Origin of the sequence: uncultured Cedecea sp., assembly GCF_947498825.1 — a bacterium.
Taxonomy (GTDB): domain Bacteria; phylum Pseudomonadota; class Gammaproteobacteria; order Enterobacterales; family Enterobacteriaceae; genus JGM124.
The window spans coordinates 1-115,343 of the sequence record NZ_CANMLV010000011.1; the positions used below are offsets into that span (position 1 = coordinate 1).

Genomic DNA, 115,343 nt, shown 5'->3' on the forward strand with positions numbered 1-115,343 from the left:
AGTGAAACGCCATGCGCCGATGGTAGTGTGGGGTCTCCCCATGCGAGTCCAGGGAACTGCCAGGCATCAAATAAGCAGAAACCCCAGTCGAAAGGCTGGGGTTTTTTGCGTTCCGGGCACCAGAAAATACCCGGCGTCCGCCGGATTTTGCCCTGAGACAAGGCGGCAGATGAGGGCAGAAAAGACACAGGACGGGCCATGCAGCGAGGGTAGGGTAGGGGCTCTCTGTGCGAGTCCAGGGAACTGCCTGGCATCAATTAAGCACAAACCCCAGTCTTTCGGCTGGGATTTGTGAATATTTTTAAGTTATTAAATATAGGTGATATTAAAAGTTATATTTAACTCCAACCGTTACACTGGTATTGCTATAACCTTTATCAGCGATCTGAGTTCCGATATTTCCCCATATATTTACTTGTGAATTAAATTTACCCGCAATACCGACTTTGACTTCCCCTATATTGCGCGTACCAGCCTGAGAGATACTATCCCCATCCAGGGTCGTGTCAAATTTACGAGTATTATGAAGCCAGTTTGCTTCAATAAAGGGTTCAAACTCACGGTTTTTATCCTTATCCATAGCATGCTGACCTTTCAGATATGTTCTGATCCCCAAGCGTGTCTGAATATTACCTTTTCCACCACCGATGACACGAGTACCATTTGCTTCTCTGTGTTTTTTAGCCTTCACACCCATTTTGGTTATCTGAGTCTGTGGCTGAATAAACCACTGCTCAGCCATTCCTTGATGTTTGATAAACTCACCTACTTTGATGGTATAACCTGTTTCAATGGCAGCGTTTATCCCCTTTGACTTATAATTTTCTTTTGGAAGTTTCTGTCCATGTACGTGGTTATTCAACCAGTTATACTGTATCCAACCATCGACATACAGACCTAATTTATCCGTATTATTGGTAAACCAAGTAGCATAAGATCCGATGCTATAGCCTTCAACAGACCCTTTTGAATGGTAATTTGTGATTGAAGATCGGCTATTACTGCTGTTATTTCCATAACCGGCCATCAGACCCAAACGTCCCTGTTTATGACCATTGCTACTCCACTTCATTACATCACCACCTAACATGGTAACGTAACTTTTACTCTGTGTTTTTAGCTGATTGTTACTGTCATACCAGTTATTATTATTACCGACTTGGCGTAGCCACAAGCTAGTGATTTTCTTTTTACCCGTTTGTCTATCAGTAAACTGTGTTTCACCTGGACGATCGTTCAATGTCGTAGTAAATAAGGTATTTGATGCACTCAAATTTGCAATATAGCTTGCAGCCTCTGGACGCTCAATACGGTTATTTGAGTTGTGTTTATTAGTCAGATACCAGTTTCCCCTATTATTGCCATCTCCACGGACCAAGGAGTAATCATAAGCTCCTGCTGTAATACGTCCAGCTTGATTAAAAATACCTTCAGAAAGCCCATCGACATGGATAAGTTTAAGATCATTAAGAGAGGAGCTATCTGTACCGCCAATATTTTTTATCGACACATTTGTTAATCCTGAACTATTACCCCTAATAATTAATCTATTTAATACCATGTTATTTTTTACTGCAGTAGGACTTAAGCTGATAAAGCCATTTTTGCCAATATAATTTCCAGTAATAATTAAATTAACTTCACTTTTATCTCCTTTTGAAAATATAAATTTACCTGAGCTATAAATGTTTTTTAATTTATGTTTAGTGTAGCTGGCATCTATATCTAGTTCTTGACTACTTGTCACGTAAGATTCTGATCCTTCAGTATTATCAATCGCATTACTCAACTCCTGGCCCGCATCACTTGAGTCAGATTCAGTGCTCGACACAGATGGTAAGGCGGGCGAAGTGGGTATAGGCCCAGCAGATGTAGATGCAGATGGATCAGGTTTAACGCTCAACACAGATGGCAAGGCGGGCGAAGTGGGTATAGGCCCAGATGATGTAGATGCAGATGAATCAGGTTTAACGCTCAACGCAGATGGCAAGGGAGGCGGAATTGGTATAGACCCAGCAGATGTAGATGCAGATGGATCAGGTTTAACGCTCAGCACAGATGGTAAGGCGGGCGAAGTGGGTATAGGCCCAGATGATGTAGATGCAGATGAATCAGGTTTAACGCTCAACGCTGATGGCAAGGGGGGCGGAATTGGTATAGACCCAGGTGATGCAGGTGCAGATGGATTAGACACAGATGGCAAGGGGGGTGGAATTGGTATAGACCCAGGTGATGCAGGTGCCGATGGATTAGACACAGATGGCAAGGAGGGAGGAGTTGGTATAGGTCCGGATGGTGCAGGTGTTGGTGTAGGTGGAGTAGATGTAAAAAAACTCTGTAAATATTTACGTGCTGTTATAAAATTTTCAGACGGGATTGTAGAGTTTTTTAAATCGGATGTTCTAGTAGTACTGGTTGGTTTATTGCTCTTGCCCATCATTGAATCAGCAAGCAGTCGACTGATTTCGTAAAAATCATAAGATGGCTCCGGTGGATTGCTCTCGAGATTAGGTTTTTCATCAGAACCGCCATGACGTTTAGCTGTATTTCCCAGCGTTTGGTCAGCCTGATTAGAATCAGGTAATTGAAAACTATATCTTTTATTCAAACGATTATTTATTATCTCGCGCCTTTGTGAATAAGACGATTCTTCCGAATCACTACTCCTGTAACTATCATAATAATCATCTGCAGTACTCCGGTTACTGGAGGTAACGTTAAGGGATTGCGGGATGGTATTTTTTGGGGGATGAGCATATGTCTTTATGGCTGCCAGCATCAGGCAGGACAATAATAAAATAAATAATTTACTTTTTTTTAAATTTTTTCTATAACTCATAGAATATCTTCCACTACATTATTTAGATGAATGTCAATCATTGTCACTTGCTATGAAAAATAGTGTGTGATAACGATGATCATTTAATTTAGTTACAAAGTATTAGGTTGTTAACTGAACTCTCATCATCTAAATGTCTTATTATCCTGATTGCATCACGAGCACCTCCATTGTGCTTATAGGTTGGACCGAACTAATAATGTCATTATGGTAGGTAATGAAAACTATGACTTCATAGTTAATGATATTAAAAGTGATAAATAATTTAGTTATGATGAGATGTTTTTTTAAACTACATCCTGATAATAATATATGATCTAATGAGATGTAATATATTATTTGTTTGTGATGTATTATGTGTGTTGGAAATATATGGTTTTAATGTGCGCACCTGCCATTTAATATCCTTGTTGCAACATTTTATTATATTAATTTCTTGGTGTCTGTCTGCATGGTTTTGTTTTTACTAAAGATTAAATAAATACAATTTATTCCTGGTTGTTTCACGTTGACAATATATCCTTCCTGAAAATTATCTCGGTGAATAAAATGATTGCCCTTGCGTTATTTGTATTATCTTAATTGACATTAAAGAAATTTAATATGTGTTAATTTGTTTTGTGGTGAAATCTGTACAAATACTTAAACTATCACCCTAATTAAATATTTTATCCTCCGTATCAGAATAGTTGACAGAGAATCTGCAGCTAAGGCTTCTGGAGAAGCCTAAGATATATATTATGTTGTTCTGTTTAACCACTGGCAGATAAAATCAGCAATAATCTGTGGTTCATTAAGTGGCAGAACAGGGACCGGCATATTTATAGGAACATCACTCGCCAGCGCAATCACATAGGGGTCGAGAATCAGTTCATGTAATGTATGTCCAGCCTCTTGGCGATAAAGTAATATTTTTGCTATTTCTTCATGCTTAAAACCTTCAACTAAAACAAGATCCAGAGTTGAATGATCCATTCTTGAGACTAAATAAGATAAGGACAGCGGCGGTAACTCAGGTGTTTCTGTCATCAGTGCCCAGCGCTGCTGGCTGGCCACAATGGTTTGTTCTGCTCCGGCTTTACGCAACTCGTAGCTATCTTTTCCTGGAGTATCAACGTCCATATTATGATGAGTGTGCTTAATCAGGCCCGGGCGGATATTTCTGGCGCGTAATAGCGGGATCAATTGCTTCAGTAGGGTTGTTTTTCCGGTTCCGCTCCAGGCTGAAATAGCCAGTAAAGGTATCATTGTCCAGACTCCTGCCAGTTGGATAACTCATCGAATGTATTGATATTCGCAAAGTCAGTGAGTGAGTTATCAAAGATAACCGCTTTCCCGCCGATACTTCGTAAAAACTGCATCACACGTCTTTCGCCTGCAAATAAATAGGCTCTTAGTGCTACTCTTGCAGAGTGATGAACTAATGCTATTCCTGGATGGTCTCGCTCACTGTCATTGACCCATACCGCAGCGATAGCTGGATTACCAAGGCCATCCCAAAGAGATGAGACCAGGTGAGAAGGAATATTGGGAGTATCACAAGGTACAAACAGAAACCATTCACTTTTTATCGCCTCCATCACCGCTAGCATCCCGGCAAGAGGCCCCGGATAGTCCGGTAACGAATCAGCTATAACAGGAACACCTGCTTGCTGATAGATATCGATATGTCGGTTAGCACTGATAGCCAGTTGGCTGACCTGAGGACGTAATGTTTCCAGCACATATTGAAAGAGTGCTATACCATTAAGCAACACCAGGCCTTTATCTTCTCCACCCATACGGCTTCCCTGACCACCGGCCAGTACGACACCCGTTATTTTTGCCCGTTGCTGCACCATTACCACCTCTTTTAATGTGGGATTAAGCTTGATACCTTGTGGTATCTCACTTGTGACAGGAATACAAAATGAAATGTAAACGTCTTAATGAACTACTCGAACTTTTGCAACCCGCATGGAGCAAAGAGCCCGATCTTAATCTGATACAATTCTTACAGAAACTGGCTCAGGAGTCAGGTTATAGTGGAGATCTTGCCTCTCTGACTGATGACATATTGATTTATCATCTGAAAATGCGAGACTCGGCTAAAGATGCCGTAATACCAGGTATTCAAAAAGATTATGAAGATGACTTTAAAACGGCACTATTACGCGCCCGGGGTGTTATTAAAGAGTAAAACCTTGTAAGCCGGTAATGTTAAGCCTGTTTAGAGTGTTATTCTGAACCATTCGTATTGATAGTCGGTTACCGGATGAAAGACAGCGCTTTTAATTTCCAGACTCTGCATCCTGATACCATTATGAATGCCCTCTTTGAGCAGGGCATCCGTGTGGATTCGGGGCTGACGCCATTAAACAGTTTTGAGAATCGGGTTTATCAATTCCAGGACGAAGATCGCAGGCGTTATGTGGTGAAGTTTTATCGCCCATGTCGCTGGTCAGCGGAACAGATAGAAGAAGAACATCGCTTTGCTCAAGCACTATTTGAAGAAGAAGTCCCTCTGGCGGCACCACTGAGCTTTGACGGCAAAACACTACTCCATTATCAGGGGTTTATGTTTGCTGTGTTCCCGAGCCTTGGAGGACGTCAGTATGAAACTGATAATATCGACCAGATGGAGTGGGTCGGTCGTTATCTGGGGCGTATCCATCAAACAGGTCGGCGCTCTCTGTTTCAAGCCAGACCCACTATCGGTCTGGATGAATATATGTGGCAACCTCGGGTGCTATTTGAAGATAGTGTTATGATCCCTGATTCTCTTAAGTCAGCCTTTCTGGCAGCGACAGATACACTGATTAATGAAGTCGAGCAGCATTGGTCTGGTGATGCCGAGTTATTACGCCTGCATGGTGACTGCCATCCGGGAAATATTCTCTGGCGTGACGGACCGTTGTTTGTTGATCTTGATGACGCGCGTAATGGTCCGGCAGTTCAGGATATTTGGATGTTACTTAATGGCGATAAAGTCGAGCAGCGTATGCAGCTTGAAACCATTATTGAGGCTTATGAAGAATTTTCCTCCTTTGATACTCGCGAAATTGCGCTGATCGAACCTTTGCGTGGAATGCGTATTGTCCACTATCTGGCGTGGTTGATGCGGCGTTGGGACGATCCTGCTTTTCCAAGAAATTTCCCGTGGTTACTGGAAGAGGATTTCTGGCTAAGGCAAACAACAATATTTACCGAGCAAGTTCGGGTTCTTCGTGAACCGCCGTTACAATTAGCACCAATGTATTAACTGTGAATACAAAATTCAGGAGAGATTTGATGATGAAGAAAATTTGGCTGGCGCTGGCTGGTATAGTTCTGGCATTTAGTGCATCTGCTGCAGATATTACTAATGGTAAACAATATATTACAATTGATAAGCCGGTAGCAGGCGCACCGGAGGTGCTGGAGTTCTTCTCCTTCTACTGCCCACACTGCTATCAGTTTGAAGATGTATTGCACGTTTCTGATAACGTGAAGAAAAAACTGCCAGAAGGTACCAAATTAGTAAAATATCATGTTGAATTTCTTGGTCCTTTAGGTAAACAAGTCACTCAAGCATGGGCTGTTGCCATGGCCCTGGGCGTAGAAGATAAAGTGACTGTGCCAATGTTTGAAGCAATCCAAAAAACGCAGACCGTACAGAATGAAGCTGATATCCGTAAAGTGTTTATTGATGCCGGCGTACCCGCTGAAGAGTATGATGCAGCCTTAAATAGCTTTGTGGTCAAATCTCTGGTTGCTCAGCAAGAGAAAGCTGCGGCTGACTTCCAGTTACGTGGCGTACCAGCAATGTATGTTGATGGTAAATATATGCTAAATTCACAAGGTATGAATACCAGTGACTTGGATGTTTTTGTCCAGGAATATGCAAATACTGTGAAACACTTGGTAGAAAAAAAATAACTTGACGGTATTTTTTCATCAGGCCTGAGTATGGTATGTACTCAGGCTTTTTTGTTTTCTAAGGCTTGTTTATCTTGCTGGTATAATGTTTCAAGCTGACTGTCTTTTTCATCCCATAATGTGTTTAGCCATAGCTGAAAGCGACGTTTGAAATTGTTATCGTTGAGATAATCACCGTGCAAGTCTTCTGTCACTGGTAATAAAGAAATACGAACAATAATACGGGTCATTTTTCCGCTTAACATATCGTAGAACGGAGACTGAATATTTTCCGGGTAGCACAGTGTGACATTCAGTAATTTATTGAACTGATCACCCAGAACGCTTAATGCCATGGCGATTCCGGCGGCTTTAGGTGCTAATAAATTCTTGAAGGATGAGCGGGTCTGACGACTTTTTTCAGGGGTAAAACGAGACCCTTCCACAAAGTTAACAATAGTTGTTGGATGATTACGGAATTTCAGACAAGAACGACGTGTGGTGTCGATATCTTTGCCGCGCCGTTCGGGGTGGCGTAGTAGATAGCCACGTGAATAACGTTTCATAAAAGGCATTCCCAATGCCCAGCAGGCGAGCCCAAGAAAAGGGATCCAGGCCAACTGTTGCTTAAGAAAATATTTATTCATCGGTATGTGTTTACGAAACAGCACACACAAAATGACAATATCTGCCCAACTTTGATGATTGCAGATCAATAAATACCAGCTCTTTTTGCTCAGCCCCTCTAGCCCCTGAATATCCCATACCAGATGGGGATTAAGTTGAATTAATAGTGCTAAGGCCTCGCACCAACAATACATCATTAGTTCTGCAAAGGCTGACATTGCACGCGAAACTGAGGCTATGGGAAGGAGTAACTTGATGGCGCCGGCAATAATTATAGGTACAGAGCAAGCGATCGTGACCAGAATGGTCAAAACAACACTTAATATCAGTACAAACGGTGAGAGTAATCTCGACATAAATGACTTTTTCAATAATAGGGTATAAGAGAGCAAATATCCTGGGTATCGGATTTTAACAGAAAACCAATACTACGGGGTTCTTGATACAAAAATGATTTTACCTCCTACGAGAGACAGAGAAATATTTTACTATGAACGGCATAAATGGACTTTTATATCCACATTGAGTTATTAATTGTTCTATTCCACTGTTTGAATGGCTTGCTGTGTAACCTCATGAAAAAAATGACTTTTTTTTGTTTTGTTATATATAAACAATAAATGCAATAAATTGGATATAAAATTGTACACAAAGTTATCCACAGGACGATCCCTTTAACAGATCGTTCTGTGTGGAATTCTTTTCAGGATCTTTGCGCCAAAATTTCATGTTTTGGCCCAGGCTATGGCATCCTTTAGCATAGATTAATTACCAGGCATGGAACGAAACATTATGGCTCAGATTGCAGATAACCCGCTAATTCTCGTTGATGGCTCTTCATATCTTTATCGGGCATATCACGCTTTTCCACCACTAACCAATAGTCGTGGGGAACCTACAGGTGCTATGTATGGCGTTTTGAATATGCTGCGCAGCCTTATTATGCAGTATCAGCCGACGCATGCTGCGGTGGTGTTTGATGCCAAGGGTAAAACGTTCCGTGATGAGCTGTTTGAGGATTATAAATCTCATCGACCACCGATGCCGGATGATCTACGGGCGCAAATTGAGCCGCTTCATGAGATGGTCAAAGCAATGGGACTACCGCTATTGGCGGTTTCCGGTGTTGAGGCTGATGATGTGATTGGTACTCTGGCGCAGGAAGCTGAACGTGCTGGTCGTTCAGTGCTTATCAGCACCGGTGACAAGGATATGGCCCAGCTAGTGACACCGGCGATTACGCTAATTAATACCATGACGAATACCGTATTAGGTCCGGAAGAGGTCTTGACAAAATATGGTGTTCCACCGGCGCTGATTATCGATTTCCTCGCGCTGATGGGCGACTCATCCGATAATATCCCCGGTGTACCCGGTGTGGGTGAGAAAACGGCTCAGGCCTTGCTACAGGGGCTGGGAGGGCTGGATACGCTCTATGCCAGTCCAGAAAAAATTGCCGAACTCTCGTTCCGTGGCGCTAAAACGATGGCTGCGAAACTGGAACAGAATAAAGAGATGGCTTATCTCTCTTATAAACTGGCGACTATCAAGACCGATGTGGCGTTAGATCTCTCTTGCGAACAACTGACTATCCAGTCACCCGCGGCAGAGCGTCTTCATGAGCTATTCACGCAGTACGAATTTAAACGCTGGATAGCCGATGTTGAGACAGGGAAGTGGTTACTGGCAAAAGGCTCTAAACCGATGCCTGTGACAGTTAACAGCGTTAAGCATGAGGAGTCGGAAAAAGAGGTTACAGAGGCTCTTTCTTACGATAACTACGTAACTATTCTTGATGAAAATGTTCTGCTGGAGTGGGTAGAACGTTTGAATCAGGCACCATTATTTGCCTTCGACACCGAAACGGATAGTCTCGATAATCTCAATGCTAATCTGGTTGGGCTCTCGTTTGCCACAGAGCCGGGTATCGCTTGTTATATTCCGGTTGCTCATGATTATCTGGATGTTCCACCTCAGCTGGCACGTGAACGCGTACTTGAGCTGCTCAAACCGCTGCTGGAAGATAAGCAGAAGTTAAAAGTAGGCCAGAATCTGAAATACGATCGCGGGGTCATGCTTAACTATGGCATTGAACTACAGGGGATCGCGTTTGATACCATGCTCGAGTCTTATATTCTTGATAGCGTGTCCGGGCGTCATGATATGGACAGTCTGGCGGCTCGCTGGTTAAACCATACCACTATCTCTTTTGAAGAGATCGCCGGTAAAGGTAAGAAACAGCTCACCTTTAATCAAATCGATCTCGAAACCGCCGGCCGTTATGCTGCTGAAGACGCTGATGTGACGTTACAGCTACATTTAAAAATGTGGCCACGGCTTGAAAAAGAAGCGGGACCGCTGGCTATCTTTAAAGAGATTGAAATGCCGCTGGTACCGGTAATCTCACGTATTGAACGTGGCGGCGTAAAGATTGATCCGGCTATTTTACACGCGCATTCTGAACAACTGACTGTGCGTCTTGCCGAGCTTGAGCTTAAAGCACATGAATTAGCGGGTGAAGCATTCAATCTTTCCTCGCCGAAACAGCTACAGACTATCCTGTTTGAAAAACAGGGGATTAAACCACTGAAAAAAACGCCTGGCGGTGCGCCTTCTACCTCCGAAGAGGTCCTTGAAGAGCTGGCTCTGGACTATCCGTTACCGAAAGTGATCCTCGAATATCGCGGCCTGGCAAAGCTGAAGTCGACGTATACAGATAAACTGCCACTGATGATTAACCCGAAAACTGGGCGCGTTCATACCTCTTACCATCAGGCTGTAACTGCAACCGGACGGTTATCATCAACCGAACCGAACTTACAAAATATCCCGGTACGTAATGAAGAGGGGCGTCGGATCAGACAGGCATTTATTGCCCCTGATGACTATCTGATAGTCTCTGCGGACTACTCACAGATAGAGTTACGCATAATGGCACACCTCTCGCGTGATAAAGGTCTGCTGAGTGCTTTTGCGGCGGGGCAAGATATTCACCGGGCGACTGCGGCTGAAGTATTTGGTATCCCACTGGAAAGTGTGACTTCCGAGCAACGACGCAGTGCGAAGGCGATTAACTTTGGTCTGATTTATGGCATGAGTGCTTTTGGTCTGTCCCGTCAGTTAAATATTCCGCGCCATGAGTCCCAGAAATATATGGATCTCTATTTTGAGCGTTATCCGGGCGTGCTTGAGTATATGGAACGCACACGTGCACAAGCCAAAGAGCAGGGGTACGTAGAAACGCTGGATGGGCGTCGTTTATATTTACCAGAGATCAATGCCAGTAATGGCCTCAGACGTGCTGGTGCTGAAAGAGCGGCAATCAATGCGCCAATGCAAGGTACAGCGGCGGATATCATTAAGCGCGCTATGATAGCCGTAGATGCCTGGCTGGAGCAGGACAAGCCCCGGGTTAAAATGATTATGCAGGTTCACGATGAACTGGTATTCGAGGTTCATCAGGATGATATAGCGAGTGCTTCGCAGAAAATCCATGAATTGATGGAAAACAGTATGAAACTGGATGTGCCTTTGTTAGTTGAAGTCGGTAGCGGTAAAAATTGGGATGAAGCCCACTAAGAGTCTATCCCTTCAGGCTATTTTTTACTATTTTGACCTCAGGCAGTGCTCAGAAATCTTACGTATTGCGAGTGCTGTCCGGGTTCAGGCTGACTGTAATAACATCTGTCTGGCGGAGCTGGCTCTCAGCAGAAATTATCGTTCTCTTTTTTTGTAACTAAGCAACATTGGTAATCGTATTTTGTGATGACAGTTAAAGAACGAAATGCAAAAAGTGAAAAAAAACTACAAAAAAGTCTTTTCAAGTGAAAAAAAAGGAGTAAAGTTATCTTTGTAGGGTACAGAGGTAAGATGTTCTATCTTTCAGACCTTTTACTTCACGTAATCGGATTTGGCTGAATAGTTTAGCCGCCCCAGTCAGAAATGGCTGGGGCGTTTTTTATGCATCAAAGAACATTTTTGCGTCGATCATTCAGCGTCGTTTTCTTCTTCAACAATTGGCTCGAGATCGTTATACCAGCTATCCAGCTTGTGGCGCAGTATATCGACCCCCAGTTTCTTCAGCGAAGAGAACGCTTCGACTTGAATATCACCGTTAAAGGCCAGTACTTCTTCCCGGACTTTGTTCAACTGTGCTTTACGTGCACCGGAAGCTAGTTTGTCGGCTTTGGTCAGTAGTATCATGACCGATAGGTTGCTCTGCACTGCCCAGCTAATCATCTGTTGGTCGAGATCTTTTAGCGGGTGACGAATATCCATCAGTACCACCAGACCTTGTAGACATTGACGTTTTTGCAGATATTCACCCAGAGCGCGCTGCCATTTGAGTTTCATTTCTTCTGGTACTTCAGCGTAACCGTAGCCGGGTAAGTCCACCAGACGTTTACCCTCAGCCACTTCGAACAAGTTGATAAGCTGAGTACGGCCCGGTGTTTTACTGGTTCGGGCAAGACCTTTTTGGTTAGTCAGGGTGTTAAGTGCACTGGACTTTCCAGCGTTAGAACGGCCTGCGAAAGCAACCTCAATACCGGTATCTGAAGGCAGATGACGGATATCTGGTGCACTGAGTACGAATTTTGTTTGTTGATAATTCCAATTTTTCAAAACGGTTATCTCTGTCAGGATAAGCAATAGTTGTGATTATACCTGAATAAGCAGAAAACACGGCGTTTCTCATCCAGGCAATAAAACTTCCTAATAACGGATTGAGTTTGTGAGACATTTGCCATAGTTGATGAGGGATATAGAGGTTAAATTCGTTGCTGAAAGTTAGTATTTACTATTATTTTCATTAAGTTATATAAAAAAACGATAATTTGAAATATCTGAGCGCTCTTTTGTAACGTCATTTATAAATAGAATCTCAATATAATGTATCACATCGGCAAGGGAGCCAGAATGGATTATCACTTAGAGCATCGGTTCAGGAGCGTCAGGGAGACGGCGAACCATACAGGCCAGGAGGCATGGCTCTAAGAGTTTCAAATGGAAATGGAAGACAAGTTGATGTCGCTGATAATGGATTAGACAGGGTTTGTCGCAAATAGACAAGGATTGTTATACATATACAGGGATTGTGGAACCCTTTACAGGGCGAAAGTAAAGAAAAAAGGCGACAGTTTATACTGTCGCCTTTTTTCTTTGCTTGCTTTCTGCTAGATTCCGCCGCAATCCTATACCCGTCATATTTCAAGTTGCCAAGGTCTGCCTGTCACCGGTTCGTCGAATAACATAGTTTATCTATGCTCATCGATGGGCTGAACTTCGCGCTTACAGACAATTTGAATTACTTTGGGTATATACTGAACAAAATGGCCTAAGAAAACTCATTATGAAGCAGACAAATTCAGCACCACAGGGTAAAAAACCTTCTAAAGTCCGCCGTAAATCTCGTGAAGAGATAGATAGCGAGGCTCGTGATCGTAAACGTCAGAAAAAACACCGTGGTCATGCGGCGGGAAGTCGTACCAGCGGTAAAGGGCAGACACAAGGCTCACAGGATAACAACAAAGATAAAGATCCGCGTATTGGCAGTAAAGCACCGATTCAGCTCGGCGAAGTGATTGCACCTGTTGTCCGTCCTGTGAAAGTGAAGGCAGAAAAACCAGCCGCGCTGACGCCGGAAGCAGAACTGGCATTACTGGAAAACGACGAGCGTCTTGATGGGTTGCTGGAGCGTCTTGAAGAAGGTGAAACTCTGAGTAAATCAGATCAGGACTGGGTTAATGCGACCCTGGACAGAATTGATACGCTGATGGATCAGTTGGGCATTACGTACGAAGATGAAGAAGAAGAAAAAACCGATGATTTAATGCGTCTGTTGAAAGGTAACTAACGATTACACCCGTCGTATTTGCGGTTCTTATCGTCATCATACCCTTGCTGTGTTATCTGGCAGGGTTATTCGTGAAACTACGACGGTTGTCGCGCTTGAAACTCTCACTACAGCGCAAGGTTAGGGTGCGAGGAGGAAAGTCTCTCCTTCCGCTTAGGCGGCAGCACCATCGGAAGGAGTGATTATGTCTGAGCAGTTAATTGACTGGGATTTGGCGCTGATCCAAAAATATAATTATTCAGGGCCACGTTACACCTCTTATCCAACGGCATTGGAGTTCTCACAGAACTTTGATGAGTCGGATTTTCAACAGGCGATAGCCCGTTATCCGGAGCGCCCACTTTCGCTCTATATCCATATCCCATTTTGCCATAAGCTCTGTTATTTCTGTGGTTGTAATAAAATAGTTACCCGCCAGCAGCATAAGGCCGATCAATATCTTGACGCGTTGGAACAAGAAATTATCCATCGTGCGCCATTATTTGCAGGTCGCCATGTCAGTCAGATGCACTGGGGTGGCGGAACACCGACCTACCTTAACAAAGCACAAATTACCCGGCTGGTGGGGCTGCTTCGTCAGCATTTTCGGTTTAATGACGATGCAGAGATATCGATAGAAGTTGATCCCCGTGAAATTGAGCTGGATGTACTCGATCACCTGCGTCAGGAAGGTTTTAACCGCCTGAGTATGGGGGTTCAGGACTTTAACAAAGAAGTACAGCGTCTGGTTAACCGCGAGCAGGATGAAGAGTTTATTTTTGCCCTGATGGATCGTGCCCGTGAACTTGGATTTACCTCGACCAATATTGACCTGATCTATGGCTTGCCGAAGCAGACGCCGGAAAGCTTTGCGTTTACGCTTAAGCGCGTGATTGAGCTCAATCCGCATCGTCTGAGCGTATTTAATTACGCGCACTTACCGACCCTGTTTGCGGCTCAGCGCAAAATTAAAGAGGCCGATCTGCCCAGTGCTCAGCAACGACTGGATATTTTGCAAGAAACTATCAGTTCGCTGACTGGTGCAGGCTATCAGTTTATTGGTATGGATCATTTTGCCCGCCCGGACAATGAACTGGCAATTGCTCAGCGTAAAGGTCAGCTTCACCGTAATTTTCAGGGTTACACCACTGAAGGTGACAGCGACTTGTTAGGTATGGGGGTTTCGGCGATCAGTATGATTGGCGACTGCTATGCTCAGAATCAGAAAGAGTTAAAACTCTACTATCAGCACGTCAATGAACGAGGTAGCGCGCTGTGGCGAGGTCTGGCTTTAACGCGAGATGACTGTATTCGTCGGGATGTGATTAAAGCGCTTATCTGTAACTTCCAGCTTAATTTTGCTGCTATTGAGCAGCAGTGGTCTATTAACGCAACAGACTATTTTTCCGAGGACTTACAGCTTTTGGCGCCGCTGGCCAAAGATGGACTGGTCACGCTGACGGAGCAGGGTATTCAGGTTACAGGCAAAGGCCGTTTACTGATCCGAAATATTTGTATGTGTTTTGATATCTATTTACGCCAGAAAGCCCGCTTACAGCAATTTTCACGCGTAATATGATATTACCGATAGCAGGTTAAGGCCTGCTATCGGTCCGTAAAGGGTATTCGGTATATATCCATCATACTTCAAGTTGCTTGGATATAGCCGACCCTCATTACTCCATTCCCAGCTCTTTCAGTTTTCGGGTCAGGGTATTTCTTCCCCATCCCAGTAAACGAGCCGCTTCTTGTTTATGTCCCTGTGTATGACGCAATGCGGTCGTGAGCAGTACTCTTTCCATTTCAGGCATCGCTTCGGCTAACAGATTTTGATGACCGGAACGTAGTGCTTTATCTGCCCACTGGCTAAGCAGTGTTGCCCAGTTATCCGGATCGATTTGAGCCGTGCCATTTTCAGTGATTGTTGTTTCAAATAACTCGCTGGGTAAGTCCTGAATCAGAACTTCTTGTCCGGCCGCCATCACAGTCAGCCAGCGACAGATATTTTCTAACTGGCGTACGTTACCAGGCCATGCCAGACGGGTTAATGCACTCTCGGTTTCAGGATGGAGCTGTTTTGCTTCTACGCCTAATTCCTGTGCGGCAACTTGCAAGAAATGCCAGGTCAGACGGGGGATATCTTCACGACGTTCACGCAGCGGCGGTAAGTGAATACGAATGACATTCAGGCGATGAAACAAGTCCTCACGGAACTTACCCTCTTGCACCCGCAATTCCAGATTCTGGTGTGTTGCTGCGATGATGCGAACATCTACCTTAACCGGCGCATAACCGCCAACGCGATAAAACTGCCCGTCAGCCAGTACACGTAACAGGCGAGTCTGGACATCCAGCGGCATATCACCGATTTCATCAAGAAATAATGTACCGCCATCAGCCTGTTCAAAACGCCCCTGACGTATTTGATTTGCCCCGGTAAAGGCCCCTTTTTCATGGCCAAATAACTCAGATTCAATCAAATCCTTCGGGATGGCCGCCATATTCAAAGCGATAAAGGGAGACTTCACACGTGGGCTATGGCGATGCAGGGCATGAGCAACCAGCTCTTTACCTGTCCCGGACTCACCGTTAATCAGGACACTTATTGACGAGCGCGACAAACGACCAATAATACGAAACACATCCTGCATCGCAGGCGCTTCACCAATAATATCGGTTGTCGGTCCGTTAGCCTGGACATTACGGGGCTGCTGCTGTTCCTGATAATGGCTGATTGCCCGTTCGACCAGCGCGACGGCCTCATCAATATCAAAAGGTTTTGGCAGATAATCAAAGGCACCTTGCTGATAGGCACTGACTGCTGCATCAAGATCTGAGTGAGCCGTCATTATGATGACCGGGAGCATCGGGTGACGCTGTTTTATCTGTTTTAACAAGGCCAGGCCATCGATTCCGGGCATGCGGATATCAGAAATTAAAACATCCGGCGTTTTTGTCGCCAGGGCCTCTAAGACTTCATTGCCATTTTCAAAGGCAGTGCAGATTAATCCACTACCTGTTAACGCGCGCTCAAGCACCCAGCGAATGGAGCTATCATCGTCAACGACCCACACTATCCCTCGTTGCATATAGACCTCTACTTCCGAATAGGCAGGTAAACCGAAAATTCGGTATGACCGGGCCAACTGTTGAATTCGATTTTCCCTGAATGCTGATCGACAAGATTTCGGGCAATAGACAGGCCGAGCCCGCTACCCCCTTCTCGTCCACTCACCATCGGATAGAACAGCGTGTCTTGTAGATGGGCCGGGACACCAGGGCCGTTATCTTCAATATCAATTCGCGCCAACAGACGATACCGCGAGCCATGCAGCGTTAACTGGAAGGCAGTACGGGTACGAATAATGATTTCTCCCCCTTCACTTCCCAGGGCCTGCAAGGCATTTCTGACAATATTCAGTAAAATCTGTTCTATCTGGTCGGGATCGTGAGCAAATTCTGGCAGACTGGGATCATAATCACGTATTAGCTTAACGTTGTCAGGCAGTTCCAGTGATACCAGTTTCACGACACGTTCAGCTACTTTGTGAATGCTCTCGGTAACATGCATTCCGGGTAATTGTGGTCCTAACAGGCGATCGACCAAATTTCTTAGTCTGTCCGCTTGCTCAATAATGACGTTGGTGTATTCATTAAGCGATGGGTCTGGCAGCGCTTTACTCAGCAGTTGTGCTGCGCCTCGCAGCCCACCCAGCGGGTTTTTAATTTCATGTGCCAGTCCACGCACTAAATCACGTGCTGCGAGCTGTTGAGCGTGCTGTATCTGTTCCTGACTTAACCGGCGTTGATTATCCATGGGCGCCATTTCGATCAGAATATAGCCCTCCATCAGCCTTTGTGCAGTCAAAGACAGGATATTAGAGCGACCATCAATCACCAGGGTGACTTCATTATCGGTAAAGCCCTGTCCGTCTTGCAGACTTTCTTTCATGACATCGATATTCAGTGAAAAATAGCCGATTAAATCCGGTAATGGCGTGCCGTCATAAAGCTTACGGGCGCTTTGCGCCAGCAATTGCTGGGCGGCGGGATTTGCGTAATGCACCGCAAGGTCATCGTCAACCAACAGAATACTGTTGATTAAATAATTAAGGATCTGCCCAGCATCGGGCAGGGTGCCAGTTGCCATACAGCAGTCTCCTTACACTGTTTCAGTGCTTAGTGGTGGGATGTTAAAGAATACCGCTATCGCAAAACAGGGGTGGAGAAAAAAGCCCATCCGGAGATGGGCCAAATATTCCACGGCAAAAAACTATAATTAAACGCTATAGTAAAGTTCAAACTCTACTGGATGCGGAGTCATGCGCACGCGGTCATTTTCTTCGGTACGCAGGGCGATATAAGCATCGATAGTATCGTTGGTGAATACACCGCCAGCTGTCAGGAACTCACGGTCTTCGTCCAGTGCTTGCAGAGCTTCTTCTAAAGAACCTGCAACCTGTGGGATCTCTTTTGCTTCTTCTGGTGGCAAGTCATAGAGGTTTTTGTCCATGGCTTCGCCTGGGTGGATCTTGTTTTTAATACCGTCAAGACCTGCCATCAGCAGTGCTGCAAAGCACAGGTATGGGTTAGCGGCCGGGTCCGGGAAGCGGACTTCGATACGACGTGCTCTTGGTGAACTGACCACTGGAATACGGATAGATGCTGAACGGTTACGGGCAGAGTAGGCCAGCATAACTGGTGCTTCGTATCCTGGGACCAGACGCTTGTAAGAGTTAGTGGTCGGGTTAGTCAGGGCATTCAGTGCTTTAGCGTGCTTGATAACACCGCCAATGTAATACAGTGCTTGTTCAGACAGACCCGCATATTTATCACCAGCGAACAGGTTTACCCCGTCTTTTGCCAGAGACATATGGCAGTGCATGCCAGAACCGTTATCACCAAACATTGGTTTTGGCATAAAGGTCGCAGTTTTACCGAAAGCATGTGCCACGTTGTGAACCACATACTTATAAATCTGAATTTCGTCCGCTTTTTTGGTCATGGTGTTAAAACGAGTAGCGATTTCGTTTTGACCTGCGGTAGCAACTTCGTGGTGATGCGCTTCAACCACCAGACCCATTTGCTCCATGGTCAGACACATGGCTGAACGGATATCCTGAGATGAGTCAACCGGTGGTACTGGGAAGTAACCGCCTTTAACCGCTGGACGATGGCCTTTGTTACCGCCTTCGTATTTGGTGCCGGTATTCCATGCGCCTTCGATATCATCGATAGCAACGTGAGAACCAGAGATAGAGCTACCAAAACGGATATCGTCAAACAGGAAGAATTCTGGCTCTGGTCCAAACAGAACGGTGTCTGCCAGGCCAGTCGCGCGCAGATAGTCTTCAGCGCGTTTTGCGATAGAACGTGGGTCACGGTCATAGCCTTGCAGCGTACCTGGCTCCAGAATATCACAACGGATAATCAGCGTACTATCTTCGAAGAACGGGTCAATCATCGCAGTGGTTGAGTCAGGCATCAGAACCATGTCTGATTCATCAATACCTTTCCAGCCACCAATCGAGGAGCCGTCAAACATTTTGCCTTCTTCAAAGAAGTCTGCATTTACTTGGTGAGCAGGAATAGTGATGTGTTGCTCTTTACCTTTAGTATCGGTAAAGCGCAAATCAACAAATTTCACTTCGTGCTCATCCAGCATTGTCAATACGTGTTCAGCGGACATACTTAAACTCTCCAGGATTGGTTCATTTCGTTGGGTAACGAGGTAATCAAACACTTTTTACATTTGGCTCATCGCCTGTATTCTTTAAAGCGAAATCTGTGCCAACTTTTAAATTTCCCTAAAAAGGCGCTATTATGCAGGTCAGCGTGCAAAAGGCCGCACCATAACTGATAATTTGCACCAGTATAGTGCTTTATTATGACACAAGAGCACTATATTGGTGCAATTTACGTTATGATCCCTGTGCCTGCTCCGTGAAAACGATCACAACCCCTTACTTCTTATATTGTTTGTAAAGGTTCTTTATGATCCTGTTCTGTACTTCGATTAATACGTGTACAATAACGCGCTATTTCTAATGCCTGAGGCAAATCTGTGATCGAAAATTTGCGTAATATCGCCATCATCGCGCACGTTGACCATGGTAAAACTACCTTGGTTGACAAGCTGTTACAACAATCTGGTACCTTTAGCGACCGCGCTGAAGCGACCGAACGTGTGATGGACTCCAACGACTTGGAGAAAGAGCGTGGAATTACCATCCTCGCTAAAAACACCGCTATCAACTGGAATAACTATCGTATCAACATCGTTGATACCCCAGGACACGCCGACTTCGGTGGAGAAGTTGAACGCGTAATGTCAATGGTTGACTCCGTATTGCTGGTTGTTGATGCAATGGACGGACCTATGCCTCAAACGCGCTTTGTCACTAAAAAAGCGTTTGACCATGGCTTGAAGCCTATTGTTGTTATCAACAAAGTTGACCGTCCTGGTGCTCGCCCTGACTGGGTTGTTGACCAAGTATTTGACCTGTTCGTTAATCTTGATGCTACTGACGACCAGCTTGATTTCCCGATTATTTATGCGTCAGCGCTGATGGGTATTGCCGGTAATGATCACAGCGACATGGCTGCAGACATGACCCCGCTGTACCAGGCGATTGTTGACCATGTTCCAGCACCCAATGTTGATGTTGATGGTCCATTCCAGATGCAGATCTCTCAGCTGGATTACAACAACTATGTTGGTGTTATCGGGATTGGTCGTATCAAACGCGGTAAGGTTAAGCCAAACCAGCAAATCACGCTTATCGATACCGAAGGGAAAACCCGTAACGGTAAAGTCGGTAAAGTACTGGGCCATCTTGGTCTGGAGCGTATTGAAACAGCTGAAGCTGAAGCGGGTGATATCATTGCTATCACCGGTCTGGGTGAACTGAATATCTCTGATACCCTGTGCGACACTCAGAATGTTGAAGCGCTGAAACCTCTGTCGGTTGATGAACCAACAGTAAGCATGTTCTTCAACGTCAACACCTCTCCGTTCTGTGGTAAAGAGGGTAAATATGTTACCTCTCGTCAGATCCTCGAACGTCTGAACAAAGAGCTGGTGCATAACGTTGCTCTGCGTGTTGAAGAAACCGAAGATGCGGATGCATTCCGTGTTTCTGGTCGTGGTGAGTTACACCTGTCCGTTCTTATCGAAAATATGCGTCGTGAAGGCTTCGAGCTGGCAGTATCTCGCCCGAAAGTTATCAACCGTATGATCGATGGTCGTATGCAAGAGCCGTTTGAAAACGTGACTCTGGATATCGAAGAGCAGCACCAGGGCTCTATCATGCAAGCCATGGGTGAGCGTAAAGGCGACGTTAAGGACATGATCCCTGACGGTAAAGGTCGTATTCGTCTTGATTACCTGATCCCGGCGCGTGGTCTGATTGGTTTCCGTACTGAGTTCATGACGATGACTTCTGGTACTGGCCTGCTGTACTCCACCTTCAGTCACTATGACGATGTTCGTCCGGGTGAAATTGGCCAGCGTCAGAATGGCGTACTGATCTCTAACGGTCAGGGTAAAGCTGTTGCGTTTGCACTGTTCAGCCTGCAGGATCGCGGTAAATTGTTCCTCGGTCACGGTGCAGAAGTTTACGAAGGGCAAATTATCGGTATTCACAGCCGCTCTAATGACCTGACTGTAAACTGCCTGACCGGTAAGAAACTGACCAACATGCGTGCATCGGGTACAGATGAAGCAACGACACTGGTTCCGGCTATCAAAATGTCCCTGGAACAAGCGATTGAATTCATCGATGACGACGAACTGGTAGAAGTGACACCTACTTCTATTCGTATTCGTAAACGTCACCTGACTGAAAACGATCGTAAACGCGCTTCGCGCGGCAGCAAAGACGTATAATTCGTCTTAGCTGATATAAGCAGCCATCAAAGCCTGAGTTCGGTATTCCACTGGACTCAGGCTTTTTTTATTTCAGATTTATTCTTTCCGTTCCAGTTTGCAGTGTGCCAAAACATTCCCCATTATTTTGCGACGGGCCTCGGTGATTTGAAGGTGTCTTTTTTCATCACTGGTGGTGGTGTTGCTGGTACACACCATAACGCGTCATCAGGTGCTGAAACCTTTGTATTTGAGCACAAATGGAGAGGAAGATATGTTGAATATAAGAATGGATTCAGGACCGTTGCTGTTTAAATTTTTGCTAGCTGTAATAATGGCACTGAGCTGGTTAAGGGGAGGGGGATGCTCAATGGAACGGCTACACACGTTAAGGACTTTTTGTCCGATAAATCATAATGAAAAACACCCTCAAAACGATGTATTTTTAATCGAAATTTGGCATTTAACGGATGCTCTTGTCTACGAATCGATTTTTCAGACGAAAAATTTCTCCTTACTGTACGGTTGGTCTCAAACCTGTTATTAGGTGACAGGAAACAACGAAAGCATCATCTATATCCGGTTTTATTCTATGCTATAAGTCACTGATCAGATTATTTTCGCGACCTAGAAAAAATTTTTTTGACCATTCGTCGCTTAATTCTGGAGAAAGACTTTCTGAAAGGGACGATATATGTGTTTTTTATACCAGCATAACATTCATATTTCTCACCATTAACACCGAATATTAATTTTTTTTCGTGGGAAGGTTGTAACTGACTTTTGAACAACTTATCCCAGAAAGCGAAAATAAATCCAAAGTTTATATCGAAGTGCTTTTTGTCACTACTGTGATGTAATTGATGGTATGCCGGACTAATAAGTATACTTCTGATAACTTTAGGGTAGCGCAGAAAAACTTTTGAATGCTGAAGGTTGAGTCCCAGAAAAAGAAGGATAAACATAAATACATTTTGCCCGGCAAATAATATGTAAGCATGGGAAGAATCAAAAAAATAATCGACAATGCCGGAGTAAGTACCAGAGAATAAGCTCACCATCAAAATAAAGCAACATTGGTTGACTGGATGAGAGCGGTATGATGTTAGTGGATTAAGCTCCTCCGCGATGTGGTGTATTTTATGATACTCCCATAAAAAAATAATTTTGTGGGAAAAATAGTGTTCAAGAAAAACCGCAAAATCAAAAACTACCAAAGACAGCAATGTAAGGATTATACCCAGAAAAAGTCCGGGGGAATACTTTTGCGTAGGCATTCCTATATATGAAAGAAAATGAATAACTTCTCCATGAAAGAAAAGTGCAGCGCCGGCAACAAAACTATACATGAATCCCAAAAAAATCTTATCAAAAATAAAAAGCTTCAGATCATCTTTTGCAGACCGGGTGCGAAAATCATGAGTACCAATAACAGCCTTCAGTGCAGACAGGAGGTTAGTACTATGGGATGAGTAAGCATAAAATATAACTGCTATTACCAAAGCTGTAACCAGATATCCAATAAACAGACCGTTCGAGGGTATAAAAAAAACGCTAGCACGGTCATAAAGAGGAATAATAAAATTTTCATAAATCCAAATCATGAAGTTTTTAACCATATTTATTAAACCCTATATGAAATCAGGAGTGTGAATCTTCAATTATACGGAGGAGATCCATCGTATTAATACACTCAGACTGCAACTGCTTAAGTTGAGAGGTGTCAGGATTTTTTATAAATTCGGATAGCTGTTTCAGCATGGTGATATGTTGTTTTTCTAATATATTAATAATAATTTCCTTTTTATCAATTAAAGGCTTCGTGCCCCACTCGATCTGTACCCTCATATTTGGTTGTAACGTGCCATATACAAAAGATCCGCTGTAGGACATAACGAAATCATTAATGATCAATCGCCCTTTAGAACCGGATATTTCAAATTTCTGCTGAACAACAAAATCGCTATATGACGCACTGACCATAAAAACAATATCTGTATCAGTGTGCCCAATGGCGCTCATATCAACGTTGGTATTATTATCGTCGCACAACAATATCGAATGTATTCTGTTGATACTTCGACATGGGATGAATTTACTGATAATTCTTAACGGATACCAGCCAAGGTCACCTGCCACGCCGTATGGCTCAAGTACAGGGTCGAATTTTAACTGTCCTGTGTTTTTGTCAGGCCAAGAAAAACTTGCCCGGATTTTGTTTACAATCCCGACATATTCATTTAATAGGTCGTCAAGCATCTTGTACCAGAGCGTATGGATGTAATGTGCAGCATCTATCCATACAAGATGTCTGGAACTGGCCTTATCCAGCAGAGCCTGCATAGATAAGGTGGATGGGAAAGGCTTTTCAATCAATGCATGTTTATTGAATTCGATACATAAGCTCAGCAGTTTCTCTTTCTCAGATGTCGGTGTAGCAATATAAACAACATCTAGTTGTTCATCAGAAAAAAAATCTTTGCTACAAATAAATCCTCTGTCATGGGCAATGCTGTATTTAATACAGAATTTTTCAGATGATGCAGCTGTTCTTGACAGAACGGAATGCAACTTGATTCCCGCCTCAGAGCAACTTTCGGCGATAATGCCCGCCATCATGCCCGTCCCGATAATTCCTAACCTAACCATAGTAACACCTGTAATCTATTGGCTCTGATACTTTTACTGTGAATACAGTACCTTCCGGGATAGTGATTTCACTATTTGGTAGGGCGGGAAATACATCATCACCAAGGATAAAATAAGCACATCCGCTCAGAATAATAAAACGTTCTGTTTTATCAGCAAGCCATTTGAATTCACCTGCAGCCATAAACCCCATTGTGACTTTAATTTTGTTTTGATAAAAGTCACGCAGCAAGACCTTTCCGTCAAAAAAAATATGTGTACTGTCAAACTCAAATAACTCAGACATGGTCTTTTACCAGAAATTTAATGTATGGGTCATCAACATCCAGCTCATTTTTTAGAGGACTTGTTATAACTTCCGGAACAGGATCAAAGCCAAGATGTTTTCTCTTGTCGAATCTTAAGTCAGGACTTCTTGTATAACATAGGATAAGCTGAAGCCTATTATCATATGGGCAGGCTTCCCGCCAGTGCTCTAATTTTTTTCCGTCAAGAACAAGACCATCCCCACGATTTATGTTATAGGCTTTGCCATCAACATAAATACTCCATTCATTTATTTCCATGGGATGTATACCAATCGATATAATGTAATCGACAGAGTTCCTGTCTTTATGTTTTGGCAAAACATATCCTTTCTTATAGTTCCAGAGGAAAGAATAGCTTGGATAAACATTTTCACCTACATGAGAGGATATTTCATCACAATAATAGCTTAGTAAAGCTTCTCCATATGGTATGGCATAATACATATGTGCATCTTCACTATCTTTATTTCCTTTAAGATGCCCCAAGGTCTCTGAAATCGCCAGATAATGATAAAATATATCCACTTCACGTTCTGTTATGATTGAAGGCAAGATCTTGACTCCGAAGAACATTTATTTACCCTCCATAATCTTATCAATGAAATTATCATGTCTGGCCTGAAATCGATTTTCAATAATGTCTCCGGGTATGCGACTGGTTTTAGAAAGCCATGCTATACCCTCTGGGTTGACATGAAGAATTTTCTTGAAAGTCGTTAAATGGTCATAAACCATTTCCTTTTTAGCGGGCTTAGCCTTAATTAGCTGTCGGAAATAATTTACGCCAAGCTGAACATGTTTTGCTTCATCATTCATCGCACCTTTGTAGATTTTCCCGATCAAGCTATTTTCACCAAATGCATGAATAAAAAGATTAAATTGTTCAAGTGCACCATTTTCAAGGAAAACATGGCTCAGGAACGTTTCATCAAAAGTGTTCAGTTTCTGAAAATGGTCTAGGTACAGCTCCCTAGTTTTGGACAAATCCAGTATGTGTCCATTAGCTAATATGGCATAGCGTGAAAACAATTCAGCATGTCTTGCTTCGTCATTTACTGCCTGAGCCAGACCAATCTTCAGAGAAAAATCTGTCGCCTGCAGCATCAGTTCAGCTGCATTCTCCATCCCGATGAGTTCAACATGGGAGGATAAACTGGCCACTGTGATCGCGTCTTCTTTGAGATCATCAGGGAAATCGTCATTGCCAGCTTTCCCCCAGTCAAGACCAATATCCCAAGTCTGTTTCGTCTTTCCTTTTTGGTATAATGCATAATGCTTATCTTCCAGAAAGTTTATTTCACTCATTTTTGGTTGATTGTTCATGCGTATTTTCCCTCTGTTTTGATGAATAGATATTCCATGACATAACTAAAAGAAGAACACAAAGTATTGAACTTGTTATCCTGAAAGTCGTTTCCAGTGATAGGACGTTCGCAATATACCCGCCAATGAGGGGCATTGTGATTGCTACTACAGAAGACATCATCTGTATTGTGCCTGTGGCCTTACCGACATTTTTAAAACCGATAATCTCCCTGATGCCAAAGCGTATGGAAAAAAAAGTCACACCCGAGGAAATACCTATCAGGATGATACATCCGTAAAAAATATATACAGATGCTATATTCCCGCTCACAAAACCGAAAATTGCAAATGATAAAGTGTTAATCATGACGGACGTTGTCAGTATGACTACGGATATAAGTTTTTTATTCAATAGTGACGCTATCTTCGTGCCAATGACCCCGCCTATTCCAATAAGAGATATTATTAACCCGATGCTATTTTCGTTCTCACCGATCTTTTTAAAGAAAAGACCTAACATATCGTTGCTTAAAAAAAATGCGAAGTTCGCCACGGTGTACCCAGAAACCAAGTAAAAAATATTTTTGTTGTTCTTCATTTCCCTTGTGAAGGAGTAATTCTTTTCTTTCTCCACATTTTTCTTTTTCCCGGAATGCTCCTCTGGCTCCTTTCGCCGAAGTGATATAAGTTCACATAACAGGCTCAAAGCATTCAGACATGACGAAAATACAATTACAGACCATATGCCAGAAAGGTTATACAGAGCCACCACTGCGACCGGAACCAGTATGCGACTAAAATTAATAAGATATCCATATATCTCATAGAATCTTTTCGATTCATCGTCATTTTCGTTAAGCTTCACGTTTGATATGTTCAACCCGCATCGTGCGGTTGTTTTAATAAAGGCTATAGCGAGCAGTCCATAAATGCTGCCTGTCAAAATAAATATTGGTGTTACAAAGCTGTTTATGGTGAAGAAAAAAGAACGCCAGTGATGAATATGTCCGCTATCGAGTAATTTACCGAAAAAATTACTTGAAAAAAGAAATGGCAGTGCGAAGCATGCTCCGAGAAGCCCCATTTCACTAGGCATTGCATCATAAAGATAAATAGCCACAATACTCAGCAGCGCATAATCAAGGTAAGTATCAAGTTCGTTAGCGCCGATACCAATGTATTTCAGCATAATAATTTCCTTATTAAGCGGATAAACAGACATAAGGGTATCCCTTATGCCTGTTATTTAATTATACCGCCAGCGGTTGATAATCCATAAATCCTCCTTTATTAAATTGATCTTATATATTGTACTGCCTGTATGGAATTTAACCATAGCACCTCAAAAAAGAGGATGTAAATATAAAGTTTGTTTTTTGTTGATCAAGCATAAAGGTGAGGTAAAGCCACATTATTTAATGTGTTTAAAAAACAAACAACTACCCCCACAAAAAACCGAAATTGAGAATTGTCTTAATCTCATTATGATTGATTTTTGTCTTTTGTGATTGGCTTTATTTATTAAAATAATCTTGCTTGTAATATATAATATATGCTCTTAAGGATGGTGGAAGATAATTTCTCACAAAAACAAACTGTATTGATATAATTATCAGGCGAATGTTTGCTCAAGTAAGTATCCGGATTCACTCTGATGCTAATTAAGAGTGTTTATGAGTCTTTAGTTAATTTTAAAGTGACTTTAAATCATAGCACTTCTCCTGATGAATTAATTCAAACTTATTTCCCTGATTGGAAGAAAAAATAGCTATGCCTGTGAGCAATGAGTTTCTTAATACTCTTTTTTCTCACAAGGATGGTTATGAAAAATAAAAGTTCCTGAGCTATATCTGGCTGGGGAATATTATATGGTCTCTTTATCTGATTTGTTTTTCATTTGGTACTTCTGTCTCTTTTTGGTACGGTCCCTGCCTCCTAAATAGCTGTGCCTAATACCGCTACACTTTTGCCAGACCATGTTTACCTCCGGGGAATGGACTGACGGTTTTCATAAAATGATGAACCTTTCTCAGTAACTGCCACATTGAACGGCACCGATGATTACGCGTTATCGTGTCGTGAAGCGCCTGGCATAACCGCTCAACGTGGTTCACCCACGGCGAGTAAATGGGCTGATAAATCACCCTGAACTTCGCGTTAGCCTTCAGCCAGAGTTGGGTTTCATGGCTCTTGTGAATAATGTAATTATCCACGATTAGCGTGATGGTTTTTGCCCGACGTTAAGTTGCCTTCAGGTACTTAAGCTGGCTGATGAACAGCACCGAACTTTTGCTGTTGCCGCCAACGTAACTGACTTTGCCCGTTCCGCTGTGCAGTGCTCCGGCCAGATAATATTTTTCATTTTGACCCGGTGTAACGACATGTTTTTGATGTCCGCGCAGCTGCCAGTCCGTACCGATTTTAGGATTAAGATGGATATCGACTTCATCTTCATAAAATTCCGGGTATTCTGAACTGCACTTATCCAGCGCTTTGTGGATGGCTGACATCTTTTCATCTTTATGCGGGTCAGGGATACGCAGAGTCGGTGCGGCTCTGCGCCAGACCAGACTCGCTAACGGCAACCAGCGGCGAACAGTACCAGCATCTAAGGTGCATCCAGTTATGTCTTTGATTTTGATTGCCAGAAGCTCTGTGCTCCAGCGAGAACGCTGATAGCCAAAATCAACGGGAGAGTGTTTTATCAGCTCACGGAGCAATGTGCAGATATGTTCAAAAGGCCAGCGACGGCAACATCCTGCGGGTAACGATTTCAGACCTTCGACACCCGACAAAGTGAACCAGTTAATCCAGCGTCCGACAGATGAGCGGGCACAGCAGAGCGTTCTGGCAACGTCACTGACGCGCTCTCCAGGTGCAACATCAGCATGGCGGTCAGTCTGCGGGCATGATTTTTATCGCGCGTTTTATGGATAGTTTTCTGCATCAGGCGTCGTTCGGTACGGGGTATGGGTGCTATGATCGGCATCGCTCAGTCCGGTTAGTGATTTGTTTCTTTTTGGCGATTGATCAGATCGCACAATCTGGGCTGAGTTCCCTCAAAGTGATCTATTATTCCGCGCAGCTATTTAGAATTAGCCTCTTGCAGAGCATTTTTTTTAAATGACGGGGTATATGTTCTGCTTCCGGGTCGCTGGACAGGCAAGGGGAAGTAGACCGGTTCCGGCTATTAAAATGTCCCTGGAACAAGCGCTTGAGTTCATCGATGACGACGAACTGGTAGAAGTAACTCCAACCTCTATCCGTATTCGTAAACGTCACCTGACTGAAAACGATCGTAAACGCGCTTCGCGTGGTAGCAAAGACGTATAATTCGTCTTAGCTGATATTAAGCAGTTATCAAAGCCTGAGTTCAGTACTCCACTGGACTCAGGCTTTTTTATTTTATACCCGTCATCATTTAAGCTGTTAAAGTACGTGTAGTTTTTGGAATACTCATCTCTCCACACCTGACTCAGACTGGTGTCTCACTTTTGGGGTGGGCTCCATGATCGTCGAGGCTTTTTTTTTGCTTTTTTTGTAACATGCTAGCGTATAAGCTGCTATTTGCGTCATTGTTAACAGCGTTGCGCATTGTTCTACTGAGCTTTGTCACTCTGATAAAAACAGTGATTCACCCTGACGGAAAAGGAGACGCTCATGCTGTATATCTTTGATTTAGGTAATGTTATCGTTGATATCGATTTTAACCGGGTATTGGGTGTCTGGAGTGATTACAGCCGCGTTCCGCTGGCAAATTTACAGAGCAAATTCACTATAGGTGAGCCATTTCACCTGCATGAGCGGGGGCAAATCAGTGATGAGCAGTTTGCGCAAACCTTGAGCCATGATCTGGGGATGGCCTTAAGCTACGAACAGTTCACTGCAGGATGGCAGGCGATATTCGTGGGTTTGCGCAAGGATACCATTGCGGTGATGCAAGCATTGCGAGAACAGGGGCATCGGGTTGTCGTCCTGTCCAATACCAACCAGCTTCACTGCGAGTTCTGGCCGGATGAATACCCGGAAGTGGCACAAGTAGCCGATAAAATTTATCTTTCCCAGCAGATGGGGATGAGAAAACCCGATGCTGAAATTTATCTTAAATTACTTGAAGAAGAAGGGTTCAGTGCCGATAATGCCGTCTTCTTCGATGATAACGAAGACAATATTAACAGTGCCCGGCAACTTGGTATAACGGCAATATTGGTGACCGGGAAACAGACAATCCCTAACTGGTTTGCACAACGCTGATGCTGGGGAGCACTGGACGTAATACGGATCGCTATTTAAGGCCTGTAATGGTCTGGGGAAAACTGCTTTATCGGCGTATTGACCAGGATAATATGATGACGATGGCCGGAAACCTTGCCTACGTCTCCCTACTTTCCCTGGTACCGCTGGTCGCTGTTATCTTCGCCTTATTTGCCGTCTTTCCTGTCTTCGCTGATATCAGTCTCCAGCTACGCCAGTTTGTTTTCACCAATTTTATGCCCGCAACCGGCGATGTCATTGAACGTTACATAGATCAGTTTATCGCTAATGCTAATCGAATGACGGCAGTGGGGGCCGCCGGACTGGTGGTCACTTCGCTGTTACTGATGTATGCCATCGATAGCGCACTGAATGCTATCTGGCGTAGTACCCAGGCCCGCCCACCGCTCTATTCATTTGCACTCTACTGGATGATCCTGACGCTCGGGCCTCTGCTGGTGGGCACCAGTGTGGTAATAAGTTCCTATTTATTGTCGCTACACTGGGCATCTGAAATCAATAGCGTGATGGACGATGTGCTACGCATCTTCCCACTGTTACTTTCCTGGTTATCATTCTGGTTGCTGTATAGCCTGGTGCCAACGGTGCGTGTGCCGGTAAAAGATGCCGTTATCGGGGCCATGATTGCAGCTGCACTATTTGAGCTCGGCAAGAAAGTGTTTACTCTTTATATCCAGATGTTTCCTTCTTATCAGCTGGTTTACGGCGTACTGGCCGTGATCCCGCTGTTATTTATTTGGGTGTACTGGACCTGGTGTATTGTCTTGCTGGGGGCTGAAATTACCGTTACCTTCAGTGAGTATCGCCAGTTAAAACAGTCCACAGAACAAAAAAAAGCGGAAGAGCAATGATTGCATTAATTCAGCGAGTGACGCAGGCCAGTGTCAAAGTGGCAGGTGAAGTCACTGGCGAAATAGGCCCCGGATTACTGGTTTTGTTAGGGGTAGAAAAAGACGATAACCAGCAGAAAGCCGATCGATTATGCCAGCGAGTGTTGGGTTATCGCGTTTTTAGCGACGACAATGGCAAGATGAACCTGAGCGTTCAGCAAGCTGGTGGTAGTGTGCTGGTGGTCTCTCAGTTTACTCTTGCAGCGGACACGGATAGCGGCATGCGGCCTGGGTTTTCAGGTGGTGCTGCCCCGGAACAGGCAAAAGCGCTGTATGAGTATTTTATTGAAAAATGTCAGCAGCAAGGTACTGCAACCCAGACGGGACGCTTTGCTGCAGATATGGAAGTATCGCTAATCAATGACGGGCCGGTGACTTTCTGGCTCCAGGTATAAACGGTGCAGTCACTGTTGGGACACTAAATAAGAGAGCTAGATATGTATCATCTTCGTGTACCTGAAACACCGGAAGAACTTGAGCATTACTATCATTTTCGCTGGCAGATGTTGCGTAAGCCATTACACCAACCTCAGGGATCTGAGCGAGATGCCTGGGACGCGATGGCTCATCATCAAATGGTTGTGGATGAACAGGGCAATATTGTTGCTGTAGGGCGGTTATATATTAATGCTGATGATGAAGCCGCGATTCGCTTTATGGCGGTAGACCCTTCGGTACAGGCGAAAGGCTTAGGTACCTTGATGGCAATGACTCTGGAGTCGGTCGCCCGCCAGGAAGGGGTACAGCGTGTTACCTGTAGTGCGCGAGAAGATGCGGTTGAATTCTTTGCCAAGCTGGGGTTTGTTAATCACGGCGAGATAACGGCCCCACAAACCACGCCTATTCGGCATTTTATGATGATCAAACCCATAGCTTCACTGGATGACATTTTACATCGTCCGGACTGGTGTGGTCAGTTACAGCAAGCCTGGTATCAGCATATTCCCCTCAGCGAAAAAATGGGGGTACGCATTCAGCAGTATACCGGTCAGAAATTCATTACTACCATGCCGGAAACGGGTAACCAAAACCCACACCACACGCTGTTTGCTGGCAGTTTGTTTTCTCTGGCAACACTCACTGGCTGGGGACTGATTTGGCTGATGCTGCGTGAGCGTCATTTAGGTGGCACCATTATTCTGGTTGATGCGCATATCCGCTATAGCAGCCCGATTACAGGAAAACCCTTGGCGAGTGCAGATTTGGGCTCGTTGAGTGGCGATTTAGACAGACTTGCTCGTGGGCGCAAGGCGCGCGTGACTCTACAAGTGAATCTCTTTGGTGATGATATTCCAGGGGCTGTATTTGAAGGTGTCTATATGGTGCTGCCAGCGAAACCTTTTGGCCCCCTGGAGGAAGGGGGCAACGAAGAAGAGTAGGGGTCAGGGAAGGGCAACAACACCCTGTCTCATGGTTTGCTGGATTTGCTGACCCTGAGCATCAGTCGCTCTCAGGGTCGCATTGACCGTTGGCCGAAGCGGTGTATCTGCAGCCAACTGTCCGCTAGCTGACAGGCTTAAATTTCCTTCACCGTCGAGCGGCAGTGACGGCCATCCCCAGTCTTTGAGCGTATTCACCGGAACACCCTGGCCTTTTAACTCTACCGCTGTCACTCTTTGTGGGGTCTGAGAGATAGTGGCAGTTGCCTCCAGTATGCCTTTGTCTCGGAATCCACTTAACTCTGAGACGGTGATTTGCTGTGGGCTGGCGTCCAGTGTCAGTGACGGGCGTCGTATATCAACACGGTTGAAGGTCGCATTGGCCGCATTTAATGACAGCTTCCCGTCCCATAACCCCCACTGATGGTGACGTGCAATCAGCAGATTGGTGGCGGTGGCATCCAGAGCGGTAAGCTGGAAAGGCCAGTCAGGATTGATATCAATGATAAGGTTGCGATTAGCCGACAGTTTTTTTATCGTCATATCAGAGAGCCATTCAGGCAGCGGCTGCATCCAGAGTGCTTTCCAGTCAATGGGAAGGGTATATTCCAGGCCTGTAAAGACCATTTCATTAATAATTGCGCTATCGTTGTCTCGAAGCCACTGTCCGTTGGCACGAACCATACCGCCTTCCCAGCGTGAACTAAACTGACGCAATAACAAGCCTTGTGGGTTAAGATCCGCATTGATTATCGGATCCTGCAAATGAACGGAATTCCAGATAAATTCGCGTGCGTTTGCTGAAAGTGTACCTTCTTCGCTGTTCCAGTTACCCTTAGTGAGGGTTGTTCCTTGCAGGCTCAGATCTAAATCGCTAATTGCCCAAGCCGGACCTTCAAGTCGGGCACCAATCACATCGAGGCGCTCAATATTTATTGAAGCAACTTCGCTCAGAGGGGCCAGAAAATCAGTTAGTGGCTTATCAGTTTGTAAGCGGATATCGTTTAAACGCAAGTTACTGACAGTCCAGACTCCGTCATTGCTGCGACGAATATTGCCGGTTAATGAACCCCGTGCAATATCAGCCCCCATCGTCGAAAACACCAGGTTGCCGTTATCCACGGAACCTTGCAACAATACATGACTTGCCGGGATACCTTTCAGGGTCATAGCGTCGGCACTAAATTCAATATTCGCTTTTTTTCCCAGAAGATTATTTGCTTCAGGTTGCCAGGGAACAATACCGCCATTGGCTCGCTGGAGCGTTACAGGCCATATGGCATTATTATCCTCAATATTCATATCCTGAAGCCGGAGACGAGAAGCCTTTAACGGCAGCAGCGGCGTATTATCCTGAAGTGTCAGCGAACCTTGCTGCAATGAAATGGAATCAACATCCAGCAGGTTAGTAAATTGTCGGCTGCTGAGGCCGATATCGAGCTTTTTCGCGACAACCGTGGCTGGCTGGTCTGCATTTCCCAGTGTAATGTCGTTAAAAATCAAATGATCTGGTGTTGACCAGCTATGTTCCATTTTGCTGAATGCGACCTGGTAACTCGTATTATTGCTGACCCATTGACTGAGCTGTCTGGCACCCCATTGGGTTTGTAGCAGGACATAAAAGGCAACCAGCACAAGAACAACGATTCCTGACACAATAGCGATCAGTCTTCCGAGCAATTTCATTGTTGTAGATCCCCGATATTCCAATAAGGAATTTATGCATCATTTGGCGCAATAGCTCAAGGGGCTGATGAGCAATGATTAAGGCGCATCACGAGTTAAAAATTGGCGATGCGCTATAACCTTAGGCTTTTTCCGGAGGGAAAACTAAATTCAGGATGATAGCAGTGATACCGCCAGCAGCAATGCCAGAGGAAAGCAGCGTTTTAATCCACTCTGGCGCAAATTGTAAAATCAGCGGTTGCTGTGATACACCCAGGCCGACTGCCAGTGATAAACCGATAATCATAATCGCACGGCGATTGAGCGGCTCACGAGAGACAATACGAATACCTGAGGCAGCAATAGTACCGAACATCACGAGCGTAGCGCCGCCAAGCACAGGTTCAGGAATATGTTGAACAAAGCCACTGACTGCCGGGAACAAGCCTAAGGCGATAAGCATCAGTGCGACAACAAAACCAACATAACGGCTGGCAACGCCCGTAAGCTGAATAACCCCGTTATTCTGTCCGAAACAGGAGTTAGGGAAGGTATTGAACAGCGCAGAAACAAAGGAATTCACGCCATTAGCCAGTACTCCGCCTTTCAGTCGTTTCATATACAGCGGCCCGGATACCGGCTGCTCAGAAACATCAGAGGTGGCCGTTATATCACCTATCGTTTCCAGTGAGGTCACCATAAAGACCAGCATTAATGGGATGAGTAATCCCCAGTCGATACCTAAACCGTAATGGAGCGGAGTTGGAATAGTGATTAAATCAGTATTGGTCGATGCGGTATTCTCTGGCAGCATATCCAGTAACCAGGCCAGCAGATAGCCGACAGCCATGGCTATCACTAATGATGCGACGCGCAGATAGGGGTTTTTCTGACGATTAAGCAGAATAATGACGACCAGAACGGAGGCGGCGAGCAGTAAATTCTTTGGCGCTCCAAAAGTCTTATCAGCCAGAGCCGCATAGCCACCACCCGCTGAGGTGAGTCCGACTTGAATCAGTGACAGACCAATTATCATTACCACCGTACCTGAAACCAGGGGAGTAATAATACGGCGGGTAAGGTGCAGGAAGCGGGAGATAATCATTTCAGTACAACTGGCGAGCATCAGTGTACCAAACAGCGCTGCCATCATCCCTTCGATATCCACGCCGCCATTTTTTAACGCCATGCCTCCCATAATCAGCGGAGAAACAAAGTTAAAGCTGGTGCCCTGAATGGACAATAAACCTGAACCGACCGGTCCCCAGGCTTTTATTTGAATAACAGAGGCAACACCCGAAGCAAATAGCGACATACTGATAATATGCTGTGTATCCGATGCCGGTAACCCCAGTGCCTGACAAATTAGCAATGCCGGAGTAATAACCGCGACAAACATAGCCAGTAAATGCTGACAGGCGGCAAAAAGCGTTTGCGGTAGTGGGGGACGGTCTTCGAGACGATAGATAAGCTCGTCTGAGTAAGTGGGAGCAATCGGTTGCTTTTTATCTGACTCGACAACATTTGCGGACATTGAGGGAAATCTCATTATGGAAAAGGTGCAATTTTAACTCACCCAAGAGTAAAAGCAATCGTTTGCCATGATGTGATTTTATGCACGATTTTATGCACGAGGCTATATAAAAATAGCTATTTTTATCACTATTCTGTTTTAATGGTAAAAAAAATAGTAATCACTACATAAATTAGAAGAAAATTCTATTTTTAGTGTTTAAAGTGCGTTAATGCGTCTGACATAATAAGGAGAAGCACTAACTATGTTCCATCTTGATTCCCTCTCAACCTTGGTTGCAGCCACACTGGTGTTGCTGATAGGGCGAAAAATAGTGCATATCACGCCTTTTCTGAAAAAATATTCAATACCGGAACCTGTTGCAGGAGGATTACTGGTTGCACTAGTGCTTCTGATACTGAAGCAAAGTATGGGGTGGGAAGTCCGTTTTGATATGGCGCTGACCGACCAGTTAATGCTGGCTTTTTTTGCCACTATCGGCTTGAACGCTAACATTATTAGCCTACTAAAAGGCGGTAAACTCCTCGGGATTTTTTTGTTTTCCGTTGTTGGCCTGCTGGTTATGCAAAACGTCATCGGTGTTGGTATTGCTACACTACTGGGGCTGGATCCTTTACTGGGGTTACTGGCGGGGTCCATTACGCTATCAGGAGGTCATGGTACCGGTGCGGCATGGAGTAAAGTCTTCATAGAACAATACGGTTTTTATAATGCGAAAGAAGTGGCAATGGCCTGTGCCACTTTTGGTCTGGTACTGGGGGGATTAATCGGTGGGCCGGTTGCCCGTTATCTGATTAAACACTCCTCGACCCCAAATGGTGCACCGGAAGATAATGCGGTACCGGGAACCTTTGAAAAACCTGAGACCGGACGCTTTATCACCTCTATGATATTGATCGAGACAATAGCACTGATTGCTATCTGCCTTACAGCGGGACGTGAGATTGCCAGCATGCTGGAAGGGACGACTTTTGAACTTCCTGTTTTTGTTTGTGTCCTGTTTGTGGCAGTGGTGCTCAGCAATATCTTGTCATTATGTGGTTTTTATCGCGTCTTTGAACGTGCGGTATCTGTTCTGGGAAACGTCTGCTTATCCTTATTCCTGGCAACAGCATTAATGAGCCTCAAACTCTGGGAAATGGCGTCACTGGCATTACCTATCTTCGCTATTCTTGCCGTACAAACCCTGTTTATGGCGTTATACGCCATGTTTGTTACCTGGCGGATAATGGGCAAAAATTATGATGCCGCCGTGCTGGCTGCGGGGCATTGTGGCTTTGGTATGGGAGCAACACCGACAGCGATTGCGAATATGCAGGCGATTACTGAGCGATTTGGCCCGTCTCACTTGGCTTTTCTGATTGTACCTATGGTGGGGGCATTCTTTATTGATATTATGAATGTCATCGTGATTAAGCTGTTCTTACTGTTACCCTTTTTGGGTTAATAAGGGCGGGGTGGCTTAAGCATTCGAGTAGCGTTCAGTTTCCGGCATCCAGCGTTCAATTAATGCCAAAGCCTGCTGGGGATAGCGTTCATGAATATGACGAGCTAATCGCTGAACTTCCGGGATCATTGCCTGATCCCGGAGTAAATCAGCGACTTTAAACTCTGCGGTTCCGGTTTGACGAGTACCGAGCAGTTCACCGGGACCGCGGATTTCCAGGTCTTGCTGAGCAATGAAAAACCCATCGTTACTGTCACGCAGTACCTGTAACCGTCGCTGAGCTGTTTTTGATAGCGGTGATTTATAGAGCAGAACACAGTGAGAGGCTACGGCGCCACGACCGACACGGCCACGCAGCTGATGAAGCTGTGCAAGACCCAGTCGTTCCGGATTTTCGATAATCATTAAACTGGCGTTAGGTACATCAACTCCGACTTCAATGACCGTGGTCGCTACCAGCAACTGCAGTTCTCCCTGCTTGAACGCCAGCATCACCGCCTGCTTCTCTTGCGGCTTCATACGCCCGTGTACCAGGCCAATATTCAGTTCTGTGAGCTGACTTTTGAGTTCTTCCCAGGTCACTTCTGCTGCTTGTGCTTCCAGTAACTCTGACTCTTCAATCAGGGTACAGACCCAGTAAGCCTGGCGCCCTTCATCCTGACATGCATGGCGTACACGTTCGATAATTTCATTACGGCGAGTATCAGCAATTGCCACTGTGGTAACCGGAGTACGTCCCGGCGGAAGCTCATCAATCACTGAGGTATCAAGATCAGCGTAGGCCGTCATCGCTAGCGTACGAGGAATAGGGGTTGCTGTCATAATCAGCTGATGTGGATGAAAGCCCTGAGCTTGCCCTTTTTCCCATAATGCCAGACGCTGATGAACACCAAACCGATGCTGCTCATCAATAATGACCAGTGCCAGCCTGTCAAATTGTACCTGTTCCTGAAAAATTGCATGTGTGCCGACCACCATAGTCACCTGGCCACTGGCAATCGCCTCTTGCTGTGCCTGACGGGCTTTGCCTTTTTGTTTACCCGCCAGCCAACCGACTTCAATACCCAATGGCGCAAACCACTGACGGAAACTACTGGCGTGCTGCTCTGCCAGAAGCTCTGTGGGAGCCATTAACGCAACCTGATTGCCATGAGAGATGGCACGTAAGGCCGCAAGAGCTGCAACCAAGGTTTTACCTGAACCAACATCACCTTGCACCAGACGCATCATGGGGACGTCCTGAGCCATATCATGTTCAATTTCAGCCACTACCCGCTGTTGTGCATTGGTAGGGGTGAAAGGTAATGAGGCAAGAAAGTTATTCTTTAATTCATCATTTTTGCTAAATGCCAGGGCGTGATAGCGCTGCGCACCGGCACGTAGCGCCAGCATACTCAGATTATGTGCCAGTAACTCTTCAAGGATCAGACGACGTTGTGCAGGGTGCTTACCCGATTCCAGTTCACTCAACTGTACGTCGGGTGGTGGACGATGCAAAATATGGATCGCCTCTGGCAGACTCATCAAACCCTGGCTAAGTTCTGCGGGTAACAATTCTGTGATAGCGCAGGTCTGTAATACTTCAAGCGCCTGGTCGGTGAGCTTACGTAACGTTGCCTGGCGAATACCTTCTGTGGTCGGATAAACCGGGGTTAAGGTTTCCTGGAGTTCCGGAGTACTTAAATCCCCCTGAATACGGTATTCAGGATGGATCATCTCGGCACCATATTTACCGCGTTTAGCTTCACCATAGGCCAGAACACGTCTGCCCGTTGAAAGGCTATTCTTCATCGCAGCATTAAAGTTAAAGAAACGCAAAGTCAGGACGCCGGTGCCGTCACTTATCTGGCAGGTCATCATGCGGCGACCACCAAAGGTGATATTACAGTTGAGAACTTCGCCTTCTACCGTGGTATGAATACCTGGCAGGAGCTGGTCAATCGTACAAAGTTGTGTGCGATCTTCATAACGCAGGGGTAAATGTAGCAGCAGATCCTGGAGAGTATAGAGACCAATTTTAGCAAGCTTACTGCTTTGACTGGCACCGACACCGGCAAGTGAACTTAACGGGATGGCGTCCAGCAAACGGCCTTTCATGATTTATCCTGCAGACTGCATGGCAGCCCACCATGCGGGATCAGCATCTATCTCACCTTGCTGATTCACCTGTGGGTAAGGTAAGCCTTTACGGCGAGAGACATTTGCCAGCACAGGATAACCCCCTTCAAACAGCAATCGCTGCTGTTCAGAGTCGGGTAGAGTACTGTTTTCGCGCCGATACATGCCTGCATTTTGTCGTTGACGCTGTGCTTCGTACAATATCAGGGCTGAAGCCACGGAGACATTCAGTGACTGCACCATTCCTGTCATCGGAATAATGATATCCTGGTCTGCAAGACTCAATGCTTCCCGGGTGATACCGGTTTTTTCCTGTCCCATCAAAATACAGGTCGGGCGGGTATAATCTATTTCACGGAAATCGACGGCTTTCTCTGAAAGATGGGTGGCCAGTATCTGCATACCACAACCTTTAAGATGACCGATCGCTTCCGCGATAGTGGAGTGCGTTTTAACTTCAACCCACGAATTGCTACCGGCCGCCGAAGAGGCCATGGTCCGCATTCTACTACCCGGCCATACTGCATGAACTTCATGAACGCCAACGGCATCTGCTGTACGAATAATGGCAGAGACGTTATGGGGCTTATGTACCTGTTCCATACATACGGTCAGGTCGGGCTGGCGTCTTGCGAGCATTTCGCAAATACGGGCATAACGTTGCGGATTCATAGCACTAGTTTCGGTTACGGGTCACTTTAATCACATCTGGCATCACACGAATTTTACGCATGATATTTGCCAGCTGGATACGATCGCGGGCAGTTAGTCGAATGAATGCGCTATAAACTCTGCCGTCTTTCTCTTCAGTATTCAGGCTCTGAATATTTGAAGCAGCGGTGTTTATCGCGGCAGTCAGGTTCGCCAGCGCACCTTGATGATTGAACATATCAACCTTGATTTCAGTGATGAACTCTTGCTCTATCTCTTTATCCCATTCTACAGCCATAAACTTCTCGAGTTCTTTCTGATAGCCTCGAATATTACGACAGGATTCATGATGGATAACCAGACCTTTGCCCGGACTGATATGAGCAATAATGGGGTCTCCTGGAATAGGTCGGCAGCATTTTGCAAAAGTGATCAGTACACCGTCGGCTCCTTTAATCGGCAAGCGAGTATGGGAGTGCTGATTCGCTACTATACCTGGAATCGCGGCAGTAATCTCACCTTGTAGATGTTTAGCGATGACCACGCTCATGGTATTACCCAGCCCGATTTCAGCCAGCAAGTCATCCAGTGATGCCAGCTTCATGCGGTCTAATTCGCGCTGAATATTTTCCGGTGGGATTTCTGCAAGTTTGCGGCTTCCACCTAACGCATGATTTAACAGGCGACGGCCAAGACTGACAGAGTCATCACGCTTCAGATTCTTGAGCATCTGGCGAATTTTAGCGCGTGCTTTTGAGCTGACAACAAAATTGAGCCAGGCTGCATTAGGGCGAGCGCCAGGTGCGGTGATAATTTCAATGGTTTGCCCGCTGGTAAGCGTCTGCGACAGCGGATAGGGCTGTCTGTCGACTCGGGCACCGACACAGGCATGACCGATATCGGTATGCACAGCGTAAGCAAAGTCGACGGGCGTTGAACCCGCAGGCAGTTCAACAATACGGCCTTCTGGGGTGAAAACGTAAATCTCATCTGGGAACAGATCGGATTTTACGCTTTCGATAAATTCAAATGAGCTGCCCGCACTTTGCTGGAGTTCAAGTAAGCTTTGCATCCAGCGCTGGGCACGGATTTGTGCGGTGGTACTGGTTTCACCCTGTTCCTTATAGGTCCAGTGCGCTGCTACACCCATTTCCGCCATTTGATCCATATCTTCGGTACGGATCTGCACCTCAACAGGCACGCCATGTGGGCCAATCATTGAGGTGTGTAGTGACTGATAGCCGTTAGCTTTTGGGATAGCAATATAGTCTTTGACTCGACCTGGCCGGGGCTTATACAGGCTGTGCATTTGACCGAGCACGCGATAGCAGGTATCCATGTCCCGCACAATAACGCGAAACGCATAGATATCCATTATTGAATGGAACCGCTGCTCTTTGAGGGTCATTTTGCAGTAAATCGAATAGAGGTGTTTTTCGCGCCCACTCACGCGGCAGGCAATACCTGCTTCTTGCAGTCGCCCGTCTATTTCCGAAAGGATTTTTTGAATCATTTCCTTACGGTTGCCGCGCGCAGCTTTTACCACCTCTTTAATCACACGATAACGATTGGGATACAGGGCTTCAAAACCCAGCTCTTCCAGTTCGGTTTTTAAATGGTGAATACCAAGGCGATGCGCCAGAGGGCTATAGATTTCGAGCGTTTCGCGTGCAATACGGCGACGTTTATCCGGGCGCAAAGAGCCAAGAGTACGCATGTTGTGTGTGCGGTCGGCGAGTTTGATTAAAACAACCCGAATATCCTGCACCATCGCCATGATCATTTTGCGAAAATTTTCGGCTTGCGCCTCTTTCTTATCACGAAACTTAAGCTTGTCGAGCTTAGAAACCCCTTCTACCAGTTCAGCAACGCTTTTACCAAAAAGTTGCTCCATATCCTGGTAAGTGGCAGGGGTATCTTCAATAACATCATGCAACAATGCTGCCATTAGTGTTTCATGGTCGAGTTTCATCTCGGCCAGAATACAGGCAACGGCGACAGGGTGCGTGATATAGGGTTCACCGCTTGAGCGTGTTTGTCCCTCGTGAGCATCACGTGCGACAAGATATGCCTGCCGGAGCCGTTTTATTTGCTCCTCTGGCAGGTAATGTTGAATCAGCTGATTCAGGCTTTCAAACAGATACAAGGGAGACCCATAACTGGTTTAATTAACGACGACCTTCAGCAATTGCGGTAACAGCCTGTAATTCAGCTGCTTCTTGCTCTTGCTGTTCCTGGCGATCACGAACATCGAGGATCTTGTTGTTAATCAATCCCTCTTCGATTTCACGCAGTGCAATCACTGTCGTTTTATCGTTTTCTTCCGGTACCAGCGGATCTTTGCCGCCAGTTTGCATCTGACGAGCGCGACGCGCGGCGACCAGTACCAGGTCAAAACGATTACCAATTTTCTCTACAGCGTCCTGAACAGTTACGCGTGCCATAATTACAATGCTCCACAGATGAGGAAATGACTGGGCATGATACTGAAACTGATGTCAGTCTGCCAATAGTTTGCTGATTAAAGCGTCATGTCGCATTTTTTGGCGACTCATACGCAGACGCTCAGCACGAATAATTATCTTGAGATCAGACAGTGCTGTATCAAAATTATCGTTCACGATTAAATAATCATATTCTGCGTAATGACTCATTTCTGCGACGGCTTGTGCCATGCGCTTAGAAATAACCTCTTCACTGTCCTGACCACGGCCCCGAAGCCGACGATCTAATTCTTCCTGTGAAGGTGGCAGAATAAAGATACTGCGGGCATGTGGCATTTTTTGGCGGATTTGTTTCGCGCCTTGCCAGTCGATATCTAAAAAGACATCTACGCCGGTTGCCAGAACTTGTTCGATAGCATGACGGGAGGTGCCGTAATAATTACCAAACACTTCGGCATGTTCCAGAAATGCCTGGTCAGCAATCATTTGCTCAAATTCGCTTTTATCAACGAAATAGTAATGTTCGCCGTGACTCTCACCAGGACGTATACCTCGTGTGGTATGAGATATAGAGACCTGAGTATCATACAGCGGTTGTGTCTTTAACAAAGCCTGAATAAGGCTGGATTTCCCTGCGCCACTTGGAGCAGAAACGATATAAAGCGTGCCTTGAACCATGAATTTAAACTTTATCGGTATGCGTAAAAGGAAGAACGGCTATTTGCATAGTATACACGCACCCTTGCAAGGGGCGTAGGTTTTGTCATCAATTACGCTATTTTTTGTTGGCTTTATAGGATATGCCGTGGTTATTTTCCTTATTTATTGCAACAACGTCGATTTTTATGGGAGGTGCTCGAACAAATCAGCTTTATCACTCGCTCAGTTAAGGATGTTTGAGTATACCGGTATGTATCACGTTCAAGGAGGATGCATGAAAGAGAATATTCAGTTCGTTATTGCAGCCATTTTACTGAGTACCGGGATTGTTCTGATCCCTTGTGATGCCAGAACAAATATCCTGCTTAAAACCAGCGGAATACGACAAGCGGCAAATCTTCAAGAACAACAGCACGGGGAGTATTCAGCCAGAAGGTTGCATTGGATAACCCGGAGTAAAGGAAAATCACCTGCTTTGCTGTGGCATCATTTTTCTTTAACACCCCAGCCGGTGTTTTTTCACTGGCCGATGGCGGTATAAAGCCATCGGAGCCTCAATACTGAATGTTAGTGCTCAGAATGTTTATAGTAAAAAACAGGTAAACCAAGGCGTAAACGCAGAGCTAACAGGCGCGCGGTAAAACCGAACAGCAAGGTCGCAATGGTAACGATATCCTGGTTAGTCACGTAGTGCTGAAGAACGAGGTACATCACGGCTGCCGCAAAGGCAATACCAGCGTAGAGCTCTTTCTGGAAGACCAGCGGGATCCGCTTGCAGAACATGTCCCGCAGTACGCCACCGAACACGCCCGTAATCACAGCAGAAATAATCGCAATGATGGGGCCGTGCCCCATATCCAACGCAACTTGAGCCCCGATAATGGAAAAAACTACCAGGCCTAAGGCGTCCAGTACTAAAAAGAGTTTACGCAGGTGAGGCATCAGGGGGGCCATCAGCGTGGTGAGGACTGCAGCAGCAGCGACGATAACGACATACTCAGGATGTTTGACCCAGGTTAGTGGGTAGTGACCTAATAAAATATCACGTACTGAGCCGCCTCCGAGAGCTGTTGCTGTCGCAATAATAATTACGCCAAATGTATCCATACGGCGGCGGCCTGCAGCTAATGCACCTGTCATGGCTTCTGCCGTGATACCGATAATATAAAGAATATGTAGCAACATGGACAACACCTCTTCAGAAGAGTCGTAAGAGTAACGTTTTTTGAACAATGCCACGATTGAGATTTTTTCAATTGAAATTGGATAAATTACTTTTTCTCATGGAAGTGGTTAATTATTCTTATCTCATAAAGAGATTGTGAATATCATGTGTTTTTATGGATTAGAAAATCTAACCTGAATATTGGAAGGAAAATGTTGCTTGTCTCAGTGACTCGGTCGCTAAGTAGCGGGCAGTGTGCGAAGCCCCGTAAAGGATTACTTTGCCTGTTGTTCTCATCTTTCAAAGAGCCATGGTAGCTGCTTTTGATGGTTTTGAAAAAACAGGTCACGTTAAATTCACGGGAAGTAAAATAGTAACAGAATAATCTTTTAATAACGCAGGAATGAAGTGATACCACAGGGATGAAAATAAGATTATCTTAAGAGGGTATTCAGCCTGTGTATCATTAAATATACTTATGAATAATGGTTATGAATATATTTCATTTGAGTCTAAATAAAAGATGACATTCGCAGTCGGATGTCATTTTTATCACAGATATACCAAAGACCTCATTTCGTACTCTTTTTTATTTTTAAATATACTGAAAACGCTCTAAGATTTTGTTTTTTTGGAATAATGTTGTTTTGTTTTTTGTGCAGCAGGGCGCTTGATAGATTATAAAAATAATGACACTAACGGATGAAAATAATGCGCTAAATCATCCTTTTGCAACCAGAGCTTTGTTATTTTGTTACCTTCCCCAAACTTCACCTGTTTGACTCTTCTGAGATTTTTATGAGGATACTAAAATGATAGCAAAGCTAAACAGTATTTTTTCTTCCGTAACCCACCACCCTGATGGTGGACGGTTATTATTACGCATTCTGGTTGCTGGTTTAATGATCTTTCACGGCGTTGCGAAAGTCAGCCATGGCATCGACTGGATAGCAGCAGACTTAGCGGCAAAAGGTATACCTTCTTTTGTGGCTTATGGTGTCTATATCGGTGAGATACTGGCTCCCGCGATGGTTATCCTGGGAATTCTGACTGTCCCTGCGGCTTTTATTATTCTTATTAATATGATTGTTGCCATGTTAATGGTAGGGGCTTTCGGTCATATGACTGAAGTCACTAAGGTCGGTGCATGGGCATTAGAAACTGACGCATTTTATGTTTTAGGCTGCGTGGCGATCATGATGCTGGGTACAGGTAAATACTCGGTTGCACCGGCGGCCTATCGTTAATTGGTTAATAGAAGAAATACATTCTACCGTTATAGCCGACATCATCTCGTTAGATACCAAACAGTAATGATGCTGGGCGAGTTTTAAAATAACGTTCATTTCAGGCTACAACGCAGATAAAGGGTTTAACGTGCTGCGAGGATGCTCCCCGTGAAATATCATCAGGGAGCTGTCAATTTTAGTAAAACTATCATCGTAATGGATTAATCATGTTCTGCTAAGATTTTTCCGCGCACAACCACCTTGGCTGATTTGCTCTCACTATCATTCAAACGGCGCATTGCAAGATTAAATGCTTGCCAGGCAATCTCTTGTAGATCATGAGAAATGCAGGGGAAGCGGAAACCGTATATTTCAGCATGGGAAACTTGGTCAATACTGAACAGTGAAACCTGTTCGGTTAATTTAATTCCTTTTTCAATACATGCCTTTATAATCCCTAATGAAATCTGATTGTTACAACCGACGAAGTAATCAGGTGGCGGATTGTTTTGCAACCAATCGTGAGTTTCTTGCCAAGCGGAATCCATGAAAAAATCAGCATAACGGATCTCTAACGAGGCAATTTTTCCCTGTAATGCGGCTTGCAACCCCATGACACGCTCACGGGCAACGTTGGAGTTTTCGGGGCCAGAAATGACCACAACTCGTTGCGTATTTTGCTCTAATAACCAACGGCCAGCCTGTACACCACAATCAAAATTATCAATATAGACTCCGCTGCAATAAGACACAGCGAGTTCACGGTCAACCAGTACAACGGGAATATTCAGCTTTTCTAAGCGTTTGAGGTATTGAGGATGATAGTGATGGTCGTTAGAAATCACCGATAAAATAATGGCATCTACGTTATAACTGATCAGCTTTTCAATAATACGATCTTCATGTTCTTGTGATTCATAGGAATCAAACACTAAGGTCTCATAACCTATCTTTTGGGCTTCTAAGCTAATCAGACGCGTTAAACCACCGAAAAATGGGTTCGCCATATCGGGATTCACGATGCCGATGGTTTTAGAGTTCTTTGCTCGTAAATTACGGGCTGAGACATTGATGGAATATCCCAGCTCTTCTGCAATGAGCAAAATGCGCTGCAAGGTTTCAGGATGCACTTTATTAGGTTGCGAAAAAGCACGTGATGCAGTGATTTTACTAACACCTGCCAATTCAGCGACGCTTGCAAGTGTCGCTTTTTTTTCCCGGGCAGAAACCAAGTGAAACTCCTTAATGAGGTGTTATCATTTTTATATCATCCTGTATCATTGCGCATTTAACAACGCATCGCGAGTATTATTTTATGCCAGCTAAGCGATTGATACGTGGATCGGTGAAAATATCTAAGTCATCACGGCTTTCGGATGAAAATTCTGAAACTACCGCTCCCATTTTTCCGGCTTGAAACCAATGGCGAGTATTAGGGGCAATAGTGTATTGCTCACCAGGCTTTAACAAAATATACCGATTCACGGTATACCAGTTTTCATCCCCTGCAGGCACCAGGCAGGCAGCATGGCCTGACGCCATATTATCAGTCAGATTTTCATCATCAACAAACAGGTATACCTCTCCCCAACGACAGCGAAACGTCTCTTGTTTTCCCGCTGTACCAGAGAACGGTGGATGCAAATGCTCAGGGCATGTTTGCCCAGGAAATAACACCAACTCTTTTGCACAGTAACGCTCTGAGTTGATATAGGTGAGCAACTGTAATCCTGAACGGGGATAATCTGGCAAGCCAAATGTAGCAATTTCAATACGTTGTTCTTCATCCTTCGTCAAGATGATTGATGCTTGATGTAACATATCAAGCGTCATTTTCTGGGCGTTATTTGATGTCATGACTCATTTTCCTGATATTAATATCAATTTTCAAATCATTAGAACAATCATGACACCTTTTTTTCTGCGAGCTGAATCGATTAAGTGTTATTTACAGGCTAATAATAGTTAAAAAATAGCCCAAAAATTTAACATTTGTCACAGTTTTAACCATTTTTTTGCGTCATTATCTCGCCGTTAAAATGATATCGGTATCATTAAAAGTGATCATTAAGAGGTGTCCATGAAAGCGTTAGTGTTGGCTGAAGCCGGTAAAATTGCCATTGAAGAGTGCTCTTTTGATGAAGCCCTAGGGAATGATGATGTGCAAATCAAGATTCATTCCGTAGGGATTTGTGGAAGTGACGTGCATTACTACCAACATGGTCGTATTGGTCCTTTTGTTGTGAAAGCACCGATGGTTCTTGGCCATGAAGCCTCTGGCGTTGTGACTGCTGTTGGTCAAAATGTAAAACATCTGAATGTCGGCGACCGTGTTTGCATGGAGCCGGGGATTCCAGATATGAACTCAGCACAAACCCGCTCGGGTATTTATAACCTTGATCCAGCAGTGCGCTTTTGGGCGACACCTCCTGTACATGGTTGCTTACGTGAAAGCGTTATCCACCCTGCGGCCTTCACCTTTAAATTGCCAGACAATGTGAGCTTTGCCGAAGGTGCAATGGTAGAACCCTTAGCGATTGGCATGCATGCTGCAACCAAAGCTGGAATTAAACCTGGCGACATTGCTTTGGTGATTGGTGCGGGTCCAATTGGCGTTGTTACTGCCTTGGCTGCGCTAGCTGGCGGCTGCTCTGATGTCATCATCTGCGATATGTTTGACGAAAAACTCGCGGTAGCTGCTGCTTATGAAGGCCTGCATGCAGTAAATATTAAGACCGGTGACTTAGCCGCTAAAGTGGCTGCGTTGACCAGCGGTAACGGTGCTGATGTTATTTTTGAATGCAGTGGCGCAAAACAGGCGATTGTCAGCATTGCTGACCATGCAGCACCGGGTTCTGTTGCGGTATTAGTCGGGATGCCAATTGATGTTGCTCCTGTAGATATTGTGGCTGCTCAAGCGAAAGAGATCACTTTTAAGACTATTTTCCGTTACGCCAACATGTATCCACGCACTCTGCGTTTGTTAAGCAGCGGCAAACTGCGTGTCCAACCTCTGATCAGTGAAACTTACAAATTTGTCGACAGTGTTGCGGCTTTTGAACGCGCTGCTGCTGGCCATGCGTCAGATATCAAAATCATGTTGGAAATGGAGTAAAGCTATGACGCTCTATGCTGGTATTGACTGCGGTACACAGGGTAGCAAAGTCGTGATTGTCGACAGCGAAAAGGGCGTGATCCTCGGTGAGGGCAGCGCACCTCACCCTCTTATTAGCGACTCGAATGGGCGTCGCGAGCAAGAAGCAGCATGGTGGATTGAGGCGCTGGTCAGCGCCTTTCACCAGGCGGTGGAACAAGCAGGCATCAATGCTAAAGATATCAAGGCTCTCGGTGTTTCTGGCCAACAACATGGGTTTGTTGCCCTCGATGAGCAAGGTGAAGTTTTACATAATGTAAAATTATGGTGCGATACCGAAACAGCAGCAGAAAATGATGCTTTAGTTCAACAGCTTGGTGGCGTTCAAGGATCTTTAGACCAGTTGGGCTTGCTGATTGCAACAGGATTTACGGCATCAAAAATTCTCTGGTTTAAGGAGCATTATCCAGAAAAGTGGCAGCAATTACATACCGTACTTTTACCGCATGATTATCTTAATTTTTGGCTAACAGGTGAGCGTGTTGCTGAATATGGTGATGCCTCGGGCACCGGTTTGTTAAATGTACGTACGCGTCAATGGGATAAACGTACTGTTGAACTGATTGATGATAGTGGCCGTTTATGGAATGCCCTACCTGAATTAAAAAGTGCTGAAACCTGTATTGGTACTTTGCGCCCTGAAGCCGCTGAAAAACTTGGACTCTCCTTAATCACTCGTGTTTCTACCGGCGGAGGTGACAATATGATGGCGGCCATTGGCTCTGGCAATATCGCGCCAGGTACAGTGACGATGAGCCTCGGTACATCCGGTACATTATTTGCGTGGTCTGCTCAGTCTTTCAATGCAGATTCAGCGATGGTTGCGGGTTTTTGTTCCAGTAATAACGGCTGGCTGCCCCTGATTTGTACGATGAACGTGACCTCAGCAACGACGTCAGTTCAACATTTGTTAGCTGAAGATATTCAAGGGTTTAATCAATTACTGTCAGAGGCCAAGCCAGGAGCGGGTGGCGTCATGATGCTGCCGTTCTTTAATGGTGAGCGTGTCCCTGAATTGCCCTATGCCCGTGCCAGTATTCATAACCTTGATAGCGAAAACTTTACCCGAGCTAATTTGTGTATGGCGGTGGTGGAAAGTGCCACTTACGGCCTGCGTTACGGTATTGAACTGTTCCGTAAACAAGGCATTGATGCTGATGAAATTCGCTTAACAGGAGGTGGCTCTCGTAGCGCTCGCTGGCGGCAAGTGGTGGCGGATGTGATGGGTTGCCCAGTGGTCTGCTTACAAGCGAAAGAGACCGCTGCTTTAGGGGGCGCGATTCAAGCTATGTGGGCAACGGAATTAGCTGATAACCCTGCTCAAGATGCCAACATCTTATTGACTGATTTGTGCCAACGTTTTGTTTCTCTTGATGAAACAACACGAGTTTTGCCGAATGAGATAGCTCAATCGCAATATGATGAGTTTTATCAACATTATATTCAACGTCTGCAAGCTGTTTACCCAGAGGTGAAATTGTGAGTCATTCTGCATCTACACAACCAACCTCTTTGCTATTGGAGGTTTCTGGTGTCAAAAAATCCTTTGGCCCAGTTATTGCGCTAAAACATGCTGAGTTTCGTCTACGGCCTGGTTCTATCCATGCATTATGTGGCGGAAATGGTGCTGGAAAGTCGACGTTTTTGAGCATCTTAATGGGATTTATTCGTCCTGATGCGGGTGAAATTCGTATTAATGGACAGCAGCATGAATTTTTTACGCCGCGCGATGCACTGGAAGCGGGAATTGCCATTGTACAGCAAGAACTGAGTGCAATCCCTGACTTGACGGTAGCGGAGAATATCTGGTTAGGCAGGGAGCCAAAACGCTTTGGTTTTGTCGATTTTTCAACGCTAAATCAACGTACAAGAGCATTGATGGAAGAACTGGATTTCCAAATTGATGCTAGCGAAAAAATGCGCAACTTAAGTGTCGCCGAGCAACAGTTAGTAGAGATTGCCAAAGCGCTGTCCCACGCCAATGCGAACATCATCATTATGGATGAACCGACATCGGCGATTGGTGAGGAAGATGCTCAGAAAATTTTCCAAACGATCACCCGATTAGCGGAAAAAGGTAAAGGCATTATTTATGTTTCACACCGCTTATCGGAAATTTTCCAAATAGCGGATAGCTATTCGATTTTTCGTGATGGTAGTTACATTTTGGAAGGACAAATAGCTGACATCACTCGCGAACAACTGATCGAACACATCATTGGCGGTGAGTACGACAGTGAATTTGCCAAATTTAATCAGCCAACAGATGAAGTAATGATGGAGGTAAAAAACCTCCGTTGGAAAAACAAAATCAAAGATATCAGCCTCAATTTAAAACGGGGTGAAATCTTAGGCATTTATGGCTTGGTGGGGGCGGGGCGCAGTGAATTTCTTGATCTCATTTTTGGCATTAACCATGCCGATAGCGGCACCATCCGTATTGGGGAAAAAACCTTAGCTCGCCATTCTCCTAAAGAGTCTATCGATAGCGGTATTGCTTATGTCACAGAAGACAGAAAAGACACCGGCTTAGTTTTATGTCGTTCAGTCAGTGAAAACATTAACGTTTCCTCTTTTGCTGATATTAGCCGAGTAGGTTTTATCAATGAGAAGCAAGAGCAGGCGCGGACGGAAGCGATGATTAAGCTCTTTAACGTCAAAACCCATGATGGTGAGCAGGCGGTAGGCAACCTCAGTGGCGGTAACCAACAAAAAGTGGTGCTAGGACGTTGGGCTTTATTGAACCCGGATGTTTTGTTGCTAGATGAACCCACTCGAGGCATCGATGTAGGGGCTAAGAAAGAAATTTATGCATACATGTCTGAATTCGCACTGAAAAACAAAGGGATAGTAATGGTTTCTTCTGAGCTATCAGAAATCATCGGGATGAGCGATAGGATCTTGGTGTTCCGTGACGGCGAGCTCGTGGGTGAAGTTTTAGCAGCGGAAGCGACACAGACACAATTGATGAAGTTAGCGGTTTAAGAGAGATATCATGATGAACAGTACAAAAACCTTATCCCCTCCGACGTCATTTTTAGCGCGTCACAAAGGCAGTATGCATAAGTACGGTATTGTTATCGCTTTCTTTGTGCTTTGTCTGATTGTCTCACTTATTGGTGAGTATCAAGTTAGCCAAGGTGTATGGAGCAGCAATTACTTTCTGAGTAACGAGAATATGCTGATCGTACTACGCCAAGTATCGATTAACGGTATTCTGGCGATTGGTATGACTTTTGTCATTATCGCCGCAGGGGTCGATTTATCCGTAGGATCGGTTCTGGCGCTGAGTGGTATTGTAGCTGCACGTTTTGCGACCAATAACGCAGGTTTATCCATTGGAGATACCGCAAACGCTGTGATGCTCCCACTGATTGTTGCTTTAGGTATTGGCATCATTTGTGGCTTGATCAACGGTACGGTACTGGCTCGTTATCGCCTACAGCCTTTTATTGTCACTATGGGGATGTTATCGGCCGCACGTGGTATGTCGATGTTAACCACTGATGGTAACCCCGTCTCTCAATTAAACAGTGATTTCCGTTGGTTAGGTAACGGCTATATTGCCGATATCCCTGTTCCTGTGGTGATTTTTACTGTTCTGTTTATCGGTGCGTGGATTGTTTTAAACAAAACTATCTTTGGTCGCCATGTTTATGCCGTGGGCGGCAACCAAAAAAGCGCCCGTACATCCGGGATTAATGTATTTAAAATCAAAGTGTTGGTTTATACCCTTTGCGGCTGTTTAGCGGGTGTTGCCGGGCTTATCCTCACAGCGCGTACAGGCTCGGCACAAACAAACGCCGGCGCGGGTTATGAACTCGATGCTATTGCTGCGGTAGTTATTGGTGGCACCAGTATGGCAGGAGGGGTTGGTACCTTAGTCGGTACGTTGTTCGGTGTTCTGATCATCGGAGTAATGAATAACGGTTTGGATTTGTTAGGCGTGCAGTCTTACTACCAACAAATTATTAAGGGTGTCCTGATCGTTGTTGCTGTTTTGCTAGACCCATCACGTAAACAACAGCGTGATTAATAAACATAATAAAGACTCTTACCTGGAGAACCACAATGAAAATGACCAAAATTGCACTGCTTGCCTCTTCTATGATGTTGGGCGGAATGGCGGTAGCCCAAGCAGCACCAGTAAAAATCGCTGTCCTGATGTATGGAAACAAAGCTGAATTCGTGCAACTGATGGAGCGTTATGGCAAAGAGCACCCTGCGGTGAAAAGTGGAGAAGCCGTGCTGACATTTTATGATGGTCGTTATGACGCTTTAGTTCAAAATGATCAAGCAGCGACAGCAATTCAGACACGTACAGACGCCATTATTGTTAACCCAATGGATTTTGAAGCGAACATTGATATTGTTACCAATGCCAATGAAGCAAAAATCCCAGTAGTGGTAACCAATGCTCGCTTAAATACCACGGATATGACCTCTGAAGTTATTTCCAATGATGAATTAGGCGGTTACCTTGAAGCAAAAGCTGTACTGGATAAACTGGATTGTAAAAATAATAAAGTTAACGTGGTCATTATTGAAGGACCAAAAGGAGGTAGTGGCGAGATCCAACGGGGTAAAGGCAATGATAAAGCCATTGCCGAATGTGGTCCTGGCCAAGTCACAGTCCTTGAGCGTAAAACGGCTAACTGGTCACGTGCTGAAGCACAACCTTTAATGGAAAACTGGTTGCAAAAACACCGCGGTAAAATCAATGGTGTTATCGGTCAAAACGATGAAATGGCTTTAGGTGCAATTGAAGCAATCAAAGGTGCTGGCCTGAATGTACAGGATTTTGCTATTGCCGGTGTTGATGGGGTTAGCGATGCTATCCACGCCGTACAGGCTGGTGAAATGGTTTCTATTTTGCAGGATGCCAAGGGACAAATCCAAGGATCGATTGATATCGCTATGCGGGCAGTAAAAGGTGATAGCTATAAACCCCAGTCAGAGATTTGGCAGCAATATGCCGTAGATATGCCGTGGAACAATGGTACTGATAAACATTACTTTATTCCTTGGACAGTAGTAACCACTGATAACGCACAAAAATTATTGGACGACCGTAAGTAAGTATTTCAACGACAACGTGTTAGCAAAAAATCGACAAACAAGCTTGTCGATTTCTCAGATTGCAGACGCATCCCACAGTTTTGTGGGATGCGTTTTTTTATCAGCACCTGGGTTTCCATTGCAATATTCTTCAGTTCCTTTCTGTTGAGTCCAGTGTCCGTCGTCAGCATAAAAGCTCCCGAAGCAATTCGTCACTGAGTCGCTGACGGGCCTGGACAATGGAACTGGCAGAGAGGGGTTCACCTTCCTGCGCACTCAGGATGAGAGCGATGGATCGGCCGCGGTGCAGGCCCATGTCTACAATCAGCCAGACCACGAGTTCTGCAGGGAGTTTACGTTTACGGAGACTGGCTTTATTCGTGGAATCAAAAACCTGAGAAATCCACTTAAGGATAATGGCTAGCTGAAAGCAGGAAAGTGAAGCGGGTTTAGCCTAAGTCTGTGTATCGTCAAGCCGGATCGAAAGCATAAAAAAGCCCCATCAGAGAATTGATGAGGCTATTGTCGTCTATCCATCGGCCCGTTCAACTGAGCATTTTGCTTAACCGATCGGCGTTACCGTAAATCGGGGCATTGATAAATGTTATACCGTTTTGGAAATGAATCTGCTCATTGAGTAGCGGCCTAGACCCTATAAAACTCAACAAATTATCGAAAAGAAACCGCTCAAAAATGCCTGTTTGCCCACCAAACTGCCCACCACTTGCCTATGGATTTTACTAAATTTTAGTGGTTAGCAATGGAAAAACAGTGCCGTTTTTATGCTGCTGTTAGGATTTAAAAATAGCAGTTTAGAAAGGCTTTATCGAGTAATTTTTTCAACACTTCACCCACCGATGGATACAATAATATCCAATTTCTGTTTTATTTCGCTATAATGGATACAACTGTATCCAAATGGTCGTTGCGAATGAATTTTACTTTACTTGATGATACCGATGTCAGCCAAGCCTATGCTGCTTATTTGCGTGAGTTACGCCAACAAGCAAAGTTATCACGAGCGGCACTGGCAGAGCGCAGCTGTGTACCTGCGGCTACCATTAAGAAGTTTGAGTTGACTGGGCAAATTTCATTTCGCCAATTGCTGTTGCTATGGCAGACCCTCGACTCATTGGATAGACTTTATCAGCTCACACAACCTAGCAAAGAACGCGCTGCTATACCCACGAGTATTGATGAGGTGCTAAAAGATGAGTTTTAAACCCATTCAAAAACTCGCCGTAACTCGCACGTTAAGCTCAAGTGAGCAGGTTGCTGTAGGGGTTTTGGCGCAGAATCGGCAAGGCGTTTTTTTTCAATATGCTGACGACTATTTGCAACAGTTTGGCAATTTATCGCCTTTTATCTTACAAGCGAGCACACAAGTTCAAGCCGCACCTAAAGCGCCGCATCAAGGTGTACATGGCGTATTTGGAGATTGTTTGCCCGATGGCTGGGGCATGCTGTTACAAGATCGTATTTTCCGGCAAAAGGGCATCCTGCCTAATCAATTAACGGCGATGGATAGACTGGCCTTTGTCGGTGATAAAGGCATGGGAGCGCTGTCTTTTTCTCCGGTGTCTGAGTTCTCAGCCACGACGCACGCGGATATTGATTTAGCAACTTTGGGCTTAGAAGCACAAACGCTGTTCGATGCTTCAATGTCAGATTATATGGATGATAATCACGATGAGTTAGATGGACATACTCAACACGTGTTGGCTGCATTAGTCGCCGGAGGTAGTTCGGGTGGGGCAAGGCCCAAGGCGCAGATTTATATGTCTGCTGGGGAAATTCAGCATTGTCGAACCTTTGCTCAGCCTGGAGATGAGGCCTGGCTGATTAAATTTACTTCTAAAAATCTCGCGCTCGGGCATGAAGAAGGTTTGTGCGAGGCAGTTTATTTACAAATGGCAGAACTTGCTAAGTGTCAACCACCGCTATGGCAACTCATTGAAGCACCACCTACCAGCGGTGCGCCTGCCTGGTTAGCGCTTAAGCGTTTTGATTATGTCACTGAACAGGCCGACTTAGGCAGCAAGCGCAGTGCAGGTCGCCTGCATATGCACAGCGCTTGCGGGCTGCTGGATGCAGACTTTCGAACGCCAAGTTTAGATTACATTGATTTAATTAAAGCCAGCCGTCAGTTGTGTAAATCGCCAGCGGCTGGACAGCTGCAATTTCGCCGCGCCATTTTTAATCTGCTGTCGTCTAATCAAGACGACCACAGTAAAAACTGGGCGTTTTTGCAAGCGGATGACGGTCAATGGAATCCTGCACCTTTTTACGATGTGACTTACAGCCCACATCCATTCAACGAACACGCCACTGCGTTCGGAGGTTATGGCAAAGCGCCACCGATTAAGGTGATGCAAAAACTAGCGACCAGTGCTGGCTATGGGAGTTGGCATGATGCAAGGCAAGTCATTGAAGAAGTTGCAGAAGCCATCAGCCAATTTACTTATCTTGCAAAGCAGCAAGGGGTTAGCAAAACCACAGTATCTGCAATTGCTAAGACACTAGAGCTGCGCAAACAGGAAAATGCAGCACTTTTTCTATAACAATAAGAAGGGACAATAATGAAGCTCGGTCGAAACGATCTTTGCTATTGTGGCAGTGGTAAAAAATTTAAACGTTGTTGTATGAGCAGCGTTTCCAAGCAATATGCCCAAGTTTTCGATGATGTTGAAGCTATGCTGGCAATGAACCCAAATTTGAGCCTTGATGAACTCAATGCTGCTTTGCAACACAAAGTGCAGGATCGCAATAATCAACCTCATCCCGACTTTTGTGGCGTAACGCCAACGCAAATGGCCAATTGGCTTTATGCGCCTTTTGCTGAATTACAGTGGGTGACATTCAGCACTCCTGACTCTCTTTCTACCAGCCCGGTGATGCGTTATCTAGCGCTCATTCTTGATGAGGCCATGGCCCAAGAAGGTTCCTTCAAAGCCACAAATAAAGGTAACTTACCGACTAAATTAGTCAAACAGGCCAGTGAGTTATTGCCTGAGTTTGCCGTTGCTCAATTCGAACGTGATATAAGCATCAGCGAGTTTGCGGGCAGTAGTGAAGATAAATTTAATGCCTTGCACTACACCAGAGTACTAGCCGAAATTAGTGGCATTATTTATCGGCGAAGCGGTCGCTACCATGTAAAAAAAACAGCGCAAAAGCAGTATCAAGCGCTAGGTATACAGACCTTTTTCAAACCTATGTTAGAGGCCGCCACTAGCCAATATAACTGGGGTTATTTGGACAGTTTCGAATACGATGTCAACTTGCGCACTTTTTGGCTGTTTATGTTGTGGCGTATTCAAAGCCACAACAGTGTGGATCAGCTTGTGAAAGAGGTGATGACAGCGTTCCCTGATCTATTGCGGGCATTCCCTGCCGATGATTACTTCTTGCCAGAAAGAAACTTAAGCATGCTCATCGAATCACGATTTATTGAGCGATTTTTGCAGTTTTGGGGATTTGTGACCATTGACCCAAGACGTTATATAAACGCTGAATCCGTCGCCAGAGTGGTTCAGGTACAGCCTTTATTGAAACAAACTTTTCAATTCACAATAAAAATATAGCAAGGTCATCGTGAGCGAATATCAATACTATAAATTCGAGTGTCTGGATGAAAAATAAAAACCCTGTATTTACAAACAAATAACAGGGTTTCTAAGACATTCTTGGACGGGCAAAAAAACTATTCGATGTTTTGGATCTGCTCACGCATTTGCTCAATAAGCACTTTCAGTTCAATCGCTGAGTTAGTAATTTCAGAATTGATAGACTTAGAGGCCAGAGTGTTCGACTCGCGGTTAAACTCCTGCATCATAAAGTCGAGTCGTCTGCCTACGGCTTCTTTTTTCTTCAGGATGTTATAAGTTTCTTTGATATGGGCTTCGAGGCGATCGAGTTCTTCCGCCACGTCGATACGCTGTGCCATTAACAGCAGTTCTTGTTCGAGTCGGCTATTTTCCAGCTGGATGTCCGCTTCTTCGAGCTTGCTGGTCAGGCGGTCACGCTGCCACTTCAGCACTTCTGGCATATGGGTGCGTACTTTAACGATTTCGGCACTGACGCCTTCCAGACGCTGTTCAATAAGCGTTTTTAAGGCCTGACCTTCGGTTTCACGGGCGATGATAAAGTCGTCCAGAGCACCGTCTAACGCCATGATGATTTCGGCAGCGATGGCATCCAGGTCCTGTTCCTGGGCTGACATCACTCCCGGCCAGCGCAGGACATCGAGCGGGTTGATTTCGCCTTCATCACTTTGCATTTTGACCCACTGGGCGGCTTCTACCAGTTGTTTTGCCAGCTTCTCATTCAGCAGCAAAGAGGTCTGGGCACGGGTATCCGGTTCAAAACGCAAATTGCATTCAATTTTGCCACGCGTCAGACGCGCACGAATACGTTCGCGCGCAACCGGCTCAAGGCTACGAAATTGTTCTGGCATGCGAATATAGGTTTCGAGATAACGCTGGTTTACCGAACGTAGTTCCCAGGAAGCAGAGCCCCACTCACCTTTCACTTCGCGCCGGGCGTAGGCGGTCATACTGCGTATCATAGTCTGTATCCGTTTTAAGCTAATGTTAGGCTGATTATAGCTACGCCAGACGGAATATACCCGTCATACTTCGAGTTACCAGAGTATTGCTTGCGCAAATTCTGCCGAATCAGATGACTGCAGTCCGGTTTTACGCAGCCTCGACAAGGTATTCGAATTATTTTGGGAATCAGCGTCCGAAGTCCGTATAATACGCAGCCACATTCGTTTTAGCCGGAGATGACCCCATGCGTCCATCAGGCCGTCGTGCTGAGCAAGTGCGCCCTGTTACCTTAACCCGCCATTACACTAAACATGCTGAAGGTTCTGTACTGGTTGAGTTTGGTGATACTAAAGTACTTTGCACCGCTACCCTCGAAGAGGGCGTACCCCGGTTTTTGAAAGGCCAGGGAAAAGGGTGGATAACCGCCGAATACGGTATGTTGCCACGCGCCACTCATAGCCGTAATGCCCGTGAAGCGGCAAAAGGTAAACAAGGGGGAAGAACCCTTGAGATCCAGCGCCTTATCGCTCGTTCCTTACGTGCTGCTGTTGATTTAAAAGCATTGGGTGAATTTACTATTACCCTCGACTGTGATGTTTTGCAGGCCGATGGTGGAACCCGAACCGCTTCTATTACCGGAGCCTGTGTTGCGCTGGCTGATGCTCTGAATGCGTTGGTTGCCAGCGGTAAAATCAAAAGCAATCCTATGAAAGGGATGGTCGCTGCGGTTTCCGTTGGTATCGTAAACGGTGAGGCGCTGTGTGATTTAGAGTATGTTGAAGATTCTGCTGCTGAAACTGATATGAATGTTGTGATGATGGAAGATGGCCGGATGATTGAGGTTCAGGGAACCGCTGAAGGTGAACCTTTCTCTCATGAGGAGCTACTGACGCTATTGTCCCTGGCTCGAGGCGGTATTGATACCATCATTAATATGCAGAAAGCGGCGTTAGAAAATTAATTTTTAAAAAGGCGACTGAAGAGTCGCCTTTTTTATATCTGTAAGTCATTTTTTAAGGAGTCAGTAGATGAAACCGTATCAGCGCCAGTTTATTGAATTTGCACTTGATAAACAGGTACTCAAGTTCGGCGAATTTACGCTGAAATCCGGGCGTACCAGCCCCTATTTCTTCAATGCCGGACTGTTCAATACCGGAAGCTGTCTGGCGCTATTGGGGCGGTTTTATGCTGCTGCATTAATGGACTCAGAAGTTGAATTTGATCTGCTGTTTGGCCCTGCCTACAAAGGTATTCCTATTGCGACCACCACAGCAGTAGCATTGGCTGAACACCATGATCGGGATGTGCCTTACTGCTTTAACCGCAAAGAAGCGAAAGACCATGGTGAAGGTGGAAATCTGGTGGGGAGTCCGCTGACAGGACGCATCATGTTAGTCGATGATGTAATTACCGCAGGAACCGCTATTCGTGAATCCATGGAAATTATTGCGGCGCATGGTGCAAGCCTTGCCGGTGTACTGATTTCTCTGGACAGGCAAGAACGTGGCCGGGCTGATATTTCTGCTATTCAGGAAGTTGAGCGTGACTACCAGTGTAAAGTCACCTCGATTATTACTTTGCAGGATTTGATTAGCTATCTGGAAGAAAAACCAGAGATGGCTGATAGCCTGGCGAAAGTACGTCAGTATCGGGAAGAGTACGGCGTATAACTTCCGCTCAGAACGAAATAACAGGGCCTCAGGCCCTGTTATTCAGTTATCAATATAACTGTGCTGCAATCAGTGGCCAGCGCTTATCAAAATCATCGGTTGGCAAATAACGGAAATTGCTGCGGACAAAGCGAGACAGTATACCTTCGCAGTAGGCCAGTAATTGACTTGCCAGTAACGACTCATCATTGACGAACCCTTCACCTTCGCGCACTTTCTTCTCACGCATCACCTGACGTAGTTGAGCCTCAATGCGTTCAAATAACTGGTTGATGCGGTCTTGTAGGCGGTCTTGTTCGAACATTAGCGCATGTCCGGTTAAAATACGTGTCAGTCCTGGATTCTTTTCACCAAAGCCGAGTACTAACAGAACAATCAATCTCAGACGCATCTGAGTGTCTTTTTCGTCTTTAAGTATCAGATTAATACGGGTGATCAGACTGTCTTCGATAAATTCGATCAGGCTATCGAACATTTTCATTTTACTGGGAAAGTGTCGATATAATGCGGCTTCAGAAACACCCACTGACGCTGCAAGCTTTGCAGTGGTAATGCGCTGACTGCCATCACTGGACTCGAGCATTTGCGCCAGAGACTGAAGTATTTCTTCGCGACGATTCCTTCTCGCTGCCTGTTTTTCTGCCATGTTCTAAAATACTCCTGAAAATCACCTTGTCAGGACAGGACATATAACCCGTAGAGCTACAGGTTATATGTGGGCTGTTTTAACGTTATTTATGCGTTATTGTTATATGAATCAGCTACATTACTGACGGCCAGAATGTCCAAAGCCACCTTCACCACGCATACTGGTATCAAACTCTTCGACCAGATTAAATTCCGCTTGCACGACAGGGACAAAGACCATTTGCGCGATGCGCTCACCAGGTTGAATGGTGAAACTATCGTGGCCGCGATTCCAGACCGAAACCATCAGTTGTCCCTGGTAGTCTGAGTCAATCAGCCCAACCAGATTTCCCAGTACAACCCCATGTTTATGACCTAAACCTGAACGCGGTAAAATCACAGCGGCAAGCGAAGGATCGGCAATATGAATTGCCAGGCCGGTGGGTAGCAAAGTTGTCGCGCCAGCAGGCAGTTCTACCGCATTGTCTAAGCACGCGCGCAGATCCAGTCCGGCAGAACCAGAGGTAGCATAAGTCGGAAGTGGAAATTCGTGGCCTACGCGAGGGTCCAAAATTTTAACGTCGATTTTTTTCATCATAACGGATAACGATCTCGTCCAATAAAAGGTGTCCAAGGCGCGCTTTAGGCGCGAAAGGTAAGACTTTGTCGCCTTCCTCCCAGAAAAGGTGCAATGAGTTATTATCGCTATTAAAGCCACTCTCACTATGAGAGACATCATTGGCACAAATCAGGTCGAGTTTTTTACTCGCCCGTTTTTGTCGGGCGTATTCTTCCACATTATTTGTTTCTGCGGCAAATCCTACGACATAAGGGCGATGCTCTGAAAGTGCAGCAACGGCAGCAACAACATCCGGGTTTTTAACCATTTTTATTGTTATTTCATCGCCTTGCTTTTTTATTTTGTTATCAGAAATCGTTGCAGCACGATAGTCAGCAACAGCGGCACAACTAATAAATATATGCTGTCCGGTGATTTTTGCCTGAACAGTATCATGCATTTCTTGCGCAGTTGTGACATCCAGTCGTGTAACTCCCGGTGGGGTAGGTAACATTACTGGACCGGAAACCAGAGTGACATTTGCTCCCCGTGCTGCTGCTGCAATCGCAATGGCATAACCCATTTTTCCGGAGCTATCGTTGGTAATATAGCGTACCGGGTCAAGACGCTCGCGTGTCGGGCCTGCAGTAATCATAATATTCAGATGCTGCAGACTGTTGTTGGCCGGTGAAAAATGTTCTACCGCCAAATCAACCAGAGCGAGAGGGTCTGGCATACGCCCAGGGCCGATATCGCCACAAGCCTGACTGCCACTATCAGGACCCCAGATAAGCACACCACGTGCAGCCAGAGTCGCCAAGTTCTGCTGGGTTACTGCAGCACGATACATTTGTTGATTCATTGCCGGAGCAACAGCGATGGGGGCGGGAGTCGCCAGACAAATGGTACTCAGTAAATCATTTGCCATCCCGGCAGTCATGCGCGCGATGAGGTCAGCTGTTGCCGGTGCAAGCAGCACTAAATCAGCCCACTTACCTAACTCAATATGGCCCATTGCGGCTTCTGCAGCCGGGTCCAGTAAACTGTCTGATACCGGGTAGCCAGATACCGCTTGTAAGCTTAGCGGAGTCACGAAGGCTTTTGCGGCTTCAGTCACTACGACCCGGACATCCGCCCCTCTGTCGCGCAGTCGGCGTACCAGCTCAGGGGTTTTATAAGCTGCGATGCCACCACTGACACCGAGCACAATTTTCTTACCGGAAAGACCAGTCATGTTTTTTTCCGTTGGAAGAATGCAGTTAATAAGCCATTTTATCACAATCCTGTTTACGCGCCTTTTTTCCGTTTCCGAGGCGCTGCTCAAGATTACGCGCAAGCCATCGCACAGAACGAAAGAATGCGCCAGGATAAGCTCTGTTTGCTAAAGGAATGACAAGCATGATGCAGGATATTCCGTTACTACCGCGTGAAAAGCTGTTACGGCATGGTGTTTGTGCCCTGACTGATAGCGAGTTATTGGCGTTATTTTTGAGTACGGGCTACAAAAATATGCATGTGCTGGCGTTTGCTGAGAGTCTGCTACAAGAATTTGGCTCGCTGCATAATTTACTGTCTGCCGATTACTCTCATTTCAGAAATGTACATGGAATTGGTAAAGCGAAATATGCTCAGCTACATGCGATTGCTGAACTGGCGAGGCGTTATTATCATTCTCGTGGTACTAAAAAATTGTCGTTTAATAGTCCCGATAAGGTACTGGAGTATGTTCAGAGCCAGTTAGTGACTGAAGACAGGGAAGTTTTTTTGGTTTTATTTCTCAATAACCAAAACCATATTATCAAATCTGAGCGCTTGTTTAGCGGCACGCTTGGCCATGTTGAAGTCCATCCCAGAGAAATTATTCGCGAAGCGATGAAATCTAACGCGGCGGCGGTTATACTAGCGCACAACCACCCGTCGGGTATTGCTGAGCCAAGTAAAGCAGACCGTATGATAACGTCTCATATTGTCAAAGCCTGCTTATTAATGGATATTCGGGTGCTTGATCATCTGGTAATTGGTCAAGGAGAGTACGTTTCTTTCGCCGAAAGAGGGTGGATTTAGAACAATTCACACGATCCGTAAGGATCTTTGTCTGTTCGGGACTTGAGCACGTGCCTTACTCAGCGTATACTACGCCACCTTTGAGAATCTCGGGTTTGGCATTATGCGCCTGGCACTGTGGTTCGCATTGAACCGCCAGGGACCAGGCTAGCGGCCTGACGAGGCGCCATAACCCTATACGAAGCTCGAGCTAATTTGATTTTTGGAGAATAGACATGTCCCGAGTCTGCCAAGTTACTGGCAAGCGTCCGGTGACCGGTAATAACCGTTCCCACGCAATGAACGCGACCAAACGCCGTTTCCTGCCTAACCTGCACTCTCACCGTTTTTGGGTTGAGAGCGAGAAGCGTTTTGTCACACTGCGTGTATCTGCTAAAGGTATGCGTGTAATCGATAAAAAAGGCATTGATACAGTTCTTACCGAACTGCGTGCCCGTGGCGAAAAGTACTAAGTACTTAGAGGAAATAAATCATGGCTAAAGGTATTCGTGAGAAAATCAAGCTGGTTTCTTCTGCTGGTACTGGTCATTTCTATACCACTACGAAGAACAAACGTACTAAACCGGAAAAACTGGAACTTAAAAAGTTTGATCCAGTAGTACGTCAGCACGTTCTCTACAAAGAAGCAAAAATTAAATAATTTTTGTCAACTTTGTCAAAAACCCGGCTTGCCGGGTTTTTTTATGTCCTCAATTTGAGTTCGTCCTGTTTTTCCTTTCAACCATAGCCCGTTCTGATCTATCAGGCTACTATCACAGCACTGACAGAGCCCTGACTCTGATAGCTTAATCCTTTATACGGGGGAGTTATGCCTGAATTACCAGAGGTAGAAACCAGTCGCCGTGGCATTGAGCCGCATCTGGTTGGTGCCAAAATTTTGCACGCAGTAGTACGTAACGGGCGTTTACGCTGGCCAGTATCGGATGAAATTCATGCGCTCAGTGATAAAACTGTACTCAGTGTCCGGCGGCGAGCAAAATATCTGCTGGTGGAGCTGGTTGATGGCTGGATTATTATTCATCTCGGTATGTCAGGAAGCTTGCGTATTTTGCCAGAGGAAAGTCCTGCCCAGAAACACGATCACGTTGACCTGGTGATGGATAACGGCAAAGTACTGCGCTATACCGACCCTCGACGCTTTGGAGCCTGGCTTTGGGCACCAACCCTGGAAGGGTGCAGTGTATTATCACATCTTGGTCCTGAGCCGCTGAGCGATGAATTTAACCCAAGTTATCTGCAAGAGAAGTCCGCCAGTAAGAAAACGGCGATTAAACCCTGGCTGATGGATAATAAACTGGTGGTAGGCGTCGGTAATATCTATGCCAGTGAATCTTTATTTGCCGCAGGTATTCATCCTGATCGTATTGCGCACTCTCTCTCATCTGCTGAATATAACCGGCTGGTTCTGACGATTAAAGCAGTGCTGACACGTTCTATTGAGCAAGGTGGAACGACGCTAAAGGACTTTCTGCAATCGGATGGTAAGCCTGGGTATTTTGCTCAGGAGCTTCAAGTCTATGGACGGGAAGGGGAGGCCTGCCGTACCTGCGGAACGGCAATCAGTGCCAGTAAACACGGACAACGCAGCACTTACTATTGCCGTCATTGCCAGCATTGATTACTTAAGGCGTTCGAGCAGCGCCTGATGAACATGTTCAGGCAAAAAATGGGAGACATCGCCATGATGACGGGCGACCTCTTTAACCAGTGTTGAAGAGATAAATGACCACTCTTTTGTTGGCATCAGAAAAACGCTTTCCAGCTCTGACATCAAATGACGGTTCATCGAGGCCAGTTGCATCTCATATTCAAAATCGGCGGCAGTGCGTAAACCACGGATCAGAATATTGGCTTGAGCTGTGCGTGCAAAATTGGCCATCAAATCACTAAAACCGACAACTTCAACATTCGGGAGTGCGGTTACCGCTTTCTTTGCAAGAGCGACCCGTTCATCGAGGGTAAATAAGGTATTTTTGCTGGGACTGGCTGCGATGGCGAACACTACCGTATCAAACATCGCAGCTGCGCGTGTCACAATATCAAGATGACCGTTGGTAACAGGATCAAAGGTTCCAGGATAAATAGCACGCTTTTTCATATCAGACCTTAGTGCGTTTTAGGTGGTAGATAGGGTTCCAGCAGTTGCAGTAAGCGCTGTAACGCCCCTTGGTTTTGATAAAGTACTTCAACCGCATGACGACCATAGAAATGGCGATAATCGTCATCAGTCAGCAAAGAGGCAATCTCTTTCACCAGTGATTTATCGTCTGTCACCGTAATCAAACCATCAGCTTGAGACAGGCGGGCACAAATATCTTTGAAGTTAAGAGTATGAGGTCCCATCAAGACTGGAATGGCATGGGCTGCAGGTTCCAGAGGATTATGCCCTCCACGGTCGACCAGTGAACCGCCAACAAAGGCAAGGTCAGCAATACCGTACAGTAACATCAATTCGCCCATGGTATCACCGATAACCACTTGCGTACTGCTGGACGGCACTTCTTTAGAAGAACGGGTGGTAAAGCTTAATCCGGCATTACGTACCAGATTAAGAGCATCTGGAAAACGTTCCGGATGACGAGGAACCAAAATCAGCAACAGGTTCGGGAACTGCTGCAGCAGAGCTTGATGAGCAGCAATAATAATGCTTTCTTCACCGTCATGGGTACTGGTTGCAATCCAGACCGGGCGATGAGGAGCCCACTGACGACGCAGAGTTACCGCTTTAGCGGCTAGCTGTGGTGTGACAGAAATATCAAACTTAAGGCTACCCGTTACTGTCAGCTGGCTGCGCTTTGCGCCTAAAGTAATAAAGCGCTCACCATCTTCTTCATTCTGGGCTGCAATCAAAGTGATGCGCTGTAATAAATGACGGATGAAACTGCCGAGTTTGGCATAACCCGCAGCCGAACGTGCAGATAGTCTGGCATTAGCGATAACTAAAGGAATATTGCGTTTATGCAGAGCGGTGATCAAGTTAGGCCAGAGCTCGGTTTCCATGATAAGTACCAGCTTAGGATCAACTTTGTCTAAAAAGCGATTCAATGCACCTGGCAGGTCATAGGGCAGATAGACATGCTGAACGTCTTTGCCGAATGCCGACATCACACGCTCTGACCCGGTTGGTGTCATCGTTGTGACCGTAATCGGTAATTCAGGATATCGATGTCGTAATGCCCTGACTAATGGAATTGCTGCCAGGGTTTCACCCACAGAGACTGAGTGCAGCATGATTCCGCCTGACTTAAGTGGATGGCGGTAGAAGCCGTAGCGCTCACCCCAGCGTTTACGATATGCCGGAGCTTTACGGCCGCGCACCCACAAGCGCACCCAAATTAGCGGTTGTATAAGGTACAGCAGTGTAGTGTAAAGCAGTTGCAGCATAATACTTGACTGGCAGAATGAAGGTGTTGGGGATTCTATGTATTTAGTCCGGGCATTGCTATTACTTTCCCCGAAATCGACGCTATTATTGCGCTAAAAGGGTATGTTTACATCTATATTTTATTTTTTTACTTGAAAGTTGAATAATATTGGCTGGTTTTTTTACCCAAAATGGCACATTTATTGTTGTTATAGAAATATTATCATTATGTTTTAATTGATATTTACCTGTGACCTGGTGAAATGATATTCATATCGGCTTGTCTTATGATAAATGGTACACTGTCTGCCGCTTAAAAAGGTGTACTGACCAGCGATAGGTTGAGGGTTAGCGTTATCCTCGCAGGCATTGTCAGATGAGTTTACTCATCCACCGCTTGTATCGTTTCGGTTTAACAGGTGCGGATACGAGTCGATGATTATAGCTTTTTGTCTTTATAAATATTTTCCCTACGGTGGGCTACAACGTGATTTTATGCGTATTGCCCAAACGGTCGCAAAACGTGGGCATCGGGTGCAGGTTTTCACTCAGCAATGGCAGGGTGAGCGACCTGATGCTTTTGAAATCACTATTGTGCCGGTTTCGTCAGGAACTAATCATGGACGAAACGCTCAGTATCATCGCTGGGTTCAGACTTATTTGCAGACCCATCCGGTCGATCGGGTGGTGGGCTTTAATAAAATGCCCGATTTAGATGTCTACTATGCTGCAGATGTCTGTTATGCCGAAAAAGTTGAGCGTGAAAAAGGTTTTCTCTACAAACTGACAGGGCGTTATCGGCATTATTCAGCGTTTGAAAAAGCGACTTTTCAGCAGGGCCAAAAAACGGCTCTGTTGATGTTGACTGACGGGCAGATCAACGATTTCAAAAAACATTATCAGACCGAAGACTCTCGCTTTCATATTTTGCCCCCTGGTATTTATCCGGATCGAAAATACAGTAACCAGATTGCGGATAGCCGGCGTATTTATCGCGAGAAAAACGCGCTTACTCCTGAACAAAGGGTCATACTTCAGGTGGGATCCGACTTTAAACGCAAGGGCGTGTCTCGTTCTTTAGAAGCCGTTGCGGCACTGCCTGAGCCGCTTCGTACGCGTACTGTTTTTTTGATTGTCGGCCAGGATAAGCCTGAACGCTATCTGGCACAGGCAGACAAGTTAGGTATTGCCGATAACGTTCGTTTCTTTGCCGGACGTGATGATGTGGCAGAATTAATGGCTGCTGCAGATGTTCTTATCCATCCGGCGGTACAGGAAGCTGCGGGTATTGTTTTACTCGAAGCTATTGTTTCAGGGCTGCCGGTTCTGGTGACTGAAGTCTGCGGTTATGCTCACTATATTGCTAGCGCACAATGCGGCGAAGTGATTGCTCAGCCTTTCGTACAACAGCAGTTAAACAGTGTGCTAAGAAAAGCACTGGAAGATGATGTGACCCGTCGGCAGTGGGCTGATAATGCCCGTCATTTTGCTGATACGGAAGATTTATACAGCTTACCTGAGAAGGTTGCCGATATTATTTTGGATAGTCAGCATGGTTGAATTACAAGCGCCATTTAGTCAACAGTGGCAAGGAAAAGATCCGTTTGTTGAAGCTTTAAAACTGGATGGCGAGGTTTTTCGTGCGCTGGAAACACGCAGAACACTGCGTTTTGAAATGATGGGCAAGGGCTATTTCCTTAAATACCATCATGGCACTACGCTGAAAGAGGTTTTAAAAAACCTGATCTCTTTTCGCTTACCGGTTTTGGGCGCTGACCGTGAATGGCAGGCTATCCACCGACTCCAGTCTTTGGGTGTGGACACCATGACGGGAGTGGCTTTTGGCCAAAAAGGGCTGAATCCTTTACGTCGGACATCGTTTATCATTACTGAGGATCTTTCACCGACGGTCAGTCTTGAAGACTATTGTGAGAACTGGCCACAAAACCCACCGGCAGTCGGAGAGAAGAGAGATATTATTCAGCGCGTCGCAGAGATGGTGCGTGAGATGCACCGGGGTGGGGTTAATCATCGGGACTGCTATATCTGCCACTTCCTGTTGCATCAGCCTTATCAGCAGGGTGTTACACCGTTAAAGATCTCGGTGATTGATTTACATCGGGCACAAATTCGTCAAAAGGTTCCACGCCGCTGGAGAGATAAGGACTTGATTGGTCTCTATTTCTCATCTCTGAATATCGGTTTAACCCGCAGGGATATTTACCGTTTTTTGAAGGTTTATTTTACCTTACCGTTGCGAGATATTTTATCGTATGAATCTGCATTATTTTCACAGGCCACTGAAAAAGCAGAGAAAATCAGGAAGAGAACGATAAGAAAGTCACTTTAGGTTATGGCAAAGTATTTGATGAACGGGCGAAGAAAATGAACATTGATTTTAATAAAGTCATATTACAAAAAATAGAGTTCGATTATTCCGGACCGGCAAAAGCAAAAAAAATTAATATTGCCTACGGTATCGATCGTAATTTTTTATTCGGTGCCGGTATCTCAATAACATCAGTGTTAATTAATAACAGAGATATTGATATCCATTTTTATCTGGTTACCGACTATGTTGATAACGATTATGTCGCTCATATTAAAGCATTAGCCGAAGAGCATCATACTGCGGTCACGATTCTGGTGTTTAATAACGAAAATTTCCACCAGTTACCCAGTACTAAAGCATGGACTTATGCCATGTACTATCGTTATTTTGCTTTTGAATATTTAAGTCATACGCAGGATTCAGTACTTTATCTTGATGCCGATGTGATTTGTAAAGGATCATTAGGTGAGTTAGCAGAGTTAAAATTTAAAAATGAATATGCTGCCATTGTTCATGATGTTGATGACGTTCGGCTAAAATCAGGTGAACGACTCGGTATCCCCGAGCTTTCTAATAGCTATTTTAATTCCGGCGTTGTGTTCGCTAACCTGATTCTCTGGCGTGAATGTGGATTACTGCAAAAAGCGGTTGAAATTCTACAGGATAAACAGCGAGAGCTGCTCTATTTTGATCAGGATGCCCTGAATATTTTATATTGTGGCCATGTCATTGCATTGCGTCGGGATTTTAATTGTATTTATGGTATTGATCATGAATTGAAAATCAGTAACCGCCATGAATATAAGAACTATATTAGCGATGATGCTATTTTAATTCATTATGTCGGTGTCACTAAGCCCTGGCACTGTTGGGCTGAGTATCCGGCAGCAAAATTTTTTATTACCGCTTATGAGCAATCCCCCTGGGCGCAAGAGCCATTACTGAATGCCAGCTCAGCAAAGCTTTATAAACGTAAATCACGGCATGAAAAGGCTCAAGGACGATATCTGCAATCGCTGATAAGTCATGTTATGTATATGAAAAGTAAGTTATTCAAGTAGAAATTTGTACTCTGATTTCTTACTGTCAGATAATAAAATGGATAAGGTGTAAAAATGAATTTTGATTGTCGCCAGGCGATTAAAGAAAAAATAGAGTTTCATGCTGCTCCAGAGGGAAGCACGCCAACATTCAACATTGCCTGGGGCGTTGATAAGAACTTTATGTTTGGTGCAGCAATATCGATGACCTCTGTATTGCTAAAAAATAAAGATCTGGCGATTCACTTCCATTTATTCACCGATTATATCGATGAGGATTACCTGGCTCGTGTCAAAGCGTTGGCGCAACAGCACCAAACGACCATCACCCTTTATCTGATGAATGCGGAAGAGCTGAAGGCATTGCCTTCGGGGATTGCCTGGTCCTATGCGACCTATTTCCGGTTTATCGCTTTTGAATATCTTAGCGATGAGATTAACAATCTCTTGTATATCGATGCTGACGTTATCTGTAAAGGCTCCCTGACTGAATTAAGCCGTTTGTCATTAGAAGGGCATGTTGCTGCCGTCATTCGGGATGTGGTTGAGAGTCGCACAGGTGCTGCCAGACGATTAAATAATGAAGCATTTTCTGATGATTATTTTAATGCAGGTGTGATTTATGCGAATCTACAAGAGTGGAAAGCAAGACGCTGTCTTGAAACTGCTTTTGAAATGCTGATGAATAAAAATAATCACTTTGCTTTTCTTGATCAGGATGTGCTGAATATTATTTTTCAGGGAAAGGTCATATTTTTATCGCGTCACTACGATGAAATTTATGGGATGAAACAAGAGTTAAAAAGCAAAGATATTACCGCGTATAAAAAATTCATTACTCATGAAACGATTCTCATCCACTATGTTGGCGTAACCAAGCCCTGGCATTCCTGGGCTAATTATCCTTCTGCAGAGGATTTTAAACTGGCCTGGCGTGCCTCACCATGGCGTGATGTGCCATTATTGGGTGCAAAAACCCCCAAGCAGTTTAAGAAAAAATCACGTCATGAGCGACTGCAAGGGAAATTTTTTACTTCAGTTATTAGCTACATAGGATATTTAAAAGCTAAGTTACAAAGTAAATGATATCTGAGCTCGCTCCCTGACGGGAGCGATTAATTATTTAAACTTACTGGTTAGATATTTTACATACCACTTGAAAGAGGTCAGATACTGGCCTTTTTTTGCATTCTGCCGGGCATAAACCCGAAAATCGGTTGGCCTCATACGCGAGGCATATGAGCGTAAAGGGGTATGACGCCAAGGCGTAAAGTGCTGATAAAAGATATAAAGTTGCTGTGCTAATCCGGTGTGTTCCAACGACCAGGGTTTTCTTCCACCGGTAAAGTGCATAATGCGTGGTGTCGTATTCTTGTGATAGAAAAAATTTTCTTTTTGTTCGTCATCAAACCAGGTGAAAAGGTAGTTCCAGCGTGGGTCAATAAATTTAACTCGGCCATCCATTACAATATTCAATGCATCCTGGTCCGGGTAGGGTAGGGTTTGACCACGCTCAAAAAGAATCGCATTTGCTTTGTTTTCAATATCATGGTTTAGCCAGTTAGCAACATTAATATAAAGAAAACCAGAATTAAAATAATGACCTTGTTTAAGGCCTAAACGACGGACATTTTTATCATCATGAATATTCAGTGAATCATGGCCAACGGCGCAAATGACTTCACTGATATCAATATCATTAATCGCGCTTATATCATCGAAACAGAGCGTATCGGCATCGAGATAGATAAATTTTTCCACTTTTCCGGCGAGCAAACGTGGTACTGCCAGCCGCATATAGATTGAACGGTTAAGGTGCTTGATGGCTAAGTTTTCATCATATTTTTCAATGTCCTCTTTCTCTATCTTCTGGACATGAATACGTTCACTGGTGGTTTTTAGCTTGGCGATATCCGCATCGCTGACATCGTAGACAAAAACATAGAATGTCAGGTTCAATTGTGGATTATTCAGTAATACTGATACCACTGATGTCGCAACATATTCCAGATAATTGGCATCGGTGCACCAGGCCAGGTTTATGACAGGGTTATTTGCCATCTATAACAGTCTCTTCTTCGTTACACAACAGACGATCAACTGCCTCATTAACGGCTTGCACCGGTATCCAGGTGAGGTACTTCTGGCTACGATCGAGGTCTTTTCTTTCCGGCATTGGATGATAATCACCGGCCCAAACCACAGTTGCTTTATCAGACCAGGGACGCCATTGTAGAGGCTTAGTGGCACCAAACAGACTGACTTGAGGTTTATCCAAGGCTGCGGCCATATGCATAGGTGCCGAATCAACGCCAATATACAATGTAGCATGGTCAATTAAGGCTGCCAGCTGCAAAAAAGTCGTTCTACCCGCGAAAGTCAGGTCAGGAGCTGTTTTGCAGAGTGATGCAATGTGTTGTACTTGTTGTTGCTCTTCAGCTGCTGGCCCACAGGTAAGATAGACCCTGAGTCCTTTTTGATGCAGATGATCAATCACTTCGGCAAATTTGTCATCATCCCAGCACTTAAAAGCTTGGCGTGATGTGGGTTGAATTACCACATAGCGCTGAGATTCCAGCGCAGGAACTTGCGTCACTAATGCCTGCCAGTCACTGCTACGGTAGCTTAATAGCATCTCTTTCTTGAGTTCTGAGTCATTAAATCCCAGACCTTTTAAGATAGAAAGATTCTGTTCTACAACGTGTGTACCCTCGGCATCTGTCACTTGCGTGAAGAGTTTATCCCAGCGCGGTTTGCCACGTTTAATAGAGACAGAGTGGCGATTTAGTGAAGCGATCAGTAGAGCAATTGACCACTGGGCGGTCAAATTAATCACTAAATCATACTGATTCTCTTTCAGCTGAGTGTGCAGTGAGCAGTAGTTTTTAATGGTATTTAACAGACCCGCTTTTTTTTCTACTAAGTAGAACTGATTAACTCGTGAGTCAGCGGCCAGAATAGCCTGGGTATCTTTATAAAGAAGTAAATCTATTTTAGCGTCCGGGTAGCGGGCTCGCAGACTTGCAATTACCGGCGTGATCAGCAGTACATCGCCATAAAATTTGAGTTTACAAATTAAGATCCTTTTTACATCTTCAGTCATCTTAATTTTCCTTCTTTGATATCGGCTTGTTTATTATTTTTAACAAATAATAATTAAGCTTAGAAATAAACGAATCTAAAGCGGGATGCTGCATTTTTTTTAGTACTTTTTTATCAATGACTTTTAGGTCACCATGATTTAATACTGACTGAATATCACTGAGAACTTCATGACTATAATGATAATAACCTTTTGTTTTTCTAATTATTTTCCTTCCTTCAAGAAAACAATTAACCATCATATAAGTTGCAATAGTACGTAAATGATTTTTATCTTTAATGAAATCGCTCATTTTTCGCATTGCGAAGAAAATATTATCAGCATCACTCTCTCGAATATTTTCAGTGATACCAGAAGTATTTATTCTGTAATAATAGAGATTAACATCTATTTCTATTATTGCGCGGCACTTAAAGTATTGAAATGGAACAAAAATTAAATCCTCATAGCGACGATTCACTTCGAACAGATCGTTGGCGAGAATATCACGATGAAATATTTTATCTACCAAATGCCATTGGGATGCATGGAATGTTGGAATAAGCGGCGTATAGTCGTCTGTGATAGTGATTTCTTGTTGCTTAAGTTCATTGATAGCGCATTGTTTCTGAGAGAACAGTTTGTCAAAATTACGTGTAATCTTAAATCTCACCAGGTCATACTTTTCTTGACGTAATAAAGGTAACAATACGGCATAATAGTCCTGGCTGATAGCATCATCTCCATCTATGAACGAGATATATCTTCCGCTGGCATTAGCCAAACCAACATTACGTGCAACGGCCACACCTTGATTATTCTGCTTGATGTATTTTATTTGATGTGTCGGAGCAGTACGACAGAAATCAGCTATTTTTTCATCAGTTTTATCAACAGAACCATCATTAATGATAATAATCTCCACTTCATCGGTCAGTCCAACTAACAATGATGAGAGTACGGAAGCAATGAATTCAGCATTATTATAGGTAGGTAGAATAATGCTGAGCAGAAAATCAGGTTTTTTTATCATTAATTGATCCCTTTGGGGCGCATGGTACCAGCATTAAGGCGAAACATAATGCCAGTATGCTACTCAAGGACTCCCCTTTGGCATACAGCAATAAGTCACTCAGACCATAAATCGCTATCGCACCAGTGACAACAAATAACACGATATTTCTCTGAATACAGGCAGTATAAATTGCGGCGATATAGAAACCGAGTAGCAGTATTACGCCAAAGGTACCCTTTAATGAAAAGGTATCGATAAGCTCATTGTGTAAATGAACGTTCAGATAAGTTGTGGCTCCACGCAGACGGGTATCCTGTTTTGCTGCTGCCCTGATAGTATGGCTTCTTTGCTCAAGAGACTGGCCAAACGGATTTTCCTTACCGGCAATAATCCCGGCTTCCTGCATCGCAAATCGAGCGCCAATAGAGGTTTTGCTATTTTCATTATTATAGGCATGCAGGTCGGTCTGGAAATTCGCATAACGTTTTTCTAGCATCGATTTTAGTGGCAGCATTGCCATTATGCCAAGAAGCAGAAAAGCGATTGCGGAACGGATCAGGGTAACTTTGTCATGGCGATAGTGTAGTAAAAACAGGCTGATGCTGAGCAGAGGATACACCAGTATAGCGGCGCGGGTTTGCGTGAGTGTAATGGCGAAAAAAGAGAGTGCGAAATGTATAAGATAGAAAGTAACAGCGATATTTTTTCGAAAATGCAGTAACGCTTGTGAGGCAAGCAATGCCATTAACGTCAGTGTATAGGCTGTTCCTGTAGCTGGCTGAAAACCCAGAGCAACACGATAACCTGTCATATTCACTGAGTTAACACTGAAGTATTTATAACAGACCCATGCATAAATGGCTAATGCCAGAAAAATAATGAAGTAATTGATAAATCTTGCTATCACAAGACAGAGTGGGGGCCTGATACTGAGTGCAGCCACTATCACAGAAGCAAAAATCATTGCCTTCCCGACATTCTGGTACGCGCGATAGGCCCCCAGAAAAGGCGTACCGGATTGTTTAAACATATGCACCCAAATAACCTGCATCAGGCCAAAGGCGAGCATTGTTGCCGGTAAAATTAATAACCGTTTATTTTCAAATATGCGTTGAAAATTTGCGCAGCAAAGTATAAATGAGAGCATAGCGGTAAAGGTAAAGATCTTCATCGCCTGATCGGGGTTAATAAACAGCCAGCTATATGAAAGCAGGCAGAAAAAATAACAAAATACCGTAATGACCTGAAATGTCAGCGGGTATGCAGAATGAGCGGGATAGTTTACAGCACGACATAAAGGCATAATTTTATTTTCAATTTATTTGTTATGGAGCGAATTGTTGGAGTCGTTCTTTTACTTGTTCCGCAGATATGGATGACATCTGTTTGTCTTGACTGATTAATGCCTGTTGGTTGAGCCCATAACCACCGATTAAACCCGGATCTGTTGGCCCGTACAGCGTAATATTGGGTCTTGCCAGAGCAGCTGTAAGGTGACTTAACCCGGTATCAACGGAGACAACAAATTTAGCGCCCGCCAGAACTCGGGCCACCTCTTCAAGGCTCATACGCGGTAAAACGTCAACAAAGTTATAACCCTCCGCCAGTCTTTTTGCCCGAGCTTCTTCGTGAGGTGCTCCCCATGGCAGCTTAACCCTTAAACCACTCTCCGCCATTAATCCCAGAAGATCTCGCCAGTGTGTTTCTGGCCAGTGTTTATCATCTCTGGTGGTGGCGTGTAAGAATATGGCATAGTGACCAGCGCTGTCATTCGGAGGGGTCGGAAAGTGGCCGGCAATTGCATAATCACCAGACTGTGTCGGTTTGGTATAACCGAGGCTTTTAGCGAATAACTCTCGAATGCGCTCTACCGCATGCTGCTGCCAGATGACACGATGGCGGTGGTTATAAAACAGACTGGCTAAAGGTTCTCTGGCGCTATGCCAGTCGAGGCCATGTTTACTCCCTAGCGCCTTACGAGTCACCAGGGCTGCACTTTTAACCAAGCCCTGTGCGTCAATGACACAATCATAATTTTGGCTGTGTAGCTCTTGATAAAAGCGTTTACGGTCAGCACGATTTTCAGCAGAGAACCAATTCTTACGCCAGCGACGGATGGCAACCGGTATCACTCTGTCTACTGCCGGATGCCAGGAAGGGATTTGTGCAAATCCTTCTTCTACTACCCAGTCAAAACGGATCCCCTTTAGTGCTTGCATCGCATCGGTCAGGGCGGGAAGCGAATGCAGAACGTCACCCATTGAAGAGGTTTTAACGATAAGAACCCGCATTAGTTATCCTTACTGGAAGTCAGTAAATCAGTTAACGCACTCAGCACGCTATCCGGAGTAATATCAATCAAACTCTGATGATAACCCTCTGCCCCGTCACCTTTACGGACTTTCAGGTAACCCTCAATGAGACGAATCACTTTCGCGTGGTGCGAGAGTGGTGGGGTGAAGTCAGGACTGCTTGGGCCATAAAGGGCAACTAATGGACGACCGAGTGCTGCGGCAATATGCATCAAACCCGAATCATTGGTGACAACCCCCTGACAGGCGGAAAGCAGAATAACCGCCTGTTCAAGTTGTGTATCACCTGCAAGATTACGACACCAGTCTTGTTGTGAGGGGGTCAGCATTGCCAGAATATCGTTACCGGCTTCTCTGTCTTTAGCTGAACCAAAGAGGACAACCTGATACCCGCTGTCGATAAGCTTTCCGGCAAGTGTTGCATAGTGATAATGCGGCCAGCGTTTCGCCGGACCAAATTCTGCGCCAGGACAAAAACCGATAATCGGCCGGGTTCTGTCGAGTGAAAACAGGTTACAGAGGCGTGTTTGTTCATCTTCCGTCACGCTAAGTTTTGGCCATAACAAGGGCTGCGGTAAGTCTTTGGCTGATGTTATCTGCGACTTGTCATAGCCCAGCGCCACATAACGCTGCACCATCAAGGGGAAGGCGGGTTTATCTAAAACACGAATGTCATTTAACAGGCCGTAACGCATTTCGCCTCGCCAGCCAACACGTTGACTGATGCCGGCAAAAAAAGGTACCAGAGCAGATTTAAACGAATTGGGTAATACATAAGCCCTGTCATAGCCTTTGTTGCGCAGGCTGTGCCCCAGTCGTCGACGTTCGCCGAGCGCCAGAGCGCCATGCCCTAGTGGCATAGCAATAGCTTCGTTGACTTCAGGCATTCGCGCTAACAAAGGACGGCACCATGCAGGTGCCATCACATCGATTATCGCCTGGGGATAACGCGCCTTGAGCGTACGGTACAGACTTTGTGACATCATCATGTCACCCACCCATGACGGGCCAATCACCAGAATTTTCATGTGTTATTTAGCCCTTACACAACAGGGTTTAGCCATTTCATATATTCCGCAACGCCTTCGGCGACGGTTTTGAATGGTTTATCGTAGCCAGCAGCACGCAGGTTTGTCAGGTCTGCCTGGGTAAATGCCTGGTAACGTCCTTTTAATTTATCCGGGAAGGGAATGTATTCGATGCTGCCTTTCTGGTGGAAAGCGAGAGCGGCATCGGCTACCGCCTGGAATGACTCTGCGCGCCCGGTTCCGCAGTTATAGATACCGGATACGCCATTTTCCAGGAACCACAGGTTAACTGCTGCGACATCGCCTACATAAACAAAATCACGTTTAAAACCGTCACTGCCTGCAAACAGTTTTGGATTCTCACCGTTATTTAATTGGGTGTTTAAGTGGAAAGCGACGCTCGCCATACTGCCTTTGTGCCCTTCGCGTGGACCATAGACATTGAAGTAACGAAAACCCGTCACCTGAGAATTTGCTTCAGGCAGAATTTGGCGAACATATTCGTCGAACAGGAATTTAGAGTAGCCATAAACGTTCAGCGGCTGTTCATACTGACGAGATTCAATAAAGTCCTGGTTACGACCGCCATAGGTTGCCGCGGAGGAAGCGTACAAAAACGGAATTTCACGATCCAGACAATAGTGAAGGAGCTCTTTAGAGTACTGATAGTTGTTATCCATCATGTACTTACCATCCCACTCTGTCGTTGAGGAGCAGGCCCCTTCATGGAATACGGCCTCAACATCCCCAAATGACTCATCGGCCAGTAGCTGGATAAGAAAATCTTCTTTATCCATATAGTCTGCGATATCGAGGTCAGCAAGATTAACGAATTTAGTTCCGTCTTTCAGGTTATCAACAACTAAAATGTCTCTGTAACCTTTCTCGTTAAGAGATTTAATAATGTTGCTACCGATCATGCCAGCGCCGCCAGTCACAATAATCATATGCTTAACCTTTAAAAGATAAGAGCCATAAGACCGCATGTCTCAGGCGTTAATTGCTTCAATTATAGCATTACAAAGTTCTCCCGCATAATGGCGGGAGTTAATAGAATTAGTGATTTATGCGAAAGTATCCCGATCCTTAATCTAAAATATCGCAAAAAATCACTGTTGCGATATTAAATTTCAACAGAATGCAATCAAAGAACAGACGACAGTGGTATTCGGTCACAGGCCCTGTCTGTGAACTGTCTACGACATTAGGGCTGCGTGATGACTTGATGCTCTGTCGTTGCCGGCCATTGCTGCCATAGAGAGTTTATCGCACGATCTTTAACCCCATTGAGACTCTCTATCAGTACATTGAAGTAAGTCGTGACATAAACTGGCTCTATCGGTTTTTCAGGCTTACAAAGCTGTACGCCACGGAAAGGGTTACGCGGTGGTGTTTTTACAGGCTTAGTCTGCGGAGTTGCAGGCCGGACTGGAGTCGAGGTATCGGTATAGGGTTCGTTCAGTAAATGACTCGGACGAACCAAGGTTATATCTGAAGGTAAATCAGATACCATTTGTTTAAGAACGCGAACAGTAGATGGATGAGGATGGCCTATGGCAATGGCCGAACCCGTCTGGCGTGCGACGTGTATCGCCCGGTTAAACTGCGTCCGAATATCTGCTTCTTTCTGGCTGTCATCAAGAAAGACTTTACGTTTAATCACCTTAACCCGGGTACCGTTAGCTGCGCGCATTGCCTGGCTGTTACCGATAGTCATACTGTCCAGAAAATAGAGATTATATTGCTCCAGCGCCAGCATCACTTTCTGCATACCAAACAAATTTGAAGTCATGGCGCTACCCATATGATTATTCAGGCCAACAGCATGGGGAACTTTATTGACGGCATCACGAATAATACGCTCTATTTCACTGCTGCTCATTTCTGGCCGTAGTGTGTCTTTTTCCAATGGCTGCTTACTGAGCGGGGCCATCGGTAGATGAATTAACACCTCATGCCCCTGATTATGCGCCTTGATTGCCATTTCTCGGGCATGAGGCGCATTGGGAAGTACGGCAACAGAAATGTTGGGAGATAAGGTCAGAACTTGATTTTCTTGAGCCGGGCGATAACCAAAGTCATCAATGACAATCGCCAGTTTACCGGCTAACGCTGAACCAGTCAGCATTAGCCCGCAGCTAAACAGGACACGTAACGTACGAAGCAATGGCAAAACTTATTTCCCCAACCACGGTTGTGGATTGACGGCCTGGCCTTGGCGACGGATTTCAAAATAAAGTGATGGACGGCCCTGACCACCACTGCTACCCACCAGAGCGATAGGCTGACCGGCACGAACCTGCGTGCCAACTTTAACCAATGCGCTTTGGTTATAGCCATAGAGACTCATATCACCTTTACCATGTTCCACGACCACTACCAAGCCATAACCCTGTAGCCAGTCGGCGAGGATCACGCGTCCGTCAGCAATCGCTTTTACTTCTGAACCTTCTGGCGCAGAAATAACGATACCTTTCCAACGTAGTTCACCTTGTAGTCGTTCGCCATAGCGATGCAGCAATGAACCGCGTACCGGCCAGTAGGCATCGCCCTTTGGTGTTCCCAGCCCACCGGTGCGTGAAATCAATGAACGTTCGCTATCGGTCGGTTTATAGGTGGAGCCTTTTTTGGTCGCTTCCTGCTGACGATCACGGACTTTCTGCGCCTCACGCGCTTCTTGTTCGGCGCGGGCTTTGGCAGCCGCTGCTGCACGGGCTATTTGATTTTGCAGACGCGTCTCGTTCTGACGCATTTCGGTTAATTTTTGCTGACCTTGCTGGAGCGACGATTCCAGGCTGGCGAGCGTTTTTTGACGTTGATTACGCGCACTTTCCAGCTTAGCTTGTTGAGCCTGTTGCTCGTAAAGCAATGTTTGTTGTTCGCTCTGTTTCTCTTCCAAAGCTGCTTTTTGTGTAGCAACTTCTTCTTTGGTTTGTTTCAGGTCGACGATAGTTTGCTGTCGGGCAGCATTCAGGTAACCGAAATAAGCCTGTAGTCTTTGACCACGCTGGCTTTCTTCACCGCTGAGAAGAAACTGCATACCACTGTGTTCCCCCTGGCGAAAAGCGGCATCAAGTTGCGCTGCCAGGTTACGCTCTTGTGTTGCCTGCTGTTTTTGCAGTTTTGCCAGGGAGGCGTTCATCTCTGAGACCTGGCGATTTAAAACAGCGAGTGTACTTTGGGTTTCACGAAGCTTACTACTGGCGGCAGCAATCTCTTGTTCCTGAGCTTTCAGTTGGTTGAGCAATACCGAACGCTGTTGCTGCTGCTGGCGAACCTGGCGTTCCTGAGAGGCAATATTTTGCTGAAGAGACTTTAATTCCTCCGCATTATTGGCATGTGCGGAGAAAGTGCACAATAAAACACCAGCACTGAACAGGCTGGCGCAGATAACGGGTTTTATGGCCCAAGCTTTCAATAAAATTGTTGTATCCCTCATAGCTTAGGATTATTTCACGATGAACAGTAGCTTACCAGTCAACTCTTAATCCGTTCCTTGTCTCGACAGTATACTGAAAGAGTCGGTATCAGTGTGTGTTAATCTACTGTATATGCTCGATGCTGAGACCGAGTAACAGGGGGATTGTTCCAGGGAGAGGATATTTTTATCCTCTATGAATGAACGTCGTTTATTAGACATCTCTTTACAAAAATAGCTTGAATTATTGCGAGTTTTATTCTGGAACAGGATTTTTTTAGTAACAAACCGCAGAATATGCATAACATCGCCCAGACTGGCTGTAATTGACGCAACGCGAATGTATACTCTCTACTTGGTTTTCTTACTTAATACATAGTCGGGAGTGACTACCCCCCATGCAAGAAATTATGCAATTTGTTGGCCGCCATCCTATCCTCAGTCTGGCGTGGATTGGCTTACTGGCTGCCGTACTGTTCACCACCTTTAAGGGACTCGCCTCTAAAGTCAAAGTGATAACGCGTGGCGAAACAACCCGTTTAATTAACCATGAAGATGCCGTTGTAGTTGATGTTCGTTCGCGTGATGATTTCCGTAAAGGACACATTGCTAACGCTATCAATGTCCCGGCTGGTGATATTAAAAAAGGTACTTTTGGTGAGCTGGATAAATATAAAGAGAAAGCGGTCATTGTAGTATGTAGCAATGGTGTCTCTTCTCAGGAACCAGCGACCTTACTGCATAAGGCTGGTTTCGCAAAAGTCTCTTTGCTGAAAGAAGGTATTTCTGGCTGGTCTGGTGAAAACCTGCCGTTAGTTCGTGGTAAATAATCTGCAAAATAGACAGGTAGATAAGCTCATGGCGAATATTGAAATCTATACCAAAGCGACATGCCCATTTTGCCATCGTGCAAAAGCGCTCCTGAACACCAAAGGTGTAACTTTCCAGGAATTACCTATTGATGGTAATGCGGAGAAGCGGGAAGAGATGATCAACCGTAGTGGCAGAACGACAGTGCCACAAATTTTTATTGATACACAGCACATTGGCGGTTGCGATGACTTGTATGCATTAGATGCGCGTGGTGGACTTGACCCACTGCTCAGCTAAGGCAATATGAGTTTGATATATACCCAGAATGATCTTCGTACCTACAAGTAAGGCGAATGATTTTGGTGCAGTAGAATTACGCACATTTAAAATTAAAGGATTTTTATAATGTCAGAACAAAACAGTACCGAGATGGCTTTCCAGATTCAGCGTGTTTACACCAAGGATGTTTCTTTTGAAGCTCCAGCAGCACCTCACGTATTCCAGAAAGAATGGCAGCCAGAAGTTAAGCTGGACTTAGACACGGCTTCCAGCCAGCTGGCAGACGATGTATATGAAGTTGTTTTACGTGTGACTGTTACGGCAACTTTAGGTGAGGAGACCGCTTTCCTGTGTGAAGTACAGCAAGCAGGTATTTTCTCTATCGGTGGAATCGAAGGCAACCAGCTGGCACATTGCCTGGGTGCATACTGCCCGAACATTCTGTTCCCGTATGCGCGTGAATGCATCACCAGTCTTGTTTCTCGCGGTACTTTCCCGCAGCTGAACCTTGCTCCAGTAAACTTTGATGCATTGTTCATGAGCTATTTGCAGCAGCAAGCGGGTGAAGGTGCTGAAACACATCAGGATGCCTGATGGACAGCATTAACGCTTCAATGACAGTAATCGGTGCCGGTTCTTACGGCACCGCTCTCGCGATTACGCTTGCCAGAAATGGTCATGACGTTGTGTTATGGGGGCATGACCCGAAACATATCGCAACGCTTCAGGCAGATCGCTGTAATGTGGCTTTTCTTCCTGACGTTCCTTTTCCTGAAACACTGCATCTGGAAAGCGATCTGTCTGCAGCATTGAGCGCAAGCCGTAATATTCTGGTTGTCGTACCCAGCCATGTTTTTGGTAATGTGTTGCACCAGATTAAACCGCTGATGCGCGCAGATGCCCGCATTGTCTGGGCCACCAAAGGTCTGGAGGCTGAAACCGGGCGGCTACTGCAAGACGTGGCGCGTGAAGTTCTCGGCGATGATATTCCGCTCGCGGTTATTTCAGGCCCGAGTTTTGCGAAAGAGCTGGCGGCGGGTTTACCGACCGCGATTTCTCTGGCGGCCACAGATGCCCAATTTACTGATGACCTGCAACATTTGCTGCATTGTGGCAAAAGTTTCCGTGTTTACAGTAACCCTGATTTTATTGGGGTTCAGCTTGGTGGTGCGGTAAAAAATGTTATCGCTATTGGCGCGGGCATGTCTGATGGAATTGGCTTTGGTGCTAATGCCAGAACGGCGCTTATCACTCGTGGACTGGCGGAAATGAGCCGTCTGGGTAGCGCATTAGGCGCTTCGCCAGAAACCTTTATGGGTATGGCAGGATTAGGTGATCTGGTACTGACTTGTACCGATAACCAGTCGCGTAACCGACGTTTTGGTATGATGCTGGGTCAGGGACTTGACGTTGATGCTGCTCAACAGCAGATAGGACAAGTTGTTGAAGGTTACCGCAATACTAAAGAAGTTCGTGAGCTGGCATCACGGGTTGGGGTTGAAATGCCCATTACCGAAGAAATTTATCAGGTCTTGTATTGCGGAAAAAATGTGCGCGAGGCAGCATTGACTCTGCTTGGCCGTACACGCAAAGATGAAAGAAGTCGTCAGTAATAGACGATATCTCGTCATGCTGTAACCAAAGCGCCCTGGCACTGGTTGTCGGGCGTTATTTTTTATCTGGAGAGAAGCAATGTCGTCTGAAGAACTGGATAGGGTGTGGAACAATATTAAAGCTGAAGCGCGTGCGCTTGCCGATTGTGAACCGATGTTAGCCAGTTTTTACCATGCGGCGTTGCTCAAGCATGATAATCTCGGTAGTGCTCTAAGTTATATGCTGGCCAATAAACTGGCCTCGCCGATTATGCCAGCTATTGCCATTCGTGAGATTGTTGAGGAAGCCTATAAGGCTGACCCGTCGATGATAGCATCGGCAGCCCTTGATATCGGAGCGGTACGTACCCGTGACCCGGCGGTGGATAAATACTCCACGCCTTTGCTTTATCTGAAAGGTTTCCATGCCCTCCAGGCTTACCGTATTGGTCACTGGTTGTGGAAGGAAGGGCGTCAGGCGCTGGCTATTTTCTTACAGAATCAGGTTTCGGTTTCATTCCAGGTGGATATCCATCCAGCGGCTAAAATCGGCTGTGGCATCATGCTGGATCATGCGACGGCTATTGTCGTAGGTGAAACAGCAGTGATCGAGAACGATGTCTCTATTTTGCAAGGGGTTACCCTTGGAGGAACCGGGAAAACCAGCGGAGACCGTCACCCGAAAATTCGTGAAGGTGTCATGATAGGTGCGGGCGCAAAAATTCTCGGTAATATTGAAGTCGGTACTGGGGCTAAAATAGGCGCAGGATCGGTGGTGTTACAGCCGGTTCCTCCTCATACCACTGCCGCTGGAGTGCCTGCCAGAATTGTTGGTAAACCAGCCAGCGACAAACCGGCTATGGATATGGATCAGCACTTCAACGGCATTAATAACGGTTTTGAATACGGCGACGGTATTTAGCCTCTGATTTCGGCGCCAGCATAATCTAACTGGCGCCATGCTTCATAAACCACCACGGATACCGCATTGGAGAGATTCATACTACGGCTATTCGACATCATCGGAATACGTATTTTTTGTTCAACCGGTAGCGCATCTAAAATCGTTGCCGGTAGCCCACGCGTTTCCGGACCAAACATCAGATAGTCCCCTTCCTGATAGCTTACAGCACTATGAGCGGGCGTTCCCTTTGTTGTCAGGGCAAACAGTCGTTGAGGCTGTTCTGCTTCCTGGAATGCGTTATAGCTTGCATGGCGTATCACGGAGGTAAATTCATGGTAATCGAGTCCGGCACGGCGCAGACGCTTATCATCCCAGGGAAATCCCATCGGTTCGATAATATGCAGGCGAAAGCCGGTATTCGCACATAAGCGGATAATGTTCCCGGTATTAGGGGGGATCTCTGGTTCAAATAAGACGATATTTAGCATACAACCCTCATCAGCAAGGAGGACAGAATAGCAAAATGGTCGTCGGGCAGAAATGGAAACTACAGGAAAAGAACCGAGGAGATATTCAACGGCGACCAAAATGCACTTTGTCGCCGTGATATCCGCTTTATTTGCGGTGATACAGTGGGAGCCAGAGTACTAAACGGAGTCCGCCCAGAGGGCTGTCTTCTGCTTTGACCCATCCCCGGTGTTGCTGAACGGCGGTTTCGACAATTGCCAGCCCAAGTCCGGTACCGCCCGACTCGCGATCGCGCGCTTCATCAGTACGATAGAACGGGCGGAATATCTGCTCCCTGTCATCAGGGCTGACGCCCGGGCCGTCATCATCGACGGTCACGGTAATACCTTGATTATCGACAGAGAAGTTGACCGCTATTTTGGTATGTGAGTAGCGTAGTGCATTACGAACGATATTCTCCAGCGCGCTTTCTAATGCGTTAGGGTTACCGTACATCAGCCATGGCCCTGGTGGATAGGTCACCTCCAGAGATTTCCCCATTTGTTCTGCTTCGAAGGCTGCGTTATCCAGCATTTCAGACCAGATCTGGTTGGCTTTTATTGTTTCACTGACCAAAGCGTTTTGCTGCTGATTACGTGACATGACCAGCAAGTCATTAATCATACCGTCAAGACGCTGCGCTTCGGTTTCTATGCGCTCAAGCTCTTTACTTTCACCACTACGACGACGCAGTAACGCCGTACCTAACTGCAGACGTGTCAACGGTGTACGTAGCTCATGAGAAATATCAGACAATAGCCTTTGCTGAGCTGTCATCATTCTTTCTAAGGCGGTCACCATCTGATTAAAACTTGAACCAGCCGCCTGGAACTCTTGCGGGCCAGCTTCCAGCTCTGGATGTTGCCGTAAATTCCCTTGGGCAACTTCATCGGCCGCATTCTTAAGCTTCCTGGCGGGTTTTGCCAGGCTCCAGGCAAGCCATAATAGCAGCGGCGCACTGACCAGCATGGTCACTATCAGTAACAGTAACGGACGGTCAAAAAGCAGGTTAATAAAATCGGACTGTGAGCTACTTGCTGGGCGGATAAGATACAATTGATAGGCATCTTCGCCATCCTCAACCGAAAACGGGCCTACCAGCTCAACACGGCCATATTTCTTTTTTTGCGGCTGTTCAGCATTATCAGACTGGCCGATAAAATTACGGATGATCTGCATTTCACTATGCTGAGCACCGATCACGCGTCCCTCACTGGTTACCAGTAAAAGACGCTGACCGGGCGGTGCCCATTTATCAATTGCACGAAATAAGCGACGCCACCACATAAGATCATTGGGGGGATCGGCTGACAGTTCGGCCTCGACATGCTGTTCAATCATGTAGCCTTGACGCTGTTCATTTTCCATCAGTTCGGTCATCTGACGTGAGTCTAGCTTAGGCAGCATTAAGACCAGCATCAGAACCAAAGCCAGCGTGAGCCAGAAGATGGCAAAAATTCGTGCGGTAAGGCTACCTATCATGAAGCAGACACCATCAGATAACCGCGGCCACGCAGTGTTTTAAACCACGGGTGTCCGTCCTTGCGGTCTGGTAACTTACGGCGCAGGTTAGAGATATGCATATCGATAGCCCTGTCAAATGGCGTCAGTCTTTTACCGAGAACTTCCTGGCTTAAATGTTCACGGGAAACGACCTGACCTAAATGCTGTGCCAGCAGATATAACAACGTAAATTCAGTACCGGTCAAGTCCAGCGTCTGTCCATCAAAGCTGGCTTCCTGACGTCCTGGATTCACACTCAGACCATCAATTTCAATACTGGTTGAACTGCCATCGCTACTCTGTTGCTGTTCGCTCCAGTGTGAGCGACGCAAAATAGCGCGAATGCGGGCAACCAATTCACGATCGTTAAAGGGTTTGGGTAGATAATCATCTGCACCCAATTCAAGCCCAAGGACCCGGTCAAGTTCACTGCCGCGTGCAGTAAGCATGATTACCGGCGTTTGGTGAGTCTGGCGTAGCTCTTTTAAGGTATCAATGCCGTTTTTCTTCGGCATCATTACATCAAGTAATAACAGATCGATACTGTCATCCAGCAGGGCCAAAGCTTGTTCACCATCATGGGCAACAATAACGTTAAAGCCTTCCATATCGAGCAACTCCTTCAACAATGAAGTGAGCTCACGGTCATCATCAACTAGCAGTATTTTATTCATTATTAAATTACCTCCGAGGCAGAAAGTACGTCATCAGAGCTTGCTAATCTATGACTTTACGTTGTTTTACACCCTCTGACGCTAGTTTGCAGCTGAAATCGTAGACTAGTTTTCGTTGAATAGCAGCACACAATATTTCGGGAGCAAATGATGCGCAAGGTTATCGCTGCCGTCATAGCCTCAACGCTGGCACTCAGTACTATAGCCGGTCAAGCCGCTGACTCATCGAAGAGTATCAGTTGGCATCAAGATGAAGACCTGATAAAGCGTAGTAGTGTTCAGCGCCATATGTTTGATGGCATTAATCTGACTGAACACCAGCGCCAGCAAATGCGCGATCTGATGCAGCGGGCAAGGCATGATAGCCCACCTGTTAATATTAGCGAAATGGAGACCATGCATAATTTGGTCACCGCAGAAGATTTTGATGAAAAGGCTGTAAAAGCACTGACTGAGAAAATGATACAGGAAGACGTGTCCCGCCAGGTCGAAATGGCGAAAGTACGTAACCAAATGTATCACTTACTGACACCAGAGCAGCAGGCCATTTTAATGCAGAGACATCGTCAGCTGATGAAGCAGTACCGTGAATCATCAGAGAGGCAGCAGGTTTATTCGCTGCAGACAATGAGTAGCAAACTGAGTAACCAGTAGCCCATATTTTCCTTGCCATAGACACCATCCCTGTCTTCCCCGCCTTGACCGGCGGGTTTTTTTTGTCTGAAAATCACACTCATACACTATAATATCCGTATCGAATAGCGGGAGGCCCCATGAATCAGGAATATGGACGCCTGGTACATCGGGCGGCGATTATCGCTACTATCGTGGCATCGCTATTACTTGTGATAAAGATTTTTGCCTGGTGGGCGACGGGGTCGGTCAGCATTCTGGCGGCATTAATCGACTCACTGGTTGATATCGCAGCCGCTTTTACTAATTTGCTGGTGGTTCGCTATTCACTGCGACCCGCTGACCTGGAGCATACTTTCGGTCATGGCAAAGCGGAGTCATTGGCGGTTCTGGCGCAAAGTATGTTTATTGCCGGTTCGGCGTTATTTTTATTTTTGACCGGCTTTCAACACCTTATTGACCCGACTCCGATGCAGGATACGCAATTAGGGATAGCCGTTACCCTGATTGCTTTAGTCAGTTCGTTGTTATTAGTTACCTTCCAGCGCTGGGTGGTACGAAAAACACAAAGTCAGATTATTCGTGCTGATATGCTTCATTATCAGTCTGATGTTATGATGAACGGTGCTATTCTTATCGCTCTTGTGTTGTCATGGTTTGGATGGCACCGCGCTGATTCTTTGTTCGCTTTAGGAATTGGTGTCTATATTTTATGTTGTGCGTTGCGCTTGGGTTATGGTGCAGTGCAAGCCCTTCTGGACCGGGCGCTGCCGGAGAGTGAGCGGCAGACGATTATCGAGATCATCAACGCGTGGCCAGCGGTTCAGGGAACACATAACCTCAGAACTCGGCAGTCGGGGCCCACGCGGTTTATACAGTTTCATATAGAGTTGGATGATGACTTACCCTTGGTGCAGGCGCATCGCATTGCAGACGAAGTACAGCAAGCGATCCTTCGCCAGTTTCCTGGGGCGGATATCATCATTCATCAGGATCCATGCTCCGTTGTTCCTGCTGAGCAGCAAGGGAATTTTGAGCTTTAATTTTTTATCAGAAAATTGGCATCACCTGACCATTTTTGCGTAAGATGTCGTCATTGGGTTTTGCCTGAATCAATTCAGCTAGATGCTTCGGATAGATTGCCACTGATTGCACAAGGTCGTGGTCTGCTTGCAGGGGCTTCTGGTAACAGAATTAATTTTGCTTTCAAAGTTCAGAGGTAGTCATGATCAAAAGAATTGGTGTACTGACGAGTGGTGGTGATGCGCCGGGTATGAATGCGGCGATTCGTGGTGTTGTGCGTGCAGCGTTATCTGAAGGCCTGGAAGTCATGGGTATCTATGACGGTTATCTCGGCTTATATGAAGACCGTATGGTTCAACTGGACCGTTATAGCGTCTCAGATATGATAAACCGTGGCGGCACGTTCCTCGGTTCTGCTCGTTTCCCTGAATTCCGCGATGAGAAAGTTCGCGAAGTTGCTATCCAGAACCTGAAAAACCGCGGCATCGATGCGTTGGTTGTTATCGGTGGGGATGGTTCTTACCTGGGGGCTCAGCGCCTGACTGAAACCGGTTTTCCTTGTATAGGATTACCGGGCACTATCGATAACGATATTAAAGGTACTGACTACACTATCGGTTACTTCACCGCGCTGGAAACCGTCGTTGAAGCGATTGACCGCCTGCGTGATACCTCTTCTTCACATCAGCGTATCTCTATTGTTGAAGTGATGGGGCGTTATTGCGGCGACCTTACTCTGGCTGCTGCTATCGCGGGGGGTTGTGAGTTTGTGGTCTTGCCAGAAGTTGAGTTTAACCGCGAAGATTTGGTTGCTGAGATTAAAGCTGGTATCGCGAAAGGTAAAAAACACGCAATCGTTGCGATTACTGAGCATATCTGTGATGTCGACGAGTTGGCAAAATACATTGAAGTGAATACCAAGCGTGAAACCCGTGCTACGGTACTGGGTCATATTCAGCGTGGTGGCTCTCCGGTTGCTTATGACCGTATTCTGGCCTCTCGTATGGGTGCTTACTCAATCGAGCTGCTGCTTCAGGGCTACGGCGGTCGCTGTGTTGGTATCCAGAACGAAAAACTGGTACACCATGACATCATCGACGCTATCGAAAATATGAAACGTCCATTCAAGGGCGACTGGTTCGAGTGCGCTAAAAGACTGTACTAGAATCAGCGTGGTATCTGCCAGGTTAAGTCTGGCAGCATAATGGCTCGATAAGGGAGAACTTAATGTTCTCCTTTTTTTTCGTTTAAGCGGGCGCTATTTTTATAGCGACTGGATCATTCCCCTCTCCTCATGTCTGTGTTTATAACTCTATTTTTTCAATAAGTTATTTCTCTTTTTCATATGGCGAGCAGCGCTCATTTATTCCGCCAAAGAATATCAAATTTTTTTTTATTCTTTATTCTCTTAATTAGTTTCTGGCAGGCTGAAGCTATCAATTTCCAAAAGGGAACGTGCAATGAACAAGTGGGGCGTAGGACTAACATTATTGCTGGCATCAAGCGGTGTACTGGCGAAAGATATTCAGTTACTCAACGTGTCTTATGACCCGACGCGTGAATTGTACGATGAATACAACAAAGCATTCAGCGCACACTGGAAACAACAAACTGGCGACAATGTCACTGTTCGTCAGTCTCATGGTGGTTCCGGTAAACAGGCGACCTCGGTGATCAATGGTATTGAAGCGGATGTTGTGACCTTGGCACTGGCTTATGATGTCGATGCTATTGCCGATCGCGGTCGTGTTGATAAAAACTGGATCAAACGTTTACCTGATAACTCAGCACCTTATACCTCGACCATTGTTTTCCTGGTACGTAAAGGCAACCCTAAAAATATTCAGGACTGGAATGATTTAATTAAACCGGGTGTCTCGGTGATTACGCCGAACCCTAAAAGTTCAGGCGGAGCACGCTGGAACTATCTGGCTGCCTGGGGATACGCATTACACCACAACAACAATGATCCGGTAAAAGCCCAAGAGTTTGTCAAAAACCTCTTCCAGAATGTTGAGGTTCTCGACTCTGGTGCCCGTGGTTCAACCAGTACTTTTGTCGAGCGTGGGATCGGCGATGTGCTGATTGCATGGGAAAATGAAGCGCTGCTGGCAACGCGTGAACTGGGTAGAGACAAGTTTGAAATTATCACACCAAGTGAGTCGATTCTGGCAGAACCTACCGTATCCATTGTCGATAAAGTGGTTGATAAGAAAGGCACTAAAGAAGTTGCAGAAGCCTATCTGAACTATCTGTACTCACCGGAGGGTCAGGAAATTGCTGCGAAAAACTATTATCGCCCACGTTTACCTGAAGTGGCCGCTAAATACGAAGGCACTTTCCCGAAATTGAAGCTATACACCATTGATGAAGAGTTCGGCGGCTGGACAAAAGCGCAGAAAGATCACTTCTCTAACGGCGGGACGTTTGATCAGATAAGTAAAAGATAATCAGATTTTATATTGATACTGAAACCCGAAGGGCAGAAACCTTCGGGTTTTTTATCAGATATACCGTAAAACCTCGTTCTTCTGGAGTACCCCCTAATCAGAGTGGCCACGGCGTAAATATCCGAAGGATACGTTTTAAGGGCTGTAAAAATGTCAACCATTTGATATCTCAGCTTCTTTTTTATCCAGTCGATAAATACCTGTACTTCAGAACGTTGTGTCGCGTCTGGCATCGTGACCAGATAGTAAGTGAAGCGTGCAGGGCAGGGTTCATTCAGTATTTGCACCAGACGCCCTGCGATTCCAGTACCAGAGCCAGTTCCCCGACCTGCTACAGCTGCGCGTATCAACAGATAATCATCCTCAAATGCAGAACCAGGCTCGGTTCGTGGATTTATGCGCTACGTTGTGTGCAGCAAACCATAGCCGCCAGTCAGCACGGTCGTAATCGTGCATTAATGGGTAGACACTGACTCCCGCTTCGGTAAGGCGTTCCCTGGTAATGGTATCGGTTTGTGGCCTGCGAGATATGCATATTTATTAATCGCTCGGTATCCCATTGTATTGATTAAAAATAGCCTCAATGGCTTATCTTAAGCGTTTCCTCAAAAGTTAAATTAATGTGAACCCGATCAAAAGATATAAAGGTATGCCTTTATATCTTTTGTGAGTGCTTTACACTCTTCTCCAACGCATAGCATCCCGGTGTCATGATTCGTGTTAGCGTTAATGCTATTTATTTCAAATGCTTACATCATTATTTTTTCAAAAATTCTTGCGATTACAACGCAAAAGGAATACCGATATGAAATTGTCTATCGTGGAAAAAGTGGGTTTTGGCGCCGGGGATATGGCGATTAATGTGGTGATTGTCGCCATGCAACTCCTTCTTGCTTATTTTTATACTGATATTTACGGGTTAAGAGCAGCAGATGTAGGCGTGCTGTTAGTTATTGTTCGTATGATAGATGCCATCATTGATCCTGCGATGGGAATGTTGACGGATAAAGTTTCTACTCGCTGGGGACGTTACCGCCCTTGGTTACTCTGGTTTGCCATCCCTTTTGGTTTCGCTGTCTATTTGATGTTTATTACACCTGATGCAGGTTATACGACAAAACTGGCTTGGGCGTATTTTTCTTATATTCTGATGACGCTGGTCTACACCGCTATCACTATTCCCTATATTTCACTGATAGGGGTCATTACTTCCGATCCAGAAGAAAGACTGAGTGCTAACGGCTATCGCTTTGTGATGACCAAAATCGCCGCATTCCTCGTGACCATTGTGGTTCCCCTACTGGCTGTCTGGCTGGGACAGGGCAACAAGGCCCTGGGTTATCAGCTCTCTATGGGCATTATGGGGGCTATGGGCGCGGTACTCTTTATCTTCTGTTTCTTAACGACTCGTGAGCGAAGTGAACCTGAGCTCCCGGTTCTGACAGTTAAACAGCAATTTTCCAACCTGTTACGAAACGATCAGTGGCTTATTCTCGGTATCGTCATCATGTTACTAATGTGTGGCTATGTGATTCGGGGATCGGTTGCGGCCTATTACGCTAAATATTATCTCGGCGGTGGTGACAGCCTGATATCACCTTTCCTGACTGCCGGCGTAGTCGCCTCTATTCTGGCGATGATTGCCACAACTTGGATCACTAAGTTTTGGGACAAAATTAAAATGTTCCGTTATACCCAGTTGATGACCTTTGCCCTGAGCGCCGCCATGTATTTCTGTGTCGGCCAGGAAAATCTGCTACTTGCCTTTGTTTTTTACTTTCTCATCAATTTTTTCTGCGATATGCAAATGCCTGTTTTCTGGTCTTCTATTGCTGAGGCAGTGGACTATGGTGAAAAGAAAACCGGATTGCGTGTTTCCGGGCTGGCATTTGGTGGAATCTTATTTTTCCAGAAATTTGGGATGGGGATCGCAGGAGGCGTGCTGGGCTTCTTGCTGAGCTACTTTGGTTATGAAGCCGATACTCAGCAAAGTGCACGCTCACTTGTCGGTATTGCCCTCATGATGACGATTATTCCGGCCTTTTTTCACCTGATAACCGGGCTGTTGATGAAGAAATACATTATCAACAATCAGTACTATCGCAGTATTCAGGCTGAGCTAGCACAGCGCCAAGCTTGAGGAGGAGTGAATGGGTTATCGTAATAAAGTATGGGTTATTGGTGATGCTTCTGTCGACCTGGTACCCGAAACCACAGAGAGCTATCTGAAGTGCCCGGGGGGCGCTTCAGCAAACGTGGCAGTCTGTATTGCGCGGTTAGGTGGCCACAGCGAGTTTATTGGTTGCCTTGGGGATGATGATGTGGGGCATTTTCTCAAGCAAACACTTGAAGATAACGGTGTGGGAGTGGCGGCACTGAGACTGGATGCCACACAAACCAGTTCTGTATTGATTGTTAATCTTACAGAAGAAGGTGAGCGCAGTTTTACTTACCTTGTTCATCCTGGCGCTGAAATGTTTGTCTGTGAGCAAGATCTCCCGACGTTTAACGCAAACGAATGGTTTTATTTTAGCTCGATAGGCCTGACCAGTAGTCCATCACGTGAGGCCTGCCTTGAAGGTGCCCGGCGCATGAGAGCTGCGGGAGGCCATGTCATGTTTGATGTGAACCTGCGCCTTACGATGTGGCAAAAGCCGGATGAGATCCGGGTATTACTGCGTGAAGCGATTAGCCTGGCATCTATCTGTAAAGTCTCAGCCGAGGAGCTGTGCTGGATTGGGCAAACGGAACGCTGGCAGGATGCCCGGCATACCATCAGGGAGCTAGGTTGCCATACTGCGATTATCTCTCTGGGGGCCGAAGGGGCACTCTTAATTTCCTCTGGTCAGGAATCTTTGTTCCCGGCCCCCCAAATTACCCCTGTAGATACCACTGGTGCCGGAGATGCCTTCGTGGGCGGATTACTTCATACCCTTTCTCACTCATTAACTTGGGATAACCAAACGCTGGCCGAAGCTATCACTAACGCCAATCTATGTGGGGCGATGGTAGTCACAGCAAAAGGCGCAATGACGGCGTTGCCTTATCCCTCACAGTTAACTGCTTTTCGTTCCAGCCACTTACTGGAAAGTTATATCAAACCATCAGGAGTTATTTATGAAAGCTGAACACAACAAAATTCTCGGGTGCCTGGTTGGCGCTGCAGCGGCAGATGCCATGGGGGCTGCAACTGAGGTCCGTACTCAGCAGCAAATCCGTGAGTATTTTGGTGGCTGGGTGACAGGATTTCAAAAACCTCCTGCGGATACCTTTGGGCGTTGTAATGAAGCGGGGATGTGTACCGATGATTTCATTCAGGCAAAATACATTATCGATGCGCTGTTGAAACATCAGCGTCAGGTCAGTGACGTCGCGATGCGGGAAGCATTTCAGTGTTGGTTGGATTATCCCTTTTATGCCAACTTTACCGGCCCGACAACTCGAGCGGCGATGAAGACTATCTTCAATGATAATCGCCCGTCCTTACAGGGGGATTTGGAAGGAGAGAAACAGTCAGTACAAATCGTCAATAAAGGGAATGCTGAAGCGACGAATGGTTCTGCCATGAAAATCTGGCCTGCCGCTGTTTTGCATCCTGGCAATATTGAGGCCGCTATTCAGAGTGCCCTGGATATTTCTCGCTTTACTCATAATAACGTACTGGCAATGTCTGGTGCTGCTGCGATGGCTGCGGCAACCAGCGAAGCTCTGCAAAACGTGACCAGCGCAGACAGTATTATTGCAGCAGGAATTTATGGGGCTGACAGAGGATATCGATTAGCGCAGGAGCAGGGGGCCATGATGGTTGCCGGACCTTCGGTTGCACGTCGTATTGAACTGGCTGTAGAAATCGGCAAACGTCATCTGAGCTGGGAAACGGCGATTGTGGAACTGGCGGATATCATTGGTTCTGGTTTGCATGTCAGTGAAGCGGTACCGGCGGCGTTTGGTCTGTTTGCCTGCTGTTCGACTTCTGCCGTTGATGCTATTATTTCTGGCGTTAATATCGGCAACGATACGGATACGGTTGCTACTATGGTTGGTGCGCTGGTAGGTGCTTTCCACGGGGTGGACGCTTTCCCTGCTGACTATTTAACAACGATTGATCGCATGAATCATTTTGATTTGACCGAACTTGCCAGACAAATTGCCAGATAGTGCAATCACTGCCGGGGCAGGCGTCACTGTTCCGGCTGATAAACTTTGAGGTAAACAACTTGCAGGTTGATAAGACGAGCTTTACCCCCCTCTATAAACAATTGTTTTATATCATCTGCAAGCAGATCCAAAACGGTACTTTGCCATTAGGCAGTCAACTACCGACCCAGAAAGCGTTAGCTCAAACCTACAATGTTTCGTTAATTGTCGTGAAACAGGCATGGAGTGAACTTATTAACGCTGGAATTATTACGTCTCAGAGGGGAAGTGGTTCAGTCGTCAGTGCAGTACCGGAGGGTGTGAGCTATGGCCATACCTTCAGGGGGATCACCAGTGACTTGCGTGATGCGAGCGTTGCGATAGAAAACCGTATTATAGATATGGCTTATCGGCGAGCCCGTGATGCCTATGAAGATGGACTCGGATTACCCTCTCATCATAGCTATCTCTATATTTCGCGCGTTCGTCTTCTGAATAATCGTCCTTTTAATCATGAAAAAATCTACATAGATTTATCTTTTTTTCCGGACTTATCGTTGACGGCACAAGAGCTTGAGCATACGTCGCTGTATGAGCTACTGAATGTGAAAAGTGACTCTGCAATAGAAAAAGTAGATGCTATTTTGCCAAGCGTTGCGCTATGCGAACAATTACAAATCCCCGCGAATAAGCCGTTACTCTCGGTGGCGCGTCAGACATTTATGACAGGTGAGACACGACCATTTGAATATTGTCGTTATTATGTTTTATCTGAATACTTCGGTGAAATTCATTATCGTTAATACACAGAAGGGAAAACGGTGTTTTCCCTTCTGATAAACAGTCAGCCTGACGACTTATGCTTTTTTCGCAGCAGCAGCGGCTTTAACGATAACGGCGAAGGCGTCAGCTTTCAGAGAAGCACCGCCGACCAGCGCACCATCGATATCCGGCTGGGTAAAGAGTTCAGCAGCGTTAGCTGCATTAACTGAACCGCCGTACTGAATAACGACTTGTTTAGCCACGTCAGCATCAACTTTAGCAATATGGTCGCGGATGAATTTGTGAACCGCCTGAGCTTGTGCAGGGGTTGCTGATTTACCGGTACCGATAGCCCAGATTGGCTCATAAGCGATAACTGCACCGTTGAAAGCTTCTGCACCCTGAGTTTTCAGAACTGCATCAATCTGACGTGCGCAGACTTCTTCAGTTTTACCCGCTTCGTTTTCAGCTTCAGTTTCGCCAATACACAGAACAGGAGTTAACCCTGCTGCTTTCAGGACGGCGAATTTCTTGGCAATCAGTTCATCAGACTCAGCGTGATAGGTACGACGCTCTGAGTGACCAATGATGATGTACTGGGCACCGACATCTTTCAGCATGTCAGCAGAAGTTTCACCGGTAAAGGCACCAGACAGGTTAGTATCAACATTCTGGGCGCCAATAATGATATGGCTACCGGAAGCAGCATGTTTAGCCAGATCCAAGTACAGTGCTGGTGGTGCAATAGCTACGCCACAACCATCGACGCCAGCCAGCTCTTTGCGAAGGTCCGCAATCAGCTCATGCGCCATGTGTTTGCTGCCGTTAAGCTTCCAGTTACCCATCACTAAAGGATGTCTCATTTCAATTCTCCACGCGGTAAGCATTAAAAAGAATGGCCACCATTAAGACCCTACTGAGATAGGTTCTAAGGGGCAGGTGTTTTAAAGAGTATAAAGACTCAGCGGAGGAATGACTCTGTTTTTTGTCAATTATCTACGCTAACTTAATGTATCCGATAGCATCAGCTTAATCGGTTCAACAGCGAAAGTAAGCCCTTTATCGCCGTTATCTACGACAACATAGCGTAGTGGGCCATCATTCTGGGCAAAATAGCGTTTGTTTTTGCTCTCGCTCAGTAGTTTATTTATTTTTTCCACACTCTGCTGTTTTGACAGTGATGGAGTGAAACTGCGAATAATGGCGGCAATATATTCGGTCGCTTTTTCCTTTGCAGCTTTCTGTTCTGAATTCTGGGCCGGGAGTTGGGTTATCTGAAGTGATTTGATTTTTAATGTTCCGCGCTCAAGTGCCGCTGAAGCATAAAGATGCTCATCGATGGTCGTTGCTGCCCGCGTCAGGTTTTCTTTATCACGGCTGGAATCAATCGCCCGAAACTCATTAAGCGTTAACGTCGGGTTTTCACTGTTAAACGTGCTACGAAATTGTGTGATAGTTAAATCAAAAGTTGGAGATCCGGGCAGAAGGTAAGGGGCAACCTTTAAGGCAGGTGAGTCCTCTGTCTGACTGAATGCAACAGAGCTTAAGAATAGTGCAATGACCGGCAGCAGATACTTTATCAACATGCTTCTCCTGGTGATTTTCTCTGATTGATTAAATCGGCAATTCGCGAGCTTGTCAAAACAGGTACACTGTCGGGTAAGACGATAGCAAGGATTTGAGTGATGACCCTACAAGAATGGTTGTTTTCTTTTAAAGGACGTATCGGACGTCGTGATTTCTGGATTTGGATTGGGGTATGGATTATCGGCCTGGCCATTTTATTTACCCTGGCAGGTGCAGAAATCATGCCTTACTCCACTGCTGGTTTTTTTCTCTGTGGTTCACTGATACCAACTGCTGCTGTGGTAGTTAAACGGCTGCATGACAGGAATAAAAAAGGCTGGTGGGCACTCCTTTTTATTCCCGCATGGTTACTTTTTGCCGGTAACTGGGAAGTCTTTGGTGGTTTCTGGCAGTGGGGGCTGGGCCGTTTTCTGCCAACGCTTATCCTTGTCATGATGCTGATAGACTTGGGTAGTTTCCTCGGAACTCAGGGAAGCAATCGCTTTGGTGATGAAACCAGCAAAGTAAAATATCGCTGAGTTACCAGTAATGTTCTGCTGTCATATGACCCGGCCGACGACGTAAATGCTTCGTCATCTGTCGGGTCTCTTTCAAGAGTTGCTGGGTATCACGTACCATCTCTGGATTACCACAGAGCATCACGTGGCTGGTTTCAGGTGTCATTGGCAGACCCACAGCGGCTTCCAGTTCGCCATTGGCAATCAGCGTCGGCACTCGGCCATACAGCGCGCCAGCAACCACTTCACGGCTGACAACGGTCTGAATACGCAATTTTCCTGCGTAACGCTCGGCTAACTGTTGCATGGCAGGCAAATAACTTAAATCATGGTTGTAGCGTACCGCGTGTAACAGAACGATATTCTCAAACCGCTCTAAGTTTTTGCCTTCCTCAAGTATCGACAGATAAGGCCCTAATGCGGTGCCGGTTGCTAACATCCATAAGGTATTACAGTCAGGGATCTCATTAAGCACAAAGAATCCTGCGGCCTCACTGACGATCTGTAGCTCATCCCCCGGCTGCATAGCATGCAATCGCGGACTCAGTTTACCTTCAGGCACGTTAACCAGGTAGAACTCAAGGTCAGGATTATGCGGCGCATTAACGTAGGAGTAAGCGCGCTGAACGCGTTCGCCGTCAATTTCCAGACCAATTTTGGTAAATTGCCCCGCGGTAAAAGGCGCTACGGGGGCATGTACCTTTAGACTGAAAAGTGTATCAGTCCAGTGTTGAATACTGGTGACTTTACCTGTTACCCAATCTGCCATGTCATGCTCCCGTTGCAATGTTTTGACTATTCTTACCCGGTTCGCGAGACATTGCCAGTCCGAGTCAGGTTGAAAGCTCGAACCAACAAATCTCGCTATTACAGAATATGTTTCTGAACATTGACATCTTTACGGTCTAAATAGTGAATCGATTTGATGCGACGAATGGTACGAGACTTGCCACGAATCAGTAATGTTTCTGTCGTGGCCATATTGCCTTTGCGTGTAATCCCATCCAGTAAGTCACCCGCGGTGATGCCGGTTGCAGAGAAAATGACATTATCGTTGCGCGCCATATCTTCCAGTTTCAACACGTCACCGGCATTGATCCCCATCGCTTTGCAGCGGACTAATTCTGCCTCACCCAGTCGACGATTCTCTTCGCTGTCGCCTTTTACCTCATGGCGAGCCAGCAGACGGCCCTGCATATCACCATCCAAGGCACGGATAACAGCTGCAGACACGACCCCTTCTGGCGCACCACCAATGCCATATAACACATCGACTTCGCTGTCTGGCATGCAGGTGAGAATTGAGGCAGCGACATCACCATCTGGTACGGTGAAGACCCGCACGCCCAGCTGCTGCATGTCTTTAATCATGGCATCATGGCGAGGTTTCGCCAGAATCGTCACCGTTAGTTCACTGAGTGGCTTAGTTAGCGCACCAGCGATATTGCGTAAGTTAGTCTCCAGACTGAGATTAAGGTCAATAGCGCCTTTTGCTCCAGGACCGACTACCAATTTTTCCATGTACATGTCAGGTGCATGCAGGAAGGTGCCTTTATCTCCGACTGCCATAACAGCAAGGGCATTCGCCTGACCCATGGCGGTCATTCGTGTCCCTTCAATCGGATCAACAGCAATATCTACTGCATCCCCCTTTCCGGTACCGACTTTCTCACCGATATAGAGCATAGGAGCGTCGTCAATCTCACCTTCTCCAATCACGATTTGCCCGTCGATATCGATTTGGTTAAGCATAATGCGCATTGCATGTACCGCAGCACCGTCTGCGGTATTTTTATCGCCACGGCCTAACCATTTGTAACCCGCCAAGGCTGCAGCTTCGGTTACACGGGAAAATTCGATAGCCAGTTCTCGTTTCATCACATACTCACTTATCAGGCAGAATTAGGCAGGAGTTTAGCACAGAGAAAACGCCCTCCGCGTGCGAATCCGCCTTGCATGAGTCAGTGATTAACTTCCATACTCGTCTTCCCAGTGCAACGTGCGATTCACGGCTTTTTTCCAGCCCGCATAACGATAATTACGTTCGGTGGTTTCAATGCCAGGCTTAAAGGTTTTTTCAATCGTGGCTTTATCTTGTAGCTCATCAAGACTCGACCAGAAACCGACCGCCAGACCTGCCAGATAGGCGGCCCCCAGAGCCGTGACTTCACGTACTTCCGGACGCTCTACCGGCGTTCCGAGAATATCGGACTGAAATTGCATCAGGAAGTTATTCGCCACAGCTCCACCATCTACGCGCAGAGCGTGTAAGCGGATGCCAGAGTCTGCTTGCATGGCCTCCAGAATATCGCGGGTTTGATAGGCGATAGATTCAAGCGTAGCACGGATAATATGGTTGGCATTCACACCGCGAGTGAGACCTAAAATGCCGCCCCGAGCATAAGGATCCCAGTAAGGCGCTCCCAGACCCGTAAAGGCTGGTACGACATACACGCCATTACTGTTAGGGACTTTAGTGGCAAAATATTCGGAGTCATCTGCATCACGAATGAGCTTCATCTCATCACGTAGCCACTGAATTGAAGCTCCAGCCATAAACACCGCCCCTTCCAGGGCATAGTTCACTTCACCGCTTGGGCCACAGGCTATGGTGGTTAGCAGACCGTGGCTAGAGGTCACGGCTTTTTCACCGGTGTTCATTAGCATAAAGCAGCCGGTGCCATAGGTATTTTTTGCCATGCCAGCTTTAACACAACACTGACCAAAGAGGGCCGCCTGCTGATCCCCTGCAATACCGGCAATAGGAATACGCGTTCCACCTTTACCACCAATATTAGTTTTTCCGTACTCTTCAGAGGATTTGTGCACAGATGGCAGCATAATGCGTGGAATACCGAGATGTTTAAGTAACTTATCATCCCAGTCCAGATCCCGAATATTGAATAACATGGTGCGTGAGGCATTGGTATAGTCGGTCACATGAACCCGACCCTGGGTCATTTTCCAGACCAGCCAGGTATCAATGGTGCCAAATAGCAACTCACCACGGTAGGCTCGCTCCCGAGCACCTTCAACATTATCGAGGATCCATTTCACCTTGGTGGCGGAAAAATAGGGGTCGACTACCAGGCCGGTATTATGGCGAATATACTCTTCCAGCCCATCATGTTTAAGCTGTTCACAAATATCGGCAGTACGTCTGCACTGCCAGACAATCGCATTATAAATCGGCTTACCAGTTTCACGCTCCCATACCACGGTCGTTTCGCGCTGATTTGTGATACCAATAGCGGCCACTTGGTCAGAATTGATATCGGCTTTTGCCAGTGCTTCTGTCAGGGTGGAACTCTGCGAAGCCCAGATTTCGAGTGGATCATGTTCGACCCAGCCTGACTTAGGATAGATTTGAGTCAGTTCGTGCTGGGCAGTACTGATGATACTGGCATTATTATCTAGGACAACGGCACGTGAACTGGTTGTGCCTTGATCGAGTGCAACGATATATTTTTTTTCTGTGGTCATTATCAGGCCCTGAATGAATATTTTACTTTACGGCTTGGCTTCCTTGCATCAAAACGACAATGCCCACAGATTTTACCCCCGGAGTACCGATAAGTGGCAGCAGTGAATTAGCAAAGAGTGAGCCAGGAGACAAAATTCATCACAGAATGAGCGGAAAATCGCCGTAAAATACGGTTTTAGGTTCAGAATAGGCCGATAAAAGGCTGACAAATGATATGTTATGCAAAGAGCATAGTAAGCCGCTGGACACGAGCATCTGTGCTACTTACAATCGGTTAACGCTATGTGTTACACATAGGCTCATAAAGGCGTCGCCGAGAAATCGGGGCAAGGGTTATCCTGACGCATTCGAACTGTAGCTTTACGCGTATCGGGTAAAATATCCATCAGCGCCTGGCCATTCAGGAGAGGTTTACAATGTCATTTGAAGTGTTTGAGAAACTGGAAGCAAAAGTTCAGCAGGCGGTTGATACGATTACTCTGTTACAGATGGAAATCGAAGAGCTGAAAGAAAAGAACAATGTTGTATCGCAAGAACTGCAGCAGGCAGAAGGTCAGAAAGATGAGCTGGTACGTGAGAATGGTTCACTGAAAGAACAACTGCAGGGCTGGCAGGATCGTTTGCAAACTCTGCTGGGTAAAATGGAAGAAGTTTAACGCGAGCGTTCAGAATTCTGTATTGCGTTAATAAGTCAGAACGTGATGGCATAATTTAATAGCGAACAGTGACAATGCCATACTCTGCTCTGCGGGCGGCATTGTCCTTTTTCCTCTTGTTATTCCTTCAGGCACAAAAAAACCGACTCAGTGGCCGGTTTTTTACCCCAACAGACGGTGAGTTTAATCGTTGCCTTGGGTTGCGTTTTTATGGGTAGGGCTATTCGATATCCAGTGCGTCTTCAGAAAGAATAATGCCCGTATTATCGGCATACAGATGATCGCCTGAGAAGAATGTCACGCCACCGAAGTTAACGCGCACATCACTTTCACCAATTCCTTCGCTCGGGACACCTGCCGGGATAGCTGCGACGGCTTGAATACCAATATCGAGCTCTTCGAGGTCGTCAACCTGACGTACGGCGCCATAGACGACAATGCCTTCCCACTCATTTTTATGAGCCAGTCGAGCGAGGTCTGCATCAATCAGCGCGCGACGTACGGAGCCGCCACCATCAACTAATAACACATGCCCACGGCCATTTTCTTCAAGCAGGGTATAGAGCAACCCGTTGTCCTCAAAGCATTTTACCGTAATGATTTGCCCGCCAAACGACGACCGTCCGCCAAAATTAGAAAATAGCGGCTCAACGACGTTGACCTCCTCCTGGTAAATATCACAAAGCTCGGAAGTATCGTATTTCATAGGATTCAGGTTCATCTGCTGCTGGGAACTCTAGTATATAGCCTAATCATAACTGTTTGCAAAACCATCAATTGTTAATTGTTATTTATTGATGATATATCCGGCTTATATCAATTTTTTAGATACAGCTAAGGCGTACTCAATACGACACCAATGGCAAATAACAGATTGGCGAGTAAAGCAGCTTTAACCGTGCGCTCCAGCATTGGGCGCATAGCGACCGGGCTCTGCTCACGTAAAACATAGAGTGCCTGTTTAACCAGCAGTGGGGCCGCCAGGATAAATAGCCATCCCCATAAACTTTTGAGCCATAAAAGATTAAACAGGGCAAAGCACAAAAGTGAACCTATCAGCAGGCAGACATGATAGCGGCGGGCAGCAGTTGGCCCCAGTCTTACTGCCAGGGTATTTTTGCCGTTTTCACTGTCACTCTCGATATCACGTAAGTTATTAATATTGAGGACTGCTGTCGCCAATAATCCACAAGCAGTGGCCGGAAAAATAACCAATAAAGCCAGAGTATGTGCTTGTAGATACCAGGTTCCAGCGACACTTATCCAGCCAAAAAAGATCAGTACCGAAATATCTCCCAGTCCCATATAGCCATAAGGGCGAGTGCCGACGGTATAGGTGATTGCCGCGGCGATGGATAACACGCCGAGTAGTAAGAAACCGAGAAAATCGGTAAAGGTTTCACAGGCCAGCGCAACCAATGAAAAACCGGACAAACAAATCAGAATCACGGTAATAACCAGAGCCCGTTTCATTTGTGCCTGGGTAATCAGCCCTTTTTGCATACCGCGTAGAGGCCCGATTCGGTCTTCTTTATCACTGCCTTTTACGGCATCACCATAATCATTGGCCAGATTTGACAGAATCTGTAATAGACCGGCGGTTAATAAGGCGAGCAAAGCGATGGCGGGATCAAAAACATGCTGCCAGTAAGCCAGCGCGGAGCCACAGACGATAGAAGCAAACGCCAGGGGAAGGGTACGGGGCCGCAGGCTCTCCAGCCAGGCTTGGGTCATACTCGCAGATTGCGGATTGCTCATAATTTCAGGTGCCAGATAAAAAGGGAATATCGGTTGTCCCTTAAAGTGAGTAATAAGAGCCTGTCTGATTAGGCTATTTTTATTTGCCATTTCGCCAAAGTCTGCGCTCAAAATCCTCACTTACCAGGCGTACACTCCGGCTTTTCCGAGCTGTCAGGACCAAACTGGCTGCAACAATGCGCGCTTACTGGGACAGGCTTAAGCACACGTGTTTGTTTTCAGTGGCAGCAACTATTTGATTGTAGATGATTAAGCATAAACTGGAGCAGTCATTTTTCTCCAGATCTTTATAAAAAAGGAGGCATAAGCCTCCTTGAGAGTATGACAAACCTTCAATCATCCCTGAATAAACAGAGATAACCGAACAAAAAACAAGGAAAATCAATTTATTGATTTTCGACTGCTCACCACCAAGAAGGAAAAACCACGTTTTTTCCTTCTTGGTCAGCAATCAGAAGGAGGCATAAGCCTCCTTTAAATCAAATAAAATGCATTTCCTGTAAATTACAGGATAAAACGACTCAGGTCTTCATCTGCAACCAGTTCATCCAGATGCTTACTGACATAGTCGGCATCGATAGTAACGGACTGGCCATTCATCTCGCTGGCGTCATAAGAGATCTCTTCCACCAGGCGCTCAAGTACCGTGTGAAGACGACGTGCACCGATATTCTCGGTAGACTCATTCACCTGCCATGCAGCCTGTGCAATACGACGAATACCGTCCGGAGTAAAATCGATATTAACCCCTTCAGTTGCCATTAACGCTTTGTACTGAACGGTAATGGAAGCATTAGGTTCAGTCAGAATGCGTTCAAAGTCATCGACGGTCAGGGCTTGAAGTTCGACCCGAATTGGCAGACGACCCTGTAGTTCAGGGATTAAGTCAGAAGGGCTGGCAACCTGGAAAGCGCCTGAAGCAATAAACAGAATATGGTCCGTTTTTACCATACCGTGTTTCGTTGAAACCGTGCAGCCTTCTACCAGTGGCAGCAGATCACGCTGAACACCTTCGCGAGAGACGTCTGGTCCGGAAGCATTGCCGCCGCGCTTACAGATCTTGTCGAACTCATCGATAAAGACGATACCGTGCTGTTCAACCGCATCGATAGCATCCTGTTTCAGTTCTTCAGGATTAACCAGTTTGGCCGCTTCTTCTTCAATCAGCAGTTTCATCGCATCTTTAATTTTCAGCTTACGTGGCTTTTGCTTCTGGCCACCCAGGTTCTGAAACATAGATTGCAACTGGCTGGTCATCTCTTCCATACCCGGAGGTGCCATAATTTCCACGCCGACTGGGGCAGCAGCTAAGTCGATTTCAATTTCTTTATCGTCCAGCTGACCTTCACGCAGTTTTTTACGGAAGCTTTGACGGGCAGCAGAAGGTTCTGACTGCGTTTCAGACTGGCCCCAGTTATTTTTTGCAGGCGGGATCAGCACATCGAGAATACGTTCTTCGGCCATTTCTTCAGCACGGAAACGGTTTTTGTCGATAGATTGCATGCGAACCATTTTCACAGCAGCATCAGTCAAGTCGCGGATAATGGAATCGACTTCTTTACCGACATAGCCCACTTCAGTGAATTTAGTGGCTTCAACTTTAATAAACGGGGCATTAGCCAGTTTTGCCAGGCGACGGGCAATTTCAGTTTTACCGACACCGGTTGGCCCGATCATCAGAATATTTTTTGGCGTGACTTCATGACGCAACTCTTCATCCAGTTGCATCCGGCGCCAGCGATTACGCAGAGCGATGGCGACAGAACGTTTGGCACTGTCCTGGCCAATGATATGTTTGTTCAGCTCGCTGACAATTTCGCGTGGAGTCATTTCAGACATGGGAGATCCTTACGCCTTAGACGATAATTCTTCAATAGTGTGGAAATGGTTGGTGTAGATACAGATGTCACCGGCAATTTCCAGCGATTTTTCAACGATATCACGAGCACCTAATTCTGTGTTGTTCAGCAATGCGCGCGCAGCAGATTGTGCAAAAGGACCACCTGAACCAATAGCAATCAAGTCATCTTCTGGCTGAATAACGTCACCATTACCGGTGATAATCAGTGATGCATTTTCATCGGCAACGGCCAGTAATGCTTCGAGCTTGCGCAGCATACGATCGGTACGCCAGTCTTTTGCCAGCTCCACGGCGGCTTTCACCAGATGACCTTGGTGCATTTCAAGTTTACGCTCAAAGAGTTCGAACAGCGTAAAGGCATCTGCTGTGCCGCCAGCAAAGCCTGCAATCACTTTATCGTTATATAAACGACGCACTTTTTTGACATTACCTTTCATCACGGTATTGCCGAGAGTCGCCTGGCCATCGCCACCGATCACTACTTTGCCGTTACGGCGTACACTTACTATTGTTGTCACGAGCAGACCCCTTTGCATCAGCTAAACATTAGCCCGGTGCGGCGCACGGGGCATAATTTAGTTATAAATGGGGGGGATTTTTAGGGTTTCAACCCCCGGAAGCAAGACGAATACAGTTACCATGTCCGGCTATTTTTAGACGGCTGATGGTGTTATCGGCATTTTCCTTACCTTTTAATGGACCTATAACGACACGGTTCCAGCCATTATTGGTGGTAATACGTGAATCAAAACCTTTAAATGCCAGTTGAGCGCGAACTGTTTCTGCCTGTTCACTCCTCTTAAATGAACCACATTGGATAATCCAACGACGTTCATCTTTTTTCTCTTGTGGTTCGGCTGCACGTTTTGCCGGTTCAGGATTACGGGTTACTGATGTAACAGGCGCTTCGGGCTTCGCTTGTTGCGTATGAGGAGGCGTCTGTACTAAGTCCTGATGAGGCTGAGCGGCAGCTTTGTGTGGCTGAGTTTGTGTCGCATGTGGCTGTTGAGCATTTAAGGGTTGTTGTTGGGTTTGAATTTGTTTCTGTCGTTGAACTGTAGCAGCTTGCTCATTCCAGGGAACTTCATTAAGTTGCATCGGCTGTTGCTGGCGCATATCGGCCTGCATCTGTTCCAGCAACTGGCGTTGTTCATTGGTTAACTGCCTGGAGTTGAGAACTTCACCACCCGCAGTAGGTTCTGTAGGCGTGCGTACCCCTGGCTGGCGATTTTCCAGCTCTTTAATGTAACGCCAGCGTTCTTCTGGCTTAGGAGGTAAACCATTTCCGGTCACTTTATGACCAGGAATAACGTCAATTTCTTCTGCTTTGCGATGCGTGATGAAGTAAAGGGCACCGACAAAAGCCACAACCACTGCTGCCGCAATGACAACCATTGCTGGCGATACAGAAGAACGACGTTGCGTTTTACGGGAAGTATTTTTTTTGCGCCGCGTACCTGTAGATTGCGCGCGGCGTACATAATCTCGTTGTGCCACTATGCTGTCTTCATTCGTTTAATAGTCCCTTATCTCCGTCATACTTCAAGTTACTTGGGGTTGCCGCAGTAGGGGGCCGAATCACATGGCTTCTCTACGCTCATCGCCTGTCTGAACTTGGCGCCTGGGAGCAACTTGAATTATTTTGAGTATATGTTACTTAAGGGACAGGTCTTTGACCAGTTTATACGAGTACAAAGTGGCTCATTTCCCTTTCCCTGGAGCGCGAGTACTACCGCGTTCAACCAGAATACAGTCCAGAAGGCGAGAGCCATTGCTTACCGCTTGGCCTTGTAACTGATCCAGTAATAGCAGCATAGCCTCCTTACCAATGTTGAAACGAGGTTGTGCCACTGTGGTGAGCGGAGGGTCACAATATTGGGACAAGGCAATGTCATCAAATCCCATAATAGAGAGGTCTTCCGGTACTCGTAGCCCTCGACGTTTAGCGCTGGAGATTGCACCCAATGCCATCACGTCGGTATGACAGAAGATGGCGGTAGGTGGTTGAGGTAGCATCATCAGTTTTTCTAGCGCCTCTGAACCCGCTTCAAAGGTGAAGTCACCGCGAGCAATATAGTGTGGGTTAACCTCTGTACCGGTACGACGCAAAGCTTGCACATAACCTTGTAGCCGATAATGGCAATGTGGCATTTCTTCCGGACCTGCAATACAAGCAATACGCTTATGCCCCAACTTCTGTAAATAAGATACAGCATCGAAGGCGGCCGTCAGGTTGTCTATATGCACGGTGGGTAATTCGAGTTCAGGAGCAAATTCATTCGCCATGACTATCGGCGGTAGATTGCGCTGTTCCTCTTTACTGGCACCAAAGGGTAAGCGAGAACCCAGCAGTAACATTCCATCGATCTGCTTGGTAATAATAAGGTCAATAAAGGTCTTTTCTTGCTGATTCTGATGGGCACAATCGCCGATTAATACCAGATAACCATGACTGGCTGCAGTTATCTCTATACCGCGAATAATCTCACTAAAAAAGGGATCACAAATATCCGGAACGATAATCAGCAAGGTGCGTGATTCGTTACGTTTAATATTTCGACCCAGAGAGTGAGGTAAATAGCCGACTTCAATCGCGGCTTGTTCAACGCGATGGCGAGTGTGCTGAGAGACTTTATCAGGGTTCATCAGAGCTCGTGATACGGTTGCTGTTGAGACTTTAGCCCGGGCAGCAACATCTTTCATGGTGGCATTTTCCACCAGTGGTTTAGTCGAATTCAACGCCTTTCTCCTCGTGCGTACTACGCTATCATCAACACTTCCTGTGCTACTGACAGTACCCCTCATTCTTATCAGACTATTGCATTGTGTGGTTACAAAAATTTCATAGAAAATGTGACCAATATTGAGTTTTTCGATCTGCTTCTCATAAAGGAGTCCTTTTTGTGCTAGCCCTCGATAGGATCGACGTCGAGCATCCATTTTACTTTGCGTGCTTCAGGGAGTGTATTGATAAGCGTTAACGTATGACTGATGATCTTTTGTAACTTGGCCCGTGAGGGGTGCTGAAGCAATAGCTGCCAACGAAAACGTCCACTGCGTTTCGCTTGTAAGGCGGGAACCGGACCCATTACCCACAGTTGTTCGTCCCGTAGCGGACTGGCTTCCAGCAGATTGCGTAGTTGCTGAAGAAATAGTGCCGCCTGGTGATTATTCTGGTCTTCTGCACGAAACATGGCGTGGCTGGTAAAAGGCGGTAAGAATACCGTTTTTCGTTCATTTAGCGTCTCACTGGCAAAAGCATCGTAGCCCTTGGTGAGCAAGGTCTGTAATAAAGGGTGTTCCGGATGATGAGTCTGGAGCAAAACTTCCCCTTTTTTACCCGCCCGTCCCGCTCGACCAGAAACTTGTACATAAAGCTGAGCAAAGCGTTCTGCGGCCCTGAAATCACCGGAAAACAGAGCGCCATCAACATCCAGCAAGGCCACCAAGGTAACATCAGGAAAATGGTGGCCTTTTGCCAGCATTTGAGTACCAATCAGTAAGCGAGCCCCACCGCGATGAACTTCGCTCAACTGCTGTTCCAGCGCGCCCTTACGACTGGTGGTATCTCTGTCGATACGTGAAACAGGGATATCAGGAAACAGAGGTTGCAGGCTATGTTCAAGCTGCTCGGTACCCATGCCGATGGAAATCAGATGGGTTGAGCCGCATTGTGGGCATTGATTAGGAATAGCGCGCTGACTATCACAATGATGGCAGCGCAGATTACGCTGTCCCTGATGCACCGTATAGTAACTGTCACAGCGGGTACATTCTGCAATCCAGCCACAATCGTGGCACAACAGAGCCGGGGCATAGCCGCGACGGTTTAAAAACAAGATAACCTGGTTATCTGCCGCCAGATGTTGACCGATACTTTTAATCAACGCAGGCGATAAGCCTGATTTGAGTGCCTGACCTTTCATGTCGATAACATGCTGAGTGGCAGGGGTAGCGTTACCCGCTCGCTTTGTCAGACGTAGCTGACGGTATTTACCAATTTGCACATTATGCAGCGTTTCCAGTGCCGGTGTGGCTGAGCCCAGAATAATCGGGATATCTTCGGTATAAGCACGATAAACCGCGAGATCTCTGGCGTGATAGCGCCAACCTTCATGTTGTTTATAAGAGCTGTCATGCTCTTCATCTATCACAATGACGCCAAGATTGCAGAATGGTGTAAACAGAGCGGAACGCGTACCAATCACAATCGCTGCTTCGCCATTACGTGCTTTGAGCCAGACATTTAGCCGTTCACTGTCGTTTAAACCAGAATGCATTACCTCGATCGGGGCGTTGAAACGTTCCCTGAATCGGGCAATAGTTTGTGGCGTCAGACCAATTTCAGGTACCAGTACCAGCGCCTGTTTCCCCTGTGCGAGGACATTTTCCAGTACGCTGAGATAGACTTCTGTTTTACCTGAGCCAGTAATCCCGGCCAGTAACCAGCAGGAAAAATGGTCTGCATTGCTGTGTATCGCTCCGACCGCTGTTGCTTGCTCTGTATTCAGTTTTAACCGTTCTTCGGCCATTGAATAGGTTTTACGCCAGTCCTCTGTCGCCGGAGCAGCACTGTTCAGCTCGCACAGCCCTTTTGCTTTTAATGCCTGTAATGCGGCCTCATTGATTTCCAGCTCTGCTATCTGGTGACGCCAGATGATGGCATGGCGCAATGCAGCCAGAGCCTGTTGCTGTTTTGGGGCGCGTTTCAGGCTATTAAGGTCGACAGCTTTACCTTGCTCGGTGGCAAACCAGAACCACAGAGGTGCATGATGGGCGGGTTTGCCCTGACGTAATAAAACAGGCAGCGCATGGAATAGCACTTCACCAATCGGATAATGATAATATTCGGCGGCCCATAGCAGTACGCGCCATAGTGGTTCGGGAAATAATGACGCATTGTCCAGCAGGACAGAAACAGGTTTCAGGTTTTCTATCGCCAGTTCACTCTGTTCTTTCACCGCCATCACAATACCTATTGCCTGGTGCTGTTTACCAAAGGGGACTTGCACCCGGCAACCAGTAGTGACCTGCATTCCTTCCGGGATAAGATAATCAAAAGTACGTGCCAGAGGGACCTGAAGGGCAACTTGGGCGATGGGCATGGAGATATCCTGACAGAAAAAATGACGTAATAGTGTACACTGCACGCGGTGAGTTTGCGGATCAGTTTGCACCTTTAATCGGATCTCTGTATGATTTGCCGCCTTTGGTGCGCAAATCAGGTGCCAAATCCATTTATTTATTAACATCGCGTGGTGTCTGGCGTTAGGGCTGGAAGAGCGACGCGGCCTTATACTGAGGTTTGCCATGAAAAAAAATATTCACCCAAGCTATAACGCGATTACTGCAACCTGTTCTTGCGGTAACGTTATCAAAACCCACTCTACTTTGGGTCACGACCTGAACCTGGACGTGTGCGGTAACTGCCACCCATTCTATACTGGTAAACAACGTGTTGTTGATACCGGTGGTCGTGTTGATCGCTTTAACAAGCGTTTCAGCGTACCAGGCACGAAAAAATAAGTTTCGTTCCCGGAAAGAAAAAGGCACCTGTTGGTGCCTTTTTTGTTTTTGTGGTTCAGTCAGTGGACGAAAAGGCACTGATAAGTACCTTTCTGGTCAGAATTAATATTCCCACGTATCCGGATCAATCCCCAACTCACGCATGATAACCTTGGCATCTTCCGGGATCTCATCACTGCGTTCTTTGCGCAGGTCCGCATCGTTCGGTAACGGCTGGCCGGTGAAAGCGTGCAGAAACGCTTCACACAGCAATTCACTGTTTGTCGCATGACGCAGGTTATTGACCTGTCGGCGCGTACGCTCGTCAGTGAGGATTTTTAATACCTTCAGAGGAATGGAAACAGTAATTTTCTTTACTTGCTCACTCTTCTTGCCATGTTCAGCGTAGGGGCTGATATATTCGCCGCTCCATTCAGCCATGAGATACCCTTAGTCCTCTTTATCTATGAAAATAAGCCAGTACCGTCAATTAAACCGACATTGGCAATAATCTCTTAATCAGTCTCCCGCGTAGAATAAACGGTTCTGGCGCGTGAAACTAAGACAGATGCACTTAAAGCAGATAATTTTAACGGGTATTTGCGTTTTGCTCAATCTATACGCAAAGCAGTTTAGATGTCCAGATGTATTGACGTCTATAACCAGCTTGTTTAATCTGATACCAGATTTTTCTCTAATGACTCGGGTGAGGGCTCAATGACGCGTAAACAGGCAACGATAGCAGTACGCAGCGGTTTAAATAATGATGAACAATATGGTTGCGTAGTTCCTCCTATCCATCTCTCCAGTACTTACAACTTTACCGATTTTAATGAGCCCCGCGCTCATGACTATTCACGTCGTGGTAACCCGACACGGGATGTGACTCAGCGAGCCCTGGCTGAGCTTGAAGGGGGAGCAGGTGCGGTACTGACCAATACTGGTATGTCGGCAATTCATCTAGTCACGACGGTATTTTTGAAACCAGGCGATCTACTGGTGGCACCTCATGACTGTTATGGCGGCAGCTACCGTTTATTTGACAGCCTGGCAAAACGTGGAGCCTATCGTGTGCTGTTTGTCGATCAGAATGATGAGCAGGCATTACAGGCTGCACTGGCAGAAAAACCGAAGTTAGTGTTGGTTGAAACGCCAAGTAATCCCTTGTTACGCGTTGTCGATATTGCGAAAATTTGTGCTGCCGCGCGTGCAGCGGGAGCCGTGAGCGTTGTTGATAACACTTTCCTGAGCCCGGCATTGCAAAACCCTCTGGCATTAGGAGCGGATTTGGTACTGCATTCCTGCACCAAGTACCTGAATGGTCACTCTGATGTTCTTGCGGGTGTCGTTATTGCTAAAGATCCCGACCTGGTGACGGAACTGGCCTGGTGGGCCAATAATATTGGTGTAACCAGCGGTGCTTTTGATAGTTATTTGCTATTGCGTGGTTTGCGCACCTTGTCACCACGTATGGAGATAGCTCAGCGTAATGCCCAAGCGATTGTTGACTTTTTGGGGCGGCAACCGTTGGTGAAAAAGTTGTATCATCCTTCGTTGCCTGAAAATCAGGGCCATGAAATCGCCGCACGCCAACAAAAAGGTTTTGGTGCGATGCTCAGTTTTGAGCTGGATGGCGATGAGCAAACGCTGCGTCGTTTTTTGAGTAGCCTGACGCTGTTTACTCTGGCGGAATCCTTGGGCGGTGTGGAGAGTTTAATTTCCCACGCAGCGACCATGACACACGCGGGAATGGCACCAGAGGCGCGTGCCGCCGCAGGTATTTCTGAGACGCTATTACGTATTTCAACCGGAATTGAAGATAGCGAAGATTTAATTGCCGATCTGGAAAATGCATTTCGGATCGCTGCTGAGGGGTAAGCATGAGTGTTTCAGCACCAGCAGGGGCGCCAGTTCGTCAACTGCATAAGTTTGGTGGGAGTAGTCTGGCTGACGTGAAATGTTATCTGCGTGTCGCAGGTATTATGAATGAGTACTCAAAGCCAGGTGACTTGATGGTCGTTTCCGCCGCCGGAAGTACCACCAATCAGTTGATTAACTGGCTGAAGCTGAGCCAGAGCGATCGTCTGTCTGCGCACCAGGCGCAGCAAGCATTGCGTCGCTATCAGAGTGAGCTGATCACGGATGCGTTGCAGCCAGATCTGGCCGAAGCGTTACTGGGTGAGCTTATCCATGATCTTGAGCACCTTGCTGGATTGCTGGACGGAGAGATAACCGAAGCTGTTTATGCTGAGGTTGTCGGTCACGGTGAAATTTGGTCAGCACGCCTGATGTCTGCGGTACTTAACTTGCAGAATATCGATGCTGTCTGGGTTGACTCTCGTCAGTTTCTGCGTGCAGAACGCGCAGCTCAGCCTCAGGTTGATGAGGCCCGTTCCCGTCCGTTACTGCAAAATATTCTGATACAACATCCGCACAAACGTTTTGTCGTGACTGGATTTATTTGCCGTAATGATGCTGGCGAAGCGGTTTTGCTTGGGCGTAATGGTTCTGACTATTCAGCAACGCAAGTGGGGGCGCTGGCTGGTGTTTCACGTGTCACCATCTGGAGCGATGTCGCAGGTGTCTACAGTGCCGATCCCCGCAAAGTCAAAGATGCTTGTCTGTTACCTTTACTGCGGCTCGATGAAGCCAGTGAACTGGCGCGCCTTGCTGCACCGGTACTGCATACCCGAACCTTACAACCGGTATCAGGCAGCGATATCGACCTGCAGCTTCGTTGCAGCTACTCTCCAGAGCAAGGTTCAACGCGTATTGAGCGGGTACTGGCATCCGGAACCGGAGCGCGTATTGTTACCAGCCACGATGACGTATGTCTGATAGAACTCCAGCTTCCGAGTCAGCAGGATTTCAAAACGCTGAAAAAAGAGCTGGGGCAGATCCTTGAGCGTCATCAGATCCGCCCTCTGGCCATTGGATCACACCCCGATCGTAATTTGCTGCAGTTCTGCTATACCAGTGAATTAGTTCAAAGCGCATTACAGGTTCTTGAGAACGCTGGTTTGCCGGGAAAATTCCATCTGCGTGTCGGACTGGCGCTGGTGGCGATTGTCGGTGCCGGTGTTTGCCGTAATCCATTGCATAGCCACCGATTCTGGCAGCAGTTAAAGGATCAGCCAGTAGAGTTTACCTGGCAGTCAGAAGATGGCATCAGTCTGGTTGCCGTATTACGTACTGGCCCGACCGAAAACCTGATCCAAGGTTTGCACACCTCGCTATTTCGTGCTGAGAAACGTATCGGACTGATGCTATTTGGCAAAGGCAATATTGGCTCGCGCTGGCTGGAACTTTTTGCCCGTGAGCAGAAGACGCTTTCTGCCCGGACTGGATTTGAGTATGTTCTGGCAGGCGTTGTGGATAGCCGCCGTAGCTTGCTCAATACCCAGGGACTGGATGCCAGCCGTGCTCTGGCCTTTTTCAACGATGAAGCCACCGAACTGGATGAAGAGTCACTGTTCTTGTGGATGCGTGCACACCCTTATGATGATTTAGTGGTGCTGGATGTGACGGCCAGTGAACAGTTAGCAGGTCAATATCTGGATTTTGCCAGCCATGGTTTCCATGTTATCAGTGCCAACAAACTAGCGGGTGCCGGAAATGGTAACCAGTATCGCCAAATTCGCGATGCTTTTGAAAAGACCGGGCGTCACTGGCTCTATAACGCAACAGTAGGTGCCGGATTACCGGTTAACTATACGGTACGTGACTTACGTGATAGCGGCGATTCTATTTTGTCTATCAGCGGTATTTTCTCGGGAACCCTGTCGTGGCTGTTCTTACAGTTTGACGGCACCGTACCTTTTACTGAGCTAGTGGAACAGGCCTGGCAGCAAGGACTGACGGAACCGGATCCTCGGGTTGATTTATCCGGTAAAGATGTGATGCGTAAGCTGGTTATTCTGGCGCGTGAAGCGGGTTACGATATCGAACCCGATCAGGTCCGTGTCGAGTCTCTGGTACCTGTGGGTGGCGAAGATGATTCCATTGACAACTTTTTTGAAAACGGTGACGAGCTGAATGAGCAGATGGTACAGCGCTTTGAGGCTGCACAGGAGCTTGGTTTAGTTCTGCGTTACGTAGCCCGTTTTGACGCCAATGGTAAAGCTCGTGTGGGTGTAGAAGCGGTACGTGCCGAGCATCCACTGGCGGCCCTTTTACCTTGCGATAACGTTTTCGCGATTGAAAGCCGCTGGTATCGTGATAATCCTCTGGTTATCCGCGGCCCAGGTGCCGGTCGTGATGTGACCGCCGGGGCGATTCAGTCAGATTTAAATCGTCTGGCACAGCTACTGTAATCTTTCTCCTCTCCAGGTTTCTGGAGGGGAGGTCTCCTTCTCCGTTCATTCTGTCTTCTCCTCAAGCGTGAAAAAATTTCATTCAGCATGAGAATTAATCAAAACGTATAACGATATTTATGTTGACGATTAGGCGCTTTTACGTCATCTTCTATTTAGACGTCTAAACGTCTGGATAGCAATAAATACAAAATACGATGATAATGAAGCGATTGATGAGGTGAGGGTATGAGTTTTTTTCACGCCAACCAGCGGGAAGCACTAAACCAGAGTCTGGCAGAAGTAGCCGGACAGATTAATGTCTCCTTTGAATTTTTCCCGCCGAGCACCAGTGAAATGGAACAGACCCTGTGGAACTCCATCGACAGACT

At 46.0% G+C, this 115,343-nt stretch carries 109 protein-coding genes and 2 pseudogenes (1 of these 111 running past the window's edge); 53 read left to right on the plus strand and 58 right to left on the minus strand.

Going from position 1 to position 115,343, the window contains the following annotated elements:
- Together Q1A40_RS12820 and Q1A40_RS12825 are read right to left on the minus strand one after the other, a co-directional pair.
- Positions 1 to 188: hypothetical protein (locus Q1A40_RS12820; protein WP_300000656.1), on the minus strand; the 188-nt coding region annotated here is incomplete at its 3' end.
- Between the two features lie 137 nt (positions 189 to 325).
- Complete coding sequence (locus Q1A40_RS12825) at positions 326 to 1,747, minus strand: autotransporter outer membrane beta-barrel domain-containing protein (protein WP_300000658.1); 1,422 nt, start codon at positions 1,745 to 1,747, stop codon at positions 326 to 328.
- A 103-nt stretch (positions 1,748 to 1,850) separates the two neighbouring features.
- On the opposite strand from Q1A40_RS12825, the gene Q1A40_RS12830 reads away from it, so the two are divergent.
- Complete coding sequence (locus Q1A40_RS12830; protein WP_300000660.1) at positions 1,851 to 2,471, plus strand: hypothetical protein; 621 nt, start codon at positions 1,851 to 1,853, stop codon at positions 2,469 to 2,471.
- Between the two features lie 1,106 nt (positions 2,472 to 3,577).
- Here the strand turns inward: Q1A40_RS12830 and mobB are convergent.
- Together mobB and mobA are read right to left on the minus strand one after the other, a co-directional pair.
- Positions 3,578 to 4,087 carry a molybdopterin-guanine dinucleotide biosynthesis protein MobB gene (gene mobB, locus Q1A40_RS12835; protein WP_300000662.1) on the minus strand — a complete coding sequence of 170 codons (510 nt, stop codon included), beginning with the start codon at positions 4,085 to 4,087 and terminating at the stop codon, positions 3,578 to 3,580.
- The gene (gene mobA / locus Q1A40_RS12840) at positions 4,084 to 4,677 is read right to left on the minus strand and encodes a molybdenum cofactor guanylyltransferase MobA (protein ID WP_300000886.1); all 594 of its coding nucleotides are present in this window, start codon (positions 4,675 to 4,677) and stop codon (positions 4,084 to 4,086) included. Before mobA ends, mobB begins: the two co-directional genes overlap by 4 nt.
- A gap of 71 nt (positions 4,678 to 4,748) precedes the next feature.
- On the opposite strand from mobA, the gene Q1A40_RS12845 reads away from it, so the two are divergent.
- From Q1A40_RS12845 to dsbA, 3 genes are all read left to right on the plus strand, one after another.
- A complete protein-coding gene (locus tag Q1A40_RS12845) occupies positions 4,749 to 5,018 on the plus strand; it encodes a YihD family protein (protein WP_259052969.1) in 270 nt (89 codons plus the stop codon).
- Positions 5,019 to 5,093: 75 nt separating this feature from the next.
- A complete protein-coding gene (locus tag Q1A40_RS12850; RefSeq protein ID WP_300000665.1) occupies positions 5,094 to 6,080 on the plus strand; it encodes a serine/threonine protein kinase in 987 nt (328 codons plus the stop codon).
- A gap of 32 nt (positions 6,081 to 6,112) precedes the next feature.
- Entirely contained in the window at positions 6,113 to 6,736 is a 624-nt protein-coding gene (gene dsbA, locus Q1A40_RS12855; protein WP_300000887.1) for a thiol:disulfide interchange protein DsbA, read from the plus strand.
- 41 nt (positions 6,737 to 6,777) lie between these two features.
- Here dsbA and Q1A40_RS12860 read toward each other — a convergent pair whose 3' ends face one another.
- Positions 6,778 to 7,698: an acyltransferase gene (locus tag Q1A40_RS12860; RefSeq protein WP_300000667.1), complete on the minus strand. Its 921-nt coding sequence runs from the start codon at positions 7,696 to 7,698 to the stop codon at positions 6,778 to 6,780.
- 436 nt (positions 7,699 to 8,134) lie between these two features.
- Between Q1A40_RS12860 and polA the strand changes: the two genes are divergently transcribed.
- The gene (gene polA / locus Q1A40_RS12865; RefSeq protein ID WP_300000669.1) at positions 8,135 to 10,921 is read left to right on the plus strand and encodes a DNA polymerase I; all 2,787 of its coding nucleotides are present in this window, start codon (positions 8,135 to 8,137) and stop codon (positions 10,919 to 10,921) included.
- A gap of 408 nt (positions 10,922 to 11,329) precedes the next feature.
- On the opposite strand, the gene yihA is transcribed toward polA, so the two are convergent.
- Complete coding sequence (yihA, locus tag Q1A40_RS12870) at positions 11,330 to 11,965, minus strand: ribosome biogenesis GTP-binding protein YihA/YsxC (RefSeq protein WP_300000671.1); 636 nt, start codon at positions 11,963 to 11,965, stop codon at positions 11,330 to 11,332.
- 727 nt (positions 11,966 to 12,692) lie between these two features.
- On the opposite strand from yihA, the gene yihI reads away from it, so the two are divergent.
- On the plus strand, positions 12,693 to 13,196 hold the full coding sequence (gene yihI / locus Q1A40_RS12875) for a Der GTPase-activating protein YihI (protein WP_300000672.1): 504 nt from the start codon (positions 12,693 to 12,695) through the stop codon (positions 13,194 to 13,196).
- A 184-nt stretch (positions 13,197 to 13,380) separates the two neighbouring features.
- A complete protein-coding gene (hemN, locus tag Q1A40_RS12880; RefSeq protein ID WP_300000673.1) occupies positions 13,381 to 14,754 on the plus strand; it encodes an oxygen-independent coproporphyrinogen III oxidase in 1,374 nt (457 codons plus the stop codon).
- Between the two features lie 97 nt (positions 14,755 to 14,851).
- Here the strand turns inward: hemN and glnG are convergent, their stop codons facing one another.
- The 3 genes from glnG to glnA form a co-directional block, all read right to left on the minus strand.
- Complete coding sequence (glnG, locus tag Q1A40_RS12885) at positions 14,852 to 16,264, minus strand: nitrogen regulation protein NR(I) (protein ID WP_300000675.1); 1,413 nt, start codon at positions 16,262 to 16,264, stop codon at positions 14,852 to 14,854.
- Between the two features lie 8 nt (positions 16,265 to 16,272).
- Complete coding sequence (gene glnL / locus Q1A40_RS12890) at positions 16,273 to 17,325, minus strand: nitrogen regulation protein NR(II) (RefSeq protein WP_300000677.1); 1,053 nt, start codon at positions 17,323 to 17,325, stop codon at positions 16,273 to 16,275.
- Between the two features lie 129 nt (positions 17,326 to 17,454).
- On the minus strand, positions 17,455 to 18,864 hold the full coding sequence (gene glnA, locus Q1A40_RS12895) for a glutamate--ammonia ligase (protein WP_300000679.1): 1,410 nt from the start codon (positions 18,862 to 18,864) through the stop codon (positions 17,455 to 17,457).
- 375 nt (positions 18,865 to 19,239) lie between these two features.
- On the opposite strand from glnA, the gene typA reads away from it, so the two are divergent.
- Positions 19,240 to 21,063, plus strand: a complete 1,824-nt coding sequence (gene typA, locus Q1A40_RS12900; protein WP_300000681.1) for a ribosome-dependent GTPase TypA — start codon at positions 19,240 to 19,242, stop codon at positions 21,061 to 21,063.
- Between the two features lie 593 nt (positions 21,064 to 21,656).
- Here typA and Q1A40_RS12905 read toward each other — a convergent pair.
- The 7 genes and pseudogenes from Q1A40_RS12905 to Q1A40_RS12935 form a co-directional block, all read right to left on the minus strand.
- Positions 21,657 to 22,661 carry a sterol desaturase family protein gene (locus tag Q1A40_RS12905; RefSeq protein ID WP_300000682.1) on the minus strand — a complete coding sequence of 335 codons (1,005 nt, stop codon included), beginning with the start codon at positions 22,659 to 22,661 and terminating at the stop codon, positions 21,657 to 21,659.
- Positions 22,662 to 22,683: 22 nt separating this feature from the next.
- Positions 22,684 to 23,691 carry a Gfo/Idh/MocA family oxidoreductase gene (locus Q1A40_RS12910; protein ID WP_300000683.1) on the minus strand — a complete coding sequence of 336 codons (1,008 nt, stop codon included), beginning with the start codon at positions 23,689 to 23,691 and terminating at the stop codon, positions 22,684 to 22,686.
- Positions 23,684 to 23,977, minus strand: a complete 294-nt coding sequence (locus Q1A40_RS12915; protein ID WP_300000684.1) for a pyrimidine/purine nucleoside phosphorylase — start codon at positions 23,975 to 23,977, stop codon at positions 23,684 to 23,686. The genes Q1A40_RS12910 and Q1A40_RS12915 overlap by 8 nt, the downstream gene beginning before the upstream one ends.
- The gene (locus tag Q1A40_RS12920) at positions 23,970 to 24,572 is read right to left on the minus strand and encodes a hypothetical protein (RefSeq protein ID WP_300000686.1); all 603 of its coding nucleotides are present in this window, start codon (positions 24,570 to 24,572) and stop codon (positions 23,970 to 23,972) included. The genes Q1A40_RS12915 and Q1A40_RS12920 overlap by 8 nt, the downstream gene beginning before the upstream one ends.
- Positions 24,573 to 25,322: a ferritin-like domain-containing protein gene (locus tag Q1A40_RS12925; protein WP_300000688.1), complete on the minus strand. Its 750-nt coding sequence runs from the start codon at positions 25,320 to 25,322 to the stop codon at positions 24,573 to 24,575.
- Positions 25,297 to 26,493 carry an MFS transporter gene (locus Q1A40_RS12930; protein WP_300000690.1) on the minus strand — a complete coding sequence of 399 codons (1,197 nt, stop codon included), beginning with the start codon at positions 26,491 to 26,493 and terminating at the stop codon, positions 25,297 to 25,299. Before Q1A40_RS12930 ends, Q1A40_RS12925 begins: the two co-directional genes overlap by 26 nt.
- Before the next feature lie 769 nt (positions 26,494 to 27,262).
- Positions 27,263 to 28,293: pseudogene (locus Q1A40_RS12935) on the minus strand (IS630 family transposase).
- Positions 28,294 to 28,427: 134 nt separating this feature from the next.
- Between Q1A40_RS12935 and Q1A40_RS12940 the strand changes: the two are divergent.
- The 5 genes from Q1A40_RS12940 (at position 28,428) to fabY (ending at position 31,848) form a co-directional block, all read left to right on the plus strand.
- Positions 28,428 to 28,637, plus strand: a complete 210-nt coding sequence (locus Q1A40_RS12940; RefSeq protein ID WP_367275747.1) for a hypothetical protein — start codon at positions 28,428 to 28,430, stop codon at positions 28,635 to 28,637.
- A gap of 327 nt (positions 28,638 to 28,964) precedes the next feature.
- Positions 28,965 to 29,558, plus strand: coding sequence for a glucose-1-phosphatase (gene yihX / locus Q1A40_RS12945; RefSeq protein WP_300000693.1), 594 nt, complete (start codon positions 28,965 to 28,967; stop codon positions 29,556 to 29,558).
- Positions 29,558 to 30,430, plus strand: a complete 873-nt coding sequence (locus Q1A40_RS12950) for a virulence factor BrkB family protein (RefSeq protein ID WP_300000695.1) — start codon at positions 29,558 to 29,560, stop codon at positions 30,428 to 30,430. The genes yihX and Q1A40_RS12950 overlap by 1 nt, the downstream gene beginning before the upstream one ends.
- Positions 30,427 to 30,864 (plus strand): D-aminoacyl-tRNA deacylase, encoded by a 438-nt coding sequence (dtd, locus tag Q1A40_RS12955; RefSeq protein WP_300000697.1) that lies wholly within the window; start codon positions 30,427 to 30,429, stop codon positions 30,862 to 30,864. The genes Q1A40_RS12950 and dtd overlap by 4 nt, the downstream gene beginning before the upstream one ends.
- A gap of 42 nt (positions 30,865 to 30,906) precedes the next feature.
- Entirely contained in the window at positions 30,907 to 31,848 is a 942-nt protein-coding gene (gene fabY, locus Q1A40_RS12960) for a fatty acid biosynthesis protein FabY (protein WP_300000699.1), read from the plus strand.
- A gap of 3 nt (positions 31,849 to 31,851) precedes the next feature.
- Here fabY and Q1A40_RS12965 read toward each other — a convergent pair whose 3' ends face one another.
- Together Q1A40_RS12965 and Q1A40_RS12970 are read right to left on the minus strand one after the other, a co-directional pair.
- The gene (locus tag Q1A40_RS12965; protein WP_300000701.1) at positions 31,852 to 33,534 is read right to left on the minus strand and encodes an AsmA family protein; all 1,683 of its coding nucleotides are present in this window, start codon (positions 33,532 to 33,534) and stop codon (positions 31,852 to 31,854) included.
- A gap of 121 nt (positions 33,535 to 33,655) precedes the next feature.
- On the minus strand, positions 33,656 to 35,047 hold the full coding sequence (locus tag Q1A40_RS12970) for a uracil-xanthine permease family protein (RefSeq protein WP_300000703.1): 1,392 nt from the start codon (positions 35,045 to 35,047) through the stop codon (positions 33,656 to 33,658).
- Between the two features lie 244 nt (positions 35,048 to 35,291).
- On the opposite strand from Q1A40_RS12970, the gene gltS reads away from it, so the two are divergent.
- Complete coding sequence (gene gltS, locus Q1A40_RS12975) at positions 35,292 to 36,494, plus strand: sodium/glutamate symporter (protein WP_300000705.1); 1,203 nt, start codon at positions 35,292 to 35,294, stop codon at positions 36,492 to 36,494.
- A gap of 15 nt (positions 36,495 to 36,509) precedes the next feature.
- On the opposite strand, the gene recG is transcribed toward gltS, so the two are convergent.
- From recG to gmk, 5 genes are read right to left on the minus strand one after another with little or no spacing between them, the layout of a single operon-like run.
- Positions 36,510 to 38,591: an ATP-dependent DNA helicase RecG gene (recG, locus tag Q1A40_RS12980; RefSeq protein WP_300000706.1), complete on the minus strand. Its 2,082-nt coding sequence runs from the start codon at positions 38,589 to 38,591 to the stop codon at positions 36,510 to 36,512.
- A gap of 3 nt (positions 38,592 to 38,594) precedes the next feature.
- A complete protein-coding gene (gene trmH / locus Q1A40_RS12985; RefSeq protein ID WP_300000708.1) occupies positions 38,595 to 39,284 on the minus strand; it encodes a tRNA (guanosine(18)-2'-O)-methyltransferase TrmH in 690 nt (229 codons plus the stop codon).
- 4 nt (positions 39,285 to 39,288) lie between these two features.
- On the minus strand, positions 39,289 to 41,409 hold the full coding sequence (gene spoT / locus Q1A40_RS12990; protein WP_300000709.1) for a bifunctional GTP diphosphokinase/guanosine-3',5'-bis pyrophosphate 3'-pyrophosphohydrolase: 2,121 nt from the start codon (positions 41,407 to 41,409) through the stop codon (positions 39,289 to 39,291).
- Between the two features lie 22 nt (positions 41,410 to 41,431).
- On the minus strand, positions 41,432 to 41,707 hold the full coding sequence (gene rpoZ / locus Q1A40_RS12995; RefSeq protein ID WP_211993467.1) for a DNA-directed RNA polymerase subunit omega: 276 nt from the start codon (positions 41,705 to 41,707) through the stop codon (positions 41,432 to 41,434).
- A gap of 54 nt (positions 41,708 to 41,761) precedes the next feature.
- Positions 41,762 to 42,385, minus strand: coding sequence for a guanylate kinase (gmk, locus tag Q1A40_RS13000; RefSeq protein WP_300000711.1), 624 nt, complete (start codon positions 42,383 to 42,385; stop codon positions 41,762 to 41,764).
- Positions 42,386 to 42,641: 256 nt separating this feature from the next.
- Between gmk and Q1A40_RS13005 the strand changes: the two genes are divergently transcribed.
- A complete protein-coding gene (locus tag Q1A40_RS13005; RefSeq protein ID WP_300000713.1) occupies positions 42,642 to 42,908 on the plus strand; it encodes a hypothetical protein in 267 nt (88 codons plus the stop codon).
- A gap of 26 nt (positions 42,909 to 42,934) precedes the next feature.
- Here the strand turns inward: Q1A40_RS13005 and Q1A40_RS13010 are convergent, their stop codons facing one another.
- On the minus strand, positions 42,935 to 43,552 hold the full coding sequence (locus Q1A40_RS13010) for a trimeric intracellular cation channel family protein (RefSeq protein WP_300000715.1): 618 nt from the start codon (positions 43,550 to 43,552) through the stop codon (positions 42,935 to 42,937).
- Positions 43,553 to 44,344: 792 nt separating this feature from the next.
- On the opposite strand from Q1A40_RS13010, the gene Q1A40_RS13015 reads away from it, so the two are divergent.
- Positions 44,345 to 44,779 carry a DoxX family protein gene (locus Q1A40_RS13015; protein WP_300000717.1) on the plus strand — a complete coding sequence of 145 codons (435 nt, stop codon included), beginning with the start codon at positions 44,345 to 44,347 and terminating at the stop codon, positions 44,777 to 44,779.
- Positions 44,780 to 44,982: 203 nt separating this feature from the next.
- Here the strand turns inward: Q1A40_RS13015 and Q1A40_RS13020 are convergent, their stop codons facing one another.
- Together Q1A40_RS13020 and Q1A40_RS13025 are read right to left on the minus strand one after the other, a co-directional pair.
- Positions 44,983 to 45,993: a LacI family DNA-binding transcriptional regulator gene (locus Q1A40_RS13020; protein ID WP_300000719.1), complete on the minus strand. Its 1,011-nt coding sequence runs from the start codon at positions 45,991 to 45,993 to the stop codon at positions 44,983 to 44,985.
- Positions 45,994 to 46,069: 76 nt separating this feature from the next.
- Positions 46,070 to 46,618: a D-lyxose/D-mannose family sugar isomerase gene (locus Q1A40_RS13025; RefSeq protein ID WP_300000720.1), complete on the minus strand. Its 549-nt coding sequence runs from the start codon at positions 46,616 to 46,618 to the stop codon at positions 46,070 to 46,072.
- A gap of 223 nt (positions 46,619 to 46,841) precedes the next feature.
- Between Q1A40_RS13025 and Q1A40_RS13030 the strand changes: the two genes are divergently transcribed.
- The 5 genes from Q1A40_RS13030 to Q1A40_RS13050 are packed head-to-tail and all read left to right on the plus strand — an operon-like array spanning position 46,842 to position 52,994.
- Positions 46,842 to 47,876 (plus strand): NAD(P)-dependent alcohol dehydrogenase, encoded by a 1,035-nt coding sequence (locus tag Q1A40_RS13030; RefSeq protein ID WP_300000722.1) that lies wholly within the window; start codon positions 46,842 to 46,844, stop codon positions 47,874 to 47,876.
- 4 nt (positions 47,877 to 47,880) lie between these two features.
- Positions 47,881 to 49,398, plus strand: a complete 1,518-nt coding sequence (xylB, locus tag Q1A40_RS13035) for a xylulokinase (protein WP_300000724.1) — start codon at positions 47,881 to 47,883, stop codon at positions 49,396 to 49,398.
- The gene (locus tag Q1A40_RS13040; RefSeq protein ID WP_300000726.1) at positions 49,395 to 50,900 is read left to right on the plus strand and encodes a sugar ABC transporter ATP-binding protein; all 1,506 of its coding nucleotides are present in this window, start codon (positions 49,395 to 49,397) and stop codon (positions 50,898 to 50,900) included. The genes xylB and Q1A40_RS13040 overlap by 4 nt, the downstream gene beginning before the upstream one ends.
- Positions 50,901 to 50,913: 13 nt before the next feature.
- A complete protein-coding gene (locus tag Q1A40_RS13045) occupies positions 50,914 to 51,951 on the plus strand; it encodes an ABC transporter permease (protein WP_300000888.1) in 1,038 nt (345 codons plus the stop codon).
- A 35-nt stretch (positions 51,952 to 51,986) separates the two neighbouring features.
- Positions 51,987 to 52,994, plus strand: coding sequence for a substrate-binding domain-containing protein (locus Q1A40_RS13050; protein ID WP_300000728.1), 1,008 nt, complete (start codon positions 51,987 to 51,989; stop codon positions 52,992 to 52,994).
- Positions 52,995 to 53,108: 114 nt separating this feature from the next.
- Here Q1A40_RS13050 and Q1A40_RS13055 read toward each other — a convergent pair.
- Positions 53,109 to 53,463: pseudogene (locus tag Q1A40_RS13055) on the minus strand (transposase domain-containing protein); the annotation flags it as partial.
- 441 nt (positions 53,464 to 53,904) lie between these two features.
- Between Q1A40_RS13055 and Q1A40_RS13060 the strand changes: the two are divergent.
- The 3 genes from Q1A40_RS13060 to Q1A40_RS13070 are packed head-to-tail and all read left to right on the plus strand — an operon-like array spanning position 53,905 to position 56,557.
- Positions 53,905 to 54,195 (plus strand): helix-turn-helix transcriptional regulator, encoded by a 291-nt coding sequence (locus Q1A40_RS13060; RefSeq protein ID WP_115466880.1) that lies wholly within the window; start codon positions 53,905 to 53,907, stop codon positions 54,193 to 54,195.
- Complete coding sequence (locus tag Q1A40_RS13065) at positions 54,185 to 55,534, plus strand: type II toxin-antitoxin system HipA family toxin (protein ID WP_300000732.1); 1,350 nt, start codon at positions 54,185 to 54,187, stop codon at positions 55,532 to 55,534. The genes Q1A40_RS13060 and Q1A40_RS13065 overlap by 11 nt, the downstream gene beginning before the upstream one ends.
- Positions 55,535 to 55,552: 18 nt before the next feature.
- Complete coding sequence (locus Q1A40_RS13070; protein ID WP_300000734.1) at positions 55,553 to 56,557, plus strand: YecA family protein; 1,005 nt, start codon at positions 55,553 to 55,555, stop codon at positions 56,555 to 56,557.
- A gap of 119 nt (positions 56,558 to 56,676) precedes the next feature.
- Here the strand turns inward: Q1A40_RS13070 and Q1A40_RS13075 are convergent, their stop codons facing one another.
- On the minus strand, positions 56,677 to 57,540 hold the full coding sequence (locus tag Q1A40_RS13075) for a YicC/YloC family endoribonuclease (RefSeq protein ID WP_300000736.1): 864 nt from the start codon (positions 57,538 to 57,540) through the stop codon (positions 56,677 to 56,679).
- A gap of 227 nt (positions 57,541 to 57,767) precedes the next feature.
- Here Q1A40_RS13075 and rph point away from each other — a divergent pair, with 227 nt between their 5' ends.
- Positions 57,768 to 58,484, plus strand: a complete 717-nt coding sequence (gene rph / locus Q1A40_RS13080) for a ribonuclease PH (RefSeq protein ID WP_300000737.1) — start codon at positions 57,768 to 57,770, stop codon at positions 58,482 to 58,484.
- 67 nt (positions 58,485 to 58,551) lie between these two features.
- On the plus strand, positions 58,552 to 59,193 hold the full coding sequence (pyrE, locus tag Q1A40_RS13085) for an orotate phosphoribosyltransferase (RefSeq protein WP_300000738.1): 642 nt from the start codon (positions 58,552 to 58,554) through the stop codon (positions 59,191 to 59,193).
- A gap of 49 nt (positions 59,194 to 59,242) precedes the next feature.
- Here the strand turns inward: pyrE and slmA are convergent, their stop codons facing one another.
- From slmA to coaBC, 3 genes are all read right to left on the minus strand, one after another.
- Positions 59,243 to 59,839 (minus strand): nucleoid occlusion factor SlmA, encoded by a 597-nt coding sequence (gene slmA / locus Q1A40_RS13090; protein ID WP_300000740.1) that lies wholly within the window; start codon positions 59,837 to 59,839, stop codon positions 59,243 to 59,245.
- A gap of 120 nt (positions 59,840 to 59,959) precedes the next feature.
- Positions 59,960 to 60,418, minus strand: a complete 459-nt coding sequence (dut, locus tag Q1A40_RS13095) for a dUTP diphosphatase (protein WP_300000742.1) — start codon at positions 60,416 to 60,418, stop codon at positions 59,960 to 59,962.
- Positions 60,396 to 61,613 carry a bifunctional phosphopantothenoylcysteine decarboxylase/phosphopantothenate--cysteine ligase CoaBC gene (gene coaBC / locus Q1A40_RS13100; protein WP_300000744.1) on the minus strand — a complete coding sequence of 406 codons (1,218 nt, stop codon included), beginning with the start codon at positions 61,611 to 61,613 and terminating at the stop codon, positions 60,396 to 60,398. The genes dut and coaBC overlap by 23 nt, the downstream gene beginning before the upstream one ends.
- Positions 61,614 to 61,780: 167 nt before the next feature.
- Between coaBC and radC the strand changes: the two genes are divergently transcribed.
- From radC to mutM, 4 genes are all read left to right on the plus strand, one after another.
- Complete coding sequence (gene radC / locus Q1A40_RS13105; protein ID WP_300000889.1) at positions 61,781 to 62,443, plus strand: DNA repair protein RadC; 663 nt, start codon at positions 61,781 to 61,783, stop codon at positions 62,441 to 62,443.
- A 215-nt stretch (positions 62,444 to 62,658) separates the two neighbouring features.
- A complete protein-coding gene (rpmB, locus tag Q1A40_RS13110; RefSeq protein ID WP_300000746.1) occupies positions 62,659 to 62,895 on the plus strand; it encodes a 50S ribosomal protein L28 in 237 nt (78 codons plus the stop codon).
- Between the two features lie 20 nt (positions 62,896 to 62,915).
- Positions 62,916 to 63,083: a 50S ribosomal protein L33 gene (rpmG, locus tag Q1A40_RS13115; protein ID WP_003024094.1), complete on the plus strand. Its 168-nt coding sequence runs from the start codon at positions 62,916 to 62,918 to the stop codon at positions 63,081 to 63,083.
- Positions 63,084 to 63,251: 168 nt separating this feature from the next.
- Positions 63,252 to 64,061 (plus strand): bifunctional DNA-formamidopyrimidine glycosylase/DNA-(apurinic or apyrimidinic site) lyase, encoded by an 810-nt coding sequence (mutM, locus tag Q1A40_RS13120; protein WP_300000780.1) that lies wholly within the window; start codon positions 63,252 to 63,254, stop codon positions 64,059 to 64,061.
- On the opposite strand, the gene coaD is transcribed toward mutM, so the two are convergent.
- Positions 64,062 to 64,541, minus strand: a complete 480-nt coding sequence (gene coaD / locus Q1A40_RS13125) for a pantetheine-phosphate adenylyltransferase (protein ID WP_300000782.1) — start codon at positions 64,539 to 64,541, stop codon at positions 64,062 to 64,064.
- 8 nt (positions 64,542 to 64,549) lie between these two features.
- On the minus strand, positions 64,550 to 65,827 hold the full coding sequence (gene waaA / locus Q1A40_RS13130; protein WP_300000784.1) for a lipid IV(A) 3-deoxy-D-manno-octulosonic acid transferase: 1,278 nt from the start codon (positions 65,825 to 65,827) through the stop codon (positions 64,550 to 64,552).
- Between the two features lie 415 nt (positions 65,828 to 66,242).
- Between waaA and Q1A40_RS13135 the strand changes: the two genes are divergently transcribed.
- The 4 genes from Q1A40_RS13135 to Q1A40_RS13150 are packed head-to-tail and all read left to right on the plus strand — an operon-like array spanning position 66,243 to position 70,265.
- Complete coding sequence (locus Q1A40_RS13135) at positions 66,243 to 67,367, plus strand: glycosyltransferase family 4 protein (RefSeq protein WP_300000786.1); 1,125 nt, start codon at positions 66,243 to 66,245, stop codon at positions 67,365 to 67,367.
- Entirely contained in the window at positions 67,360 to 68,157 is a 798-nt protein-coding gene (rfaP, locus tag Q1A40_RS13140; protein WP_300000788.1) for a lipopolysaccharide core heptose(I) kinase RfaP, read from the plus strand. Before Q1A40_RS13135 ends, rfaP begins: the two co-directional genes overlap by 8 nt.
- A 35-nt stretch (positions 68,158 to 68,192) precedes the next feature.
- On the plus strand, positions 68,193 to 69,200 hold the full coding sequence (locus tag Q1A40_RS13145) for a glycosyltransferase (protein ID WP_300000790.1): 1,008 nt from the start codon (positions 68,193 to 68,195) through the stop codon (positions 69,198 to 69,200).
- Between the two features lie 54 nt (positions 69,201 to 69,254).
- The gene (locus tag Q1A40_RS13150; RefSeq protein WP_300000792.1) at positions 69,255 to 70,265 is read left to right on the plus strand and encodes a glycosyltransferase; all 1,011 of its coding nucleotides are present in this window, start codon (positions 69,255 to 69,257) and stop codon (positions 70,263 to 70,265) included.
- A 33-nt stretch (positions 70,266 to 70,298) separates the two neighbouring features.
- Here the strand turns inward: Q1A40_RS13150 and Q1A40_RS13155 are convergent, their stop codons facing one another.
- From Q1A40_RS13155 to envC, 9 genes are all read right to left on the minus strand, one after another.
- Positions 70,299 to 71,240 carry a glycosyltransferase gene (locus Q1A40_RS13155; protein ID WP_300000794.1) on the minus strand — a complete coding sequence of 314 codons (942 nt, stop codon included), beginning with the start codon at positions 71,238 to 71,240 and terminating at the stop codon, positions 70,299 to 70,301.
- A complete protein-coding gene (gene rfaQ, locus Q1A40_RS13160; protein WP_300000795.1) occupies positions 71,230 to 72,282 on the minus strand; it encodes a lipopolysaccharide core heptosyltransferase RfaQ in 1,053 nt (350 codons plus the stop codon). Before rfaQ ends, Q1A40_RS13155 begins: the two co-directional genes overlap by 11 nt.
- Before the next feature lies 1 nt (position 72,283).
- Complete coding sequence (locus Q1A40_RS13165; RefSeq protein ID WP_300000796.1) at positions 72,284 to 73,294, minus strand: glycosyltransferase; 1,011 nt, start codon at positions 73,292 to 73,294, stop codon at positions 72,284 to 72,286.
- On the minus strand, positions 73,278 to 74,447 hold the full coding sequence (locus Q1A40_RS13170; RefSeq protein ID WP_300000798.1) for an O-antigen ligase: 1,170 nt from the start codon (positions 74,445 to 74,447) through the stop codon (positions 73,278 to 73,280). The genes Q1A40_RS13165 and Q1A40_RS13170 overlap by 17 nt, the downstream gene beginning before the upstream one ends.
- 154 nt (positions 74,448 to 74,601) lie before the next feature.
- Positions 74,602 to 75,567: a lipopolysaccharide heptosyltransferase RfaC gene (gene rfaC, locus Q1A40_RS13175; protein ID WP_300000800.1), complete on the minus strand. Its 966-nt coding sequence runs from the start codon at positions 75,565 to 75,567 to the stop codon at positions 74,602 to 74,604.
- Positions 75,567 to 76,616 carry an ADP-heptose--LPS heptosyltransferase RfaF gene (gene rfaF / locus Q1A40_RS13180; protein WP_300000802.1) on the minus strand — a complete coding sequence of 350 codons (1,050 nt, stop codon included), beginning with the start codon at positions 76,614 to 76,616 and terminating at the stop codon, positions 75,567 to 75,569. Before rfaF ends, rfaC begins: the two co-directional genes overlap by 1 nt.
- A 14-nt stretch (positions 76,617 to 76,630) precedes the next feature.
- The gene (gene rfaD / locus Q1A40_RS13185; RefSeq protein WP_300000804.1) at positions 76,631 to 77,563 is read right to left on the minus strand and encodes an ADP-glyceromanno-heptose 6-epimerase; all 933 of its coding nucleotides are present in this window, start codon (positions 77,561 to 77,563) and stop codon (positions 76,631 to 76,633) included.
- A 257-nt stretch (positions 77,564 to 77,820) separates the two neighbouring features.
- The gene (locus Q1A40_RS13190; RefSeq protein ID WP_300000891.1) at positions 77,821 to 78,744 is read right to left on the minus strand and encodes a divergent polysaccharide deacetylase family protein; all 924 of its coding nucleotides are present in this window, start codon (positions 78,742 to 78,744) and stop codon (positions 77,821 to 77,823) included.
- A 48-nt stretch (positions 78,745 to 78,792) separates the two neighbouring features.
- On the minus strand, positions 78,793 to 80,034 hold the full coding sequence (envC, locus tag Q1A40_RS13195) for a murein hydrolase activator EnvC (RefSeq protein WP_300000805.1): 1,242 nt from the start codon (positions 80,032 to 80,034) through the stop codon (positions 78,793 to 78,795).
- A gap of 398 nt (positions 80,035 to 80,432) precedes the next feature.
- On the opposite strand from envC, the gene Q1A40_RS13200 reads away from it, so the two are divergent.
- From Q1A40_RS13200 to cysE, 5 genes are all read left to right on the plus strand, one after another.
- On the plus strand, positions 80,433 to 80,864 hold the full coding sequence (locus Q1A40_RS13200; RefSeq protein WP_300000806.1) for a rhodanese-like domain-containing protein: 432 nt from the start codon (positions 80,433 to 80,435) through the stop codon (positions 80,862 to 80,864).
- A gap of 28 nt (positions 80,865 to 80,892) precedes the next feature.
- The gene (grxC, locus tag Q1A40_RS13205) at positions 80,893 to 81,144 is read left to right on the plus strand and encodes a glutaredoxin 3 (RefSeq protein WP_300000807.1); all 252 of its coding nucleotides are present in this window, start codon (positions 80,893 to 80,895) and stop codon (positions 81,142 to 81,144) included.
- Between the two features lie 108 nt (positions 81,145 to 81,252).
- Complete coding sequence (gene secB, locus Q1A40_RS13210; RefSeq protein ID WP_300000808.1) at positions 81,253 to 81,720, plus strand: protein-export chaperone SecB; 468 nt, start codon at positions 81,253 to 81,255, stop codon at positions 81,718 to 81,720.
- Positions 81,720 to 82,739, plus strand: coding sequence for an NAD(P)H-dependent glycerol-3-phosphate dehydrogenase (gene gpsA, locus Q1A40_RS13215; RefSeq protein WP_300000810.1), 1,020 nt, complete (start codon positions 81,720 to 81,722; stop codon positions 82,737 to 82,739). The genes secB and gpsA overlap by 1 nt, the downstream gene beginning before the upstream one ends.
- Positions 82,740 to 82,818: 79 nt before the next feature.
- Positions 82,819 to 83,640, plus strand: coding sequence for a serine O-acetyltransferase (gene cysE / locus Q1A40_RS13220; RefSeq protein WP_300000812.1), 822 nt, complete (start codon positions 82,819 to 82,821; stop codon positions 83,638 to 83,640).
- Here cysE and trmL read toward each other — a convergent pair.
- From trmL to cpxR, 3 genes are all read right to left on the minus strand, one after another.
- Complete coding sequence (gene trmL / locus Q1A40_RS13225) at positions 83,637 to 84,110, minus strand: tRNA (uridine(34)/cytosine(34)/5-carboxymethylaminomethyluridine(34)-2'-O)-methyltransferase TrmL (protein ID WP_300000813.1); 474 nt, start codon at positions 84,108 to 84,110, stop codon at positions 83,637 to 83,639. The two genes, cysE and trmL, sit on opposite strands and share 4 nt — an antisense overlap.
- 127 nt (positions 84,111 to 84,237) lie before the next feature.
- A complete protein-coding gene (gene cpxA, locus Q1A40_RS13230) occupies positions 84,238 to 85,611 on the minus strand; it encodes an envelope stress sensor histidine kinase CpxA (protein WP_300000815.1) in 1,374 nt (457 codons plus the stop codon).
- Complete coding sequence (cpxR, locus tag Q1A40_RS13235; protein WP_300000817.1) at positions 85,608 to 86,306, minus strand: envelope stress response regulator transcription factor CpxR; 699 nt, start codon at positions 86,304 to 86,306, stop codon at positions 85,608 to 85,610. Before cpxR ends, cpxA begins: the two co-directional genes overlap by 4 nt.
- A gap of 150 nt (positions 86,307 to 86,456) precedes the next feature.
- Between cpxR and cpxP the strand changes: the two genes are divergently transcribed.
- The 8 genes from cpxP to Q1A40_RS13275 all read left to right on the plus strand — a co-directional run bounded on the left by cpxP (position 86,457) and on the right by Q1A40_RS13275 (position 95,352).
- The gene (cpxP, locus tag Q1A40_RS13240; RefSeq protein WP_300000893.1) at positions 86,457 to 86,960 is read left to right on the plus strand and encodes a cell-envelope stress modulator CpxP; all 504 of its coding nucleotides are present in this window, start codon (positions 86,457 to 86,459) and stop codon (positions 86,958 to 86,960) included.
- A 119-nt stretch (positions 86,961 to 87,079) separates the two neighbouring features.
- Complete coding sequence (gene fieF / locus Q1A40_RS13245; protein ID WP_300000819.1) at positions 87,080 to 87,982, plus strand: CDF family cation-efflux transporter FieF; 903 nt, start codon at positions 87,080 to 87,082, stop codon at positions 87,980 to 87,982.
- Positions 87,983 to 88,164: 182 nt separating this feature from the next.
- Entirely contained in the window at positions 88,165 to 89,127 is a 963-nt protein-coding gene (pfkA, locus tag Q1A40_RS13250) for a 6-phosphofructokinase (protein ID WP_300000821.1), read from the plus strand.
- 295 nt (positions 89,128 to 89,422) lie between these two features.
- Positions 89,423 to 90,412, plus strand: coding sequence for a sulfate ABC transporter substrate-binding protein (locus Q1A40_RS13255; RefSeq protein ID WP_300000823.1), 990 nt, complete (start codon positions 89,423 to 89,425; stop codon positions 90,410 to 90,412).
- A gap of 805 nt (positions 90,413 to 91,217) precedes the next feature.
- Positions 91,218 to 92,552, plus strand: a complete 1,335-nt coding sequence (locus Q1A40_RS13260) for an MFS transporter (RefSeq protein WP_300000824.1) — start codon at positions 91,218 to 91,220, stop codon at positions 92,550 to 92,552.
- 10 nt (positions 92,553 to 92,562) lie between these two features.
- Positions 92,563 to 93,540: an aminoimidazole riboside kinase gene (locus Q1A40_RS13265; RefSeq protein WP_300000826.1), complete on the plus strand. Its 978-nt coding sequence runs from the start codon at positions 92,563 to 92,565 to the stop codon at positions 93,538 to 93,540.
- Positions 93,530 to 94,570: an ADP-ribosylglycohydrolase family protein gene (locus tag Q1A40_RS13270; RefSeq protein WP_300000828.1), complete on the plus strand. Its 1,041-nt coding sequence runs from the start codon at positions 93,530 to 93,532 to the stop codon at positions 94,568 to 94,570. The genes Q1A40_RS13265 and Q1A40_RS13270 overlap by 11 nt, the downstream gene beginning before the upstream one ends.
- A 59-nt stretch (positions 94,571 to 94,629) precedes the next feature.
- Complete coding sequence (locus Q1A40_RS13275) at positions 94,630 to 95,352, plus strand: GntR family transcriptional regulator (protein ID WP_300000830.1); 723 nt, start codon at positions 94,630 to 94,632, stop codon at positions 95,350 to 95,352.
- Between the two features lie 54 nt (positions 95,353 to 95,406).
- Here Q1A40_RS13275 and tpiA read toward each other — a convergent pair whose 3' ends face one another.
- Positions 95,407 to 96,174: a triose-phosphate isomerase gene (gene tpiA / locus Q1A40_RS13280; protein ID WP_300000831.1), complete on the minus strand. Its 768-nt coding sequence runs from the start codon at positions 96,172 to 96,174 to the stop codon at positions 95,407 to 95,409.
- Positions 96,175 to 96,312: 138 nt separating this feature from the next.
- On the minus strand, positions 96,313 to 96,897 hold the full coding sequence (locus tag Q1A40_RS13285) for a DUF1454 family protein (protein ID WP_300000832.1): 585 nt from the start codon (positions 96,895 to 96,897) through the stop codon (positions 96,313 to 96,315).
- Between the two features lie 99 nt (positions 96,898 to 96,996).
- Here Q1A40_RS13285 and Q1A40_RS13290 point away from each other — a divergent pair, with 99 nt between their 5' ends.
- Positions 96,997 to 97,416 carry a DUF805 domain-containing protein gene (locus Q1A40_RS13290; protein WP_300000833.1) on the plus strand — a complete coding sequence of 140 codons (420 nt, stop codon included), beginning with the start codon at positions 96,997 to 96,999 and terminating at the stop codon, positions 97,414 to 97,416.
- Position 97,417: 1 nt separating this feature from the next.
- On the opposite strand, the gene fpr is transcribed toward Q1A40_RS13290, so the two are convergent.
- From fpr to glpK, 3 genes are all read right to left on the minus strand, one after another.
- A complete protein-coding gene (gene fpr, locus Q1A40_RS13295; RefSeq protein WP_300000834.1) occupies positions 97,418 to 98,164 on the minus strand; it encodes a ferredoxin--NADP(+) reductase in 747 nt (248 codons plus the stop codon).
- Between the two features lie 98 nt (positions 98,165 to 98,262).
- The gene (gene glpX / locus Q1A40_RS13300; protein ID WP_300000835.1) at positions 98,263 to 99,273 is read right to left on the minus strand and encodes a class II fructose-bisphosphatase; all 1,011 of its coding nucleotides are present in this window, start codon (positions 99,271 to 99,273) and stop codon (positions 98,263 to 98,265) included.
- A gap of 90 nt (positions 99,274 to 99,363) precedes the next feature.
- Positions 99,364 to 100,878 carry a glycerol kinase GlpK gene (gene glpK / locus Q1A40_RS13305; RefSeq protein ID WP_300000836.1) on the minus strand — a complete coding sequence of 505 codons (1,515 nt, stop codon included), beginning with the start codon at positions 100,876 to 100,878 and terminating at the stop codon, positions 99,364 to 99,366.
- A 417-nt stretch (positions 100,879 to 101,295) separates the two neighbouring features.
- On the opposite strand from glpK, the gene zapB reads away from it, so the two are divergent.
- Complete coding sequence (gene zapB / locus Q1A40_RS13310) at positions 101,296 to 101,535, plus strand: septal ring assembly protein ZapB (protein ID WP_300000837.1); 240 nt, start codon at positions 101,296 to 101,298, stop codon at positions 101,533 to 101,535.
- A gap of 220 nt (positions 101,536 to 101,755) precedes the next feature.
- On the opposite strand, the gene rraA is transcribed toward zapB, so the two are convergent.
- From rraA to priA, 7 genes are all read right to left on the minus strand, one after another.
- Positions 101,756 to 102,241 (minus strand): ribonuclease E activity regulator RraA, encoded by a 486-nt coding sequence (gene rraA / locus Q1A40_RS13315; RefSeq protein WP_300000895.1) that lies wholly within the window; start codon positions 102,239 to 102,241, stop codon positions 101,756 to 101,758.
- Positions 102,242 to 102,369: 128 nt separating this feature from the next.
- Positions 102,370 to 103,293: a 1,4-dihydroxy-2-naphthoate polyprenyltransferase gene (menA, locus tag Q1A40_RS13320; protein ID WP_300000838.1), complete on the minus strand. Its 924-nt coding sequence runs from the start codon at positions 103,291 to 103,293 to the stop codon at positions 102,370 to 102,372.
- Positions 103,294 to 103,797: 504 nt separating this feature from the next.
- The gene (hslU, locus tag Q1A40_RS13325; protein ID WP_300000839.1) at positions 103,798 to 105,132 is read right to left on the minus strand and encodes an HslU--HslV peptidase ATPase subunit; all 1,335 of its coding nucleotides are present in this window, start codon (positions 105,130 to 105,132) and stop codon (positions 103,798 to 103,800) included.
- Positions 105,133 to 105,141: 9 nt separating this feature from the next.
- A complete protein-coding gene (hslV, locus tag Q1A40_RS13330; protein WP_300000840.1) occupies positions 105,142 to 105,672 on the minus strand; it encodes an ATP-dependent protease subunit HslV in 531 nt (176 codons plus the stop codon).
- A gap of 88 nt (positions 105,673 to 105,760) precedes the next feature.
- Positions 105,761 to 106,651 (minus strand): cell division protein FtsN, encoded by an 891-nt coding sequence (gene ftsN / locus Q1A40_RS13335; protein ID WP_300000841.1) that lies wholly within the window; start codon positions 106,649 to 106,651, stop codon positions 105,761 to 105,763.
- A gap of 204 nt (positions 106,652 to 106,855) precedes the next feature.
- Positions 106,856 to 107,875 (minus strand): DNA-binding transcriptional regulator CytR, encoded by a 1,020-nt coding sequence (cytR, locus tag Q1A40_RS13340; RefSeq protein WP_300000896.1) that lies wholly within the window; start codon positions 107,873 to 107,875, stop codon positions 106,856 to 106,858.
- Positions 107,876 to 108,060: 185 nt separating this feature from the next.
- Positions 108,061 to 110,259 carry a primosomal protein N' gene (priA, locus tag Q1A40_RS13345; RefSeq protein ID WP_300000843.1) on the minus strand — a complete coding sequence of 733 codons (2,199 nt, stop codon included), beginning with the start codon at positions 110,257 to 110,259 and terminating at the stop codon, positions 108,061 to 108,063.
- Between the two features lie 205 nt (positions 110,260 to 110,464).
- On the opposite strand from priA, the gene rpmE reads away from it, so the two are divergent.
- A complete protein-coding gene (gene rpmE, locus Q1A40_RS13350; protein WP_300000845.1) occupies positions 110,465 to 110,680 on the plus strand; it encodes a 50S ribosomal protein L31 in 216 nt (71 codons plus the stop codon).
- A gap of 102 nt (positions 110,681 to 110,782) precedes the next feature.
- Here rpmE and metJ read toward each other — a convergent pair whose 3' ends face one another.
- Positions 110,783 to 111,100, minus strand: coding sequence for a met regulon transcriptional regulator MetJ (gene metJ, locus Q1A40_RS13355; protein ID WP_008457553.1), 318 nt, complete (start codon positions 111,098 to 111,100; stop codon positions 110,783 to 110,785).
- A gap of 276 nt (positions 111,101 to 111,376) precedes the next feature.
- On the opposite strand from metJ, the gene metB reads away from it, so the two are divergent.
- From metB to metF, 3 genes are all read left to right on the plus strand, one after another.
- Positions 111,377 to 112,537, plus strand: a complete 1,161-nt coding sequence (gene metB, locus Q1A40_RS13360) for a cystathionine gamma-synthase (protein ID WP_300000848.1) — start codon at positions 111,377 to 111,379, stop codon at positions 112,535 to 112,537.
- A gap of 2 nt (positions 112,538 to 112,539) precedes the next feature.
- Entirely contained in the window at positions 112,540 to 114,972 is a 2,433-nt protein-coding gene (locus Q1A40_RS13365; protein WP_300000849.1) for a bifunctional aspartate kinase/homoserine dehydrogenase II, read from the plus strand.
- 228 nt (positions 114,973 to 115,200) lie between these two features.
- Positions 115,201 to 115,343: the 5' end (the start) of a methylenetetrahydrofolate reductase gene (metF, locus tag Q1A40_RS13370; protein WP_300000851.1), read on the plus strand. 748 nt of this gene lie beyond the right edge of the window; the window shows 143 of its 891 coding nt (coding positions 1–143); its start codon is at positions 115,201 to 115,203; its stop codon lies off the right edge, out of view.

Excerpts from the sequence above, each read along its gene's own strand:
- mobB (WP_300000662.1), bottom strand. The coding sequence starts at position 4,087 with ATGATACCTTTACTGGCTATTTCAGCCTGGAGCGGAACCGGAAAAACA.
- Q1A40_RS12845 (WP_259052969.1), top strand. The coding sequence starts at position 4,749 with ATGAAATGTAAACGTCTTAATGAACTACTCGAACTTTTGCAACCCGCA.
- Q1A40_RS12850 (WP_300000665.1), top strand. The coding sequence starts at position 5,094 with ATGAAAGACAGCGCTTTTAATTTCCAGACTCTGCATCCTGATACCATT.
- dsbA (WP_300000887.1), top strand. The coding sequence starts at position 6,113 with ATGAAGAAAATTTGGCTGGCGCTGGCTGGTATAGTTCTGGCATTTAGT.
- Q1A40_RS12860 (WP_300000667.1), bottom strand. The coding sequence starts at position 7,698 with ATGTCGAGATTACTCTCACCGTTTGTACTGATATTAAGTGTTGTTTTG.
- polA (WP_300000669.1), top strand. The coding sequence starts at position 8,135 with ATGGCTCAGATTGCAGATAACCCGCTAATTCTCGTTGATGGCTCTTCA.
- yihI (WP_300000672.1), top strand. The coding sequence starts at position 12,693 with ATGAAGCAGACAAATTCAGCACCACAGGGTAAAAAACCTTCTAAAGTC.
- hemN (WP_300000673.1), top strand. The coding sequence starts at position 13,381 with ATGTCTGAGCAGTTAATTGACTGGGATTTGGCGCTGATCCAAAAATAT.
- glnG (WP_300000675.1), bottom strand. The coding sequence starts at position 16,264 with ATGCAACGAGGGATAGTGTGGGTCGTTGACGATGATAGCTCCATTCGC.
- glnL (WP_300000677.1), bottom strand. The coding sequence starts at position 17,325 with ATGGCAACTGGCACCCTGCCCGATGCTGGGCAGATCCTTAATTATTTA.
- glnA (WP_300000679.1), bottom strand. The coding sequence starts at position 18,864 with ATGTCCGCTGAACACGTATTGACAATGCTGGATGAGCACGAAGTGAAA.
- Q1A40_RS12905 (WP_300000682.1), bottom strand. The coding sequence starts at position 22,661 with ATGGTTAAAAACTTCATGATTTGGATTTATGAAAATTTTATTATTCCT.
- Q1A40_RS12910 (WP_300000683.1), bottom strand. The coding sequence starts at position 23,691 with ATGGTTAGGTTAGGAATTATCGGGACGGGCATGATGGCGGGCATTATC.
- Q1A40_RS12915 (WP_300000684.1), bottom strand. The coding sequence starts at position 23,977 with ATGTCTGAGTTATTTGAGTTTGACAGTACACATATTTTTTTTGACGGA.
- Q1A40_RS12920 (WP_300000686.1), bottom strand. The coding sequence starts at position 24,572 with ATGTTCTTCGGAGTCAAGATCTTGCCTTCAATCATAACAGAACGTGAA.
- Q1A40_RS12925 (WP_300000688.1), bottom strand. The coding sequence starts at position 25,322 with ATGAACAATCAACCAAAAATGAGTGAAATAAACTTTCTGGAAGATAAG.
- Q1A40_RS12930 (WP_300000690.1), bottom strand. The coding sequence starts at position 26,493 with ATGCTGAAATACATTGGTATCGGCGCTAACGAACTTGATACTTACCTT.
- Q1A40_RS12940 (WP_367275747.1), top strand. The coding sequence starts at position 28,428 with ATGACGGGGTATATGTTCTGCTTCCGGGTCGCTGGACAGGCAAGGGGA.
- yihX (WP_300000693.1), top strand. The coding sequence starts at position 28,965 with ATGCTGTATATCTTTGATTTAGGTAATGTTATCGTTGATATCGATTTT.
- Q1A40_RS12950 (WP_300000695.1), top strand. The coding sequence starts at position 29,558 with ATGCTGGGGAGCACTGGACGTAATACGGATCGCTATTTAAGGCCTGTA.
- dtd (WP_300000697.1), top strand. The coding sequence starts at position 30,427 with ATGATTGCATTAATTCAGCGAGTGACGCAGGCCAGTGTCAAAGTGGCA.
- fabY (WP_300000699.1), top strand. The coding sequence starts at position 30,907 with ATGTATCATCTTCGTGTACCTGAAACACCGGAAGAACTTGAGCATTAC.
- Q1A40_RS12965 (WP_300000701.1), bottom strand. The coding sequence starts at position 33,534 with ATGAAATTGCTCGGAAGACTGATCGCTATTGTGTCAGGAATCGTTGTT.
- Q1A40_RS12970 (WP_300000703.1), bottom strand. The coding sequence starts at position 35,047 with ATGTCCGCAAATGTTGTCGAGTCAGATAAAAAGCAACCGATTGCTCCC.
- gltS (WP_300000705.1), top strand. The coding sequence starts at position 35,292 with ATGTTCCATCTTGATTCCCTCTCAACCTTGGTTGCAGCCACACTGGTG.
- recG (WP_300000706.1), bottom strand. The coding sequence starts at position 38,591 with ATGAAAGGCCGTTTGCTGGACGCCATCCCGTTAAGTTCACTTGCCGGT.
- trmH (WP_300000708.1), bottom strand. The coding sequence starts at position 39,284 with ATGAATCCGCAACGTTATGCCCGTATTTGCGAAATGCTCGCAAGACGC.
- rpoZ (WP_211993467.1), bottom strand. The coding sequence starts at position 41,707 with ATGGCACGCGTAACTGTTCAGGACGCTGTAGAGAAAATTGGTAATCGT.
- gmk (WP_300000711.1), bottom strand. The coding sequence starts at position 42,385 with ATGGTTCAAGGCACGCTTTATATCGTTTCTGCTCCAAGTGGCGCAGGG.
- Q1A40_RS13005 (WP_300000713.1), top strand. The coding sequence starts at position 42,642 with ATGAAAGAGAATATTCAGTTCGTTATTGCAGCCATTTTACTGAGTACC.
- Q1A40_RS13010 (WP_300000715.1), bottom strand. The coding sequence starts at position 43,552 with ATGTTGCTACATATTCTTTATATTATCGGTATCACGGCAGAAGCCATG.
- Q1A40_RS13015 (WP_300000717.1), top strand. The coding sequence starts at position 44,345 with ATGATAGCAAAGCTAAACAGTATTTTTTCTTCCGTAACCCACCACCCT.
- Q1A40_RS13025 (WP_300000720.1), bottom strand. The coding sequence starts at position 46,618 with ATGACATCAAATAACGCCCAGAAAATGACGCTTGATATGTTACATCAA.
- Q1A40_RS13030 (WP_300000722.1), top strand. The coding sequence starts at position 46,842 with ATGAAAGCGTTAGTGTTGGCTGAAGCCGGTAAAATTGCCATTGAAGAG.
- xylB (WP_300000724.1), top strand. The coding sequence starts at position 47,881 with ATGACGCTCTATGCTGGTATTGACTGCGGTACACAGGGTAGCAAAGTC.
- Q1A40_RS13045 (WP_300000888.1), top strand. The coding sequence starts at position 50,914 with ATGAACAGTACAAAAACCTTATCCCCTCCGACGTCATTTTTAGCGCGT.
- Q1A40_RS13050 (WP_300000728.1), top strand. The coding sequence starts at position 51,987 with ATGAAAATGACCAAAATTGCACTGCTTGCCTCTTCTATGATGTTGGGC.
- Q1A40_RS13060 (WP_115466880.1), top strand. The coding sequence starts at position 53,905 with ATGAATTTTACTTTACTTGATGATACCGATGTCAGCCAAGCCTATGCT.
- Q1A40_RS13065 (WP_300000732.1), top strand. The coding sequence starts at position 54,185 with ATGAGTTTTAAACCCATTCAAAAACTCGCCGTAACTCGCACGTTAAGC.
- Q1A40_RS13070 (WP_300000734.1), top strand. The coding sequence starts at position 55,553 with ATGAAGCTCGGTCGAAACGATCTTTGCTATTGTGGCAGTGGTAAAAAA.
- Q1A40_RS13075 (WP_300000736.1), bottom strand. The coding sequence starts at position 57,540 with ATGATACGCAGTATGACCGCCTACGCCCGGCGCGAAGTGAAAGGTGAG.
- rph (WP_300000737.1), top strand. The coding sequence starts at position 57,768 with ATGCGTCCATCAGGCCGTCGTGCTGAGCAAGTGCGCCCTGTTACCTTA.
- pyrE (WP_300000738.1), top strand. The coding sequence starts at position 58,552 with ATGAAACCGTATCAGCGCCAGTTTATTGAATTTGCACTTGATAAACAG.
- slmA (WP_300000740.1), bottom strand. The coding sequence starts at position 59,839 with ATGGCAGAAAAACAGGCAGCGAGAAGGAATCGTCGCGAAGAAATACTT.
- dut (WP_300000742.1), bottom strand. The coding sequence starts at position 60,418 with ATGATGAAAAAAATCGACGTTAAAATTTTGGACCCTCGCGTAGGCCAC.
- coaBC (WP_300000744.1), bottom strand. The coding sequence starts at position 61,613 with ATGACTGGTCTTTCCGGTAAGAAAATTGTGCTCGGTGTCAGTGGTGGC.
- radC (WP_300000889.1), top strand. The coding sequence starts at position 61,781 with ATGCAGGATATTCCGTTACTACCGCGTGAAAAGCTGTTACGGCATGGT.
- rpmB (WP_300000746.1), top strand. The coding sequence starts at position 62,659 with ATGTCCCGAGTCTGCCAAGTTACTGGCAAGCGTCCGGTGACCGGTAAT.
- rpmG (WP_003024094.1), top strand. The coding sequence starts at position 62,916 with ATGGCTAAAGGTATTCGTGAGAAAATCAAGCTGGTTTCTTCTGCTGGT.
- mutM (WP_300000780.1), top strand. The coding sequence starts at position 63,252 with ATGCCTGAATTACCAGAGGTAGAAACCAGTCGCCGTGGCATTGAGCCG.
- coaD (WP_300000782.1), bottom strand. The coding sequence starts at position 64,541 with ATGAAAAAGCGTGCTATTTATCCTGGAACCTTTGATCCTGTTACCAAC.
- waaA (WP_300000784.1), bottom strand. The coding sequence starts at position 65,827 with ATGCTGCAACTGCTTTACACTACACTGCTGTACCTTATACAACCGCTA.
- Q1A40_RS13135 (WP_300000786.1), top strand. The coding sequence starts at position 66,243 with ATGATTATAGCTTTTTGTCTTTATAAATATTTTCCCTACGGTGGGCTA.
- rfaP (WP_300000788.1), top strand. The coding sequence starts at position 67,360 with ATGGTTGAATTACAAGCGCCATTTAGTCAACAGTGGCAAGGAAAAGAT.
- Q1A40_RS13145 (WP_300000790.1), top strand. The coding sequence starts at position 68,193 with ATGAACATTGATTTTAATAAAGTCATATTACAAAAAATAGAGTTCGAT.
- Q1A40_RS13150 (WP_300000792.1), top strand. The coding sequence starts at position 69,255 with ATGAATTTTGATTGTCGCCAGGCGATTAAAGAAAAAATAGAGTTTCAT.
- Q1A40_RS13155 (WP_300000794.1), bottom strand. The coding sequence starts at position 71,240 with ATGGCAAATAACCCTGTCATAAACCTGGCCTGGTGCACCGATGCCAAT.
- rfaQ (WP_300000795.1), bottom strand. The coding sequence starts at position 72,282 with ATGACTGAAGATGTAAAAAGGATCTTAATTTGTAAACTCAAATTTTAT.
- Q1A40_RS13165 (WP_300000796.1), bottom strand. The coding sequence starts at position 73,294 with ATGATAAAAAAACCTGATTTTCTGCTCAGCATTATTCTACCTACCTAT.
- Q1A40_RS13170 (WP_300000798.1), bottom strand. The coding sequence starts at position 74,447 with ATGAAGATCTTTACCTTTACCGCTATGCTCTCATTTATACTTTGCTGC.
- rfaC (WP_300000800.1), bottom strand. The coding sequence starts at position 75,567 with ATGCGGGTTCTTATCGTTAAAACCTCTTCAATGGGTGACGTTCTGCAT.
- rfaF (WP_300000802.1), bottom strand. The coding sequence starts at position 76,616 with ATGAAAATTCTGGTGATTGGCCCGTCATGGGTGGGTGACATGATGATG.
- rfaD (WP_300000804.1), bottom strand. The coding sequence starts at position 77,563 with ATGATTATTGTGACTGGCGGCGCTGGCATGATCGGTAGCAACATTATT.
- Q1A40_RS13190 (WP_300000891.1), bottom strand. The coding sequence starts at position 78,744 with ATGCTGACTGGTTCAGCGTTAGCCGGTAAACTGGCGATTGTCATTGAT.
- Q1A40_RS13200 (WP_300000806.1), top strand. The coding sequence starts at position 80,433 with ATGCAAGAAATTATGCAATTTGTTGGCCGCCATCCTATCCTCAGTCTG.
- grxC (WP_300000807.1), top strand. The coding sequence starts at position 80,893 with ATGGCGAATATTGAAATCTATACCAAAGCGACATGCCCATTTTGCCAT.
- secB (WP_300000808.1), top strand. The coding sequence starts at position 81,253 with ATGTCAGAACAAAACAGTACCGAGATGGCTTTCCAGATTCAGCGTGTT.
- gpsA (WP_300000810.1), top strand. The coding sequence starts at position 81,720 with ATGGACAGCATTAACGCTTCAATGACAGTAATCGGTGCCGGTTCTTAC.
- cysE (WP_300000812.1), top strand. The coding sequence starts at position 82,819 with ATGTCGTCTGAAGAACTGGATAGGGTGTGGAACAATATTAAAGCTGAA.
- trmL (WP_300000813.1), bottom strand. The coding sequence starts at position 84,110 with ATGCTAAATATCGTCTTATTTGAACCAGAGATCCCCCCTAATACCGGG.
- cpxA (WP_300000815.1), bottom strand. The coding sequence starts at position 85,611 with ATGATAGGTAGCCTTACCGCACGAATTTTTGCCATCTTCTGGCTCACG.
- cpxR (WP_300000817.1), bottom strand. The coding sequence starts at position 86,306 with ATGAATAAAATACTGCTAGTTGATGATGACCGTGAGCTCACTTCATTG.
- cpxP (WP_300000893.1), top strand. The coding sequence starts at position 86,457 with ATGCGCAAGGTTATCGCTGCCGTCATAGCCTCAACGCTGGCACTCAGT.
- fieF (WP_300000819.1), top strand. The coding sequence starts at position 87,080 with ATGAATCAGGAATATGGACGCCTGGTACATCGGGCGGCGATTATCGCT.
- pfkA (WP_300000821.1), top strand. The coding sequence starts at position 88,165 with ATGATCAAAAGAATTGGTGTACTGACGAGTGGTGGTGATGCGCCGGGT.
- Q1A40_RS13255 (WP_300000823.1), top strand. The coding sequence starts at position 89,423 with ATGAACAAGTGGGGCGTAGGACTAACATTATTGCTGGCATCAAGCGGT.
- Q1A40_RS13260 (WP_300000824.1), top strand. The coding sequence starts at position 91,218 with ATGAAATTGTCTATCGTGGAAAAAGTGGGTTTTGGCGCCGGGGATATG.
- Q1A40_RS13265 (WP_300000826.1), top strand. The coding sequence starts at position 92,563 with ATGGGTTATCGTAATAAAGTATGGGTTATTGGTGATGCTTCTGTCGAC.
- Q1A40_RS13270 (WP_300000828.1), top strand. The coding sequence starts at position 93,530 with ATGAAAGCTGAACACAACAAAATTCTCGGGTGCCTGGTTGGCGCTGCA.
- tpiA (WP_300000831.1), bottom strand. The coding sequence starts at position 96,174 with ATGAGACATCCTTTAGTGATGGGTAACTGGAAGCTTAACGGCAGCAAA.
- Q1A40_RS13285 (WP_300000832.1), bottom strand. The coding sequence starts at position 96,897 with ATGTTGATAAAGTATCTGCTGCCGGTCATTGCACTATTCTTAAGCTCT.
- Q1A40_RS13290 (WP_300000833.1), top strand. The coding sequence starts at position 96,997 with ATGACCCTACAAGAATGGTTGTTTTCTTTTAAAGGACGTATCGGACGT.
- fpr (WP_300000834.1), bottom strand. The coding sequence starts at position 98,164 with ATGGCAGATTGGGTAACAGGTAAAGTCACCAGTATTCAACACTGGACT.
- glpX (WP_300000835.1), bottom strand. The coding sequence starts at position 99,273 with ATGAAACGAGAACTGGCTATCGAATTTTCCCGTGTAACCGAAGCTGCA.
- glpK (WP_300000836.1), bottom strand. The coding sequence starts at position 100,878 with ATGACCACAGAAAAAAAATATATCGTTGCACTCGATCAAGGCACAACC.
- zapB (WP_300000837.1), top strand. The coding sequence starts at position 101,296 with ATGTCATTTGAAGTGTTTGAGAAACTGGAAGCAAAAGTTCAGCAGGCG.
- rraA (WP_300000895.1), bottom strand. The coding sequence starts at position 102,241 with ATGAAATACGATACTTCCGAGCTTTGTGATATTTACCAGGAGGAGGTC.
- menA (WP_300000838.1), bottom strand. The coding sequence starts at position 103,293 with ATGAGCAATCCGCAATCTGCGAGTATGACCCAAGCCTGGCTGGAGAGC.
- hslU (WP_300000839.1), bottom strand. The coding sequence starts at position 105,132 with ATGTCTGAAATGACTCCACGCGAAATTGTCAGCGAGCTGAACAAACAT.
- priA (WP_300000843.1), bottom strand. The coding sequence starts at position 110,259 with ATGCCCATCGCCCAAGTTGCCCTTCAGGTCCCTCTGGCACGTACTTTT.
- rpmE (WP_300000845.1), top strand. The coding sequence starts at position 110,465 with ATGAAAAAAAATATTCACCCAAGCTATAACGCGATTACTGCAACCTGT.
- metJ (WP_008457553.1), bottom strand. The coding sequence starts at position 111,100 with ATGGCTGAATGGAGCGGCGAATATATCAGCCCCTACGCTGAACATGGC.
- metB (WP_300000848.1), top strand. The coding sequence starts at position 111,377 with ATGACGCGTAAACAGGCAACGATAGCAGTACGCAGCGGTTTAAATAAT.
- Q1A40_RS13365 (WP_300000849.1), top strand. The coding sequence starts at position 112,540 with ATGAGTGTTTCAGCACCAGCAGGGGCGCCAGTTCGTCAACTGCATAAG.